Below are 113,315 nucleotides of genomic sequence, written 5' to 3'. Positions count from 1 at the left end.
CGCACGCACAGTGGTCAGGGAAGCGTAATGGGTGAGGGCCGCACGGGTCCCCTCCCGTACCGGTCCCATACCCACAAGGGCCGTCAGCTGCCCGCGAGCCGCTCGATCAGCGCGACGGAGTGCGCGTTGTACGCGGCGATGATCGACCGCGCGGCGTCGGTGTCGCGCCGCACCAGGGCGTCCACCAGTTCGGTGTGTCCGGCCCACAGCCGCCCGCGCAGGTCGGTCAGCCGGCGCAGGTGCTGCACCGCGCACACCCAGGACTGAACCCGCAGCCGGTGCAGGAAGTCGGAGAGGTACGGGTTGCCGAACAGGCCGCTCAGCTCGCGCCAGAAGCGCAGGTCGTAGCCGATGAGCACGGTGAGGTCGCCGGCGGTGGCGGCGCGCTGGGCCTCCTCGCCGCGCCGGCGCACACCGGTGAGCGCGGCGGACGTGCGGGGGTCGCCGGGGTCGCGGAAGCCGCGGTGGCCCTCGCCGAGGGCCTGGAACATGCCGTCGGTGACCAGGCTGCGGGCCTCGACCAGGCCCCTGTAGTCGTCGAGGGAGTACTCGCGGACGTGGAAGCCGCGATGCTGGTCGGCCTCCAGCAGGCCCTGCGCGGACAGGTCGACCAGCGCCTCGCGGACCGGGGTCGCGGAGACGCCGTACTGGTCGGCGATCTCCTTGACGGTGAATTCCTGCCCGGGCTGGAGCCGTCCGGCCAGCACCTCGTCCCGCAGCGCGTCCGCGATCTGCTGCCGCAGGGTGCTTCGGGTCACAGCGCTGTTGCCGCTGATGCCGGGCATGGTGGGGGGACTCCCTTGTCGCGTTCGAGTGGTGTGCACAGATGTGCCTGTGAGCACGTCACCTTACGCGGTCCCCCCACCGGGGGTAACCGACTGCGCCGACGCGTACGCGGTTACGCCGTCACGTGCTCGTCCGCCACGGTGAGCGCCGCGTCCAGCGCCGCCAGGCCCTCCTTCAGCTCGGCCTCGGAGACGTTGCACGGCGGCACCACGTGGGTGCGGTTCATGTTGACGAACGGCCACACGCCGTGCGCCTTCGCGGCGGCGGCGAACGCGGCCATCGGGGCGTTCGCCTCACCGGCCGCGTTGTACGGCACCAGCGGTTCCCGGGTCTCCCGGTTCTTCACCAGGTCCAGTGCCCAGAACATGCCGACACCGCGCACCTCGCCGACGCTCGGGTGCCGCTCCGCCAGCTCGCGCAGCCCCGGCTCCACGACCTCCGCGCCGAGCCGCGCCGCGTGTTCGACGACGCCCTCCTCGGCCATGACGTTGATCGTCGCGACGGCGGCGGCGCAGGCGAGGGGGTGCCCGGAGTAGGTCAGGCCGCCCGGGTAGGGCCGCTTGGCGAAGGTCTCGGCGATCGCGCCGGAGATCGCCACACCGCCCAGCGGCACATAGCCGCTGTTCACGCCCTTGGCGAAGGTCATCAGGTCCGGCGTGACGTCGAACAGGCCGGCCGCGAACCACTCGCCGGTCCGCCCGAAGCCCGCCATCACCTCGTCGAGGATGAAGACGATCCCGTACTTGTCGCAGATCTCCCGCACGCCGGCGAGGTAACCGGCGGGCGGCACCATGATCCCGGCCGTGCCGGGGATGGTCTCCAGGATGATCGCGGCGACGGTCTGCGGCCCCTCGAAGGCGATCGTCGTCTCCAGGTGCTCCAGCGCCCGCGCGCACTCCTGCTCCTCGGTCTCGGCGTAGAAGCGGGAGCGGTAGAGGAAGGGCGCCCAGAAGTGCACGACTCCGGCGGTGCCGCTGTCGTTGGCCCAGCGGCGCGGGTCGCCGGTGACGTTGATCGCCTGCTGGGTGCCGCCGTGGTACGAGCGGTACGCCGAGAGCACCTTGGGGCGGCCCGTGTGCAGCCGGGCCATCCGCAGCGCGTGCTCGACGGCGTCGGCGCCGCCGTTGGTGAAGAAGATCTTGTCCAGGTCGCCCGGGGTGCGCTCGGCGATCAGCCGGGCCGCCTCCGACCGGGCCTCGACGGCGAACGCGGGCGCGAAGGTGGTCATCTTCGCGGCCTGCTCCTGGATCGCGGCGACGACCTTGGGGTGCTGGTAGCCGATGTTGGTGTAGACGAGGCCGCTGGTGAAGTCGAGGTAGCGCTTGCCGTCGTAGTCCCAGAAGTACGATCCCTCGGCGCCGGCGACGGCGAGCGGGTCGATGAGCTCCTGTGCGGACCAGGAGTGGAAGACGTGCGCGCGGTCGGCCGCCTTCACGGCGGCGCCGGCCTGGGGGTCGGGATGAGGGGTCATGCGGGCGAGCGTAAATGTCCGCGATGCGGACGCGGTATCGGCGTCCTGTCTGTGGTCAGGGGCTTTCCGCGACAGGTTGTCGACGGACGGAGGCATCGCATATTGACAGCATGCTGCCCAAATGACAGTCTACTGTCGTAAGAGGAACCGCTGGAGGAGGAACCATGAGCCGCAAGCCCGTCCACCTCGCCGTCTACGACACCCTGGCCGACTGGGAGCCCGGTCACGCCACGGCCCATCTCGCCCGCGCCGGCCACGAGATCCGCACCGTCGGCCCCACCACCGCCCCGGTCCGCACCCTCGGCGGCCTGCGCGTCCAGCCCGACCTCGCCCTGGACGACGTACGGCCCGAGGACAGCTCGCTGCTGATCCTGCCGGGCGCGGACCTCTGGGACGCTTGCGACGACCTGGCCCCCTTCGCCCGCAAGGCACGCGAATTCCTCGCCGCGGGCGTCCCCGTCGCCGCGATCTGCGGCGCCACCGCCGGACTCGCCCGCGAGGGCCTGCTCGACGACCGCGCCCACACCAGCGCCGTCTCCTTCTATCTGGCCGCCACCGGCTACCGGGGCGGCGACAAGTACGTCGACGCCGACGCGGTCACCGACGGCGCGCTGATCACCGCCGGACCCACCGAGCCCGTCGCCTTCGCCCGGGAGATCCTGCGGCTGCTCGGGGTGTACGAGGGCGAGGTGCTGGACGCCTGGTACCGGCTGTTCCACGACTCCGACGCGACGGCCTACGCCGTGCTGGAGAAGGCGGGCGCGCTGTGAGCCGCGCCCGTCAGGACCTGTTCAGCCGGAGCGCGCTCGGGGTGTTCCGGCTGAACGGCCAGTTCCTCGCGGTCGCCGAGGAACTGGCCCGGCCCGCCGGACTGACGGCGGCCTGGTGGCAGGTGCTGGGCGCGGTGCTGCGCGAGCCGCTGCCGGTGGCCGGCATCGCCCGCGCCATGGGCATCACGCGGCAGAGCGTCCAGCGCATCGCCGACCTGCTGGTCGAACGCGGCCTCGCCGAGTACCGGCCCAACCCGGCCCACCGCCGCGCCAAGCTCCTCGCGCCGACCGAGGAGGGCCGCGCCGCGGTCGGCCGCATCGACCCCGGGCACGCGGAATACGCCGACCGGCTCGCGCAGGCGCTCGGGGAAGCAGAACTCGCCGCCGCCGTGGAGGCGCTGGAACGCCTGTCGAAGGTGCTCGACGAACTGGGGCCGCCCGCTCGGCCGGGACCTCCTGTTACGGAACCGTAGACGGGGGCCCGCACGACTCCCCTGGGGGCCGCATTATTCTCGGCCTGTTGCTCACCTGGGGGGAGGCGGTGGGGATGGAGAGACTGGGGCCCGGGGACCCGCAGCAGGTCGGGGCGTACCGACTGCTGGGGAGGCTCGGCGCCGGTGGCATGGGACAGGTCTACCTGGCCCGGTCGGACCGGGGCCGGACCGTCGCCGTGAAACTGGTCCGCGAGGAACTGGCCGCGCGTGAGGAGTTCCGGGCGCGGTTCCGGCACGAGGTGCGGGCTGCGCGGCGGGTAGGCGGCCACTGGACGGCGCCCGTCCTCGACGCCGACACCGAGGCCACCGTGCCCTGGGTCGCCACCGGGTACGTCGCCGGACCCAGCCTCCAGCAGGTCGTCGGCCACGACCACGGGCCGCTGCCCGAACGCACGGTGCGCATCCTCGCCGCCGGGCTCGCGCACGCGCTCAAGGACATCCACGCCGCCGGGATCATCCACCGCGACCTCAAGCCGTCCAACGTCCTGCTGACCATCGACGGGCCGCGCGTCATCGACTTCGGGATCGCGCGCGCCCTGGAGACCGTCACCGACGGAGGGCTGACCAGCACCGGCGCGGTCATCGGCTCACCCGGCTTCATGGCGCCCGAGCAGGTGCGCGGGGACCGCGTCACCACCGCCTGCGACGTCTTCTGCCTGGGTTCCGTCCTCGCCTACGCCGCCACCGGCGCGCTTCCCTTCGGGGGCGCCGACAGCGGGGTGCACGCCCTGATGTTCCGCATCGCCCAGGACGAACCCGACCTGGAGCGGGTCCCGGAGGGCATCGCCGACCTCGTCCGCGCCTGCCTGCGCAAGGACCCCGCCGCCCGCCCCACCCTCGACGACGTCCTGCGGCAGACCGGCGCGGACGACACCGTCGCCGACGGCCGCGCCCTCGACCCCTGGCTGCCGAGCGCCCTGGTGGCCCAACTCGGCCGGCACGCGGTACGCCTGCTGGACACGGAGAACCCGGAGGGACCGACGCCGGCGAACTCTCCGGGCCCGACCGGGCCCCCGGCCCGGACGGCGTCCCCGGAGCACGGGGCGACGGTGGATGAGGCGGGTACGCCGGCGGGTGCGAACGGGGCTGGTGGTTCTGGGGGCTCGGGTGGTCGGAGCGGCCAGGGTGGTACCGCTGGTTCGAATGGCTCGATTGGCTCGGGTGGTCCCACGGGTCCCGGTGGTCCACGTGGTCCCGGTGCTCCGGGTGGCTCTGGTGTTCCTGGTGCTCCTGGTGTTCCTCCCGGTGGTCAGGGTGCTCCCGGCGTCTCGGGTGTTCCCGGTGTTCCTGGTGGGCCGGGCGCTCCCAGCGTCTCGGGTGCTCCGGGTGCTCCGGGTGCTCCGGGTGTTCCTGGTGGTCCCGGCGCTCTTGGTGGGCCGGGCGCTCCTGGCGTCTCGGGTGTTCAGGGTGCTCCCGGTGCTCCGGGTGGGCCAGGTGGCCTGGGTGCTCCGGGTGCTCCGGGTGCTCCGGGCGGTCCGGGCGGTCCCGGCGCCTCGGGTGGTCCGGGCGCCTCGGGTGGTCCGGGCGAACCAGGACGTCGCGGTGTCCCGGGCGGTCAGGCCGGACCGGGTGCGGTCGCGCCGGGCTCCGGCAGCCCGGGCCCGGCTGCGCCGCTGAACAACCTCCCGACGGTCACAGCCGGTCAGCCCGTGCCCCCGGGCACGCCCCCGCCGAGCCACCCGGCATCGCCGGGAACCCCGCCGTCGGCCCACCCGGCAACACCGGCAACCCCACCACCGACCCACCAGCCCACACCGGGAACCCCACCACCCGCCCACCCGGCGACACCGGCCCCGCAGCCGCCCGCTCACCCCGCCGACGGCGCACCGCCGGTCCCCGGCGCGCCCCAGGGGCACCCGCAGCACGGCTACGGCTTCCCCGCGCAGGGGCACGGCCCGGCGGGCGGTTCCGCGCAGCCGGCGTACGGCGGCGGCTACGCGCTGCCGCCCGGTCCGTCGTACGGCTATCCCCAGGTGCCCGGCCAGGCATACCCGCCACCGCCGTACGCCGGGCAGGCCCCGCCTCCCAACCCCTACGGCGACCGAGCCGCGCCGCCCGCCCCGTACGGCGGCGGCCCCGGCTCCACCCCGTCGTACACGCCCACGCCGTACACCCCGCCCCAGGAACCACCCCGCAGGAACGGCCGTGCCACCGCGCTCCTCATAGCCGTGGCGGTGGTCGTCGCGCTGGGGGCGGGGGGTTCGGTGTACGCCCTGATGAACGGGGACGACGACCCCGAGGCGTCCCCGTCGCCCACCCCGAGCCGGTCCTCCTCCGCCGCCCCGACCACCCCGGGCCCGACGAGCTCCGGCCCGGTCACGCCGTCCCCGTCCGCCTCCACCGAGCAGGACGGCGCGATACCGACGGAGTACCTGGGCACCTGGGCGACCACCATCGACAACGCGGACGGCACGCACACCCGCCGCCTCACCATCCAGCAGGGCGAGCCCGGCGACACGGTCCTGTCGCTCACCGCCGAGGGCGCCGACTACCGCTGCGTCTTCGAGGCGGAACTGAGCGAGGAGCCCGGCCCGGACGGGCCGCTGCGGATCGGCCCGTCCACGGTGACGGTCGGCGAGCCGCCCACGTCCTGCACGCCCGGAGGCGCCACGGAGATCACCCTCGTCTCGGCGGACGCCCTCCAGCGCGTGAACACGAGCACGGGGGAGAAGCTGACGTACACCCGGCAGTGAAGCCCCCACGGGCGGGGCGACGGTCAGCGCGGCTCGGGCGGCCGCTGCCGGGGCATGTTCGGCCGGGCGGGACCGGGCGGCATCGGGAACCGCCCGTGCATACCGGCCGGGTCCACGCGCGGCCCGGCCGAGACCGCCGACTGGATGCCCAGCGGCGCGGACCCGGTGCGGAACTCCACCATCCAGTCGGCGGTCTCGGTACGCACCAGCTCGGTCACGTCCTCGCAGAACCGCCGCAGCACCCCCAGGCACCGCTCGGCCGCCTCGCTCGCCGTCCCCTCGGCCGGGCCCAGCACCTCGCGCACGCTCTCCGACGCCCAGTCGAACTGCAACGCCTGCAACCTGCGCTGGACGGCCTGCGCGGTGGCCACGTCCCTTATCCACCCCGAGGTGACCCCGAAGAACCGGTCGACGCCCACGCACGCCACGGCCAGCATCAGCGCCAGGTACCCCCAGGGCGCCACCCCGCCCACCACGCCGGTCAGATCCAGCAGCGGCAGCGCGGCCCCCAGCACCGCCCCGGCCGCCGCGCCACCGCGCAGTGCCCGCGCCCCGCGGCGCTTCCACACCCGGTCGGCGAGATACCAGGCCGCCGTGTCGAGGGCGCCGCGTTCCACCCACCGGAACAGTTCGTCCAGGCGCTGGGCGGGCTCGGCCCAGTCGCCGAGCGGGAACGCCCGCCCGGTCAGATCGCCCGGCCGCAGCCCGGCCGCCCCCTCGCCCCGCCCGTCCTGAGGCGGCCTCTCGGGCTGCATCTCCGGCTGACCCACCCGGCACTCCCTTTGGACGAGATGGACGTTGACGTGCGGGACCCTTCCTACCGCCCAATGGGTGGCGAAGGTGAGCCTTTCATCGCTTTTCCGCCCGGAAGAGGGTCTTGGTCAGGTATAGGCCACCGTGACAACTCACTCGAAAGAGTGCTGGGGCGTTGCCCGCACGGACCACGTAGGCTCGTGCCAGGCGGAAAACACATACGAAAGCAGGAGCTGATCGTGATTCCCGGTGGTGGCCAGCCCAACATGCAGCAGCTGCTCCAGCAGGCCCAGAAGATGCAGCAGGATCTGGCCCGCGCCCAGGAGGAACTGGCGAACACGGAGGTCGACGGGCAGGCGGGCGGCGGTCTGGTCAAGGCCACGGTCACCGGCGCCGGCGTGCTGCGCGGCCTGGTCATCGACCCGAAGGCGGTGGACCCCGAGGACACCGAGACGCTGGCGGACCTGATCGTCGCGGCCGTCGCCGCGGCCAACGAGAACGCGCAGTCCCTCCAGCAGCAGAAGCTCGGCCCGCTCGCCCAGGGGCTGGGCGGCGGCGGCATCCCGGGTCTGCCCTTCTGACCTTTCCGATCCCCGTCCTGCCTTTCGAAGACAGGCACGGGCCCTCTACCGTACGTACTGAAGGCACCCCAGGAAGGACGGCAGTCCGTTGTACGAAGGCGTGGTCCAGGACCTCATCGACGAGCTGGGCAGGCTGCCCGGCGTCGGTCCGAAGAGCGCCCAGCGGATCGCCTTCCACGTCCTCCAGGCGGAGCCGACGGACGTACGCCGTCTCGCCCAGGCCCTGCTGGAGGTGAAGGCGAAGGTCCGCTTCTGCGCGGTGTGCGGGAACGTCGCGCAGGAGGAGCAGTGCGCGATCTGCCGTGACCCGCGACGCGACCCGTCGGTCATCTGCGTCGTGGAGGAGCCGAAGGACGTCGTGGCGATCGAGCGCACCCGCGAGTTCCGCGGCCGCTACCACGTCCTGGGCGGGGCGATCAGCCCGATCGAGGGTGTGGGCCCGGACGACCTGCGTATACGAGAACTTCTCGCGCGGTTGGCCGACGGGACGGTCACGGAGCTGATCCTGGCCACCGACCCGAATCTGGAGGGTGAGGCCACCGCCACGTACCTCGCCCGGATGATCAAGCCCATGGGCCTCAAGGTCACCCGCCTGGCCAGCGGCCTCCCGGTGGGCGGTGACCTGGAATACGCGGACGAGGTGACCCTCGGCCGCGCCTTCGAGGGGAGACGACTCCTAGATGTCTGACGCCACGCTGCACTCCACGACGCAGGACCCGGACGACTTCGCGGTCCAGATCGCGGACCAGATCGCAAGCTTCCTGGTAGCCGTCACGGAGGTCGCGAAGGGCGACGAACCCGACTCGGCGGTCCCGTTCCTCCTCCTGGAGGTCTCCCAGCTGCTGCTCGCCGGCGGCCGCCTCGGCGCGCACGAGGACATCGTCCCCGACGAGCGCTACGAGCCGGACCCCGGCCCGGAGCCGGACGTGGACGAGCTCCGCGAGAACCTGGCCCGCCTCCTGGAGCCGATCGACGTCTACTCCGAGGTCTTCGACCCCTACGAGCCCCGCAAGGCCCCGGTCCCGGCCCGTATCTCGGACGACCTCACCGACGTCATCACCGACCTGCGCCACGGCATGGCCCACTACCGCGCGGGCCGCACCACGGAAGCCCTGTGGTGGTGGCAGTTCTCGTACTTCTCCAACTGGGGCGGCACCGCGTCGGCCACCCTGCGAGCCCTCCAGTCGGTGGTCGCCCACGTCCGCCTGAACCAGCCCCTGGAGGAACTGGACGGCCTGGACACCGACCAGAGCCTCGGCGACGAGACGCTGGAGTTCGAGGCCGGAAAGGTGATGCAGCAGGAGATCGCCGGGCCGCTGGGCCTGCGCGTCCAGTAGCGTCCGGCGGCCGACGCCCGGGCGTGGGGGTCCGTGCGTGGGGGGTGCTAAGCCCCCCACACCCCTTTCGCCATGGCGCTGACCCCGCCGGCGAGCGCCAGCCCCAGCACCAGCCGTCGTGCCCACACCTCCGGTGTGCGCCGCGCCAGCACCCGCCCCAGGCCCGCCCCCACGACCATGGCGGCCACCACCCAGCCCCACCGCTCGCCGCCGAGCCGCGGCGCCCCGTTGGCGGCCACGGACACGACGTTCACGACGACGCCGTAGAACTGCGCGTTGGGCACGAACTCCCGTACGGTCCACCCCGCGTTCAGCGCGTACAACGACACGGGCGGCCCCCCGACTCCCGCCGCCGCGTTCATGAACCCGCCCGCGGCCCCCGTGACGACCGCCCCCGTCCGCCCGCGCAGCGCGGCGGCCCGAGCGCCCCGCATCACCAGCAGCACGGCCACGGTCACCAGCCCGCCCATCACCACGAACAGCACGCGCTCCGGCAACTGCCGCGTCAGCCAGGCGCCGGCGGGCACGGTGCACACGGCGGCCACGCACAGCGGCCCCATCGCCGCGAGCCGCACCCGCCGCCACCCGCTCACCAGCCCGACGAGGCAGATGACCCCGGCGGCACAGTTGGTGAGCACGACCCCTTCCACCGGCCCCAGCACCCACACCAACGCGGGCACGGCGACAAGGGCGAAGCCCATGCCGGTGAGCCACTGCACGCACGAGCCGAGCAGCACGATCCCGAAGAGAAGAAGGTCTGTCACAGACCGAATGATCCACCGCCCCACACCGTGTCGAGGAGACCTCTGGCATCGACGTACGGGCACCCCGCCGTCGGCTCGCTGTACCACTGCAACGGCCAGGTGTTCCCCTCCAGCGCCGGAATGCCGATGTAGGTGACGGTCCGGATCCCCCGCCCGCCGAACTGCTGCACCCCCAACGGCCAGCTGTGCCGCCGCACTTCCCCCGGCGCCAGCAGGAAGTACATCCACCGGAACCCGCTCGCCTCGCACACGATCGGCCCCGCGTCGCCGTCGGTGACCTCGACGAGCCGTTCGGCGACGCGCTCCCCTCTCACGCCTTCGATCCGTACGGCGTCGAAGTGGACGCCGGTCACGCGGAGTTGGTGACCGGAGGCCGGGATCCAGTCGGGGCGGCGGTTGATCGCGTTCGTCATGGTCACACGATGGCGACGGTGGCGATACGCTCGGTAGTGACTCAGGTGATACACGCTGTTGTGTATCGGTCGGAGGTGCGCGCTGTGTTCCAGTCGCCCGTCATGTGGCGTTTCACCGGCAACCAGTTGAAGCGCTGGCGCACGAAGGCGAACATCAGCCGGGAGCAACTGGCTGTCGCCGCGAACTACTCCCCGGACACCATCAAGGCGATGGAGCAGGGGGTGCGGATGCCGACGGCCCGAGTCCTCGACGTGGCGGATGAGCTGTGCGGGGCGGAGGGCATGCTCAGCGCGGTGAAGGACTACTTGCGAAGGGAGAAGTTCCCGCCGAGGGCTCAGGAGTTCATGGAGCGGGAGAGGGAGGCGGTCAGTCACTGGTCGTACGAGTCCACGCTGGTCCCGGGACTGTTGCAGACCCCGGGGTACGCGCGGGCGCTGATCGAGAACCGCTATCCGCCCCTGGACGAGGAGACGGTGGAGTCGCGGATCGCGGCGCGTATGGAGCGGCAGGCCATCCTCACGGAACGGAATCCGCCGGTCGGGCTCAGCTTCGTCCTCTATGAGGCGGTGCTGCGCGGCCCGCAGGTGGACGGTGAGCAACTGCGCCGCCTGCTGGACGCGGCCCGGCTGCGGAACGTCGAGCTTCAGGTGCTCCCCTTCGAGCGGGCCGTGACGTCCGCGCTGATGGGGCCCATGGTGCTGCTGGAGACCCGTGACCACGAGCGATTCGCGTTCACCGAGGGGCCGTTCGCCAGCGAGTTGTCCACCGCCCCGGACGTTGTCAGCCGCGTGGCCGGGCGGCTTAGCATGATCCGCGCGCAAGCCCTCAGCCCCGCTGAGTCGACCCTTTTCATCGAGCGGATGGTGGATTGCCATGACCGACAAGCTGAAGTGGCTTAAGTCGAGTTACAGCGATGACGAGGGCGGCAACTGCGTCGAAGTCGCGTTCGGTCCCCGCGTCCACATCCGCGACTCCAAGAACCCCGCCGGCCCTGACCTCCGCGTGCCCGCCTCCGCCTGGGCGGCCTTCATTTCCGCAGTTCAGCCCGAGGCTTGAGCCCCGAGCTCCGAGCCCCTCCATGGGTTCTGGACTGGGTTGGGAATCTCCCAACCAACCAAGTCTGAACGTGAGTTAAGGCGGCCTACCTCGAAAGAGTGACGTTCCGTGATCGGCTTGCGCCGGAACGTAAAGCCGCTCTAGGTTCGCGGCAAATAGATCGGCCCCGGTCGGTGCTGCAACACCGGCGCCGGGGCCTCGCCCTACGCATCGAAGGAACAGTTCGATGGTGGCTTGCGCCTACCCTAGTCCTGCTCTGCCGTCCCCGTCCCACCCCATGGCCAAAACGGGGTACGGGAAGCGTCCTGCAGGTGACGAAGACCCGCACGCGGACGCGGACTTCGCACACTTGAGCGCCCGGGACCGTGAGATCGCCGTCTTCGTCGACCACCTCGAAGAGGGCCACGCGATGGGCTACAAGGCCATCGCGGCGGAACACCCCCGGTACGGCCAGCAGGCCGTGCGCACCTCGCTGGGCCGCATCGTGCTCGCGGGTCATCTGCGCTGGATCAGGGAGCACATCACCGTCGAGGACGACTCGATGCGCTGGGTGACGCGGACGTACTGGTCGCGTACCCGCAGGTCGGAGGAGTGGTGGGCGGACTTCGTGCGGGAGCGCGACGGCAAGGACGTGACCGAGGACCACATGCCGGGGCTGGCCCGTGTGGAGAACGCCGAGGAGCAGCCGGCCCCGGAACCGGAGGACGCCGCCGAGCAGCCCAGCACCGCCTACCGCACGCTCGCCGAGGTGCGGTCCGCCGATACCCGTATGCCGCTGTCGGACGGTGACTGCCGGTCCCTCGAACCCCTGGTCGCGGAGTGGCTGACGCGCGGCGCGACCCCGGACGACATCACCAAGGCCCTGACGGCCGGGTTGCCGCCCGCCGTCACCAACCCGGGCGGTCTCGCCCGCAAACGACTGGAGAGCAAGATGCCCCCGAAGAAGGCGAAGATCCGGCAGAAGGCGGCCCGGCGGGCCCGGGTCTCCCGAGTGATCATGGTCTGCGGTCTGTGTGACGCGGACGAGCGGACCACGAAGATCTCCGGCGGGCTGTGCGACGAGTGCCGGGCGCTGATCGAGGCGGAGGGACCGGCGTACGGCCACGTCCCGGACACCTTCCTGCCCGCCCAGCGCGACGCCGGCGGTCTGCCCGGCGCGGACGAGGTCATCGACGTGACGGAGAAGGTCAACGCCCTCCGGCGCGCGGCGGGTCTGTTGTGAGCGTGCGGGCCGCGCCGGTCAGGGCACCATGGAGTCGAGGAGGCGACGCCATGACCCCCAGGACCGAGCAGCACCGGCCGGAGATGTCCGTCGAGGAGTTCGAGGAGCTGGAACGCCACGCCCCGGAGACCGTGCGGCTGGAGTTCATCGGGGGAAGGGTCCAGGTCAAGCCGGTGACCGACGGCAACCACGACCACATCATCGCCTGGCTGCAGAGGCTGTGCATGCAGCATCGTCCCGAGCTGTGGCTCTACGCGGACCGTGGCATGAAGGTCGAGAGCTACCGCAAGGGCCGGGCACGCCCGGATGGCGTTCTGGCCCCCTTCGGGTTCCCGAAGGGGCATGGGGACTGGTCCGGGACGGAGGGCGTTCTCATGGCGGTGGAGGTCACGTCGTACGACTCCGACACGCATCGGCGTGACCGGGTCGAGAAGCCTGACGCTTACGCGGCTGCCGGGATTCCCGTCTACCTCCTCATCGACCGCGACGACCACGCGGTCGTCGTCTTCGACCAGCCCGAGGACGGCCGGTACCGGCACGAGGAGAAGATCCCGTTCGGCGCGACGGTGAAGCTTCCCGACCCCGTGAGCCTCACCCTCGACACCGATCCCCTCAAAGACCTCGCCGACTGACTGCCCCGGCGCCATCATGGCCGTATGACGGCTCAGGCGAAGGCGTTGATGGGGACCGGGATCGGGCTCTGCGTGCTGGGCGCGGTGGGGCTGGTCGTCGGGGCCGTGGTGGATGTCGAGGGTGCGGATCCCTGGGCGAGCGTGGCCGGCGGGGTGGCGGGGCTGCTGGGGCTGGCGGTGACGATCTTCGCGTTGACGCGGGGGGAGTCCGCGTCGGACGGGGCCTCGGGTGCCGACGCGCCCCCCAGGGTCGACGTAACGGCCGGCGGCGCGGGGGCCGTTGTCGCCGGGCGGGACATCGGGTTCGTGTCGACGGGCAGCGGCAACATCGCGGCGCCGCCGAACCCGCCCGCGCCCGCGACCCCCGTACCCGGCGAACCGTCGGCGCGGAACGTCACGGCCTCCGGTGACCGGTCCATCGCCGCCGGGCGTGACATCCACCAGGCGCAGACCGGCGACGGTCCCACCGCGTGACCGCTTCGGCGGAGGCGTCCGGGGACCGGTCCATCGCCGCGGGCGGGTCCATCCGGCAGGCGATCAGCGGGGACGGCTCGGTGGGGATGTACGCCGAGACGGCCCTGATGCTGCCCGCGGAAGCGTTCGCGATGCCGGAGGCGGCGCCGGACGGGCTGGTCAACCTGCCGGAGCGGGCCGGGCTGTTCGTCGGGCGGGAGCGGGAACTCGCTCTGCTGGACGAGGCGTTCCAGGCCACCGGCGGGGTCGTCGTGCAAGCCGTGCACGGCCTCGGCGGCATCGGCAAGTCGACGCTCGCGGCCCGATGGGCGGCGGAGCACACGGACGCCTTCAACCCGGTGTGGTGGATCAACGCCGAGACCACCGCCGAACTCGACGCCGGTCTCGCCGACCTCGCGATCGCGTTGCAGCCCGCGCTGCGGGACGTACTCTCGCGGGAGGCGCTGCGGGAGCGGGCGGTGCAGTGGCTGGCGACGCACGAGGGCTGGCTGCTGGTCCTGGACAACGTCTCGTCGCCGACGGACGTGAAGGCTCTGCTGGCCCGGGCGACGGGCGGCCGCTTCCTCATCACGACCCGGCGGGCCACCGGGTGGCACGGCATCGCCGAGCCGCTGTCGCTGGACGTGCTCGAACTCGCCGAGGCGACCGAGCTGTTCGCCCGTGTCCAGGGCGGTGCCGCCACCGACGCCGAGGGGCTGTGCCGCGAGCTGGGGTGCCTTCCGCTCGCCGTGGAGCAGGCCGCCGCGTACTGCGCGGAGGCGGGGATCACGGCGGACGAGTACGCGGAACTGCTGGCGCGCTACCCGGACCGGATGTTCGCGAGCGCGGCGGAGGGCGGGAGCAGCGAACGGACCGTGGCCCGGGTGTGGCGCGTGACCCTGGACCGTCTGGCGGACACGCCGCTCGCGGAGACCGTCTTGCGGACCATCGCCTGGTGGGCGCCGGACCGGATTCCCCGCGCGTACCTGGAGCAGCTGGGCAGCCCGCCCGAGGTGGCCGAGGCGATCCGACGCCTGGCCGCGCACAGCATGATCGGCCTGCACGAGGACGGGACGGTCTCGGTGCACCGGCTGGTGCAGGCGGTGACGCGCTCGGCAGGGGAGGCGCACGCCGACGCTGCGGCCCTTCTGCTGTTCAGGGCCGGGCTGGGGCTGCGCGACGCCAGAGCCGAGGCAGTGTGGCTGACGCACCTGGACGCGCGGACCGCGTACGCGGGGCCGGAGCGTGACGGGGCAGGCGCGGCCGTGCTGTTCTATCTGGGCGGTATCAAGCACCTCCACCTCGACATCGCCCGCACGATCGGGCTGTACGAGAGAGCCCTGGCGGCGGCGCAGCGCGTTCTGGGGGAACGTGACGAGCTGACCCTGTTCATGCGCTCCCACCTGGCTCACGCCTTCGGGATGGCCGGTGACCGACCGCGCGCGATCAGGCTGCTCGAACGGAACGTGACCGACCACGCGCGGGCGTTCGGGCGCCGTGATCCGCGCACCTTCGAGGCGAGGACGACACTGGCCGACGAACTGGTCATGGCGGGACGCGCGCGCGACGCGCTGTCCCTGGCGGCGAAGAACGCCAGGAAGGCGGAACGGGCGCTGGGCGCCGACGCCAAGCAGGCCGTGGAGGCCTGGGCGACCTGGGCTCTCGCCCTGGGGGAGCTGGCCGAGCAGGACGCCGGCCGTTACGCGGTCCGGGCCCGCGACGCGGCCGAACGGCTGCTGGACAGGGCCGTGCGCACCACGGGTGGGGACAGCCTCGTCTCCCGGCACCTGCGGCACACGTTGGTGTGGGCGCGGACACGTGTAGGCGACATCGAGGGGGCCGTGGCCATGTACGAGGAACTGATCGAGAGCCGGATCCGCGCGGACGGGGCGACGGACAGAACGACTCTGGAGTCCCGCGCCCTGTTCGCCGGATTCCTGTGGATGACGGCGAACGACCCGGCCCGCGCCCACGAGGTCATCGTCTCCGTCCTCGCCGACTGGGAACGCCTCCTCGGCGACACCCCCTACGTACGACAGCTCCGTGAGGACTTCGCCCCCCTCCTCGGTGCCACCGACTGACCACCCTCCGCACTGGTGGGCATCGATCCCCCGACTTTGGGCAGGGACTGTCCTGGACGACGCCGACGTCTCACCATGCGGGAGCGCAGAGGTGGATTTCGGACGCTCGTTAGACTGAGCCGACCCGCAGTACACCGTCGTATATGCGGAACGAACACACATCGAGCGAGGAGCGCACGTGGGCCTTGTCGTGCAGAAGTACGGAGGCTCCTCCGTAGCCGATGCCGAGGGCATCAAGCGCGTCGCCAAGCGGATCGTGGAAGCGAAGAAGAACGGGCACCAGGTGGTGGCCGTGGTTTCCGCGATGGGCGACACGACGGACGAGCTGATCGATCTCGCCGAGCAGGTATCCCCGATTCCTGCCGGGCGCGAGCTCGACATGCTGCTGACCGCCGGAGAGCGGATCTCCATGGCCCTGCTGGCCATGGCGATCAAAAACCTGGGCCACAGCGCCCAGTCGTTCACGGGCAGCCAGGCAGGTGTCATCACCGACTCGGTCCACAACAAAGCGCGGATCATCGATGTCACGCCGGGCCGCATCCGGGACTCGCTGAACGAGGGCAACATCGCCATCGTCGCCGGGTTCCAGGGCGTCAGCCAGGACACCAAGGACATCACCACGCTGGGGCGTGGCGGGTCCGACACCACGGCGGTGGCTCTCGCGGCGGCGCTCGACGCCGAGGTCTGCGAGATCTACACGGACGTCGACGGTGTGTTCACCGCCGACCCGCGCGTGGTGAAGAAGGCCCGGAAGATCGACTGGATCTCCTTCGAGGACATGCTGGAGCTGGCCTCGTCCGGGTCGAAGGTGCTGCTCCACCGGTGTGTGGAGTACGCCCGTCGCTACAACATCCCGATCCACGTCCGCTCCAGCTTCAGCGGCCTTCAGGGCACGTGGGTCAGCAGCGAGCCGATCAACCAAGGGGACAAGCAGGTGGAGCAGGCCATCATCTCCGGTGTCGCGCACGACACCTCCGAGGCCAAGATCACGGTCGTCGGTGTGCCCGACAAGCCGGGTGAGGCCGCCGCCATCTTCCGCACGATCGCCGATGCCGAGATCAACATCGACATGGTCGTGCAGAACGTGTCCGCCGCGTCGACCGGCCTGACGGACATCTCGTTCACGCTGCCGAAGACCGAGGGCCGCAAGGCCATCGACGCGCTGGAGAAGAACCGGTCCGGCATCGGCTTCGACTCGCTGCGCTACGACGACCAGATCGGCAAGATCTCGCTGGTCGGCGCCGGTATGAAGACCAACCCCGGCGTCACCGCCGCGTTCTTCGAGGCGCTGAGCGACGCGGGCGTGAACATCGAGCTGATCTCGACGTCCGAGATCCGCATCTCGGTGGTCACCCGCGCCGACGACGTCAGCGAGGCCGTGCGCGCCGTGCACACCGCGTTCGGGCTGGACTCCGACAGCGATGAGGCCGTCGTCTACGGAGGCACCGGCCGATGACCGGCAAACCGACGCTCGCGGTCGTGGGAGCGACCGGGGCCGTCGGTGCGGTCATGCTCCAGATCCTGTCCCAGCACGCGGACATCTGGGGCGAGATCAGACTCGTCGCCTCACCGCGCTCGGCCGGCCGCAAGCTGGCCGTGCGCGGCGAGGAGGTCGAGGTCGTGGCCCTGTCGGAGGAAGCCTTCGACGGGGTCGACGTCGCCATGTTCGACGTACCCGACGACGTGTCCGCGCAGTGGGCTCCCATCGCTGCGGCCAAGGGTGTGGTCGTCGTCGACAACTCGTGCGCCTTCCGGATGGACCCGGACGTGCCGCTGGTCGTCCCCGAGGTCAATCCGCACGCGGTGCGGATCCGGCCGCGCGGGATCGTCGCCAACCCGCACTGCACCACCCTGTCGATGATCGTCGCGCTGGGCGCGCTGCACGCCGAGTTCGGGCTGCGCCGGCTGGTGGTGTCGTCGTACCAGGCGGTCAGCGGGGCCGGCCGGGCCGGCGTGGACACGCTGCGCGAGCAGCTGTCCCTGGTCGCCGGTACGGAGCTGGGCACCAGCCCCGGCGATCTGCGCCGGGCGGTCGGCGAGCGGACCGGGCCGTTCCCGGAGCCGGTGGCGCTGAACGTGGTGCCGTGGGCCGGGGAGCTGCGCGAGGACGGCTGGTCGTCCGAGGAGATGACCTTGCGGGACGAGTCCCGCAAGATCCTCGGGCTGCCGCGGCTGCCGGTCGCGGTGACCTGTGTGCGGGTGCCGGTGGTCACCGCGCACGCGCTGACCGTGCACGCCGGCTTCGAGGACGAGGTCACGGTGGACCGGGCGCGGGAGATCCTGGCCACCGCGCCGGGCGTGGTGCTCTACGACAATCCGGCCGCCGGGGAGTTCCCGACGCCGGCGGACGTGGTGGGCACCGATCCGACCTGGGTGGGCCGGGTGCGGCGGGCGCTGGACGACCCGACGGCGCTCGAGATGTTCGTCTGCGGTGACAACCTGCGCAAGGGCGCCGCGCTCAACACGGCGCAGATCGCGGAGCTGGTGGCCACGGAGTTTTCGTGAGAGCTTCTCGTGAGAGCTTCCCCTCACGGAAAAGATCCTGGCAGTGGCTTGATCCGTTTGTAGGATCTGCGTAAGAGAGATTTCCTCCCCGTCCTCCGCAACCGAGCGGAGGGCGGGGAGCGTCTATGCGGTCACCCTTCCGGGGTGGGGGGAGCCGTGAGCGAGGCGTGGGGACGCTTCGTTCAACAAAGGACATAGGGGAAGAGCGGGACGCATGAGGGCATTTGAGGCACCGTCGGCTGTGCTGCCTGACGCGAGATCGAACGTGACGCTCGGCACGTACAACCATGCCGGGGGTGAACGTGTCCAACTGGCGTGGCAGAGGTTCTCGACTTCCCAGCGCCGACCCGCGGCACGGCTCTCCGGCCGCCCCGCCGGCCGGTTCGCACCCGCATGCCCGGCGCGCCCGGCGGCATGCCGGTGATCGCGCCCATGCCCGCAGCGCGGCCCGCCCGCATACCCAGTCAGCGTGACGGTGCCGAGTACACCGAGGAGACACAGGCCGCCGGTACCACCGTCGACCACCTCACCGAGACGTACCGCGCCCACTACCGCTCCCTGCTGGGTCTCGCAGCCCTCCTCCTCGACGACACCGCCTCCTGCGAGGACGTCGTCCAGGAGGCGTTCATCCGTGTCCACTCCGCGCGCAAGCGCGTCCGCGACCCGGAGAAGACGCTCGCCTACCTCCGGCAGACCGTCGTCAACCTCTCCCGCTCCACCCTGCGCCGCCGCATCCTCGGCCTGAAGCTGCTCTCCAAGCCGATGCCGGACATGGCGAGCGCGGAGGAGGGCGCCTACGACCAGCTGGAGCGCCGCGACCTCATCCAGGCGATGAAGGGCCTCCAGCGCCGCCAGCGCGAGGTCCTGGTCCTGCGGTACTTCGCGGACATGACGGAGGCCCAGGTCGCCGAGACCCTCGGCATATCGCTGGGCTCGGTGAAGGCGTACGGGTCCCGTGGCATCGCCGCCCTCCGGGTCGCCATGGAGGCGCCGGCATGACCGGAGAACCACGCGAGCCGACCGGGGCGCCCGAGCCGACCGAGGCCGGGGCGCCCGAGCCGACCGAGGCGCCCGAGCACAAGCCGAAGCAAACGCACGCTGGGAACGGAACCGTGAACCACAGCCCCGACGAACAGGGCCCCGAAGGGCTCGACTCGGACGAGCTGGCACTGCGCCGGTTGCTGCACGGCGCGGTCGAGGACATCGCGCCGCGCGACGGCACCCTGGAGCACCTGCGGCGGGCGGTCCCCGCCCGGCGGGCGCGCAAGCGGCAGGCCGTGGTCGGCATGGCCGCCGCCGCGCTCTTCGTCGGCACCGCCGTCCCGGCCCTGGTGCACGTCTCCAACGCCACCGGCCCCGACGCCAACCCCTCCATCGCCGGCCACGGCTCCCAGGCCCAGGGCGGCACCGGAGAGGGCAAGAGCACCGCGGGCGGCGGCGAGAGCTCCGGCAGCTCCTCCGGCAAGCAGGAGGAGAAGGGCGAGGACGGCAAGAAGGACCCCGACAAGGGCGAGGGCGGCAGCACCGAGAGCGGGTCCGGCGGCAGCGCCGACCCGTCGGCGCCGAGCGCCGACACCACCGCGGTGTGCACGGCCGACCAGCTCGGCGCCACCGGCGGAGTCGACGCCCCGGACTCCATGGGCACCGTCTACGGCACCTTCCGGATCACCAACATCTCCGGCGGCAGCTGCACCGTCAGCGGCCCCGGAAGCCTGGTCCCGCTGGCCCAGGGCGCGGCCGACCCCGCCAGGATCAGCCTGGTCTCCCACACCGCCGGCGACCCGGCGGCCGGTCTGCCCGACCCGTCCCTGGAAGTGCCGCAGCTGGTGCTGCTGCCCGGGGCGGCGTACGAGGTGAAGTTCGCCTGGGTGCCGTCCGACACCTGCCCCACCGGCGGCGGCGACGGCGGCACCGACGGCGGCGGCACGGGCGGCCCCGACCCGAGCCCCGACCCGACGCCCACCGAGACGAGCGGCACCACGCCCGAGGGCACCTCCACGGGCGGCGACACCGGCACGACCACCCAGCTGATCAGGGCGGACGGCACCCTCGACGGCAGCGTCGCCGTGTCGTACACCGCGGACGCGGGAGCGTCGACCGGCGTGACCGTGCCCAACGCCTGCGCGGGGACCGTCTACCGCACCGGGATGCTGTCCGCCTCGTAGCCCGCGCGGCTCACTCGGCTCGGCTGCCGGACGGGGCGGGCACCCGCTCCTCCTCGTCCGGCGCGATCCCCATCTCCGCGTCCCGGACGAACTCCAGCTCGCGTCGGAACAACCGGAACCACATGAAGACGACGAAGCCCGCGAAGACGAACCACTCGCCGGTGTAGCCGAGGTTCTGGAACGCCTTGAGGTCGAGACCGGTGTCCGGGGTCACCGCCACGGGGACCGTCTTCATGCCGGAGTCGGCCTTGTTGAGGGTGACCCAGCCGTCGTGGAGGTCGTACGGCACCAGGTTGACCAGCGAGGCCGCGCTGATCGCGGCGGTCTGCCCGGACGGCAGTCCGCCCGCCGCGCTGACCCCGTTCTCACCCGGGTTCTCGGACGCCTGCAGCGCGCCGGTGACCGTGACCTCGCCGGCCGGCGGGGCGGGGGCCCGCGCCGGGTCGGCGGTGCCGGGCAGCCAGCCGCGCACGACCGGCAGCGCCTCGCCGCCGTCGGTGCGCAGCAGCGTCAGCACGTAGTAACCGCGCTTGCCGTCCAGCTCCCGGTCGGGAACGAGCAGCTGCTTGCCGTAGGTGCCGGTCGCGGTGGTCTGCTTGCCCGCGGTCGCCTTGGTCACCGGCAGCAGCTCGGCCAGCGGACGGGCCGCCTCCCGCTGGTCCTGCGCGGCCCGCGCGTCCGCGCCGCGATGGCTGTCGACCCGGTCCTCGAACCGGCTCAGCTGCCAGGACCCCATGAACACGCAGAAGGGGATGGCGAGCGCCACGAAGACGTTGATGCCCCACCAGCGGGGCGTCAGCAGAAACCGGTACACGCCTTCAAAGGTACGGGGGCGGTGGCGGGGGCCCGCCGGTGGGGTCGGGGCTCAGCGGCTCCGCACGGGGCCCTGGGAGGACGGGGCGGGCGGGGCCGACGGGGCGGAAGAGGGCTGGTGAGCGGACATGATCCAGAAGTTTTCCACAGGCTGGGGGCCTTGCCCGCGGAATGTCGGCGGGGACAGGCAGTATGGGGTCATGACTGAGAGCAACGCGGTCGCCGCGACCGGGCGGACCGAGGACATGCCGGACTGGGAAAAGCGCTTCAGAGCACCGCGGGTGTCACTGCCCGACTGGGCGCAGGACGCCCCGGACCGCTCCCTGTTCGTGTCGAACGCGACGGGGACGTACGAGCTGTACGCGTGGGACCGCGCGACCGGCGAGCAACGCCAGGTCACCCACCGCCCCAACGGCACCACGGACGGCGTGCTCTCCCCGGACGGCACCTGGATCTGGTGGTTCGACGACAAGGACGGCGACGAGTTCGGCGTCTGGCGCCGCCAGCCCTTCCAGGGCGGCGAGGACGACCTCGCGGTGCCCGGCCTGGACCCGTCCTACCCGGCCGGCCTGGCCCTCGGCCGGGACGGGCGTACGGCGGTGATCGGCCGCTCCACCGACGAGGACGGCACCACGATCCACCTCGCCCGCGAAGGTGAGTCGCCGGTGGAGATCTACCGGCACCGCGAGTCGGCGGGCGTCGGCGACCTCTCGCACGACGGGACGCTGATCGCCATCGAGCACACCGAGCACGGAGACGCCATGCACTCGGCGCTGCGCGTGCTGCGCCCCGACGGCAGCACGGTCGCCGAGCTGGACGACACCAAGGGCGGCAGCGAGGAGCTGGGCCTGGAGGTGCTGGGCTTCGCCCCGGTCGACGGCGACACCCGGCTGCTCATCGGCCACCAGCGGCGCGGCCGCTGGGAACCGCTGGTGTGGGACGTGGCCACCGGCGAGGAGAGCGACCTCGCCCTGGAGCTGCCCGGCGACGTCAGCGCCGAGTGGTACCCGGACGGCTCGGGACTGCTCATCGGGCACAGCTTCGAGGCCCGCAGCGAACTGTTCCGGTACGACTTCGCGAGCCGCCGCCTGGAACGCATCCCGACCCCGGCCGGCACGGTCTCCGGCGCCACACCCCGCCCCGACGGCAGCGTCGAGTACCTGTGGTCGTCGGCCGCCGAGCCGTCCGCGGTGCGCTCCACGCGCGGCGGGGTCGTACTGGACCCGCCGGGGATGAAGTCGCCGGGCTCGGTGCCCGTGGAGGACGTGTGGGTGGAGGGCCCCGGCGGCCGCATCCACGCCCTGGTGCAGAAGCCGGCCGGCGCGACCGGCCCGCTCCCCACCGTCTTCGACATCCACGGCGGCCCGACCTGGCACGACAGCGACTCCTTCGCGGCTGGCCCGGCGGCCTGGGTGGACCACGGGTACGCGGTGGTGCGGGTGAACTACCGCGGCTCCACCGGATACGGCCGCGCCTGGACGGACGCCCTGAAGCACCGCGTCGGCCTGATCGAGCTGGAGGACATCGCGGCGGTACGGGAGTGGGCGATCACCTCCGGCCTGGCCGACCCCGCCCGGCTGATCCTCACCGGCGGCTCCTGGGGCGGCTACCTCACGCTGCTCGGCCTCGGCACCCAGCCGGACTTCTGGACGCTGGGCATCGCCGCCGTCCCCGTCGCGGACTACGTCACCGCGTACCACGACGAGATGGAGGCCCTGAAGGCCATGGACCGCACCCTGCTCGGCGGCACCCCCGAGGAGGTCCCCGAGCGTTTCGAGGCGTCGTCCCCGCTGACCTACGTCGACCAGGTCAAGGCCCCGGTCTACATCTCCGCCGGGGTCAACGACCCCCGCTGCCCCATCCGCCAGATCGAGAACTACGTCAAGCGGCTCGAGGCCCGGGGCGCGGACCACGAGGTGTACCGCTACGACGCGGGACACGGCTCGCTGGTCGTGGACGAACGGATCAAGCAGGTCCGGCTGGAGCTGGAGTTCGCGGAGCGGCACCTGTCGGGCGCCTGAGAAGGCGGCTGAGAAGGCGGCTGAGAAGGACTGAGAAGGACTGAGCAGGGCTGAGAAGGGCTGAGAAGGACGGCGGGGCGGGGCCCCGGCCGGCGTCACGCGCCCGCCCGCTCCCGTCCCCGCCGTCCCAGCAGCTCCGCGAGCCCCCGCCGGGTCGCCGCCAGCACGACCCGGTCGCCGTCCTTGAGGACGTAGCCGTCCGGCAGGTCCCAGACCAGCCCGGACGGCCGCGCGGCGGCGGCGTCGCCGTCCCCGTCGTCCACCGCCGCGCGGTCCTCGGCCACCCCCGTGTCCAGCGCCAGCACCCGCCACGCCCCCGGCCGGAACGCCTCCGCGACGGTCCGCCCCGCCAGCCGGGGATGCCCGCCGACGTCCACCGCGGCGAACAGCAGCACCCGCCGCTCCACCGGGATCGCCCCGAGGATCTGCCGCCCGAACATCGCCCCGGCGAACGCGGGCGCCGCCAGATGGGACACGCTCCGGCTGCGGGTCAGCGCGTGCGGATGCGCGGCCCGGAGGGTCCGGTACACGGCGGTCGCGAAGTCGTCGTCGTACAGCCGCAGCACCACCCGCAGATCCGGCCGCACCGAGCGGGCGTACAGCACCGCCTCCAGGTTGGTGGTGTCCGCGCTGGTCAGCGCGAGCAGCGCGTGCGCCCGATGGATCTTGGCGGCTTCCAGCACGCCCTCCTGGGTGACATCGCCCAGCACCACCGGCACCCGCAGCCGCCGTGCCGTGGCCATCCCCCGCGCCTCCGGATCGGACTCCACGCACACCACCGGGATGTGCAGCTCCCGCAGCCGGGTCAGCACACGCGTCCCGATCTTCCCCAGCCCGAGCAGCACCACGTGCCCGCCCAGCCCGCGCGGGGGCCTGCGCAGCGCCGACACGCTCCGGAAGGTGCCCAGCCCCTCCAGCACCGCGGCCAGCAGCACCGGCAGAAGCAGCAACCCGACCAGCCCCGACAACAGCTGCAGCACCTGCCGGGCGGTGGACTGCTGGAGTGCCGGCTCGTTGATCGCGAACAGGTCGAGCAGCGTCACGTAGGTGGCGTAGAGCAGGTGCTCGCCGGTCACCACCTTCAGCGCCACGGCCAGCGCGATCACACACGCCACCAGCCCGAACAGCGACCACCGAAGCCGCCGCGAGAACAGTGAGGCGAACGGCAGCGCACCGCCGCTCCGCGCGCTCTGGGCGGGCCCGGAGTACGACACCTGCTCCAGCACCACCGCGCCCCGCCCGGTCGCCGCCCGTACCGTCGCCGCGTCCGGCAGCAGCTGCGGCCCGTGCTCCCCGCTGCCCTCGGAGCCGTCGGCGCCGGCCGGGTCGTTGCTGGTCGCGGAGAGCAACGCGAGTGTGGCCAGGCCCGGGTCGGCCACTTCGCCGGGCGCCGGCGGCTGCCGCTCCACCGCCCGCAGCAGCAGCCCGTCCGTCTGGAGGACCTTGCTGGTCCCGGCGAGCGCGGTGGCGGCCAGCGCGGGCGCGGCCGTGTCGGCGTCGGACAGCACGGTCGTCGAGGCGTCGAAGCCGGTGGCACCGTCGCCGAGGGCCAGGGTGGCGGCCTGGTCGAGCAGGTCCTCGATGTGCTGGCCGAGCCGCCGGTTGTAGAGGCGCAGCACCAGCCGGAGCCGGTGGTTGAGACGGCGGGCGGCCAGCGCGGCACGGATGTTGGTCTCGTCGTCGTCGTACACCAGCGCCAGCGCGGCGGCCCGCTCCACGCCGGCCTCGGCGAGCACGGCCTCCGTCAGCTCGGGCGCCTCGACGACCCGTTCGGCCCCGGAGGGTTCGGGAGTGCCGCTGGTGTTGCCGTTGCCGTTGCCCCGGCCCACGGCGGCGTTCACCATCCGGTCGAGCAGCGCGGCCGACGCGGCGCGGGCCCGCCCGACGACCGGCTGGCGCACCCGGCGGCCGGAGGGCGGCACGACCAGCGTGACCTGTTCGCCGTAGACGCTCCGGAGCTCGGCGGCGAGCCGGTGCGCGAGTCCGTCGTCGCCGCACACCACCATGTGCGCGGTCGCATCACCCGGCAGACCCTGATTCGGAACGCTCCCCATGTGAGGAAACACTGCCCCAAAGGGGTTGGTGGTTCCAGTAATTGATCACACGTCAGTGCCGTCGGCACCGGTCGGCGGGGGTCAGTGCACGGACAGCCCGCCGTCCACGAAGAGCGACTGTCCGGTGACGTACGCGGAGGCGCGGCTCGCCAGGAACACCGCCGCGCCCTCGAAGTCCTCGGCGAGCCCGTTGCGGCCGGTCATCGTGCGCGCGGCCAGCTCGGCGACCTTGGCGGGGTCGGAGGACAGCCGTTCGTTGAGCGGGGTCATCACGAAGCCCGGCACGAGCGTGTTGCAGGTGACGCCGTACGGCGACCAGGCCTCCGCCTGCGACCGGGCCAGCGACTCCAGTCCGCCCTTGGACACCCCGTACGCGCCGCTCTGCACGAACGCGCGGTGCGCCTGCTGCGAGCTGATGTGGATGATCCGCCCGAAGCCCCGCTCGGCCATGCCGGTCCCGAACCGCTGCCCGAGCAGGAAGGGCGCCTCCAGGTTGACGGCGAGGGTGGTCTCCCAGACGTCGTCGCCGAGTTCGCCGAGCGGCGGGCGCAGGTTGACGCCCGCCGAGTTCACGAGGATGTCCGGCTCCCCGAAGACGGCCGCGGCCCGGTCGGCGGCCTCCCGCACGGCCCGCCGGTCGCCGAGGTCCGCGCTCACCCAGTCCGCCCGGCAGCCGTCGGCGGTCAGCTCCGCCACGGTCGCCCGCAGCTCCGCCTCCCTGCGCGCCACGACCACCACTCGCGCGCCGGCCCGCGCCAGCGCCCCGGCGATGGCCCGCCCGATCCCGGAGCTGCCGCCGGTGACGAGGGCGACGCGGCCGTCGAGCGAGAACAGGTCGGACAGATAGCTATGCGAGTTCATCCGATCAAGGTACGTGAATGCCGGAGATCGGCTACCTCTGGAAAAGTGATGCTCCGTCAGCCATGGTCGCCGCGCCAAGCCGTCCGTGAAGGGGGCCTCGGCAAGGCGGGCCTCTACGACCTCACGGACGACGACCGGACCGCCGTCCACACCCTTGTGGACCGGCTGGACGAGACCACGGTCCGCCGCCCGGCCCGGTGGCTGACGACGGCCGGTACCGCCGGCTGACCGGGTTCGGGGCGGCGCCCGCCGGGCAGTTCAGCGATGACGACCGGCTTGATCAGCGACCGCCTGGAGGGCACATGAAGGTCCGCGTCGACCCCGAGCTCTGCTACGGCTCCGGTGACTGCGTGTACCGCGCGCCGCACGTCTTCACCGCGGTGGACGGTCTCGGCGCCGTGCTGCCGGGCCGCGAGGAGACCGACGACGACCCGAGGGTGCGCGAGGCGGCCGAGGGCTGCCCGTCCCAGGCGATCACCCTCACCGGGTGACGGGCCACCGCCACCCGCACCCCGCCAGCGCCCGCGCCCGGGCCTCCACCACCGCCATCCGGGCCTGCCGCTCCGCCGTGTGCGTGTGCGCCGGCTGCCCGGTGACCTGGCCCTCCCACTTGCGGTAGAGCAGACCGGCCTCCCCGGTGAACCAGCCGCGGCTCACCGCGTCCAGCGCGAGCAGCAGCCCGGTGTCCTCGGAGGCGGGCAGGGCCATCCAGCCGCCGAGCGCGAGGAGCAGGTCGCGGCGGGCGAACAGGGAGGCGGGGTGGACGGGGGCGCGGTAGCCGTTCGACGCCCAGTGCGCGAGGACGGTGCCGGGCTCCAGCGGGCCCTCCTCCGGATCGTCGGGGAAGCCGACGGTCGAGCCGTCGGGGAGAAGGTCGAGGACGCGGGAGGTGGCCCAGCCAAGGCCGGGATCCGCCTCCAGGGCCGCCAGGTCACGGGCGAGCGCGCCCGGCGTGAGCCGGTCGTCGGCGTCGAGGACCTTCACGTACTCCCCGTCGGCGTGCGCCAGCGCGATCGTGCGGGCGACACCGGGCCCGCCGGGCCGCCCCTGCCGGAAGGTGACACGCTCGTCGTCGGGGACGTGCGGGCGCACGGCGTCCGTCTCGCCGTCCTCCTGGACCAGCCAGCGCCACTCCCAGCCCTCGGGCAGCCGCTGGGCGCGCAGCGACTCGTACGCCTCGGACAGGAAGCCGGCCGAGGGGGCGTGCACGGCGGTGACGACGGTGATGCGCCGGCTCACGGGCGCGCTCACCACCTTTCCAGGTGAGTGGTGAAACGCAGCTCGGTACGGTCGCCGGGCAGCGTCAGGAAGGACACGTCGACGACCCGGTCGTGGATGTCGTACGACGTCTTGCGCAGCCGGAGCACCGGCGCGCCGGGCGGCAGGTCCAGCTCCCGGGCCTCCAGCGGGCGGGCTGGGCGGGCGGTGACGCGCTCCTCGACCCGGTCCACCTCGATGCCGACGGAGTGCAGCTGGCTCTGGGTGCCGCCCGGCCAGGGTTCGTTGGTCTCGTCGAGCAGGTCGGGGTTGCCGTCGATCAGATCGCGGCGCAGGTAGGAGGTGACGATGCTGAACGGGGCGGCCTCGTCGGCGTGCCGGGTGCGGTAGGCGCGCTCCAGCAGGGGAGTGCCCTCCGGGACGCCGAACGCCTCGGCCAGCTCCGCGGTCGCCACGGTCCGCCGGTAGGCGGCGACGAACTCCAGGTCGCCGGTGTGGACTCCGGTGTCGCGCTCGGTGGCGCCGGTGCGGGCGCGGGCGGCCCGCGGCTGCCGGGCGCGGTCCTTCTCCCACTGGTGGCGGTTGTTGTCACGGACAGCCGGGGTGCGCCCGGGCCGCCGCGGGTCCGTGGTCTCTTCGTACGCCTGGGACACGGCCCCAGCCTATGCGGAGGGCGGCGATCCGCCCGGCTGCGCCGGACATGGAAGTGCCCGATCGCTGGTGACGGGGGATACACCAGCGATCGGGCTGACACCCAGCCTAACAAGGCGGCCCGCACGACGGGACCCGACTGCCTCAGACCGCCGAAGGGTTGTGAGCGGTATCACTCGACTAGCCGTCGCACGGCGGGTCGTAGGAGAGGCGCGAAAGGTACTCGGCCCACTTCTCGCGCGTCAGTACGCCCCGCGTGGTCGCGCAGATGTGCTGGATCGCCCGGTCGACGTCGAGGTTCCACAGCCGCACGGTGTCGGTGCCGCTGGACACGCCGAGCATGTTCCCGGCGGGGCTGAAGGAGAGGAAGTTGCCGGTCTTGCCGTTGGGACTCATGGACTGGCCGATCGGCTCGGCGTCCCCAGGGTCGGCGACGTGCCACAGCCGGACCGTGTTGTCGTTGCCGCCGCTCGCCAGGGTCCGGCCGTCGCCGCTGAACGTCAGCGACACGACCGCCTCCGTGTGCCCGGTGAGGGTGGCGGCCGGGCGGGCGCCCTCAAGAGGGTCGTCGAGGGTCCACAGCCGCACCGTGTCGTCGTCGCTGCCGCTGGCCAGGGTGTGCCCGTCGGGGCTGAACGCGAGCACGTTCACCGGGCCGCGGTGGTCGGTGAGCGGTGCGTCGAGCCGGGTGGCCCGCGCGGGGTCGGTCACGTCCCACAGCCGCAGGGTGCCGTCCGCGCTGCCGCTCGCCAGGGTGCGCCCGTCGGGGCTGAACACCAGCGCGTTGACGTACCCCCGGTGGCCGGTGAGCGGCGTGCCGAGCGGCCGGGGCCGGGCCGGGTCGGCGATGTTCCACAGCCGGACGGTCCGGTCGTCGTAGGCGGTCGCCAGGGTGCGCCCGTCCGGGGTGAAGGCCAGCGCGTCGGGCCCCATGAACCGGGTGCGCAGGGTGATCGGCGGGCCCGCCGGAACCGGATGCTCCGGGTCGGCGACGTTCCACAGGTACACCGACCGCTTCGCCGTCAGCACCGCCAGCAGCCTGCCGTCCGGCGAGAACGCCAGCGACCGGTCGCCGCCGTCCCCCGGCACGAACGGCTCGCCCAGCCGCACCGGCCGGTGCGTCCGCCGTACGTCCCACAACCGGACCCTGCCGTCACGCGCGGCGGTCGCGAGCAACCGCCCGTCCGGACTGAACGCACCGCTGCGGCCGATCATGTCGGAGGTCGGCAGCGACCACAGCCGCACCTTGCTGTCACCGCTGCCGGTGGCCAGGGTGCGCCCGTCCGGGCTGAACCCGAGCGCGTACATCTCCCCGCTGCTGCCCGCCAGCGGTTCCCCCACCTGAGCGGGGTACTCCCGGTCGCTGACGTTCCACAGGCTGGCCGTGCTGTCCGCGCTGGCGGCGGCGAGCGTACGGCCGTCCGGGCTGAACGCCACCGACCAGACCGGGCCGGTGTGCCCGGTCAGCGGGGCGCCGAGCCGGGCGGCGTGCCCGGCGTCGGCCACGTCCCACAGCCGGACGGTGTCGTCCGCGCCGCCGCTGGCCAGGGTCCGGCCGTCCGGGCTGAACGCCACCGAGTGCACGGTGTCCGTGTGACCCGTCAGCGTCGGGCCGAGCGGCTTAGGGCGGCGCGGATCTGCGGTGTCCCACAGCCGGATCGTGGTGTCGTCGCCGCCGGCCGCCAGGACCCGCCCGTCCCCGCTGAACGCCACCGACCGTACGGCGGCGTCATGCCCGGACAGCTTCCCGAGCGCCCGCGCCCGCCCCGGCTCCCGAACGTCCCACAGACCGACCGTGTGGTCCTCGCTGGCGGAGGCGAGGGTCCGGCCGTCCGGGCTGAACGCCAGCAGGTACACCGTGCCCTCGTGCCCGGTCAGCGGCTTGCCCAGCGGGCGCGGGTGAGCGGGGTCCCGTACGTCCCACAGCCGGACGGTGCCGTCGTCGCCCGCGCTGGCGAGCGTGCGGCCGTCCGGGCTGAACACCGCGCTGCTCACCCAGCTGGAGTGGCCGGTCAGCGGCTTGCCCAGGGGCTCGGGCCGGGTCGGGTCGGTGACGTTCCACAGCCGTACGGTCCGGTCGTAGCTGGCGGTGGCGAGGGTACGGCCGTCCGGGCTGAACGAGGTGAGGTAGACCGCGCCGGTGTGGCCGAGCAGCGGCGTGGCCAGCGGCGCGTTCACGATCGAGATCAGCCGGTTGTTGGTACCGGCGTCGTTCGGGCGCAGCCGGTGCGCCACCAGGTCGAGCTGCGCGGACAGTGACGGGTCGGTGTGCTGGACCCGGTCGGCCTCGGCGACCACCTGCTCGAACACCGCGTCGTCCCGCTGCTGCCAGGCCACCAGCGCCGACCCGACCGCCACCAGCGCGAGCACCACCAGCGCCGCGATCGCCCCCCGGCTGATCCACGCGGTCCGCCGGCGCAGCCGCACCGAGGCGGCCAGGAACTCCACCGCGCCGCGCGTCAGGAACGTGTCCCCGGCGGACTTCGCCCAGCTGTCCGCCTGCTCCAGCCGCGACCCCCGGTACAGCAGCGCCGAGTCCCGGTGCGACTCCTCCCAGGCCCGGCCGTCCTCCTCCAGCCGCTGGCGCAGCAGATTGCCGCCCCGGTCCTCGTCGATCCAGTCACGCAGCCGGGGCCAGGCGTGCAGCAGCGCCTCGTGGGTGATCTCCACCGTCTCCGCGTCGAGGGTCACCAGCCGGGCACGCACCAGCGCCTCCAGCGACTCCTCCGTCTTGTCCGGGTCCGTCGACTCGTCCGCCAGCTGCCGCCGGGTGCCGCGCCGCCGGGTCGCGGCGGTGTCCTCGCCCACCCGGACCAGCCGGAGCAGCAATAACCGCGCCGCCGTCCGGGCCGCCGGGTCCAGCCCGGACCAGGCCCGCTCGGCGGTCGCCGCCACCGCGCCCTGGATGCCGCCCGCCGCGCGGTACCCGGCCAGCGTCAGCCGGCCCGCCTTGCGGCGCTGCCAGGTGGCCAGCAGGGCGTGCGAGAGCAGCGGCAGCACGCCCGCGTCATGGGCGCGCGCCCCGTCCGCGCCGACCTCCCGCACGATCAGCTCCGCCAGCCCCGGCTCCAGCTCCAGCCCCACCGCCTTCGCCGGCCCGGTGACCGCCTCCCGCAACTCGGTGGTGGTCAGCGGCCCGAGCACCATGTGCCGGTGCTGGAGCGCGTCCGCGAGCTCCGGGTAACGCAGGCACTGGTCGTAGAAGTCGGCCCTTATGCCGAGCACGACGAGCACCGGCGGCGACCCGCCGGGCCCGGGACCCGGAGAGCAGGCGGCGTGCAGCACCCGCACGAAGGCACGCCGGTCACCCTCGTCGGGACAGAGCGTGAACGCCTCCTCGAACTGATCGACGATCACCACCGGCCGAGCCCCGGGCTCCGCCCACTCGGCGAAGGCACGGCGGACGGCATGGGCGAAGTGGGGGGTGGTTGTGTCTGGGGGGAGGGCGGGGGCGGACGGGGGGCCGGGGTTGTGGGGAGTGCCGTTGGTGCTCGGCGTGCTCGGCGTGGTCGGCGTGCCGGTCTCGTGCAGGGTGTTGGCGCCGTCGTCCGGCCCGCCGGCCTCAGCGGGGGGCGCGTCGCTCCCGTCCGGGGCGTCGGCCCCGCCCGCCGCCCCGCTGACCCGTCCCAGCACCCCGGCGAGCCCGGGGACGCGCGAGCACAGCTCGCCGAGCGGGTCCGGGCCCGGTACGAGATGCAGCACCTGCCGGGTCCGCCCGTCGCGCAGCGCCGGCACCAGACCGGCGTTGAGGAGCGAGGACTTCCCCGCACCGGAGGCGCCGACGAGCATCATCAGGCCGCCCGTACCGGCCTTCTCCAGGGCGTCGAGCCGGGCGACGAGCGTCTCGGTGCTGCGCTCCCGCCCGAAGAACCACCGGGCGTCCTCCTGCCGGTAGGCGGCGAGCCCCCGGTACGGGCACACACCGCCGGGCAGGGCCGGCTCCTCCGTCTCCCCGGCCTCCCCGGCCTCCCTGGCCTCCTCGGGCCGCTCGGCGACCGGGTCGGCCACCGCCCGCCCCCACAGCCGCTGCCAGTCGGCCACGTCGTACAGCCCGGGACTCACCGGGACGGCCCGGTTCCGGCGGGCCTGCGGGATCAGCACCTGGAGCACCGCCGCCAGCGCCGCGAACTGCGCGGGCACGTTCTTCGCCCGCCGCCAGTCGCTGATCCGCTGCGCGGACACCCGTACGGGCCGCCCCCGCTCGTCGATCCGCTCCAGTCGTGCGACCGCCTCGGAGACCCGTTTCAGTGGCGGATTGCCGGCCTCTCTGTACAGCAGCGCGAGCCGTTCAGCGAAGGCTGTGCGTGCCGCCCCTGAGTCGGAACCCAAGGCCTTCACCCCCTACTTCCGCCACCTGGGACATCCGGACCGGAAAACTCACTCTATATGTCTGACCTGCGGCTTAGCCGGGATTCCGGCACCGGAACCTCCTCCTCGGAGCCACTGAATGGCAGGATCTCGACCGAACCCGACACAGTAGCCGCTCCACCACTCAGCGCGAGTGTGGAACCCGATCGTCCGGTACCGGTCCCCACGAGGGGAGGGACCGGTGCCGACGATCGCATCCGGGGCACCGATTGAAGTTCGTGTCACGAACCAATATGGTTCGTGACACGAACCTATTGGTGTTCCTGGGGGAGGACTGGCGATGCGCGACCAGCAAACGTTCGAACCGGCATACGAGGAATCCGGCACCGACATCTCCGCGAGACCCGTCGTCTTCGGCTTCGGCGCCCCGACCGGCATCGCGGACACACCCGAAGTGCTGACCCTGGTCCAGCAGGCCGACCGCGACGGCCTCGACCACTTCTCCCTTTCCGACCACCCCTACCTGGGCGACCGGATCGACGCGTACGCGGCCCTCGGCTTCCTCCTCGGCCGCACCCGGCACATCGCCGGCTTCGCCAACGTCACCAACCTGCCGAGCCGCCCGGCACCCCTGCTGGCGAGAACGGTGACCTCCCTCTCGGCGATCTCCGGCGGCCGCGTCGTCCTCGGCATGGGCGCCGGCGGCCTGTGGGACCGCATCGCCGACCTGGGCGTGCCCCGCCTGTCGCCGGGGGCGGCGGTCGAGGCGTTCGAGGAGGCGATGATCCTGGTCAAGCTCCTGTCGGGCGGCGGCGACCCGGTGACGTTCAAGGGCCGGCACTACCAGGTGAACGGCATCGATCCGGCTCCCGTCCCCGCGCCGCCGATCTGGACCGGCTCGGTCGGCCCCAAGTCGCTGGCCGCGACCGGCAGGGTGGCCGACGGCTGGATCCCCGGCCACGCGGCGGACTGGCGCAGCGAGCGGTACCGGACCTCACGCCCGGTCGTCGACGAGGCGGCGAGCGCCGCGGACCGCGACCCGGCCGCCATCCGCACGATCTTCAACCTGCCTGGCCGGATCACCGAACGCCCGCTCGCCGCTCCACGCGACGGTGACGGCCGCTGGCTCGGCGGCTCGGTCGCCCAGTGGACCGACGAACTCACGGACGCGGTCCTGAACCACGGCGCCTCGGGCTTCACCCTCTTCGCCGCGGACCACGGCACCGCCGACCCGACGACTCTGGCCCGCTGGGCCCAGGAGGTCGCACCGGCCGTACGCGAGGCGGTCGGGAAGGGACGGGCCTGACCACAGCCGACGGGCCTGATCACAGCCCCTCGGCGAGGGTGTGGGCGACCAGCGCGTTGGCGTGTCCGTGCCCCAGCCCGTGCTCGGTCTTGAGCATGCCGACGAGCTCCATGTGCCGGGTCAGTCCGGAGGCGCGGATGACCTCCTTCCACTCGGCGATCGGACGGCCGTACTTCTTCTCGATCGACGGGAAGTAGCTGGCGGGACCCTTCACGGCGGCTGCGGTCATGGTGGTGGCATCCCCTCTGCGTGCGGCGCTGTCGTCCGCGTGCGGTGCCGGCGTCCGCGTGCGGTGCCGGCGTTGTTGAAGACCGCGGACCGCGCCGGAACTCATCGCCCGGAAAAGGTGTCCCGCGTCACATGCGGTGCGGCGAGGGGCTCACTGATCCGAGTAGCCGATGTCCCCGATGGTCCAGGCGCTCACATCCTGGATGGCGACGCGGTACATGCCGCCGGTGTCCGGGATGCCGAAGCTGCCCTGGAGGATGCGGGCGAGATGGAAGTGGAGATGGGTGGGGCGCCGATCGGTGGAACCGCCGCCGGACCGGGCGAACACACCCGCGAAAGGCTGCAGATCCTCCGAGTCCCGCAGCACCTCCGCCACGCGTTCCTTCCACATGTCCTCCGGCGCCAGCCGTCCCGTGATGACGGCTCCGGGGACCACCACGGTCAGGGACATCCGACTGCTGTGCTGCGCCTCCACCGCCTCGGCGATGCCAAGGAGCAGGTCGTCAGGGTGAGACATGCCTGAGGAGCCTAGCCGAGCGGCGCCTGCCTGGCCCCACGGACCGCCGACGGCCCGGACATTGCCGCGCTAAGAGCTGATGCTGTCCAGGAAGTTGCCGATGGCTTCCACGATCCGGTTCCTGCGGCGATGTGCCTTGCTGCAGTACCGCCGAGTGCGCCAGCGCCGTGGCTGAGGCACCGGCGTCCCGCACCACGTGCAAGGTGCCGTACGTATTGATCCCCCGCTCATGGACGCACACGGTAGCGACTCGCCCCGGGGTGGGGCGAGCCGCCGAGTGCGGTCCCTACTTGGGGTCCCGGTTGAACAGCGACTTGGACCAGACGTAGCCGAGCGCGGCCAGCCCCACGCACCAGGCCACGGCCAGCCACCCGTTGTTGCCGATCTCGCTGCCGAGCAGCAGCCCGCGCAGGGTTTCGATGGCCGGGGTGAAGGGCTGGTACTCGGCGACCGGCTGGAACCAGCCCGGCATCGCGTCGACCGGCACGAAGGCGCTGGACAGCAGCGGCAGGATCATCAGCGGCATGGCGTTGTTGCTGGCGGCCTCGACGTTCGGGCTGGACAGGCCCATGCCGACCGCGATCCAGGTGAGCGCCAGCGACACGAGCGTCAGCAGCCCGACCGCCAGGATCCACTCGAGGACCGTGGCATCCGTGGTCCGGAACCCGATCGCGACGGCGACGGCGCCGACGACGAGCACGCTCATCACGCACTGCAGCACGCTGCCGACGACGTGCCCGATGAGCACCGACCCGCGGTGGATCGCCATCGTGCGGAACCGGGCGATGATGCCCTCGGTCATGTCCATGGAGACGGACACCGCGCTGCCGATGGTGGTGCCGCCGATGGTCAGCATCAGGACGCCGGGGACCAGATACGCGAGGTACTGGGACCGGTCGCCGTGACCGCCGCCGATGCCCGCGCTCATCGTGTCGCCGAAGATGTAGACGAAGAGCAGCAGCAGCATGACCGGCGTGAGCAGCAGGTTCAGCGTCAGGGACGGATAGCGCCGCATGTGCAGCAGATTCCGCCGCAGCATCGTGGACGAGTCGCGCACGGCCAGGGAGAGGGAGCTCATCGGGCGTCCTCCTTGGACTGGTTCGGCTGGGTGGTGACGCCGGTGACGCCGGTGCCTCCGGTCAGGGCGAAGAAGACGTCGTCGAGGTCGGGGGTGTGGACGGTGAGTTCGTCGGCCTCGATGCCGGCGGAGTCCAGCCAGTCGAGGATGGAGCGCAGTTCGCGCTGGCTGCCGTCGCTGGGCAGTTGCAGGGCGAGGGATTCGTCGTCGCGGGAGGCCTCGCGCAGTGCGGAGACGGCGTGGTGGTAGGCGGTCGGGTCGGTGAAGCGGAGGCGGACGTGTCCGCCGGGGACGATCCGCTTGAGTTCGTCGGCGGTGCCCTCCGCGGCGATCCTGCCGTCGTTGAGGACGGCGATGCGGTCGGCGAGTTCGTCGGCCTCTTCGAGGTACTGGGTGGTGAGGAAGACGGTGGTGCCGCCGGTGACGAGTTCGCGGATGATCTGCCACATGTTGTGGCGGGAGCGGGGGTCGAGGCCGGTGGTGGGCTCGTCGAGGAAGATGATCCGCGGGCTGCCGACCAGGGTCATGGCGATGTCCAGGCGGCGCTTCATGCCGCCGGAGTAGGTGGAGGCGGGCTTCTTCGCGGCCTCGGTGAGGTCGAAGCGTTCCAGCAGTTCGGCGGCCACCCGCCGCCCCTCACGCTTGGACAGGTGATGCAGGTCGGCCATGAGGAGCATGTTCTCCTCGCCGGTGATCAGGCCGTCGACGGCGGAGAACTGCCCCGTCACCCCGATCGCCGCGCGCACGGCCTGCGGGTCGGCGGCGAGATCGTGGCCCGCGACCCGCAGCTCGCCGGCGTCGGCGGTGATGAGCGTGGACAGGATCTTCACGACGGTGGTCTTGCCGGCACCGTTCGGACCGAGCAGCGCGAACACGGACCCGGCCGGGATCCGCAGATCGATGCCGTCGAGGACGGTCTTGTCGCCGTAGGACTTGCGCAGCCCGGCGGCGGAGACGGCGACCGGCGAGGGCTGACCGTCACCTTGTCGGGGGCTGGACATGGGCATGACAGAAGAAGGCATGAGGCCCTCCGTTTGAAGGCTGAAGTGGACTGAAGCGGGTGGAGATGAAGCCGCTTGAGGGCGCGGTGATGCGGTGATGCGGCGCTGGGGGAGTGGCGCTCGGGGCGCGGCGCTCAGACCTTGGCGCGACGGATGTCGATGTTGCCGTACTTGGTGCGGGCGCGGACCTTGACGGTGTCCTCGGTCGCGTCCGGGGTCTCGGACGCGGTGAGCGTGTTGCGCACCTGGCCGGAAGTCGAGCTGACGTCGAGCCAGGCGGCCGTGCCCTCGCGCACGCCGACCTCGATGGCGCCGTAGTTGGTTTCCAACTGGACCGTGCCACGGGCCACGTCGTCGACCCGGAGCGTGCCGTGGGCGGTGGTGGCGGTGACCGAGTCCTCGGCGCGCCGGATCTCGATGTCGCCGTTGGCGCCGCTCACCCGCAGCTCGCCGGTCGCGGCGCCGACCGTCGTGGTGCCGTGCGAGTTCTTCAGGACGGCGGGGCCGTCGAGGAGGCCGACGCGCATGCTGCCGGAGCTGGTGGTGATCTCGGCCGAACCCTCGACCCGGTCCACGGTGATCGAGCCGTGCGACGCGGTCAGCCTGAGCGGGCCGGTCGTGTCGAAGCGGACGTCACCGGACGAGGTCTTCACGCGGACCTCGCCGAGCCGGCCCTCGCCGAGCACCTGGGCCCAGGCGCCGGTCATGTCGATGCGCGAGTCCGTGGGAAGTTCCACCGTCACGTCGACGGTCCCGGTGCGGCCGAACAGGTTGGGCTTGGGCGTCCTGACGGTCAGTACGCCGCTGACGTAGGTGACCTGGGTCTGGTCGGCTGCCCGCACGTCCAGATCCTTCTTCGGGTCGCGGGGCCGCACCTCGACGACGGTGTCGACGCGGTCGCCCGCGGTGAACTGGATGGAACCGGCGTCCACATGCGCGGTGACGGAGATCGGCGCGGCGGTGTCGAAAGAAGGCATGGCTGTCCCGTCCTCTTGGGTCTTCAGGGCGTCCCCGCTGGTGGGACGTGGTCTGGGTGAAGTGCTGCGATTGCAGTGCGAGTTCAGGTGCAGTGCGGTGGAGTGCGCCGCAGTGCGGTGCGGTGCGGTGCGGGCGGGGGTGCGGCTAGCGCACCCAGCCCGTGAAGCTCTGTCCGACGTTCTGGGTCTTCTCCGGCGTACGCGGCCGCGCACCACCGTCGACCGCGGCCGACACGGCCCGCACCAGCCAGGCGTTGACCGACAGCCCCTCCCGGCTCGCGGCCTCCTCGGCACGCGCCTTGAGGTGGGCCGGCAGCCGCAGATTGACGCGAGCGGTACCGCCTTCGTCGCCTTCGGCCGGCACCGGGGCCGGGGCCCTGAACGGTTCGGCGGGCGCGTTCGGCTCCACGGCGGTGCCGCTGTCGGTGGGCGGCCGGGTCACCACGAAATCGGGGTCGAGCCCGCGCAGCCGTACGTCGACGGAGCCGGGGGCGAGTTCGCGGGTGATCTCGTCCATCGCGGCGGAGAGCACGTTGAGCATGGTCAGCCGAGTCGCCGATTCCAGAGGAGCGGTGAGCCTCTCGGCCAGCTCGCGAGCTTCGTCACCGCCGGCTTCGGCGGCCACCGCGAGTTCGCGGCGGAGGGAGTCGACGTACGGGGTGAGGTCCATGACGCCATGATGGCACCATGATGGCGCCATGCGCAACCCTGGACGGCGCCATGAGTCGCACGGACCTGCTGCCGGCCCCCAACCTGCAGAAGCGCGCAGCTGACACCGCATGGCGCCACGCGGCACCAAACGGCACCACGTGGCATCACGTGGCACCGTGTGGCGCCCCCCGATCGTCCGCGCCGCCGGGCCGGTGAACGTAACCGCTCCAACTCCCTTGCCATATGTACCCCCCGGGGGTATACATGTCTCACCGAGATACCCCCTAGGGGTATGTGAATGAGCGATCGAGGAGGATCTCATGTCGGGCTGCTGCACCCCGAACGGAAGCTGCCACACCGGCGCCGCCACGCAGGTCGTCTACAAGGTCCAGGGAATCGGCAGTGCGCACTGCCAGGGCGTCGTCACCGACGCCGTGAGCGCGCTGGGTGACGTGACCTCCGTGAAGGTCGAGATCGGGACCGGACTGGTCACCGTGACGACCGCCGCCGAGGCGGACCAGGCGTTCGACGAGCTGATCGCCAAGACCGTCGACGAAGCCGGCTACGACTTCGCGGGCCGCGTACCCGCCTGAACGCCTGCACGATCTGCACGAGCTGAGCGATCCGAACGATCTGAACGATCACCTGACCGGGCCGGGGACCACTGCGCCCCGGCCCGGTCACCCCCTCCAACTCTCCTCCTCCACAAGAGAGGCCGGCCATGTCAGCCGTCAATCCACGCCGTTGGTGGGCCCTAGGGGTCCTGGCCGCGGCACAGTTCATGGTCATCATGGACACCTCGATCATCGGGGTGGCCCTCCCCGAGATGCAGCGGGACCTCGGCTTCACACCGGGCGACCTGCAATGGGTGTTCAACGCCTACGTCATCGCCTTCGGCGGCCTGCTGCTGCTCGGCGGCCGGCTGTCCGACCTGCTCGGCGCCCGCCGGGTCTTCACGGCGGGCTGGGTGGTGCTGATCGCTGGCTCGGTCGTCGCGGCCGCGGCCCAGACCGCATGGGTGGAGGTGCTCGGCCGAGCCGTCCAGGGCGTCGGCGGAGCGCTCATCGCCCCGTCGGCCATGACCCTGCTGATGATCCTGTTCGCCCACGACCCACGTGAGCTGGGCAAGGCCATGGCGCTGTACGGCGCGGCCGCACCCGCGGGCGGCACGGCCGGCGTCTTCCTCGGCGGAGTGTTCACCGAGTGGCTCAGCTGGCCATGGGTGTTCATCGTCTACATCCCCATAGGCGTCGCCACCCTCGCGGCCACCGGCCTGCTCCCGGCCGTGCCGCCCCGCCGCGGCTCCGTCGACGTGCTCGGTGCCGTCACCGTCACCGCCGGCCTGGCGTTGGCCGTCTTCGCGGTCGTACGAGCCCCGGAGGCCGGCTGGGCATCCACGCAGACCCTGCTCGAACTGGGCGGAGCCGCAGCACTGCTGGCACTGTTCCTCGTCGTGCAACGGACCGTGCGCGAACCGCTGATGCCGCTCGGCATCTGGCGGGTGCCGCGCCTCGGCTCGGCCAACCTGGCGATGACGCTGCTCGGGGCCGCGTGGATCCCCATGTGGTACTTCCTCAACCTCTACCTGCAGCAGGTCCTCGGATACGGGGCCTTCGCCTCCGGCGCCGCACTGCTCCCGATGACCGGCCTGCTGATGGTCTTCATGACGGCGATCACCGCACGGCTGCTGGGCCGCTTCGGCGCCAGGCCGCTGATCGGCGGCGGTCTCCTGGTCCTCGCGCTCGGACTGCTGTGGCTGTCGGCCGCGGAGCCGACCGGCACCTTCGCCGTCGACGTCCTGCCCGCATCACTCGTCGCCGCGCTCGGCATGTCGCTGGCGTACATCCCGGCGATGATGGCCGCCATGTCAGGCGCCCCTCAGGAACAGGCGGGCCTGGCCTCCGGCATCGTCAACACCACCTACCAGGTGGGCTCGGCCCTGGGCCTCGCCGCCCTCACCGCCCTGGCCACCTCCCAGGGAGCCGACCGACTCGGCGACCCCACCACCCTCACCGACGCCTACGGCACAGCCTTCCTGACCGCCGCCGCGATCGCCGCCATCGCCGGGCTGACCACCCTGCTGATGATGCGCCCGGAGAACTCCGCCCAGCCGAGCCCGACGACGGAGGAGAAGGTGCCTGTCTGACCGGACCACGGCCACCTTCCGGCAGCCCCTCACGGCGAGGAAACGGCTACCGCGTGGCCCCCGAGCGCCACGGCGGCGATCAGGCAGGCGACGGTGACGCCGACGGCGGTGCGCCGCCCCAGAGGAAACCGGCGCGGCAGGCACAGCACCAGCACCGCACTGGTCCACGCGGCCGACACCAGTCGGGGGAGCCATGCCTCCGCCCGGTCGTTGACCAGGTAACAGTGTTCGGCCCGCGGTCCGTCGACGCCGAAGTAGAAGAGGCAGTCGTTCCCGAAGTTCTCGGACAGCAGCGCGGTGAGCCCCCACCACACGGTGGTGAGGACTGCCGCGGCCACCGCGACACCGAAGACCGAGCAGCCACCGGAACCACGCGGCGCGGCTGTGTCCATGTGCTGATCTTCCCTGGTGAAACTCAGCAAAGCCAGAGGGCCCGCACCGAATCGGTAAGGGCCCTCTGGCTACTGCTTGGCTGTCGGGGGTGGCGGGATTTGAACCCACGACCTCTTCCTCCCGAACTGGCCGGCCAGTTCGGGGACGCCCGTCACTCGTAGGCCGCGGGCGCGCCTTCGTCGGTCTGGCCTCCTCCTCAGCCTACGAAGTCCGTCCCTGTCTGCCTGCCGATGGTGGGCTCTCGGGTCATGGGGCGCCGACGTTATATCGGGGACATTCCGGGCACTGCTGAACGCCAGGGCAGCCGACGGGAAGGGGCCGTCATGGGTGAGTCGTCGCAGGGCGTTACCGTCGTCGCTCTCCTGGCGGATCCGGACGCGCCGACAGACGTCGCGCAGCACATGGCCGGCGTACTCCCTGCTCGGCTCGCGGACAAGTCGGGCCGGGGGCGACGGTTCGACGTCGAGGTGGTCAGTGAGCCCTTCACCGCAGGGACCGAGGACCTGTCCACGTTGACGCGCCGGATCATGGACCGCGGGCGTGCGGAGCATTGGGACATAGTCGTGGCCATCACCGACCTTCCGCTGCACTCACACGGACGCAAGCTCGTCGTCGACCTGAGTCACGAACACGGCTTGGCGCTGCTGTCCCTTCCGTCGCTGGGGGGCCTGCGTTTCCAGAGACGGGCCCGCCGGGCGGTTGAGGAAGCCGTGCTCAGCTTGGCGAGTCCGCGAGCCACTGACGCCGAGGAGCCTGCCCAGCGTCAGTCGCTGGGACGTTTCGCCAGTCGTCTCGCGCCTGTTCATCCGGGCCCGATCGGCGAGGACGAGACCGCTGATCTCCGGTACGTCGTCAGCGGACCGCGCGGTTACCTGAGGGTGCTCGGCGGTATGGTTCGCGCCAACCGGCCGTGGAGGTTGATCCCGGGCCTCTCGAAGGCCTTGGCGGCCGCACTCGCCGCAGGAGCGATCGCCACCGTGAACTCGACACTCTGGAGTCTGGCCGTGGCCCTGGACACGCGCCGGCTCGTGATCGCCACGGTCGGGTCCGTCGTACTCATGATCGGCTGGCTGATCGTGGATGCGCACCTGTGGCATCGATCATCGGAGGCCTCGCCGGAGGAGAGGAAGAGGACGGCTCTGTACAACGCGTCCACGGTCATGACCGTGGGTATCGGGGTGATCGTCTGCTACGCGGGTTTGCTGGTCATCAATTTGGTGTGGGCGCTTTTCATCCTCAACGACCGAGTCTTCGCCTCCGTGACACGAACCCCGCTGCACGCCACGGATTACTGGACGCTGGCGTGGTTCGTCGCTTCGGTCGCCACGGTGGGCGGCGCGCTGGGATCGGGCTTGGAGAGTGACGAGGCGATCCGGGCAGCCGCCTTTTCCAAGCGTGAACAGGAACGTCGCCGCATGCTCAAGAACGACCAGGACTAGCTGGTGACCTGAGCCGGCGGGCTGGATGCGAAGAATCCGCGATCGATCGGTGCACGACTGTTTCGCGCCGGAGGCCGACGGGGACTCGCACGACGTGCTGCCGGAGGGGCGGCGCTCCTCCTGGCGGGTCCGCGGTGGACACCGTTCCACCTGATCCGGGAGAACGGCCCGCAGCGGCGTGCCGGAGCCACGGACCCGTAGCAACTTCCGAGAGTCGGGCGAGTCGGCCTCTTTGAGCCGTCTCATCATCGCCGTGCCGCGGTCATGCCGCGACACCAAGGGAAGTCATCATGAAAGCAGCGGTATATGAAGGACCGCGAACGGTCACGGTGAAGGACGTACCGGACGCGAAGGTGGTCCTGCACCCCAACGGACACGGCAACGGCCACAGACAGTAAGGACCCCGGGCCGTCCGCCACCCCCGGACCGGGCCGGCCGACGAGCGGCGTCCACCCAACCCCGGCTCCGGCCGGGGCGTTGAAGGGGCCGTCGTCGCCTGGCTGCCGTCACACCTGGGCAGCGGCGATGGGCCGCAGTCGGCTCGGGAGGGTGAACGGAGGGCCCCGCCACCCAACCGGACCACGCGGAAACTCCGGCGTTGTCTGCCATACGCCCTTCACCTTCCTTCTGAAGTGGCTCGTCTTCCGTTCACCTCACCGCACGTGGGGAGCACTCATGACAACGGACACCCGTTCCACCTCCCGCCTACGGCACGATTCGCTCGTGCGTGGCCTCGGCTGGGCCAGTGCGCTTGTGGGCGTGCCCCAGGTCGTCGCCCCGGCGGGCTTCGCCCGGGCCGTGGGCGTGGAAGACACCTCCCGGCACCGCTCGGTCACGACCGCCGTCGGTGTGCGCGAGCTGGCGGCGGCGACCGGGCTGCTGGGACGGCCGCATCCCGTCTGGCTCTGGGGCCGCGTCGGTGGCGACCTCATGGATCTGACGATGCTGACCCGGGCCCTGAGGAACCACAACGGTCGCGGCCTGGGCCGCACCGTTGCCGCGACCGCCGCGGTCACCGCCATCACGGCCACGGACGTCTATGCGGCCGTGACCCGCACCCGCAGGAGCACCCCCATGGAACTGACCGCGGCCACCACCGTCACCCGATCCCCGGGCGAGGTCTACGCCCTCTGGAAGGACCTGAAGCGACTGCCGGACTTCATGGCGCACCTGGACGAGGTGCGCGTCACCGGTCCGCGCACCAGTCACTGGCGGGCCGGCGCGCCGTTCGGCAAGGCGGTCGAATGGGACGCCGAGATTACGCAGGACGAACCCGGCCGGCTGATCGCCTGGCGGTCGGTGGACGGCGCCGACGTCGACAACTCCGGCGAGGTCCGCTTCGGGGCCGCTCCCGGTGGCCGGGGCACGGAGATCCGGGTGACCTTGCGCTACGCCCTGCCCGGCGGGGAGCTGGGCAAGGCCGCGGCGCGCTACTTCGGCGAGGAACCGCATCAGCAGCTGGACGACGACCTGCGCCGCTTCAAGCAGATCGTGGAGATCGGCGAGGTCGTCCGCTCCGAGGGCGCGCCCGGCGGCAAGCGGGCCCGCGGAGAGTTCCCGCAGCACCCGGCCCGACCGCTGACCGAGGACGAACTGAAGGAGGCCCTGGCATGAAGGCGAACTGCTGGACGGGACGCAACGCGGTCGAGGTGCAGGACGTCCCGGAACCATCGATCCTGAACAGCCGCGACGCCATCGTGAAGATCACCTCGACGGCGATCTGCGGCTCCGACCTCCATCTGCTCGACGGCTACGTCCCCACCATGGAAAAGGGCGACATCCTGGGCCACGAGTTCATGGGAGAGATCGTCGAGGTCGGCCCCGGCGTCAGCGACAAACTCCGCGTCGGCGACCGGGTCGTCGTACCCTTCCCCATCGCGTGCGGCGCCTGCGCGTCCTGCCACGCGGAGCTGTACTCGTGCTGCGAGAACACCAACCCCAACGCCGGCATCTCGGAGAAGCTCTTCGGCCACCCCACCGCCGGCATCTACGGCTACTCCCACCTCACCGGCGGCTTCGCCGGCGGCCAGGCCGAGTACGCCCGCGTGGTGCTCGCCGACGCCAACGTCCTGAAGATCGGGTCGGAGCTCACCGACGAGCAGGTGCTGTTCCTGTCCGACATCCTGCCGACCGGGTACATGGGCGCCGAGATGTGCGACATCCAAGAAGGTGACGTCATCGCCGTCTGGGGTGCCGGTCCGGTCGGCCAGTTCGCCATGGACAGCGCCCGGGTCCTGGGCGCGGAGAAGGTCATCGCGATCGACAAGGAGACCTACCGGCTCGACATGGCCGCCGCCCAGGGCTACACCACCATCGACTTCGAGGACACCGACGTACGGTCGGCACTGCTCGAGCTCACCGGCGGCCGGGGTCCCGACAAGTGCATCGACGCGGTCGGCATGGAGGCCACACACGGTGCCTCCCACGTCCACCTCTACGACCGCGCCAAGCAGGCCGTCCGCTCCGAGACCGACCGGCCACACGCCCTGCGCCAGGCCATCCTGTCCTGCCGCAGCGGCGGCGTGGTGTCGGTCATCGGCGTCTACGGCGGACTGATCGACAAGTTCCCGGCGGGCGCGTGGATGAACAGGTCCCTGACCCTGCGCACCGGGCAGTGCCACGTGCACAAGTACATGAAACCGCTGCTGGGCCTGATCGAGCAGGGCAAGATCGACCCCACCCGGGTCATCACCCACCGGCTGCCCCTGACCGAGGCGCCGACCGGCTACGACCTGTTCAAGAACAAGAAGGACCGCTGCGAGAAGGTCGTCCTCACACCGTGAGGGCCGTGCCGGCCCTGGGGATTCGAAACGGCCGCACCAGCCCGGCCGAGCCGAGGAACTTCACCCGTGAGTTCGACCGCCGCTGTGAGCGCGCCGGCGTCCGCCATATCCGCGTGCACGACACCCGCCACACCTGCGCCTCGCTCCTGGACGGCCGGCAAGAGTCATGGCGGTTGCTGTATTTCGCTGCTGCACGCACGACAGAGGCCACATACGAAAGTTCGTATGTGGCCTCTGACCAGCGTCGGGGTGGCGGGATTTGAACCCACGACCTCTTCGTCCCGAAGCAACTCATGTGATGGCAGGACCAGGGGCGATTGAGTCGTTGACCTGCTGCGATGGTTCACGGTCGTTCGTGCTTGTTCGGCGTTGTTCGCCGCCGTTGTCACTCACTTAGACACTCACCTACCCCCATCACCTCACACCTCCCTGCCCACTTCTCCGCCCCGCCAGCCTGAGCGCTGACGGCGGCGTGAGGTCGGCGGAGCGACTTTGGCCTGGAGCTGCTTTGGCGCGAGTGATCAGGGCCCATTACGCTAGCCCGCGGATCGGGCAGGCTTGTGGACCTGCCCGTTAGTGCCCGATTTTGGGCCCTGATCTTCGAGGCTCGCGCCAAAGTGGCTGGCTAAAGTCGTGGAGCCGACCGCCCCCCATCGGGGTATGTCGGGGGCTCCCGCATGGCCACCGGCCCTATCCACACGTGGGCGCGCGTCGGCGCAGCCCGCGCGGAGCGGGCCGGAGGCAGGAGCGGCGCGCGGAGCGGAGCCGGGAAGCGCGCCCGGCGGAGCGGAGCGCAGCCGGGGCTTGATGAGGTAGAGAAATCCGTAACTCCGGTCTGTCTGGGGGCGGTTCGAGCGTCCACTGTCACTTTTACTGACAGCGCCACGAATCGGCGTGGGTACCGTCGTAGTGTCGAAGGGAACCCATGATGAGGGAACTGACAACGGGGCAGCGTGTCGCAAGGGCCCGGCGCCGCCTCGGCTGGGATCAAGCGCAACTGGCTGTCGCTGTCGATCGCTCCGTGAGCTGGGTATCCAAGATCGAAACCGGGCGCTTGCCGCTGGATCGCATGAGCGTTCTCGGTCAGCTCGCCGAGGTTCTCGGCGTGGAGGTCATAGAGCTAACTGGACAGCCGTACCGGCACGAGACTTCGGAACTCGACTCGGGACACTCCTCCATCCCCGGCCTCCGCCTTGCACTCCAACAGGCGACGATGCCCGGCGGGGCGGCCCTCATTACGGCGGCTCATCCCCCCACCCTCCTCGACCTCACGGCCCGGGTAGAGGCTGCCGAAAGGCTGAGGCAGGATGCCAAGTTCACGGCACTGGGGGATGTTCTCCCGCAGATTCTTCGTGACCTGGTCGTCCTCTGCGACGTGGCCGGAGGTGAGGATGTACCGCGTGCCGAAGCGCTCATGCTCCGGGCAAGTCATATGGCGCGCGTCTCCTCCAATCTGCTCGGGCATCACGACCTAGGGTGGAGCGCCGTTCAGCGCGAACTGGTGGCTGCTGAGCGGGCGGATTCTCCGGTCCTCCGCGCTGCGGCACGTTGGGATCTGTGCGGCGTCTGGCTGCATGAGGGCGAGCTGGGAGCGGCGCGGGACATGGCTCGCAAGGCCCTCGATGATCTCGAACCGCATATGTCCACTGCTGATCAGGCTGTGCGCTCGCTGTGGGGTGCGATGCATCTTCGTGCGGCGGTTGCTTGGTCTCGGCTCTGGGATCGCTCGGAGGCGGAGTCGCACCTAGCTGAGGCCCGCCAAGCAGCCGCCGGCGTAGCGGAGGACGGGAACGTCTTCCAGACGCAGTTCAACGCCGTTAACGCGGAGATCCATTCTGTGGAGGTGAGTTTGGAGCTGGGGCATCCCCGCGACGTGCTCTCGCGGGCCGAGCTGGTCGGCATCGAGCGCATCGCGTCGGGCGAGCGACAGTCGCACTTCTGGGTCTGCACCGCTGTCGGGCAGATGATGAACGGCAAACCTGCTCTCGCTGCGGACGCGATTTTGAAGGCCGATGGGATCGCCCCTCAGCACGTGCGTAACAGGCCGATCGCCCGCAACCTCGTTGATGACCTCAGGTCGTCGGATCGGCACGCGCACTCGGCGGAGATTCGGCGCCTCGCCACGAGCATGAAGCTGGGCTGATCACAACTGAGAGGGGGAGACGGCCGTGAGGGTCGCGGACAGGGCACGGTTATTAGTTGAGCTGCACGACATCAGGAGGAAGCTCGCCGAAGCCACCCAGCGCGTTGAACGGCTGTCTTCCTCGATCAGTGACGCTCGCGAACCCGGTGTTCGAGCCGATCAAGCCGCGAGTTGATCAGGTCTAGGGCGGCCTTAATCTCGCTCAGCTCGTCGGCCATGGCGCTGTCCGGCACGGCTGAGTCCGTGGTTACCGGGTCGCTGGCTACGAAGGTTCCGCGTCCTTGCTGGCTGACGATCAGTCGTTCGCCGCGAAGGATGTCGAGCGCATGGCGGATGGTCATTGCGGCAACGCCGTAGTGCTCCGCCATCTTGGCGTTCCCGTCGAGCCTCTGCCCAGGCTTTAGCGCTCCCGATGCGATCTTCCGGCGAAGGTCGTCGGCTACCTGCTCGTAGGCGCTGCGCGGGTCGTCCTGGCTCACGGTCACGCCTCCAGGTTACCTAAGTGACCTAAAGAAATCTGCCCCCAGGTCTTGCGTAGAGCCTTGAGGCAACTAATCTAGGTAACACAAGAGAAGTTAGACAGGTTGCTTTGCCTGTCTCAGCCGGGGGCGGCGCTCCTACCGCCAAGCAGATTCGCCGCCCCCTCGTCCCCTGAGGGAGCTTCCATCATGCCTGCCTCTCCCCTGACTGTGCAGATCTCGCTTCAGCGTGCTTGCCCGGCCTGCCTGGGCGTTCGGTGCGCCGACCCCGCCGAGTGCCTGTACTTCCTGACCTCGCGCCCGTGGGGTGACTGCATCAAGTGCGACGGCACCGGATGGGCCGGTGAAGACTCCCTGCTGGAGATCTTCTGCGGCTACTGCGACGGCTCCGGTCTCAACGAGTACACCCCCGGCACGATCACCCCGGACGAGATCAGCGATCGGGCCAAGGAGCGGCTCGCCGCCTACATCGCTCGCCTGAACGAGATCGTGTCCCAGTCCCCGGCTCCACTGGCGGTGGCTGCGTGACCGCGACGTTCCCTGTCGCCCCTGAGGCCGTGGCTGGTGCTGCGGCCTCTTTGGGTACCGACCCGCTTACCCTCGCTGATCTGCTGCGGGTGGCGAACTCGCCCGGATTCGACCGCTGGCAGGAACAGGTACGCCGCACAGGTGGCTGCGCTCACCCGATCCGGCTGCGGGGCGAGACCGTCACCCGCGACCGCGCGACCGGTGAAGTCCTCTACTCGTACAGCACCGCGAACGAGCCGGGCGGCATGCTCCGGGTCGCCTGCGGCAACCGGCGGGCCTCCCGCTGTCCGGCCTGCGCCTGGACCTACGCCGGGGACACCTACCACCTCATCCGGGCCGGGATCACCGGCGACGAACACAAGGACGTGCCCGCCACCGTGCGGGATCACCCCCGCGTCTTCGCCACCCTCACCGCCCCCTCGTTCGGACCGGTCCACAACCGGCCCGCCTCCGGCCGGTGCCGCTGCGGCACCAGCCACGCCGAGGACGACCCCGTCCTGGGCACGGCACTCAACCCGGAGACGTACGACTACGCCGGGGCGGTGCTCTGGAACAACTTCGCCGGGGACCTGTGGCGGCGCTTCACTATCTACCTCCGCCGGGAGATCGCCGCCCGCGCTGGCCTGACCCAGACGGCCATGAAGGCGGTGTGCCGGGTCTCCTTCGGCAAGGTCGCCGAGTTCCAGAAACGCGGCTCCGTCCACTTCCACGCCGTGGTGCGCCTGGACGGTCCGGACGGCCCCGACACCGCGCCCCCGGCCTGGGCCACGGTTGCCCTCCTGGACGGCGCGATCCGTGCTGCCTCCGCTCGGGTCGCCGTACCGGTGCCCTCCGCCGGCGCTTTCGCGCATCGCGTGCTGCGCTGGGGCTCGCAGGTCGACGTCCAGGCCATCGGCGCCCTCGGGCAGGAGGAACTGACCGAGCAGGCCGTCGCCTCCTACGTGGCCAAGTACGCCACCAAAGCGGCCGAGACCACCGGCACCGTGGACCACCGCATCGGGGAGCTGTCCGAACTCGACCAGCTGCCGCTGCCCGACCACACCCGGCGTCTGATCGAAGCCTGCTGGGACCTGGACGACGCCTACCCGGAACGGCTGCTCGCCCGCTGGGCTCACATGCTCGGCTTCCGCGGCCACTTCTCCACCAAGTCCCGCCGCTACTCCACCACCCTCGGCGCCCTCCGCCAGGTCCGCGCCGACTACCGCGCCCGCCAGGAACGCCGCGAACGCGGACTCTCCGAAGACCTCGACGACACGGAGGGCTCCACGCTCGTGCTCGCCCACTGGACCTACGCCGGACAAGGCCACACCCCCGGCGAATCCTGGCTCGCCGCCACGATCGCAAAGGAGATCCGACTGAACCGAGAGACAGCACGCGAAGCCCTGACGGACCTTCAAGGTATGGGGGGCTGGGATGACTGACGAACTCCTGACGGTCCGTGAGGTCACGGCCGCACTGAAGATCGGTCGGACCAAGGTCTACGACCTCATCCGGACCAAGGAACTGCCGTCGTTAACCATCGGTCGTAGTCGCCGGATACCGGCTGAGGCGGTGCGTACATACCTCGCTTCTCGTATGGACCTGGGGAAGGCAGCCTGATGACGAAGCGACGGAGCCGGGGTGACGGCGGTCTCCACTGGGATGAGAAGCGGCAGCGTTGGATCGCCACGGCGAGTCTCGGCTACGACGCCAGCGGCAAGCGGATCGTGAAGCGGGCCAGCGGCAAGACCAAGACGGAAGCCAAGGCCAAGCTCAAGGAGGTCTTGCGCGACTACGAAGACGGCCTTGCCATCGCGCCGACCGGCTACACCGTCAAGGACGCGGTGACGGACTGGCTGACGTACGGTCTGGCGGGCCTCGACCCCAGCACTGTCGAGACCGTGACCCTGCTGAGTCAGAAGCACGTCATCCCGTCGCTCGGCGCCCGCAAGCTTCGTGACCTGAGCGCGGAGGACGTAGATCGCTGGCTGGCCACCAAGGCGAAGACGCTCAGCACACGCACGCTCCAAGGGATCCACTCCTGCCTGAACCGCTCGGTCAAGCGGGCCATGGCGCGGGACAAGGTGAAGCGGAACGTCGTTGAGCTGTGCTCGGTACCTCAGGGGCAGGCGGGGCGCCCCTCCAAGGCGCTCACCTTCGCTCAGGCTGAGGCAGTGCTGAAGGGGGCCGAAGGGACCTCGATGTACGCCTACATCGTCGTTGCGCTGCTGACGGGGGCCCGGACCGAGGAACTGCGGGCGCTCACCTGGGACCACGTCTTCCTGAAGGGGCGGCCGGACCTCGACCCACCACAGCCTCCGCATATCGCTGTCTGGCGGTCGGTGCGGCGGAGCGGCGACACCAAGACGCGGAAGTCTCGGCGCACGCTCGCTCTGCCGGCGCGATGCGTGGAGGCCCTTTGGCAGCAATTCGAGGATCAGGGGTGGGACCGGCTCGCCGCTGATGAGGAGTGGGAGGAACACGGCCTCGTCTTCTCCTCGGCCGTGGGCAAGCCGCTCGACGCTGCCAATGTCCGCCGTGCCTTCCGCCAGGCGCTCAAGGGCATCGAAGGGATCAACGCGGACGAGTGGACGCCGAGGGAGCTGCGGCACAGCTTCGTGTCGCTGCTGTCCGATCGGGGCGTTCCGCTGGAGGAGATCTCCCGGCTCGTCGGGCACTCCGGGACGGCCGTGACTGAGGAGGTCTACCGGAAGCAGATCCGGCCCGTGATTCAGACGGGGGCCGTCGTAATGGACGGGATCTTCGGCGCCGACGCGGGAGGCTCGTAGACACTCAGAAATCCATAGTCACGCACATAGACACGCAGCAAAGCCAGAGGGCCCTCACCGAATCGGTAAGGGCCCTCTGACCTGCTACTTGGCTGTCGGGGTGGCGGGATTTGAACCCACGACCTCTTCGTCCCGAACGAAGCGCGCTGCCAAGCTGCGCTACACCCCGGTGTCGCTGCTTGTCGCGGCGACGTCGTTTACTTTAGCCCACCGGGGGCTGGAGACGAAATCCGGTTTTCGCGCGGTGGCGGATCGGGTTGGGGCGGGCATGGTCGAGGGCCACGAGGAGGACGGCGAAGGCGTACATGGAGAGGCCCAGGAGGAGGGCGTTGCCGAGGACGCCCTTGTAGCCGTGGGCCTCGACGTCGAGGAAGGGGTAGAGGTAGCGGGCCTGGGTGCCGGGGATGAGGAGTTCTCCGCGGATGAAGGAGAACGCCAGGTAGGCCAGGGGGTAGAGCATCCAGCCGGGGGCCTGGCGCAGGTGCAGGCGGCCCGGGGCGGTCAGGAGGAGCCAGTCCAGTACGGCCGCGGCGGGGACCACGGTGTGCAGGAGGTGGTTGGCCGCCGTGTGCCACAGGGTGGGGGAGGCGGTCGCCTGGTCCGTCATGGTGAAGGGGGTCGCCGTGTCCGCCAGCAGCAGGTGGTACACCAGGCCGGCGATCACCGCGTACACCAGCACCGCGCCTGTCAGGGCGCCCGGCAGCGGGTTGCGGGCGGTCCATGCGCGGCGGGCCGAGAGCAGCAGGACCAGTGCGAGCAGGATGCTGCTCTGGATGGTGAAGTAGCCGAGGACCCTCAGCGGGCTGCCCAGCATGAGGTGGATCGTCACGCCGGTCAGGGCCGTGAGGGCGGTGAGCAGGCGGAACACGGCGGCCAGGGGGCGGCGTGCGGGCGCCACCACTGCCGCGGCCGGGACGGGAGCGGGCAGCAGGCCGGGTATGCCCGGGATCGCTGGGAGGTCCGGGATGTCCCTGGGTATCGGGGCGGTCATGCCCTCAAGGTAGGTAGATCAGGCGAAAGGGGCGATTTGGGTGGGCCGAGTGGGTTATCCCGGTCATCCGCCTTCTTCGCCCCTGTCCTGGCTCCTAGCTCAAGCTCATTTGCGTTCCACCAGCGTCAGCAGCGTCGCCTCCGGCGGGCACGCGAAGCGGACCGGGGTGTAGCGGTTCGTTCCGCAGCCCGCCGAGACGTGCAGGTAGGACGTACGGCCGTCCACGGTGTGGGTCGACAGGCCCTTCACGCGGTCGGTGTCCAGGTCGCAGTTGGTGACCAGGGCGCCGTAGAAGGGGATGCAGAGCTGGCCGCCGTGGGTGTGGCCGGCGAGGATCAGGGGGTAGTCGTCGGCCGTGAAGGAGTCGAGGACGCGCAGGTAGGGGGCGTGCACGACGCCCATCGAGAAGTCCGCCGTGCCCGACGGGCCGCCGGCCACCTGCGTGTACCGGTCCCGCTTGATGTGCGGGTCGTCCAGGCCGGTCAGCTCGACCGACACCCCGTCGATCTTCAGCGTGCCGCGCGTGTTGGTCAGGTTCAGCCAGCCGGCGGCGTCGAAGCCGTCACGGAGGTCTTCCCACGGGTTGTGGACCGCGCCCACGGCGGGCGGGTTGCCGTTCAGGCCGTGGCGGCCCTGGACCTTCTCGACCAGGTAGCGGGCGGGGTTGCGGAGCTTGGGGCCGTAGTAGTCGTTCGAGCCGAAGACGTAGGCGCCCGGGAAGTCCATCAGGGGGCCGAGCGCGTCCAGGACCTCCGGGACGCCCTCCGGGTCGGACAGGTTGTCGCCCGTGTTGATCACGAAGTCCGGGCGCAGGCCGGCCAGCGAGCGCAGCCAGCGCTGCTTCTTGCGCTGCCCGCCGACCATGTGGATGTCGGAGACCTGGAGCACCCGCAGCGGGCCCATGCCCGGGGGCAGGACCGGGACGGTCACCCGTCGCAGTCGGAAGGAGCGGGCTTCGAAGCCCGCCGAATAAAGCAGTCCGGCGGCGCCAACCGCCGCGATTCCCAGGGGAACTCCGTATCGCGCGCGCATACGCCCATCGTGTCAGACCCGGCGGTCCGGCCACGCGACGGGCGTCGGCCGCATAAATGAGCGGGCGTCGGGCGTCGTACACCTGCGACAATCAAGCCCATGACCACGCTCAAGTCGAAGCTGCAGGAAGACCTCAACGCCGCGATCAAGGAGCGCGACGAGCTCCGCTCCTCGACGCTCCGGCTGACGCTCGCCGCGATCACCAAGGAGGAGGTCGCGGGCAAGGAGAAGCGCGAGCTCTCCGACGACGAGGTGCAAAAGGTGATCACCCGCGAGGCGAAGAAGCGTCGGGAGGCGGCCGACGCGTTCGCGCAGGGTGGCCGCGCCGAGCAGGCCGAGCGGGAGAAGGCCGAGGGTGAGGTGCTGGCCGACTACCTGCCCAAGCAGCTCAGCGACGAGGAGCTGAACCAGATCGTCGCCCAGGCCGTCGAGGAGGCCAAGGCCGCCGGTGCGGAGGGGCCGCGGGCCATGGGCGCGGTCATGAAGATCGTGAACCCGAAGGTCGCGGGGCAGGCCGAGGGCGGGCGGGTCGCCGCCGCGGTGAAGAAGCTCCTCGCGGGCTGACCAGGCCGGTTCCCAGGCTTGGCCGGGCCGAGCGGCAAGGCCTTCGCCCACGTACGACAGGGCCTTCGCTCACGTATACAGCCACGACGACGGGGGCGCCCCTCTTGCGCAGGGGCGCCCCCGTCGTCGTGAGCCACACGCTTCGCGGTCGGCTACGGCCAGTTCCCGCCGTTCCCGTTCCCGTTGTTCCCGCCGTTGTCGCTGCCCTCGAACCAGCCCTCGGGGATGGAGAAGGACGGTGACGGTTCGGTGCCACCGGTGGTACCACCGGTGGTGAGGCCGCCGAACAGGCCGCCGATGGCGCCGTCACCGTTGCCGTTGTCGTTGTCCCCCCGGCCACGGCCCCGGTCGTCCCGGTCGTCCTCGTCGTCCCGGTCACGGTCCTCGGCGTCGGGGATGTCGACGAGGCTGAAGGACGGGGCCTCCTTGTTGGCGAGGGCGCCCGACATGGCGTCCCGCCAGATCGGGCCGGGGACCTCACCGCCGTAGACCTTGCTGTGCCAGCGGCCGCCGATGTTGATGTTGACCATCTTGACCTGCTGGGTCGCGCTGCCGACCCAGACCGCGCCGGAGAGGTTGGGCGTGTAGCCGACGAACCAGGCGTTCCTGCGCTCGTCCGTCGTACCGGTCTTGCCGGCGCTCTCGCGGCTGGTGAGGCCCGCCTGCTGACCCGTACCGGAGTCGACCACACCGCGCAGCAGCGTGTTGACCGTGTCGGCGGTCTTCTCGGACATGGCGCGCGAGCAGGTGGACTTGGGCACCTCCAGCGACTTCCGCTGGTCGCCGATCTTCTGCGTGATCGCCTCGATCGCGATCGGCGTGCAGTACATGCCCCGGGCGGCGAACGAGGCGTACGCGGTCGCCATGGTCAGCGGCGTGATGCCCCTGGAGCCGAGGGAGATCGCCGGCACCTCGGGCAGCTTCTCGCCGTTGCCCTGCACCACGTCCAGCGCGTCGGTCATCTTCATCACCGGGCACAGGCCGATGTCGGAGATCATCTGGACGAAGTAGGTGTTGACCGACTTCGCCATGGCCTCCTTCAGCCGGTACGGGCCGACCTCGGACTCGTCCTCGTTCTCGACACGCTCGGACGTGGTGTTGACCCACGGCTTGCCGCTGCACGTCTGGACGGGGTCCGGGTACGGCATCTCGTACGGCGAGGAGTACTCCTGCGTCGGCGGGCGCCCTTCCTCCAGGGCGGCCGCGGCGACGAACGGCTTGAAGGTCGAACCGGTCGGGAAGCCGTAGTTCGAGCCGCCCATGGTGCTGCCGACCGAGTAGTTGATCTCGGTCTCGTTGTCGCCGTAGCCGAAGGGCTTGGACTGGCCCATGCCGAGGATCTTGCCGGTGCCGGGCTCGACCAGGGTGGCCGCCGCGGCGACCGAGTCGGACTTGTTGACGTGGTTCTTGAGCGAGTCCTGGACCGACTCCTGGGCCTGAGGGTCGAGGGTGGTGCGGATGGTCAGGCCGCCCTGGTTCCAGACCTTCGCCCGCTCCTCCTTGGTCTTGCCGAAGACCGGGTCGTTGAGGAAGACCTTCTCGACGTACTTGCAGAAGAAGCTGGCGCCCTTGACCGCGGTGATGCAGCCGTTCTTCGGCCGGCTCACCTTCAGCTCCAGCGGCGTCTCCTTGGCGCGGTCGGCGTCGGCCTGGGAGATGTCGCCGACCTCGGCCATCCGCTGGAGGACGACGTTGCGGCGCTTGGTGGCCTCCTCCTCGTCGTTCACCGGGTCGTACCGGCTCGGCGACTGGACGATGCCGGCGAGGAGGGCGGCCTCCTGGAGGTTCAGCTTCTTGGCGGACTTGGAGAAGTACCGCTGGGAGGCGGCCTCGACGCCGTAGGCCTGCTGACCGAAGAACGTGATGTTCAGGTAGTTCTCGAGGATCTTCTTCTTGCCCAGCTCCTGCTCGACCTGGATCGCGTACTTCAGTTCCTTGATCTTGCGGCCGAGGGTCTGCTGGGTGGCCTGCGCGACCTTCGTCGGGTCGTCGCCGGCCTCCTCCACGAAGACGTTCTTCACGTACTGCTGGGTGAGCGTGGAGGCGCCCTCGGCGACCTCGCCGGACTGCGCGTTCTTGTTGAGGGCGCGCAGGACGCCCTTCAGGTCGACCGCGCCGTGCTGGTAGAAGCGGGCGTCCTCGATCGCGACGATCGCCTTCTGCATGTACGGCGAGATGTCCTTGAGGTCGACCACCGTGCGGTCGCGCGAGTAGACCGTGGCGATGGTGCCGCCCGCGGAGTCCAGGATCGTGGTCCGCTGGCTGAGCGGTGGCGTCTTCAGGTTGGCCGGGATCTCGTCGAATCCCTCGACCGACCCCTTCGCCGCGAGCCCCAGCGCGCCCACGGCGGGCAGCGCGATGCCGGCCATGACCGCTCCCGCGAGCACACTGACACCGAGGAACTTGGCGGCCTGCTGCGTTGGCGACAGACCCCCGCCCGAGCGCTTGTTTGCCATGAGGGCAGCCTACGTTCTCATTCGCCGGACACGCGTATATGCCTTGGCCTAAGCTGCTCTCAACTGTCACAGCAGTGGGGCCACGTATCAATACGTCCGGCGACCGCGAATCGTTCCGGATCTGTGGGGCGAGTTCTCGGAGGTATGTCCGAGGGCGTGTTGAGTTCGTGTCCGAATCCGCCTTGTGTGTCACCTGGCGTCCGTTGTGACGCAACTGAACCATCCCGGAATGCCGGGATTGCCGTGCATGTCGCAGGCTCACTCCCCCGGGTGATCTGCCGCTTACGCATAGTCCGTTCGGGCCATTCAAGATTGGGCCCGAAGGGGGTGTTGCGCTGTGCCCACCTTCCGTAACGTCCTCAACTGGCGGCGGTGAATATGCCGCTGCCGCCGTGGGGGAGCCTCGATTCGGGAGAGGACGGCGCCGGTATGGGCTGGGTAACCGACTGGAGTGCGCAGGCGGCCTGCCGCACTACCGATCCGGATGAACTGTTCGTTCAAGGAGCAGCGCAGAACAGGGCCAAGGCGGTGTGCACCGGATGCCCGGTGCGGACCGAGTGCCTGGCCGACGCGCTCGACAACCGCGTCGAGTTCGGCGTGTGGGGAGGCATGACGGAGCGGGAGCGCCGCGCACTGCTGCGCAGGCGGCCCACCGTGACCTCCTGGCGCCGGCTGCTGGAGACGGCTCGTACGGAGTACGAGCGGGGCGCCGGGCTGGTGCCTCTCGACGACGACCAGGTGTACGAGAACTACGCGGCGGTGAGCTGAGCCCCGCAGGGCTCAGGCCGACGGGGGCCGGGAAGCCACCGTCGGCCGTTGGAGGCTCGGGCCGCGTTGCGACTCGGCCGCGTTGCGGACTCGGACCCTGAGGGTTCGGGTTCTGTGGCTCGGAGCACGGATTCGGCGCGTCGCAGTTCAGGGCAGTAACCGCGCACGCGCCGTCAGGGCGAACACTCTCACCCGCCTCCCGGCTCGCCTTCCGTCGGCTCCGGCCGGTACGCGGCCAGCCGGTCTCCGATGTCCCGCAGTCCCGCGAGGTCGTGCACGTCGCCGGGCAGCGCGGCCACTTCGGTCACCGCCACCTCGGGATGGAGCGCGGTGAAGCGGTCACGTGTGCGCCGCTCACGGGCGATCAGCTGCATGCGCTCGGCGTGCAGCCTCAGCAGACTCGCGGTGATGCGGTCGACGGACCGCTCCTCGTCGGCGCGCTCGTCAGCCGTGCGCTCCGCTGCGGAGTGTTCCTCGTCGGTCTGTTCCAGGTCCGGTGCGGCGGGGGAGCCGTCGGCGTCCGGTACGGCGGCCTCGGCCGGGTCGGCGGGGGAGCCTTCGTCGGAAACCGAACTGCCGCGTGTGTCGGGGGAGTTACGAAGTCCAGCTTTCCCGCCCCCCTGATCCACAATGCGGGTCTCCTCAAGATTTTCCGCGGCGGCGAGCGCCCGCTCGGCCGACAGCCCGTCGGCGCCGCTGCCGTGGACCCGGTTGAGCACCAGCCCGGCGAGCGGCATGTCCTCCGCGGCCAGCCGCCGCACGAAGTACGCGGCCTCGCGCAGCGCGTCCCGCTCCGGGGCCGCGACCACCAGGAACGCCGTACCGGGCGCCTGGAGCAGCTTGTAGGTGGCGTCCGCGCGGGTGCGGAACCCGCCGAAGGTCGTGTCCATCGCGGCCACGAACGTCTGGACGTCCTTCAGCAGCTGACCGCCGAGCAGCTTGCCGAGGGTGCCGGTCATCATCGACATCCCGACGTTCAGGAACTTCATCCCCGCGCGGCCGCCCAGCTTGGCCGGCGCGGTCAGGAGCCGGATCAGCCGCCCGTCCAGGAAGGAGCCGAGCCGCTTCGGCGCGTCGAGGAAGTCCAGCGCGGAGCGCGAGGGCGGCGTGTCGACGACGATGAGGTCCCACTCGTCCTTCGACCGCAGCTGCCCCAGCTTCTCCATCGCCATGTACTCCTGCGTGCCGGCGAAGCCGGCGGAGAGCGACTGGTAGAAGGGGTTGCCCAGGATCGCGGCCGCCCGGTCGGGGTCCGCGTGCGCCTCGACGATCTCGTCGAAGGTGCGCTTCATGTCGAGCATCATCGCGTGCAGCTCGCCGTCGCCCTCGACGCCCTTCACCCGGCGCGGGGTGTTGTCGAGGGAGTCGATGCCCATCGACTGGGCGAGGCGGCGCGCCGGGTCGATGGTGAGCACGACGACCTTGCGGCCGCGTTCGGCCGCGCGCAGGCCCAGCGCCGCCGCCGTGGTGGTCTTGCCGACGCCGCCCGAGCCGCAGCACACCACGATCCGGGTCTGCGGGTCGTCGAGCAGCGGGTCGATGTCGAGCACGCGCGCGGGGGCGAGGTGATGGTGGGTCGGGGTGGAGTCCGGACTCATGTCATCCCCTGCTTCCGCAGCTCGGTGGCGAGTTCGTACAGGCCCGCCAGGTCCATGCCCTCGGCGAGCAGCGGCAGCTCGTGCAGCGGCAGGTCCAGTTCGCCGAGGACGGCGCGCTGCTCGTGCTCCAGCTGGTACCGCGCGGCGTACTCGTCGGCCTGCCCCAGCAGCGGGTCCACCAGCCGCTCGGCGTGCTGGCCGCGGCGCGCGCCGCCCAGCCCGGCCGCCGACAGGGAACGGGCGAGTTCGGCGTGCGGGAGGGTCCGTACGAGGTCCAGGTCGGCCGCGTCGAGCAGCTCGGGGCGGACCATGTTGACGATGACCCGGCCGACCGGCAGCCGGGCGGCGCGCAGTTCGGCGATGCCGTCGGCGGTCTCCTGGACCGGCATCTCCTCCAGCAGCGTCACCAGGTGCACCGCCGTCTCCGGGGACTTCAGGACCCGCATCACGGCCTGCGCCTGATTGTGTATCGGGCCGATCTTGGCGAGCCCGGCCACCTCGTCGTTGACGTTGAGGAAGCGGGTGATGCGCCCGGTGGGCGGCGCGTCCATGACGACGTAGTCGTAGACGAACCGTCCGGTCCTGTCCTTGCGCCGGACCGCCTCGCAGGCCTTGCCGGTGAGGAGGACGTCCCTCAGGCCGGGCGCGATGGTGGTGGCGAAGTCGATGGCGCCGAGTTTCTTCAGGGCCCGTCCGGCGCTCCCCAGCTTGTAGAACATCTGGAGGTAGTCCAGAAGGGCCAGTTCGGGATCGATGGCGAGGGCGAACACCTCCCCGCCCCCGGGAGCGACGGCGATCTTCCGCTCCTCGTAGGGCAGCGCCTCCGTCTCGAATAGCTGTGCGATGCCTTGCCGGCCTTCGACCTCGACGAGGAGCGTCCGCTTCCCCTCCGTGGCGAGGGCCAGCGCGAGGGCGGCGGCGACCGTCGTCTTTCCGGTCCCGCCCTTGCCGCTGACGACCTGGAGCCTGCTCACGCCTTCGAGCGTAACCAGTCCGCGCCCGACGCAATCCGGAGGCTGTGGACAACTGTCGTCCGTGGCTGCTCGCGGCCGTCCGCGGGAGCCCGTCACCGCTGTCGCCGGGCCGTCCGCCGGAGCCCGCCGCGACAGCGGCTACAGTCGCCCCATGACCAAGTGGGAATACGCAACCGTGCCGCTGCTCGTCCATGCCACGAAGCAGATTCTGGACACCTGGGGCGAGGACGGCTGGGAGCTCGTCCAGGTCGTGCCCGGCCCGAACAACCCCGAGCAGCTGGTGGCCTACCTGAAGCGGGAGAAGCAGGCGTGAGCGCGGTCGAGGCGAAGCTCGCCGAGCTGGGCCTGACGCTGCCGGCGGTCGTCCCGCCGCTGGCCGCCTACCAGCCGGCCGTGCGGTCCGGCGTGTACGTCTACACCGCCGGCCAGCTGCCGATGGTGGACGGCAAGCTGCCCGTCACCGGCAAGGTCGGCGCGGAGGTCACGGCCGAGGAGGCCAAGGCCCTCGCCCGGACCTGCGCGCTGAACGCGCTCGCCGCCGTCAAGTCCGTCGTCGGTGACCTGGACCGCGTCGCGCGGGTCGTCAAGGTCGTCGGCTTCGTGGCGTCGGCCGCGGACTTCACCGGCCAGCCGGGCGTCCTCAACGGCGCCAGCGAACTGCTGGGCGAGGTCCTGGGCGACAAGGGCGTCCACGCGCGGAGCGCGGTCGGCGTCGCGGTGCTGCCGCTGGACGCGCCGGTGGAGGTCGAGATCCAGGTGGAGCTGACGGAGGCGTAGGCTCATCGCCTCGCCCTTCCGTCGCGGCGGTGATCGTTTGCCTCTCGAACATGCGCGCGTTCCGGGATAGCCTCCGGCCATGGCGAACGGTCAGTGGTACCCCCCTGAGTGGCCGGAGCTCATCCGCGCGCTGGCGGACGGCACCCTCACCCCGGTGCTCCCCAAGCGCGCGGCCACGGTGATGCTCCTGAAGGACACCGACAGCGGCACCGCCGTCCACATGCTGCGCAGACGCGCCTCCATGGCCTTCGCCGGAGGCGCGTACGCCTATCCGGGCGGCGGCGTCGACCCACGGGACGACGACCGGCACGTCCGCTGGGCGGGCCCCACGCGCGCGTGGTGGGCGGACCGGCTCGGCGTCGACGAGACCGCCGCCCAGGCGATCGTCTGCGCCGCCGTCCGGGAGACCTATGAGGAGGCGGGCGTCCTCCTGGCCGGCCCCGCACCCGACACCGTCGTCGGCGACACCACCGGCGACGACTGGGAGGCGGACCGCGCGGCGCTCGTCGCCCGCGAGCTGTCGTTCGCCGAGTTCCTGGACCGCCGCGGCCTGGTGCTGCGCTCCGACCTGCTGGGCGCCTGGACCCGCTGGATCACCCCCGAGTTCGAGCCCCGCCGCTACGACACGTGGTTCTTCGTCGCCGCGCTCCCCGAGGGCCAGCGCACCCGCAACGCCTCCTCCGAGGCGGACCGCACGGTGTGGATCCGGCCGGCGGACGCCGCGGCCGCGTACGACAAGGGCGAACTGCTGATGATGCCGCCCACCATCGCCACCCTGCGGCAGCTGACGCCCTACGGCACGGCCGCCGAGACGCTGGCCGCCGCACCGGACCGGGACCTCGCTCCCGTCCTCGCACAGGCCCGCCTGGAGGGCGGGGAGATCGTGCTCTCCTGGCCGGGCCACGACGAGTTCACCAAGCACATCCCGACCGGGGGAGCCCCCGCATGACCGACGCAAGCGCCCTTCCCGGCCAGCCGCGCGGCGGGGTCCTCTCCGGACCCGCCACCGCGCGGGCCGTCAACGTCCTCGCCCCCAACCCGTCCGCGATGACCCTGGACGGCACCAACACCTGGATCCTGTCGGAACCCGGCTCCGACCTGGCCGTCGTGGTCGACCCCGGACCGCTGGACGAGGGCCACCTGAAGCACGTCGTCGAAACCGCCGAGCAGGACGGCAAACGCGTCGCCCTGACCCTGCTGACGCACGGCCACCCCGACCACGCGGAGGGCGCCGCCCGCTTCGCCGAACTCACCGGCACGCGCGTACGGGCCCTCGACCCGGCGCTGCGCCTCGGCGACGAGGGCCTGGCGGCCGGCGACGTGATCCGCGTGGGCGGCCTGGAGCTGCGCGTCGTCCCGACCCCCGGCCACACCGCGGACTCCCTCTGCTTCCACGTCCCGGCCGACCAGGCGGTCCTGACGGGCGACACGATCCTCGGCCGCGGTACGACGGTCGTGGCGCACCCCGACGGCCGCCTCGGCGACTATCTGGACTCCCTGCGCCGCCTGAGGTCCCTCACGGTCGACGACGGCGTCCACACCGTCCTGCCGGGCCACGGGCCGGTCCTGGACGACGCCCAGGGCGCCGTGGAGTTCTACCTCGCCCACCGCGCCCACCGCCTCGCCCAGGTAGAGACGGCCGTGGAGGACGGCTACCGTACGGCCGCCCAGGTCGTCGGCCACGTCTACGCCGACGTGGACCGCTCCCTGTGGCCGGCGGCGGAACTGTCGGTCCGGGCGCAGCTGGAGTACCTGGAGGAACACGGGCTCATCTAGGGCCTCGGCGCTTTGACGCCGTGCACGCGCGCGTACTCCTCGGCGAGCCAGGGCCCGAGGTCGCCGGTGTACGAGTCGAGGACGGCCCGATCGCCCGACGGCTCGTACCCGAGGGCGGCCGCCGCGCGGAGCTGGTCCGCGCGGGCGGGGTAGTACGCGGCGAACACCTCCGCCATCTCCCTCAGGTCGCTGGTCCAGCCGCCCCAGCGCGGCATGACCAGCGTGAACCCGGTGCGGACGAGATGCCGGGACATGAACCGCACCAGCGGCCGCCGGGCCTCCTCGGTGTCGTCGGCGGCGGCGATCCGCGCGCGCCAGCGGGGCAGGAGCAGGGGCAGGTCGCCGTTGGTCTCCCGGGCCAGGAGGCCGTCGGGGCGGTAGCGCGGCAGGTGCGCGGCCAGGTCCTCGCCGGTCAGCGGGGTGCACAGGCAGGCCACGAACCAGCCGAGATCGTGGGTCTCCACGTCGCTCAGGAGCCTGGCCCGGCTGTGGAGCAGGATGCCGACGCCGTCGATCTCGGCGAACTCGTCGTCGAGCTCCGCGCCGAGCCGGTCGGCGGCGGCGCGGTCGGCCTCCCCGGCCTCCCAGTCCTCCGCGCGGAGGGCGACCAGCAGATCGAGGTCGCTGCGCCCCACGCGCGCGGTGCCCCGGGGAATCGAGCCGTAGAGGTACGCGCTGTGCAGCCGCTCCCCGAAGGCGTGCGGCAGTCTGTCGCGGGCGGCGGCCACGACCGCGCGGAAGGCGGGCTGGACGCGCTCCAGGGAGCCTTCACGCGTCAGCCGGCCCTGGGAGTCGACGCCCTTCGGCGGAACGGTTTCGCACACCCGCCCACCATGCGCCGACGGGGTCCCGCCCTCCAAGAGGCGGGACCCCGTCGACGGTGGTCCGGTGCCCGGCGTCAGCGCGAGCGCTTCGCCAGGCGCTCGACGTCCAGGAGGATCACCGCGCGGGCCTCCAGACGGAGCCAGCCGCGCTGGGCGAAGTCGGCGAGCGCCTTGTTGACCGTCTCACGGGAGGCGCCGACGAGCTGGGCCAGCTCCTCCTGGGTGAGGTCGTGGACGACGTGGATGCCTTCCTCGGACTGCACGCCGAAGCGGCGCGAGAGGTCCAGCAGGGCACGCGCGACACGGCCCGGGACGTCCGAGAAGACCAGGTCCGACATGGCGTCGTTGGTCTTGCGCAGCCGGCGGGCGACGGCGCGCAGCAGCGCGGCGGCCACCTCGGGGCGGGCGTTCAGCCAGGGCTGGAGGTCGCCGTGGCCGAGGCCGAGCAGCTTGACCTCGGTGAGCGCGGTGGCGGTCGCCGTGCGCGGGCCCGGGTCGAAGAGCGACAGCTCGCCGATCAGCTCGCCGGGGCCGACCACGGCGAGCATGTTCTCGCGGCCGTCCGGCGACGTGCGGTGGAGCTTGACCTTGCCTTCGGTGACCACGTAGAGCCGGTCGCCCGGGTCGCCCTCGTGGAACAGGGAGTCACCACGCGCGAGGGTCACCTCACTCATGGAGGCACGCAGCTCCGCGGCCTGCTCGTCGTCGAGCGCCGCGAAGAGCGGATTCCGCCGCAGAACGTCGTCCACGAGTTCTCTCCTTGTCGACCTGCTCAGGGGATCTTGCTCCCCCTTGTACCAGGGGACCGTGGTGCCCATTTTGCCGGACGGTCCAAACAGTGTGATCTGTCACAAGGATGCCGCACTGGTGTCCCGTGGTAAGCGGCAGGGGTCCAATTGGGCGCCGATCTTCGAGGTCCGGGGCGGATGTCAGTGCGGGGCCGTAGGCTGGCCGAGTGTCCAAAACGCCGGTGAGAGCACAGGCCTAGGGGGCTGCACGGGTGGTTGTACGTCGCGATTCCGCTGTGGGCGAACAGAGTGCCGGTGGTGAGGGAAAAACGGCAAAGGCGACAAAGGCGGCAAAGAAGGCTGCTGTGAAGAAGTCGGCCCCCGCGAGGAAGGCCACCGCAGCCAAGGCCAGGAAGTCCGTGCCCGCGAAGAAGAGCACGGCCGCCGCCAAGAAGAGCACGGCCAAGAAGGCCACGGGCAAGAAGACCGCCGCTGAGAAGGCGACCGCCACCGTCGTCCGCAAAGCCACCGTCAAGAAGGCCGAGATCGCCCCCAAGAAGGCCACCGCCGCCGTCGAGAAGGTCGCCCCCGCGAAGACGATCACGCCGAAGCCGCCCCGCGCGGAGTCCCGTGTCGCCCTGGTCCGCCGGGCCCGCCGGATCAACCGCGAACTCGCCGAGGTCTTCCCGTACGCCCACCCCGAGCTGGACTTCGACAACCCCTTCCAGCTCCTGGTCGCCACGGTGCTCTCCGCCCAGACCACCGACCTGCGCGTCAACCAGACCACCCCCGCGCTGTTCGCCCGGTACCCGACCCCCGAGGAACTGGCCGCCGCCAACCCGGAGGACGTCGAGGAGATCCTGCGTCCCTGCGGGTTCTTCCGGGCCAAGACCCGGTCGGTGATGGGGCTGTCCAAGGCGCTCACGGAGGAGTTCGGCGGCGAGGTCCCCGGCCGTCTCGAAGACCTCGTCAAACTGCCCGGCGTCGGCCGCAAGACGGCCTTCGTGGTCCTCGGCAACGCCTTCGGCCGTCCCGGCATCACCGTCGACACGCACTTCCAGCGGCTCGTACGGCGCTGGCAGTGGACCGAGGAGACCGAACCGGACAAGATCGAGGCCGCCGTCGGCGCGCTGTTCCCGAAGAGCGACTGGACGGACCTCTCGCACCACGTCATCTGGCACGGCCGCCGCATCTGCCACGCCCGCAAGCCCGCCTGCGGCGCCTGCCCCATCGCTCCGCTCTGCCCGGCGTACGGCGAGGGCGAGACGGACCCCGAGAAGGCGAGGAAGCTGCTGAAGTACGAGAAGGGCGGTCTGCCCGGCCAGCGCCTGAACCCACCGCAGGCCTACCTGGACGCGGGCGGCAAGCCGGCCCCGCCGCTGGGGGCCGGATGAGGGGCGCGGCGGTGCACGAGCCCCGCGCCGGGGCGCGCGGCCCCCACGCGTCCGCGCCGACACCACCGGGCCCAACCGTGCGCGCGGAACGATCTCAGGTGTCTCGGGCGTTGGAAACGGCAAGGCGACGGGGGTGGCGATGAGGCGGGCGAGCGAGACGCAGGGCGGGCCGGTCGTGGTCAGCAGGGAAGGGCTGCCCGGCTGGCTGGATCCGGTGGTGCGGGCCGTGGAGACCGTCAAGCCGCTCCAGCTGAGCCGCTTCCTGCCGCCGGAGGACGGGGCGGGCCGCCAGTCCGCCGTCCTGGTGCTGTTCGGTGAGGGCGAGCGCGGACCGGAGCTGTTGCTGATGGAGCGCGCCGGCACCCTGCGGTCGCACGCGGGGCAGCCGTCCTTCCCGGGCGGCGCCCTGGACCCCGAGGACGGCGACGCGCACGGCGACGGCCCGCTGCGGGCCGCGCTGCGTGAGGCCGAGGAGGAGACCGGGCTCGACCCCTCGGGCGTCCAGGTCTTCGGCGTGCTGCCCAAGCTGTACATCCCGGTCAGCGGCTTCGTGGTGACCCCGGTGCTGGGCTGGTGGCGCGAGCCGAGCCCGGTCGGTGTCGTCGACCCCAACGAGACCGCGCGCGTGTTCACCGTGCCCGTGGCGGATCTCACGAACCCCGACCACCGCGCGACGACCGTCCACCCCAGTGGCCACCGAGGTCCGGCATTTCTGGTCGAATCGGCTCTGGTCTGGGGTTTCACCGCCGGGATCATCGACCGGCTGCTGCACTACGCCGGCTGGGAGCGCCCCTGGGACCGCGAGAAGCTGGTCCCGCTCGACTGGCGTGCATGACAGGGTGGCCCCCGTGCTGTGTTTCCCCGGGGGACGCCCCCGGGACCCCCGGCCGAGTCGGCGGGACCGGAGAATGACGAGGCGAGGCCTGAATCGGTGAACGTGCTGGACATCCTGTTGCTGGTCGCGGCCGTGTGGTTCGCGATCGTCGGCTATCGCCAGGGCTTCGTCGTCGGCATCCTGTCGGTGATCGGCTTCCTGGGCGGCGGCCTCGTCGCCGTCTACGCGCTGCCCTTCATCTGGGATCTGCTCACCGACAACGCGGAGGTGAGCACGACCGCCGCCGTCGTCGCGGTCGTCGTCGTGATCGTCTGCGCCTCCGTCGGCCAGGCGCTGACCACCCATCTCGGCAACAAGCTGCGCCGGTACATCACCTGGACCCCGGCCCGTGCCCTGGACGCCACCGGCGGCGCCCTCGTCAACGTGGTCGCGATGCTGCTGGTCGCCTGGCTGATCGGTTCCGCCCTCGCGGGCACCACGCTGCCGACGCTCGGCAAGGAGGTCCGTGACTCCAAGGTGCTGCTCGGGGTGTCGCGGGCGCTGCCCGCGCAGGCCGACATCTGGTTCGCGGACTTCTCCTCGGTGCTCGCGCAGAACGGCTTCCCGCAGGTCTTCAGCCCGTTCGCGAACGAGCCGATCACCGACGTCCAGCCGCCCGACCCGGCGCTCGCGGGCAGCCCGGTCGCCGCCCGCGCCCAGCGTTCCATCGTCAAGGTGGTGGGCACCGCGCAGAGCTGCGGCAAGGTACTGGAGGGCACGGGCTTCGTCTTCGGCGACCGCCGCGTCATGACCAACGCCCACGTCGTGGGCGGCGTCGACGACCCCACCGTGCAGATAGGCGGGGAGGGCAAGAAGTACGACGCCACGGTCGTGCTCTACGACTGGGAGCGCGACATCGCCGTACTGGACGTGCCCGATCTGCGGGCGCCCGTACTGAAGTTCACCGAGGACGACGCCGCGAGCGGCGACGGCGCGATCGTCGCCGGCTTCCCGGAGAACGGCGCGTACGACGTGCGCTCGGCGCGGGTGCGCGGGCGCATCACCGCCAACGGGCCGGACATCTACCACCGCGGCACCGTCCGGCGCGACGTGTACTCGCTGTACGCGACCGTCCGTCAGGGCAACTCCGGCGGCCCGCTGCTCACCCCGGAGGGCGAGGTCTACGGCGTGGTGTTCGCCAAGTCCCTGGACGACGCCGAGACGGGGTACGCGCTGACCGTGGACGAGATCCGGGAGGACATCACCGCGGGGCGTACGGCCAACCAGCAGGTGGGCACCGACAGCTGCGCGCTGTGACGCGCGCGGCGTCAGCCCCGCGGGTGACGCAGGCGTACCGAGACCCAGCGGGCCCGGCGGCGCAGGATGCGCGGAATGCCCACCCTCGGGTCGCCGGCCGCCAGTTGCGGCGTACCCCGCTGGTGAGAGCTCAGGGTGTTGCCCGAGCGGCGGTCGCGTGCGGCGTCACTGTAGTCGTGCGTCCAGCCCATACCCCGACGTGTGCCCCCACCCCATGGTCGATAACCGCCTCGCGGGCCCTCAATTGGCCTATGCGCCGGGCATGTGGCCGTTCGTAGGACAGATGTTCACGTCCGGATACCGGGCGCATCGGTGCGGTCACCCGTTGGGGTCATCCGCCGGGCTCACCGGTCGGGTTCGGGGTCCTTCAGCCAGCCGATCAGCTCGTTGGAGAACGCCACCGGGTCCTCCTCGTGCGGGAAGTGGCCCAGCCCGTCGAAGAGCCGCCAGCGGTACGGGGCTTCGACGTACTCGCCGGAACCGGCCGCGCTGCGGGTGCGCATCACCGGGTCCAGGGAACCGTGCAGATGCAGCGTCGGCACCCGAACGGGCCGTTTCATCCGGCGGTTGAACTGGAAGCCGTCGGGACGGGCCAGGGAGCGGACCATCCAGCGGTACGGCTCGATGGAGCAGTGCGCGGTCGACGGGATGCACATCGCGCGCCGGTACGTCTCCACCGCCTCGTCGTCCGGGGTGCGCGGCCCGGACCAGTCCCGGATCAGCCGCCCGACGAGCGCCCCGTCGTCCGCGACGAGCTGCCGCTCCGGGATCCAGGGCCGCTGGAAGCCCCAGATGTAGGAGCCGGCGGTCGTCTGTCTGGGGTCGGAGAGCATCGCCGAGCGCCAGCGCCGCGGATGCGGCATCGAGGCGACCGCCAGCCGCCGCACCAGCTTGGGGCGCATCACGGCCGCCGTCCACGCCAGGTAGCCGCCCAGGTCGTGCCCGACGAGCGCGGCGTCCGGCTCGCCGAGCGAGCGGACGACGCCGGTGATGTCGAGGGCGAGGTTGGCCGGGTCGTACCCGCGCGGCGTGCGGTCGCTGCCGCCGACACCCCTGAGGTCCATGGCGACGGCCCGGAACCCGGCGTCGGCGAGCGCCACCAGCTGGTGCCGCCAGGCCCACCAGAACTGCGGGAAGCCGTGCAGCAGCATCACCAGCGGCCCGTCGCCCAGCTCCGCGATGTGGAAGCGGGCGCCGTTGGCGGCCACGTCCCGGTGGATCACCTCGTGCCCGCCGGGCAGGCCGAGGCGTACGGCCGAGGCCGGCTGGGCCGGTGGAGTGTCGGGTTCCGTCATGACGACGAGCGTGCCACAGGTTCGATGGCCGCGGGCACGCGGTCGGCGGGCAGCTCCGGACGCGGGTGCGGCTTGGCGTTCTGCAGGACGCCCGCCGTCTCCTTCATCGACGCGGCGACCTTCTGGGGGCCGCGGCCCTTCTTCGCCTTCTTCGCGAAGACCACGCCGATCAGCGCGAGGACGCCCGCGACGAGCACGTTGGCCGCGAAGGACAGCAGGAAGCAGATCGCGAGGTTCCAGTGGGTCCAGGTCCGAATGCCGTACGCCAACGCGAAGTTGAGCATCGGCAGCGAGAACAGCAGGAGCACGCCGGCCGCCATGAAGGCGCCGCCACTGGTCGCGCCCCGCTTGACGTCCTGTCGGAGCTGGGCCTTGGCCAGTGCGATCTCGTCGTGCACCAGCGCGGACATTTCGGTCGTCGCCGTGGCGAACAGCTGGCCGATACTGCGTTCGGCGCCGACCGGGCTGCCGTCGGGTGCGCTCATCGCGGTCTCCCTCTTCTGCCTGACTGGTGACGGTCCCGTCATTTGTACCGTCTCGTCAGATCATGCCGGACCGTGGTTCTCCTCGCCTGCCCCGCCCGCCACTTCGGCAGTCGTATCGCGCCCGGCGGCCTTCTCCTCGGCCATCCGGCGGTGCTCCGCGGCCTTGCGCTCGTGGATGGCCGCCATCCGCAGGTGGTACTCGGGCTGGTCCTCCTCGTAGACGTCCGGGATGCCGTCGAGGTCGTCGTCGCGCTCCTCGGCCTCCCACATCCGGCGGTACTTGGCGTTCCGGATCTTCAGCAGCACGGTCGCCGCGGCCGCCGCGAGCAGGGAGCCGGTCAGGACGGAGGCCTTGACCTCGTCGGTGAGCGTCGCGTCGCCCTCGAAGGCCAGTTCGCCGATGAGCAGCGAGACGGTGAACCCGATGCCGGCCAGGGTCGCCACCGCGAACACGTCCGGCCAGGCGAGGTCGTCGCTGAGCGAGGCCCGGGTGAAACGCGCCGTCAGCCAGGTGCCGCCGAAGATGCCGAGTGTCTTGCCGACCACCAGACCCAGCACCACCCCCAGGGTCTCCGGCCGGGTGAACACCTCGCCGAGCGCCCCGCCGGACACCGACACGCCCGCGCTGAACAGGGCGAACAGCGGCACGGCGAGGCCCGCCGAGAGCGGCCGTACGAGGTGCTCGATGTGCCCGCCGGGGGAGTGCTCCTCGTCCTCACGGGTGGTGCAGCGCAGCATCAGACCCATCGCGACACCGGCGATGGTGGCGTGGACGCCGCTGTTGTACATCAGCGCCCAGATCACCAGCGCCAGCGGGACGTACACGTACCACCCGCGTACACCCTTCCGCAGCAGCAGCCAGAAGACGGCGAGGCCGGCCACCGCGCCGCCGAGGGCGGCGAAGTTCAGGGTGTCGGTGAAGAACACCGCGATGATCAGGATGGCGAACAGGTCGTCGACGACGGCGAGGGTCAGCAGGAATGCGCGCAGGGCGCTCGGCAGGGACGTGCCGATCACCGCGAGCACGGCGAGCGCGAAGGCGATGTCGGTGGCCGTCGGCACCGCCCAGCCGGCCAGGGAGCCGCCGCCGACGACGTTGGTGAGGGTGTAGACCAGCGCGGGTGCGGCCATGCCGCACAGCGCGGCGACGACCGGCAGGGCGGCGGCTCTGGGGTCGCGCAGGTCACCGGCGACGAGTTCGCGCTTGAGTTCGATGCCGGCGACGAAGAAGAAGATCGCGAGCAGACCGTCGGCGGCCCAGTGCGCGACGGAGAGGTTCAGGCCGAGTGCCTCGGGGCCGAAGTGGAAGTGACTGACCGATGCGTAGCTGTCGTGCACCGCGGGAACGTTCGCCCAGATCAGGGCGGTGATCGCGGCGACGAGCAGCAGGACGCCGCCGACCGTCTCGGTGCGCAGCGCGTCCGCGACGTAGGTCCGCTCGGGCAGGGAGAGCCTGCCGAAGACCTTGCGGGGGGTGCGGGGGGCGGACACGGGGACCTCCGGTGGGTGGGCAGCGCGAATCGCTTGCCGACCAGACTTCCCGGCGCACCTTTTATTTACTTTACCTAAGGGGCTTCGCCTGAGGAACGGTGGGCGGGTCCACCACCGTCCCACCCTAGGCGCGCGAAGGGTGCCCGGCACGTTCGGTGCCGGACACCCCTCGACACGGTGAGATCAGTCCTCGCTCGGCGCCGCCGGGAGCTGCGACTGGATGAGCTGCATGACCGTGCTGTCGGTCAGCGTCGTGACGTCCCCGAGCTCACGGTTCTCGGCGACATCACGCAGCAGCCGGCGCATGATCTTGCCGGAGCGGGTCTTCGGCAGCTCGGCCACCGGCAGGATCCGCTTGGGCTTGGCGATCGGGCCGAGCGTGGCACCGACGTGGTTGCGCAGCTCGGCGACCAGCTCCCCGGTCTGCGCCGCCGTACCGCGCAGGATCACGAAGGCGACGATCGCCTGGCCGGTGGTCTCGTCCGCCGCGCCGACCACGGCCGCCTCGGCGACGGCGGGGTGCGAGACGAGCGCGGACTCGACCTCGGTGGTGGAGATGTTGTGCCCGGAGACGAGCATGACGTCGTCGACGCGTCCGAGCAGCCAGATGTCGCCGTCGTCGTCCTTCTTCGCGCCGTCACCCGCGAAGTACTTGCCCTCGAAGCGCGACCAGTAGGTGTCGATGAAGCGCTGGTCGTCGCCCCAGATGGTGCGCAGCATGGACGGCCACGGCTCGGTGAGGACCAGGTAGCCGCCTCCGCCGTTCGGCACCTCGTTCGCCTCGTCGTCGACGACCGTCGCGGAGATGCCGGGCAGCGGGCGCTGCGCGGAGCCCGGCTTGGTCTCCGTGACGCCCGGCAGCGGCGAGATCATCATCGCGCCGGTCTCGGTCTGCCACCAGGTGTCCACGACGGGCGTCCGGTCCGCGCCGATGTGCTTCCGGTACCAGACCCACGCCTCGGGGTTGATCGGCTCGCCCACGGAACCCAGCACGCGCAGGCTGCCGAGGTCGAACTTCGCGGGGATGTCGTCGCCCCACTTCATGAACGTGCGAATGGCCGTCGGCGCCGTGTAGAGGATCGTGACCCCGTACTTCTGCACGATCTCCCAGAACCGGCCCTGGTGCGGGGTGTCCGGCGTGCCCTCGTACATCACCTGGGTCGCGCCGTTCGCCAGCGGCCCGTAGACGATGTAGGAGTGCCCGGTGACCCAGCCGACGTCGGCGGTGCACCAGTAGACGTCCGTCTCCGGCTTGAGGTCGAAGACCGCGTGGTGGGTGTACGCCGTCTGTGTGAGGTAGCCGCCGGAGGTGTGCAGGATGCCCTTCGGCTTACCCGTCGTACCGGACGTGTAGAGGATGAAGAGCGGGTGCTCGGCGTCGAACGCCTCCGGCGTGTGCTCCGCGCTCTGGCGGCCGACGAGGTCGTGCCACCACACGTCCCGCTCGTCGTTCCAGGCGATGTCCTGGCCGGTACGGCGGACCACGAGCACGTGCTCCACGTTGTCGACGCGGGTGATCGCGTCGTCGACGGCCGGCTTCAGCGCGGACGGCTTGCCGCGCCGGTAACCGCCGTCGGAGGTGATGACCACCTTGGCGTCCGCGTCCTGGATGCGGGTCGCGAGCGCGTCCGCCGAGAAGCCGCCGAAGACCACCGAGTGCGCGGCGCCGATCCGGGCGCAGGCCAGCATGGCGATCGCCGTCTCCGGGATCATCGGCATGTAGACGGCGACCCGGTCGCCCTTGCGGACCCCCAGCTCCAGCAGGGCGTTCGCGGCCCGGGACACCTCGTCCTTCAGCTCGGCGTAGGTGATGGCGCGGCTGTCGCCCGGCTCGCCCTCGAAGTGGATGGCCACCCGGTCGCCGTGCCCGGCCTCGACATGGCGGTCGACGCAGTTGTACGCGACGTTCAGCTCGCCGTCCTTGAACCACTTGGCGAACGGCGGGTTCGACCAGTCCAGCGTCTCGGTCGGTGCCTTGGCCCAGGTCAGCCGTCGGGCCTGCTCGGCCCAGAAGCCGAGCCTGTCAGCCTTGGCCTGCTCATACGCCTCCGCGGTGACGTTGGCGTTCGCGGCCAGGTCGGCGGGGGGCGCGAACCTGCGCTCTTCCTTCAGCAGGTTGGCCAGGCTTTCGTTGCTCACGACATCTCCCTTTCCCAGGGTGTCCGTTGTGTCCCAGGCCACAGCTCATCAGACCCGGGGGGCCGATGACAAGGGTCGTTGGGAAATTGGTTTAGACCTATTCGCTGATCGACTGCGGGTCGGGGTCATCCGTACCCACGGACGCGGGGGCAGCGGAGTTCAGGTGTTGTAACGCCTCTCACACTTCCGCCCAAGTACAGGTGAAGACAGACGAGATCCGGTGAGAGGGGACAGCCAGTGGACGGCATACGGGGCGGGCCCGCGGCGGCGGTACGGGACCCTCGGCTCTTCGAGGAGTTCTACCGCCGCCATGTCGACGCCGTGACCTCTTTCGTGGCCCGGCGTGTCGCCGACGCCCACACCGTCGCCGACCTCACGGCCGAGGTCTTCCTCGCGGTCCTCGACTCCGCCCACACCTACCGCGCCGGGCGCGGTGGCGAACGCGCCTGGCTCTACGGCATCGCGCGCAACGTCGTCTCCTCGGAGTACCGGCGCCTGGACCGCGAGAGACGGCGCGACCGGCTGATCTCCGGGCGGCGGCTGCTGGACGCCGACGACATCGCCCGCCTGGAGGACAAGCTCGACGCCGAGTCCCCCGGACGCCGCGCCCTCGCCGCGCTGGAACGGCTGCCGGAGGGTGAGCGCGCGGTCCTGGAACTGATCGTGGTCGACCAGCTCACGGTCACCGAGGCGGCGACCGCGCTCGGCATCCGCCAGGTCACGGCACGGGTCCGGCTGCACCGGGCGCGGAAGGCGCTGCGGGCGGAGGCGGGGCACGAGGAGGCGGGGCGTGAGGAGCCCGTCCCGCCGGGTGGTGGAGCGCACGGCACATCTCTGTCATACGTCACCGGAGGAAACGGGGGAGAGGCATGACCAGCGGCACGACCAGGACGACCTTCGAGGACCGGCTGCTCGCGGAACTGCGCCGCGAGATCGAAGCGCGCGCGAGTGAGTCCGCGGCCGTTCCGACGTCCGCAGCCGTCTCGGCATCCGCAGCCGTTCCGACGTCCGCAGCGGTCCCGACGCCTGCAGCGGTCCCGGCACCTGCTCCGGGACGCCGTCGCAGGGCCGTCACGGCGCCGAGGCTCGGCCTCGTCGCTCTGGCCTGCGTCGCCGCCGGGGCCGCATGGGTACTGGCACCGGGCTCCCCGGCCGACACCCCGGCCTACGCACTGGAATCGCACCCCGACGGGAGCGTGACCCTCACCCTGAACGACATCGCGCTCGGCGGTCGCTTGCAGGACGGGCTCGCCGAGCGGCTGAAGCGGCAGGGCATCCACGTGTCCGTGGACGAGCTGCCCGTCGGATACCAGTGCACCCACCCGCGCGGCGAGACCCTTCCGGGCCCCTTCGCCCGGGGTGAGGACGGCGCGGTCGGCTGGGAGATCACCCTGCGCCGCGGGGACTCCCTGGCTTTCGAGAGCACCTCTCAGCCGCAGCCGGACGGCAGCCGGCAGCGGGTCGTCAGCTTCTACGGGGTCCGCGGCGAGATCGCCCCGTGCGATCCCGTCCGCGCCCCGGAGCCCCGCCCGGCGGAGACGTCCGGCCTCCGCTGAGCGGGGCTCCCGCTACGCCGGGCTGCGCAGATCCTCGGCGTCGGGCACATGGTCGAAGACCTCCGCCCCGGCCGCCTCGGTGAGCAGGTAGGCCTGTGCCTCACCCACGTGGAAGTACATCCCGTGCAGCTCCAGCGCTCCCTCGCGCAGGGCCCGGGCCACCGACTCGTGGGCGCGCAGATGCTCCAGCTGCTGGACGACGTTGGTCAGGCACAGCTGCTCGACCGCGTCGGCCGGCCGCCGTCCGGCGAGCCGCGCCCAGGGCCGTTCGGTGTCGGCCATCCGCTCCAGGCTGGGCATCCCGTGCCGCAGCCATCGCTTGAGCGGGGTCTGCGCGCCGCCGGGTTCGGAGTTGATCAGTGCCTGCATCGCTCCGCACCCGGAGTGCCCGCACACCGTGATGGACCGCACCTCCAGCACGTCCACCGCGTACTCGATCGCCGCGGCGACGGAGTCGTCACCGCTCTCCTCGCCCGGCAGCGGCACCAGGTTGCCCACGTTGCGGACCACGAACAGGTCACCCGGACCGCTGGAGGTGATCATCGAGGTGACGAGCCGTGAGTCGGCGCAGGTCAGGAACAGCTGCACCGGCCGCTGCCCCTCCCTGGCCAGCCGCGCCAGCTCACCTCGCACCAGCGGGGCGGTCTTGCGCTGGAACGCGCTGATGCCGCGGGCGAGGTGGTGACCGCCTGGGCTGTCGGCGGACACGGAGCCGGTGGACGGGGCCGAGCTGGTGGAGCCGGTGGGCGGGGCGGACGGGGTGGGGGTGGTGGGGTTTTGCCGGGCTCTCGGGCTGTCCGAGTCTTCGGCGCGTCCTGGGCTTTCGAGTCGTCCCGTGCCTCCGGGGCGTCCTGAGCCGTCGGGGCTGCCCGGGCCTTCCGGGTCCGCCGAGCCCGTCACGCCGGCCGACTGGCCGGAGCTGCCGGAGCTGCCGGACCTACCGGGGCCACCGGTGTCACCGGAGTCCTCGGTGCCGCCGGTGATGTCGGCGTCCTCGGATCCGTCCGGACCGTCGCCCCGAACCCTGCCCGCTCCGGCATCCGCCGCAGGCTCCGGCATCGGCCGCTCCCACTCGCACTGGTGGTTGCGCCAGGCCGTCCACGGCCGGCATCTGCAGTCGCCGGCGCCTTCCGGGTCGTCGGCGTCGGTACCGGTGTGCGGCTCGGAGGGGGCGCCCGGCTCGGCGATGCGGATTCCGGCGCGGCGGCCGGTCAGCTCGACGGTGCCGCCCTGCGCGGTGTGTGTGTTCTGCCAGTCCTGAAGGGTCTCGTACGCCGCGTGGTCCATGAACGAGCCGTCCAACTCCACGACGACGTCGGTGCCTTGAGGTACGTGGTGCAGCATCCGGCTCAGACGGGGCACGGCGAGGAACGTCAACTGGCCGCGTACATGGACGTGATGGACTCCCTTCTCCTCCGTGTGCGTGATACGGGTGCGGGTCAGGCGGTGCAGGGCGACGGCGACGGCCACGGCGATCCCCAGGGCAACGCCCTCCAGGACGCCGAAGAGCACCACGCCGAGGGTGGTGACGGCGTACACCAGCACTTCTCGGTGGCGGGTCACCGTGCGGATGTGGTGCAGGGACACCATCTGGATGCCGACGGCCATCACCAGGGCGGCGAGCGAGGCGAGCGGGATGAGCTCCAGGAGCGGAACCATCAGCAGCGCGGCGACTACTACGAGAACGCCGTGCAGCATCGTGGAGTTCCGGCTCACCGCGCCCGAGTTCACATTCGCCGTGCTGCGCACCGCCACGCCCGCCACCGGCAGTCCGCCGAGGGCGCCGGAGACCATGTTCGCCGCGCCCTGGCCGAGCAGCTCTCGGTCGAGGTCGGAGCGCGGCACCCGCCCGGTGAGCCCGGGCCGGGCGGCGGCCAGTTTGTCCACCGCGACCGCGCCGAGCAGCGACTGCACACTGCACACCAGCGTGATGGTGAGCACCGCGGCGATCAGGCCGAGCACCGGCCCCTCCGGCCGCCCGGCCAGCGCGTGGTTGCTCCAGGAGGGCAGATCCACCTTGGGCAGGGTGAGCCCGGCGAGCGAGGCGGTCGAGGTGGCCCCGGCGACGGCGATGAGCGGCGCCGGTGCCTTGCGCAGCAGACGTCCGGCCCGGCCGGGCAGCCGGGGCCAGACGAACAGCAGGGTCAGGGTGAGCGCGCTCATCGACAGCGCGGCGGGGTGCAGGTGCGCGAGCTGGGCGGGCAACGCCCGCAGATTGTCCAGCACGGCGCTCTGCGGGGTGCCGCCGAGCACGATGTGCAGCTGGGCGACGGCGATGGTGACACCGATGCCGGCCAGCATGCCGTGCACGATCGCGGGGCTGACCGCGAGGGCGGTGCGGGCCACGCGCAGGCAGCCCAGGCCCAGTTGGGACAGGCCGGCGAGGACGGTAATGGCGCAGGTCGTCCGCCATCCGTAGAGGTGGATGAGGTCGGCGGTGACGACCGTGAGTCCGGCGGCGGGGCCGCTCACCTGGAGCGGGGAGCCGCCGAGCCGCCCGACGACGATGCCGCCCACGGCGGCGGCGACGAGGCCGGCCTGGAGCGGGGCGCCGGTGGCGAGGGCGATTCCGAGGGACAGGGGCAGCGCGATCAGGAAGACCGCGATGGAAGCCGACACATCCGCCCCGGCGATCCGGGAGCGGAGGGGCCCGCGCGATGGCGGGCTGTGCGGCTGGTGACTGCGGTTGGACTGGTGGGGGTCGGTGGGGCGAGTGGGGACGCAGGCTGACATGTTTCCCGTCTCCTCCGGGGCAGCGCGGTCGCGGAACAGGTCGGTCCCGCCGGGCAGCGGGTCGGTCGCGGCCGTGGGTCACGGCATGCAGTGGCGGGATGCATCAACTCTCAGTAAACGGATCGTAATCAAGAGTAAAGGTCAAGCATGTATTTTCCCGGCAAATGGGTCAAAGAATCACTCCGAAGAGTGAAGTGAGCAGTTGATCGGCTTGTCGTACTAATTCCTTCTCGGCCCCATGCGACCTTGGCGGCGCTGTCGGCTTTTCCGGCGTATCAGGCACCTGCCTGCACACCGCCGCATATCGCTGTGTATCGCCCGAAACGCCCCAACGGCGTTGGCCCGAGAGAAGGAAGAAGGTGGGCGGAAGATGGCCGCCACCCAGAGAATCGCCGCGGGCGCCGTGGCCGCCGCGGCCTGTGCCGCGTCGCTCGCCGGTTGCTCGTTCGGCTCCGACACCGACACGGAGGGCGCGCCCGGACCGCAGAAGGCGGAGGCGGCCCTGGCCCCCAACGGCCCCTATCGGCTGATCGGCGACGGTTCCACGGCGTTCACCGGAGCACAGCCGCGTCTGCCCGAGCCCGAGCGGCTGAAGCCGGGGGAGAAGCCGCCGCAGTTCGTGGTGTTCTCCTGGGACGGGGCCGGCGAGGACAGCCAGAAGCTGTTCTCCCACTTCCGCGAGGTCGCCAGGGCCAACAACGCCACCATGACGTACTTCCTCAGCGGGGTGTACCTGCTGCCGGAGGAGAAGGCCGAGCTCTACAAGCCGCCGCAGCACTCACCGGGCCGCTCCGACATCGGCTTCAACGACCGGCAGGGCATCGCCGACACCGTCGAGCAACTGCGGCTGGCCTGGCTGGAGGGCAACGAGATCGGCACCCACTTCAACGGCCACTTCTGTGGCGAGGGCGGCGGTGTCGGCGAGTGGTCGGTGCAGGAGTGGAAGGACGAGATCGCCCAGGCGAAACGATTCGTCAGGTCCTGGAAGACCAACGCCGGGATGACCGGTGCCGAGCCGCTGCCCTTCGACTACGACAAGGAGCTGATCGGCGCCCGCACACCCTGCCTGGAGGGGCAGGAGAACTTCATGGAGGCGGCTCGGGACCTGGGCTTCCGGTACGACACCAGCGGCGTCAACAACCAGGTCTGGCCGGAGCAGAAGGACGGCCTGTGGGATCTGTCGATGCAGCTGGTGCCGTTCCCCGGACACACCTATGAGCAGCTGACCATGGACTACAACTTCATGGTCAACCAGTCCGGCACCACCACCCAGGGTGACCCGGACAAGTACCAGCGCTGGGGCGACCAGATGCGCGACGGTCTGCTCGCGGGCTTCCGGCGGGCCTACGACGGCAACCGCGCGCCGCTGATCATCGGCAACCACTTCGAGTCCTGGAACGGCGGCACCTACATGCGTGCCGTCGAGGAGGTCATCGAGCAGGTGTGCACCAAGCCCGAGGTGCGCTGTGTGTCGTTCCGCCAGCTGGCCGACTGGCTGGACGCCCAGGACCCGCAGACCCTCGCGAAGCTGCGCACGCTGAAGGTCGGCGAGGCCCCGAAGCAGGGCTGGGCGTCCTTCCTGTCGGGACGCCCGGCCCCCGCCCCGAAGGGCGTGCCCGGGGCGCCGGCGAACAAGGGATAGGGCGGACCCGCCCTGCGGCCCGTGTGGCGGACGGCTGTGTCAGGCGCTCGCCGCCACGCTCTCGCCGAGCACGAAGGCGGGGTCGACCTGCGCCGCGAGGTCGGCCCCGGTGCGCTCGTTGCCCCAGGACCGGGCGTTCTTGAGGTGGAAGTGGACCATCTGGCGGGTGTAGCGCTCCCAGTCGCGCCCGTCGTATGTCGCGTCGGCGGCCGACTGCAAGGTGAGCAGGGCGCGGCGGTTGGCGTCCTCCAGGAGCTCGAACCGGGGCGGGCGGCCCTTCTCCATGGCGCGCACCCAGTCCGAGTGCCCGACCACGACGAGCAGGTCGTCCCCGACCTCCTCGCGCAGGTAGTCGAGGTCGTCCTGGCCCTGCACCTTGTTGCCGACGACTTTCAGACGGACGCCGAAGTCACGGGCGTACTCCTTGTACTGGCGATAGACGGAGACCCCCTTCCGGGTCGGTTCGGCGACGAGGAACGTGATGTCGAAGCGGGTGAACATGCCGGAGGCGAAGGAGTCGGAGCCGGCGGTCATGTCGACCACGACGTACTCGTCGCGGCCGTCGACCAGGTGGTTCAGGCACAGCTCCACCGCTCCGGTCTTGGAGTGGTAGCAGGCGACCCCCAGATCGGCCTCGGTGAAGGGGCCGGTGACCATCAAACGGACGGCGCCGCCGTCGAGTTCCACCGGCCGGGCGCAGGTGTCGTAGACCGGGTTGTCCTCGCGTACCCGCAGCAACCGGGAGCCCTCGCCGGGCGGCGTGGTCTTGATCATCGTCGCGGCGGAGGAGATGCGCGGGTTGGTGCCGCGCAGATAGTCCTTGATCAGCGGAAGGTGGTCTCCCATCGCGGGCAGCGCGGCGGATTCCGTCTCGTCGAGGCCGAGTGCGGCGCCCAAGTGCTGGTTGATGTCGGCGTCGACCGCGATGACCGGTGCGCCGGTGGCTGCCAGGTGGCGGATGAACAGGGAGGACAGGGTGGTCTTGCCGCTCCCGCCCTTCCCGACGAAAGCAATTTTCATGTTCAGTAAGCGTAGTGGCGCGAGGACGGCCCGGGCGGGCCCGACGTGAAGAAGACCACTCCTTCGTGGGGTCCGGGCCCTGGGTGCGTAATGTCGTACCCATGAGTACGACAGGCGCGACCGCCGACCCCCTCGCGGCCTTGGGCGCACTGCCCGGCGTGGCCGAGTCCGTGGAGTCCGTGCGCAAGGCAGTGGACCGCGTGTACGGACACCGGATCATGCGGCGCCGCAGCAACGCGATCACCTCTGAGGCGGCGCTGCGCGGCGCCCGCGGTTCGGCGGCGCTGTCCGGTGCGGACTGGGCGCTGGAGGAGGTCCGCCGGCGCACCGACTTCAGCGGTGACGACGAGGCCCGCACCGTGGGCGCGGCGCTGCGGCTGACCGCCGAGGCGGGGCAGCTGCTGTCCATCTGGCGGCAGTCGCCGCTGCGGGTGCTGGCCCGGCTGCACCTGGTGGCGGCGGCCGCCAACGCCGATCAGGTGGGGCGGCCGCGGCAGCAGGGCGAGCCGGTCGACGAACCGTTGGTCGAGCAGCCGTTGCCGAGCGCCGCCGAGGTGGCGGGGCGTCTGGACGGACTGTCCGAGCTGATCATCGCGGGGGGTTCGGCGCCCGCGCTGGTCACGGCCGCCGTCGTGCACGGCGAACTGCTCGCGCTGCGCCCCTTCGTCTCCCACAACGGCCTGATCGCGCGTACGGCGGAGCGGATCGTCCTGGTCGGCAGCGGCCTGGACCCGAAGTCGATCTGCCCGGCCGAGGTCGGCCACGCCGAGCTGGGGCGGTCCGCCTACCTGGCGGCGTTCGACGGCTATCTGTCCGGCACCGCGGAGGGCATGGCGGCCTGGATCGCGCACTGCGGCAAGGCGATCGAGCTGGGTGTGCGCGAGTCGACGGCGGTGTGTGAAGCGCTCCAGCGCGGGGCCGCGTGAAATAGGGCCCCCCGGGGGGCCTGAAAGGGTTGCGGCGGTACGAGGATTCGTACCGCCGCTGGCATGCGCACCCAGTTACCAAGCGTCCTCGATATGTCGCCCATCAGGTCGGGGTCTTTGCCCGTCACCTGGTGCGGCTGGCCCGTAATCGACGGGTCGACGTCGCGTGGGTGCCAGGTGTTCATGCATCGGTCCGTGGGGCCAATGTGCGTATTTAAGGTGATCCTTTCGGATGTCCTTGGTCTCGCGGGCCGTTGAGTCCTTTGTACTCCTGCGCAAAGGTAAGCGGAAGTGCTGGCTCTAGTTTTTACTTTTAAGTTCAAACAGGCCGGGAAAAGCGCGCTCAGGCGGTCTCCGCGCGGCGTCGGCTGGCGTACAGGACGAGGCCCGCGGTGGCCGCCGCCGCTCCTATCGCCGCCGCCGCGACCAGTGCGGGCCGCGGCGGTACGGAGAACGAGGGGATGCGCTGCTTGAGTCGGACCGGGCGGTGGAAGTCGAGAATCGGCCAGCCACGCGCGACGGCCTCCCGGCGCAGCGCGCGGTCCGGGTTCACGGCGTGCGGCCGGCCCACGGACTCCAGCATCGGCAGATCGGTCGCCGAGTCGCTGTACGCGTAGCAACGCGCCAGGTCATAGCCTTCGGACTCGGCCAGCTCCTTGATCGCCTCGGCCTTGGTGGGGCCGTAGGCGTAGTACTCGACCTCGCCCGTGAAGCAGCCGTCCTCGCCTACGACCATCCGGGTGGCGACCACCCGGTCCGCGCCCAGCAGCTCGCCGATCGGCTCGACCACCTCCGCGCCCGAGGTGGACACGATCACCACGTCACGGCCGGCGGTGTGGTGCTCCTCGATGAGCGAGGCGGCCTCGTCGTAGATGAGCGGGTCGATGATGTCGTGCAGGGTCTCGGCGACGATCTCCTTGACCTGTTGGACATTCCATCCGCGGACGAGCCGGGACAGATACTCGCGGGTCCGCTCCATCTGGTCGTGGTCCATACCGCCCACGAGGAAGACGAACTGGGCATACGCCGTACGCAAGGCGGCCCGGCGGTTGATCAGGCCGCCTTGGTAGAAGGACTTGCTGAAGGTGAGCGTGCTCGACTTCGCAATGACCGTCTTGTCCAGGTCAAAGAAGGCCGCTGTGCGGGGCAAGGAGTGGTTTTCCACAAGGCAGAGCATAGGCGCAGCCCATTCGGCGTAAGGTGGGGCGCGTGGGTTTGCCTGAGAGGGCTCTCGGGTACACCATGGAAGTCACGGATCGTTCGCGACCGTGCTAACCCGGTCCGACTCCTCCCCCCCCGAGTCGGCCGTGGGGACGACCCCCGCTCTCCCCCCCGGCGGGGGTCGTCGCATGTCCGGATGCGTTTTCCCCTTCACGACGCGGCGTCGGAGCCGTCTCGAGGCGGCCGCGGCCGCCCTTCTCGTCTGCTCATGATCCGTCACTCTGAGTAGCTACCGGACTGCTCTGCGGAAGTCGCGCAGGAGATGGCGTGGAGCCGTCCCGCGCTCACCGGTATGAGTGACGGCGATATTCACAGGTGCCCGGTTGTCCACAGTTATCCACCAAGATCCACATCATTTCCGCGTTCGCTGCACTGTGATTCCCACGCGCCCCGCTCCGACGAGTTCATGGCCGGTTCCGTTTGCCGGGCGCGTATGGCCGGTTTCCGGCGGCCGCTCATATGGGCGGCCCCGTCACCGGTTCTTCATCCGTCGCGGAACGCGCGCCGTCCGAGGCCCGCGAGCGACGAAGTCAGCAGCGAAGGGGGACATCCGCCATGGCCGGAACCATCACGCAGGACCAGTCGTCCGCCGCCGGAGGACGGCAGGGCAGGCCGCTGATCGTCACCGAGGACGCCGATCTCCTCGACGACCTGCTGCGCCTGTGTGCGGCGGCCGGAGCGACACCCGAGGTACACCACGGCCCGCCCGAGCGCGGCGGCTGGGAGTCCGCCCCGCTCGTCCTGGTCGGCGACGACGCGGCGCGGCGGCTGCGCGGCGCCCCGCGCCGAGGCGGGGTGGTACTGGTCGGGCGCGACCAGGACGACTCCGGCGTGTGGCGGCGCGCCGTGGAGATCGGCGCCGACCATGTGCTGATGCTGCCCGACGGCGAGCAGTGGCTGGTCGACCGCATCGCCGATGTCGCCGAAGGCGTCGGGCGGCCCGCACTCACCGTCGGCGTCATCGGCGGCCGGGGCGGCGCCGGAGCCTCCACACTCGCCTGCGCCCTCGCCGTCACCTCCGCGCGGGAGGGCCTGCGCACCCTGCTCGTCGACGCCGATCCGCTCGGCGGAGGCCTCGACGTCCTCCTCGGCGGCGAGACCGCGGAGGGCCTGCGCTGGCCCGCCTTCGCCGCCTCGCGCGGCCGGGTCGGCAGCGGCGCCCTGGAGGAGTCGCTGCCCGAGCTGCACGCGCTGCGGGTGCTCAGCTGGGACCGCGGCGACTGCCTCGCCATCGCCCCGCAGGCCGTACGGGCGGTGCTCGCCGCCGCGCGGCGCCGCGGTGGCACGGTCGTCGTCGACCTGCCGCGCCGGATCGACGACGGGGTCGCCGAAGCGCTCGCCCAGCTGGACATCGGACTCCTCGTGGTCCCCGCCGAACTGCGCGCCGTCGCCGCGGCGGGCCGGATCGCCTCCGCCGTCGGCATGGTCCTGAGCGATCTGCGGATCGCCGTCCGCGGGCCGTACGCCCCCGGCCTCGACGACCGCGAGGTGTCCCGGCTGCTCGGGCTGCCCCTGGCCGGAGAACTGCCCGTGGAGGCAGCGCTGTCGCGCCCCGGCGAGGGCAAGGCACCACCCGGCGCGGGCGGGCGCGGGCCGCTGGCGCGGTTCTGCAAGGAGTTCTGGGAGCGGGCACTGGTCGAGGCGGGAGCGGCATGAACGGCGGGAATCCAGCAGCCGCGCCGAGCCTTCCCGTGCCGCTGCTGGACGGCGTACGGCAGTGGCTGGCCGAGAGCGGGGCCGAGCCCACGCCCGCGCGGGTGGCACAGGCGCTGCGGGAGCAGGGGCGGGTGCTCGGCGACGCCGAAGTCCTCGGCGCGGCGGAGCGGTTGCGTTCCGAGCTGGTCGGCAGCGGGCCGCTGGAGCCGCTGCTCGCCGACCCGTCGGTGACCGACGTGCTGGTCTCGGCCCCCGACCGGGTGTGGGTGGACCGCGGCGGCGGACTGGAGCTGACACACGTCACCTTCGCCGACGCGGGCGCCGTACGACGGCTCGCGCAGCGGCTGGCCGCGGTGGCCGGCCGGCGCCTCGACGACGCGCGCCCCTGGGTCGACGCCCGGCTGCCCGACGGCACCAGGCTCCACGCGGTGCTGCCGCCGGTGGCGGTCGGCTGCGCCTGCCTGGCGCTGCGGGTGGTACGGCCGCGCGCCTTCACGCTGGACGAGCTGGTCGCGGCGGGCACCGTGCCGCCCGGCGGGGACCGGGTGCTGCGCGCGCTGCTGCGGGCCCGGCTGTCGTTCCTGATCAGCGGGGGCACCGGCAGCGGCAAGACGACCCTGCTGAGCGCGCTGCTGGGACTGGTCGGGCCGGGGGAGCGGATCGTGCTCGCCGAGGACTCCGCGGAGCTGCGGCCGGACCATCCGCACGTCGTCCGGCTGGAGACCCGACCCGCCAACCAGGAGGGCGCGGGCCTGGTGACGCTGGAGGACCTGGTCCGCCAGGCGCTGCGGATGCGGCCGGACCGGCTGGTCGTCGGTGAGGTGCGCGGGCCCGAAGTGGTCCATCTGCTGGCCGCGTTGAACACCGGCCATGAGGGCGGCTGCGGCACCGTGCACGCCAACGCGGCCGCCGACGTGCCGGCCCGGCTGGAGGCGCTGGGCACCGCCGCCGGACTCGACCGGGCCGCACTGCACAGCCAGCTGGCGGCCGCCCTGTCGGTCGTCCTGCACCTGGTGCGCGACCGGACGGGGCGGCGCCGGATCGCCGAGGTGCATGTGCTGGAGCGGGACTCCGGCGGGCTGGTGCGGACGGTGCCCGCACTGCGCTGGGACGCGCGGGCGTTCGCCCGTGAGCGGGGCTGGGAGCGGCTGCGGGAGCTGCTGCGCGACGAGTGGAGCGACGAGGGAAGCGACGAGCGGACCGGGGGAGCCGGACATGGGTGAGACGGCGGTGGTGGATACGGCGATGAGCGCGGCGGTGCTGTGCGCCGGGGCGGCGGCCTGGGTGATCGGCGGCCCGCACTCCGGGGCCCGCCGGGCGCGGCTGCTGTTCGCGGGCGGCGGAGCGGTGGGCACCGGACCGCCCGTGCCGTGGCGGTGGGCCGAAGCCCTGCGGCGGCTGTGCGGGCGGACGCGGGCCGAGTGGTGGGCGCCGGTCGCCGGGCTGGTTCTGGCGGTGCTGGGCTCGTCCGTGCTGCCGGTCCTCGCGGGAGCGGCCGGGGTGCCGCTGCTGCGGCGGGCGCGGCTGGCCCGGGAGGCGCGGCGCGCTCGGGAACGCCGGGGCGACGCGGTGATCGCGCTGTGCGGGGCGCTCGCCGGAGAGGTGCGGGCCGGACGGCAACCGGGCGAGGCGCTGCTGCGGGCCGCGCGGGACACCGGAGGGCTCGCAGACGCGCAGGCGGCGGTGCTGGCGGCCGCCCGGTTCGGCGGGGAGGTGCCGGGCGCGCTCTCGGCCGCGGCCCGGCAACCGGGGGCCGGCGGGCTGCTGGGGCTCGCCGCCTGCTGGCGGGTCGCCGTCGACCACGGCGCGGGCCTCGCGGCCGGGCTCGACCGGCTCGAAGCGGCCCTGCGCGCGGAACGCGATCAACGGGCCGAGGTGCGCGCCCAGTTGGCGGGCGCCCGCGCCACGGCCGCCATGCTCGCCGCCCTCCCGGCCCTGGGCATCCTCCTGGGCGCCGCCCTCGGCGCCGACCCGCTGCACGTCCTGCTGCACACCGGAGCGGGGCTGGGCTGTCTGCTGGTCGGCGCGGTGCTGGAGGCCGTGGGGCTGTGGTGGGTGCTGCGGATCGTGCGTGGGGCGGAGGGGGCCGCATGAGCGCCGAAGTTGTCCACAGGCTGGGGGTTCTCCCGGGGACGGCGCTGCTCCTCGGGTGGCTGCTGCGGCGGGCGGCGGCGGTGCGGCGCGAACGCCGGCTGCGACGGCGGTTGGCCGCACTGTCGGCCCGGGAGGTCCGGGACGCGAAGCGGCACGTCGATGTGCCGGACGCCGTGCGACGGCTGCTGCCCGAGCTGGCAGTGGCGGGCGCCGGGTGGGTGCTGGTCGGCGGGCTCGCGGGGCTCGTCGCGGGGCTGCTGGGCGCCGTGGCGTTCCGGCGGTGGCGGCAGTGGCAGCGGCTGCGGCGGACGGCCGCCGGTGAGGTGGTCGACGCCCGCGTGGCCGCCGGGCAACTGCCGCTCGCCGCCGACCTGGTGGCCGCCTGCGTGGCGGCCGGCGCCGGGCCCGTCGTGGCCGCGCAGGCCGTCGGCGAGGCGCTGGGCGGACCCGTGGGGGAGGCGCTGGCCCGGGGCGCGGCCGAGGTGCGGCTGGGCGGCGAACCGGGTGAGGCCTGGCGGGCTTTGGCGGCGGTGCCGGGAGCGGGAGGGCTGGCGCGGCTGCTGGAACGGGCCGACGTCTCGGGCCTGCCGGCCGCCGGACCGGCCGCCCGGCTCGCCGCCGACGCCCGCGCCGCGTGGGCGCGCGCGGCGACGGTGCGGGCTCGGCGGGCGGCGGTCCTGGTCACCGGGCCGGTGGGGCTGTGCTTCCTGCCCGCGTTCATCGCGGTCGGCGTCCTGCCCGTGGTGATCGGGATGGCGGGTGAGGTGATGGGACGGGGTGGTGGATGAGGCGGGACCGGACCGGGGCGACACGTGGACACATCAAGGGCAATGCGATCGAAGGAGTCGGAAATGAACAGGGTGGTACGGGTGCTGGTCGGCCGGACGCGTGGCGGGCGTGAGGACGCCGGGATGGTCACCTCCGAGTACTCGGTGGGGATCATCGCCGCGGCGGCGTTCGCGGTCGTGCTCTACAAGGTGGTGACCAGCGGACAGGTCAGTGCGGAGCTGCACAGCATCGTGAAGCAGGCCCTCGATGCGGGGATGTGAGCGGCGGTGGGCACGCCGGGATCAAGGGTTCGTGACGGCGGAGTCGGCCGTGGTGCTGCCGGTGCTGGTGACGGTCGCGATGGCGCTGGTCTGGGGGCTGCTGGTGGTGGCCGCCCAGATCCGGTGCGTGGACGCGGCCCGGACCGGCGCCCGCGCGGCCGCCCGCCAGGACCCGGCCGACGCGGTCGTCGCGGCGGCCCGCGATGCGGCACCGCGCGGTGCGAAGGTCGCGGTCGCCCGGGAGGGGGACCGGGTGCGGGTGGTGGTGACCGTCCGGCCGCCTGTCCTGAACGGCCTGCCGTTCGAGGTGCGCGAGGAGGCCGTGGCGTCGGTGGAGGGGGCGCGATGAGAGGGCCGGTGCCCGTGACGCGCGGGCCGCGCCGGTCGCGGCGCGCCGACCAGGGGTCCGCCACCGTGTGGAGTGTCGGGGTGATCGCCGTGCTGTGCGTGGTGTTCGGGGTCGGGCTCGCCCTGGGGCAGGCGGTGGTGGCTCGGCACCGCGCGGCCGGCGGCGCGGACCTCGCCGCGCTCGCCGCGGCGGACCACTGGGCGCGCGGCAGTACCGAGGCCTGTGCCCGGGCGGAGGAGGTGGCGCGGGCGCAGGACACACGGCTGGTGCGGTGCGTGCTCGTGGGCGAGATCTCCGACGTGTCGGTGGCGGCGGGGACGGAGCCGTTCGCGGCGGAGGTCAGGGCACGGGCGGGCCCGGCGGGCACGGCACCCGGTCCGCCGGCTCCGTCACCCGCTCGGGCGCATCCCGGTTCCGCGACACGTCCTGGCTCCGCGGGGCCTCCTGGGCTCACGGGGCCTCCCGGCTCCGTGGAACCTCCCGGCGCTACGGCGCCTGCGCTCCCGAGGGCGGGCCCTGCGCCGCATCCGCAGCCTCCGCCGCCCCCTTCTCCTCCACAGCCTCTTTCTCCTGCGGCGCCCCCCGCAGCAGCACCGTGAGGAGCCGGACCGCGCCCCTCTTGTGCAGTGGGTCGTTGCCGTTGCCGCACTTGGGGGACTGGATGCAGGACGGGCAGCCGGCGTCGCACTCGCAGGACGCGATGGCCTGGCGGGTCGCGGTGAGCCAGGCGCGGGCGGTGTGGAAGGCGCGCTCGGCGAAGCCCGCGCCGCCGGGGTGACCGTCGTAGACGAAGACCGTCGGCAGGAGGGTGTCGGGGTGCAGCGGGACCGACACGCCGCCGATGTCCCAGCGGTCGCAGGTCGCGAACAGCGGGAGCATGCCGATCGACGCGTGCTCTGCGGCGTGCAGGGCGCCGCCGAGGATCTCTGGGTTGATGCGCGCCTCGTCGAGCTGGTCCTCGGTGACGGTCCACCACACCGCGCGGGTGCGCAGTGTGCGAGGAGGGAGGTCGAGCTTCGTCTCGCCCAGGACCTCGCCGGTGATCAGGCGCCGGCGGAGGAAGGAGACGACCTGGTTGGTGACCTCGACGGAGCCGTAGCAGAGGCGGCCGTCGCCCCACGGGATCTCGACGTCCGTCTCCAGGACGGAGATCGACGTGGTGTCGCGGGCGACCGTGGAGTACGGCGGGTTCGCCTCCTCGACCAGTGCGACCGAGTCGTCCAGGTCGAGGGAGCGGACGAGGTAGGTGCGGCCCTGGTGGAGGTGGACGGCGCCCTCGTGGACGGACGCGTGCGCGGCGCTCTCGTCGACCGTGCCGAGCAGCCGGCCGGTGCCGGACTCGACGATCTGGACCGGGCGGCCGCCCTCGCCGCGGATGTCGGTGAGGTCGGCGGCCCGCTCACGGCGGGTCCAGTGCCAGGCCCGGGTGCGGCGGCGCAGCAGCTTCGCGGCCTCCAGCTGCGGCAGCAGCCCCGCCGTCTCCGGTCCGAACAGCTCCAGGTCGTCCTCGGTCAGCGGCAGCTCCGCGGCGGCCGCGCACAGGTGCGGGGCGAGGACGTAGGGGTTGTCGGGGTCGAGGACCGTGGATTCCACCGGACGGTCGAACAGGGCCTCCGGGTGGTGGACGAGGAAGGTGTCCAGCGGGTCGTCGCGGGCCACCAGGACGGCCAGGGCGCCCTGCCCGGAGCGGCCCGCGCGGCCGGCCTGCTGCCACAGGGACGCGCGCGTGCCCGGGTAGCCGGCGATCACGACCGCGTCCAGCCCGGAGACGTCGACGCCGAGCTCCAGGGCGGTGGTGGCGGCCAGGCCGAGGAGTTCGCCGGAGTGCAGGGCGCGCTCCAGGGCGCGGCGCTCCTCCGGGAGATAGCCGCCCCGGTACGCCGCGACCCGTCGGGCCAGCGAGCGGTCGATCTCGGAGAGCCGTTCCTGGGCGATGACGGAGATCAGCTCGGCGCCGCGCCGGGAGCGGACGAAGGCGACGGAGCGCACGCCCTGGAGGGTGAGGTCGGTGAGCAGGTCGGCGGTCTCGGCGGTGGCCGTACGGCGGACCGGGGCGCCCTTCTCGCCCTGCATCTCGGTGAGCGGGGGCTCCCAGAGGGCGAACACCACCTCCCCGCGCGGGGAGGCGTCGTCGGCGACCTCCACCACCGGCAGGCCGGTCAGGCGGCCGGCGGCGACCGCGGGCTCGGCGGCGGTCGCGGAGGCCAGCAGGAAGACCGGGTCGGCGCCGTAGCGGGCGCACAGCCGACGCAGCCGGCGCAGCACCTGGGCGACGTGGGAGCCGAACACGCCGCGGTAGGTGTGGCACTCGTCGATCACGACGTACTTGAGCGCCTTGAGGAAGGAGGACCAGCGCGGGTGGGACGGCAATATGCCGCGGTGCAGCATGTCGGGGTTGGTGAGGACGTAGGTGGCGTACTGCCGGATCCACTCGCGTTCCTCGTACGGAGTGTCACCGTCGTACACGGCCGGCCGAACGGCCTGTCCCAAAGGTTGTGAAAGTTCCTTCACCGATCGGCATTGATCCGCCGCGAGTGCCTTGGTGGGCGCGAGGTACAGGGCGGTGGCGCCTCGGCCGTTCGGAGCCTCGGAGCCGTCCAGAAGAGTGGAGAACACCGGGACCAGATAGGCCAGCGACTTGCCGGAGGCGGTGCCGGTGGCGACCACCACCGAGTCGCCGTCCAGGGCGTGCTCCGCCGCGCGGGCCTGATGGGCCCACGGGTGCTCGATACCGGCTGCCTGAACGGCGGCGATCACCTCCGGACGGATCCGGTCCGGCCAGACGGCATGGCGACCCGCGCGCGGGGGCAAGTGCTCCGTATGAGTGATGCGCGAAGCCCGGCTCGGTCCCGAGGCGAGCCGGTCCAGGAGCGTGCCCGGCGCGAGGCGGGACACGGCTTCCGACGAGTGTCGATCGGATCGGTGATTCTTGGCCATCGGCACCGAGTGTGTCACTGGCGTGACGGACAATGGGACCAAGGCGTCGTGCACGCCTGCCGGTAAGTGATTGAATGCCATCGCGGCTGGCGAACCGTCCTGGGGGCTGAAAGCCGAGATGCCCCGAGGGCGACCGCTCGATAGCAAGGTGCTGGAGGATCCGTGGACCTGTCCCTGTCGACCGAGACCATGGGCGATCGCACGATCGTCAGGGTCGGTGGCGAAATCGACGTATATACCGCGCCCAAGCTGCGCGAGCAGCTGGTCGAGCTGGTGAACGACGGCAGTTTCCACCTCGTCGTCGACATGGAGGGCGTGGACTTCCTCGACTCCACCGGGCTCGGCGTGCTGGTCGGCGGCCTGAAGCGCGTGCGTGCCCATGAGGGCTCCCTGCGCCTGGTCTGCAACCAGGAGCGCATTCTGAAGATCTTCCGCATCACCGGCCTCACCAAGGTGTTCCCGATTCACACCTCGGTCGAGGAAGCGGTGGCGGCCACCGACTGACCCGTCGGTCCGGGCGTGTGCCCGGACGGCACAGAGTGAACCGAGGGGGGCTGGGCTTTCGGCGGCCCGGCCCTCCGACAGTACGCCCGTAGCTCCGAGGGGGATGTGCATGGCCACCGTTGAGCTCCGTTTCAGTGCGGTCCCCGGACATGTCAGGACCGCCCGACTGGTGGCCGCTTCCGTCGCCCGCAAGGCCGGAGTGGACGAGGCCGTCCTCGACGAGGTCCGGCTCGCCGTCGGTGAGGCCTGCTCCCGCGCGGTCGGACTGCATCAGAACAGCGGGATCACCGCGCCGGTGCGGGTGCTGCTGATCGAGGACGAGAAGCAGTTCTCCATCGAGGTCGGCGACGAGGCACCGCACCCGGTGTCCGGCGGTGCGCCCGGCGCGTCCGACGACGCCGACGCGGAGGCCGAGGAGGACGAGATGGGCCTCGCGGTCATCAGCGGCCTCGTCGACGACGTGGAGGTCAACACCGGCGCCGACGGCGGGCAGATCCGGATGACCTGGCCGACCACGCCCCCGCCGACCGTGGTACTTCCCTGACGCGCGCATCCGCTCGCACGAACTCCGAGGGCCCTGCTCAGCAGGGCCCTCGCTGTTTTGCCCACGGGGGCACGGGAGCGGCGACGTGTCCGGAGAATTCGTGAAGCATTTCACGATCAATTTCCGATCACCCAATCACCCGAATGGCCCAGCGGCCCCAGAATGCTTTCGAGGCATTACCCGGCGGCCCACCGGGGTGTACTGATTCCGTTTCCCGCGTACTGTTTTGATCCGGAACAGATCTCTAGAATCCGTCCACATCTTGAGCTCAGCCCAAGCGTCAAGGAGGACGAATGGCGGGGCTTTCTTCTCCAGATCAGCTCGATCAGCTGGATCACTCCACCGCGCTCGCGGCCGCGGTGCTCACCGACGGCAACCGGGCCATGGTGGTCGTCATCGCGGTCGTGGCACTGGCCGCGCTCCTGGTCGCCGGAGTCCTGCTGCGGCAGGTACTCGCGGCCGGCGAGGGCACCGACAGCATGAAGAAGATCGCGGCAGCGGTGCAGGAGGGCGCGAGCGCCTATCTGGCACGGCAGTTGCGCACCCTCGGCGTATTCGCGGTCGTGGTGTTCTTCCTGCTCATGCTGCTGCCCGCGGACGACTGGAATCAGCGTGCCGGACGATCGGTGTTCTTCTTGATCGGCGCCGCGTTCTCGGCGGCCACCGGTTATATCGGCATGTGGCTCGCCGTGCGCAGCAATGTTCGGGTCGCCGCGGCGGCCCGGGAAGCGACGCCCGCGCCGGGTGAGCCGGAAAAGGATCTCACCGCAGTCGCGCACAAAGCGATGAAGATCGCTTTCCGTACCGGCGGCGTCGTCGGCATGTTCACGGTGGGGCTCGGTCTGCTGGGCGCCTCCTGCGTGGTGCTGGTGTACGCGGCCGACGCGCCGAAGGTGCTGGAGGGCTTCGGTCTCGGCGCGGCGCTCATCGCGATGTTCATGCGGGTCGGCGGCGGCATCTTCACCAAGGCCGCCGACGTCGGCGCCGACCTGGTCGGCAAGGTCGAGCAGGGCATTCCGGAGGACGATCCGCGCAATGCCGCGACCATCGCCGACAACGTGGGCGACAACGTCGGCGACTGCGCGGGCATGGCGGCCGACCTCTTCGAGTCGTACGCCGTGACCCTGGTGGCCGCGCTGATCCTGGGCACCGCGGCGTTCGGCGACGCCGGTCTGGGATTCCCGCTGCTCGTCCCGGCGATCGGCGTGCTCACCGCGATGATCGGCATCTTCGCGGTCGCCCCGCGGCGCGCCGACCGCAGCGGGATGAGCGCGATCAACCGCGGTTTCTTCATCTCCGCGGTGATCTCTCTGGTGCTGGTGGCGGTCGCGGTGTTCGTCTATCTGCCGGGGAGGTACTCGGAGCTGGACGGGGTCACCGACGAGGCGATCCTGGCGAAGGACGGCGACCCGCGGATCCTCGCGCTGGTCGCGGTGGCGATCGGCATCCTGCTCGCCGCCGTCATCCAGCAGCTCACCGGCTACTTCACCGAGACCACCCGCCGCCCGGTGCGGGACATCGGCAAGACCTCGCTCACGGGTCCCGCCACCGTCGTACTCGCCGGTATCTCGGTGGGTCTCGAATCGGCCGTCTACACCGCCCTGTTGATCGGTCTCGGCGTCTACGGGGCCTTCCTGCTCGGCGGTACGTCGATCATGCTCGCGCTGTTCGCGGTGGCGCTGGCCGGCACCGGCCTGCTCACCACGGTCGGCGTGATCGTCGCGATGGACACCTTCGGGCCGGTCTCCGACAACGCCCAGGGCATCGCCGAGATGTCCGGCGACGTCGAGGGGGCGGGCGCGCAGGTGCTCACCAACCTGGACGCCGTCGGCAACACCACCAAGGCCATCACCAAGGGCATCGCCATCGCCACGGCCGTGCTCGCGGCGGCGGCGCTCTTCGGGTCGTACCGTGACGCCATCACCACCGGCGCACGCGACGTCGGCGAGAAGCTCAGCGGCGAGGGCGCGCCCCTCACGCTGGCCATGGACATCTCGCAGCCCAACAACCTCGTCGGTCTCATCGCGGGCGCGGCGGTCGTCTTCCTCTTCTCCGGACTGGCCATCAACGCCGTGTCGCGGTCGGCGGGTTCGGTGGTGTTCGAGGTGCGGCGGCAGTTCCGTGAGAAGCCGGGGATCATGGACTACAGCGAGACCCCGGAGTACGGGAAGGTCGTCGACATCTGTACGAAGGACGCGCTGCGGGAGCTGGCCACGCCCGGTCTGCTCGCCGTGATGGCGCCGATCTTCATCGGGTTCACGCTGGGCGTCGGCGCGCTCGGCGCCTATCTCGCGGGCGCGATCGGCGCGGGCACGCTGATGGCCGTGTTCCTCGCCAACTCCGGTGGCGCCTGGGACAACGCCAAGAAGCTGGTCGAGGACGGTCACCACGGCGGCAAGGGCAGTGAAGCCCATGCCGCGACGGTGATCGGCGACACGGTCGGCGACCCGTTCAAGGACACCGCGGGCCCGGCGATCAACCCGCTGCTGAAGGTGATGAACCTGGTGTCACTGCTGATCGCGCCGGCGGTCATCAAGTTCTCCTACGGCGACGACGCGAACGTCGGAGTGCGGGTGCTGGTGGCCGTGATCGCCTTCCTGGTGATCCTGGGCGCGGTGTACGTCTCCAAGCGGCGCGGGATCGCCATGGGCGACGAGGGCGGTGCCGGGTCGGGCTCCAAGTCACCCGACGCGGCAGCGGTTTCATAGGCGGCCGGCAGCGGCTCGTCCCAAGGGGCGGGCGGGTGGCGCGCGTTGACGCGCTACCCGCCCGCCCCGCTTGTGTGCCCGCTTTCGCCGTGAGCCTTCTCTCGCTTGATGCAAATGGTTATAAACGGTTCATATAGGATGCTCATCGTGCGATTGTCGTGCGCTTGGCGTGTATGTTCCGGGGCCGAGAGCCATGGAAGGGACCAATCCGGTGAACAAGAAGCTCGCGGCCGCACTGTCCGGCGGTGCGGTACTGGTACTGGCGCTGTCCGGATGCAGCAGCGACGACGAAGGCAACGAGAAGCTGGACGCCTGGGCCAAGCAGGTGTGCGACTCGGTGCAGGTTCAGGCGCAGAAGATCAAGGCCGCCAACGCCTCGATCCAGAAGGAGACCTCGGACAACAGCACGCCGGAAGAGGTCCAGAAGGCGGACTCCAAGGCCTTCCAGGACATGTCCGACGCCTACAAGGCGATCGGTACGGCCATCACCAAGGCCGGCGCGCCGAACGTCGAGAACGGTGAGAAGAAGCAGCAGGACGCGGTCAAGGAGCTCAACGCCATCTCCGCCTCCTACGCCTCCCTGAAGAAGCAGGTCGACGGGCTCGACACCAAGGACCAGGCCGAGTTCGCCGACGGCCTCAAGGACGTCGCCACCGAGCTGGACAAGCTCAGCAAGAGCGGCAACGACGCGCTCAAGACGCTGGAGGAGGGCGAGGTCGGCCAGGCGATGGGCAAGCAGGAGAGCTGCAAGTCGGCGTCCGCGACGGGGTCGCCGGCGGCCGCGTAGGGCGCAGGGCCGAAAAGGGAGGACCGCGCGGGGCTGAAAGCGGTGCCCGCGCGGGGCTCAAGACGCGGCCGGGACGCGGCCGGAAGGCACGCGCGCGTGCGGTGTCGGTGGGAGCCGACACAATGGGGTGGTGAGCAACGCCAGCCTCTCCTCGCCGTCCCCCCTGCCCGCCACCGACCGCCCCGAGGTCGCCGCCCGGCTGCGGGAGGCCCTGCTCGGGGCCTCCTTCACCGCCGACGGACTGCTCGAACTGCTCGGCGCCCCCGCGTACGCGGCGCTGGCCCGCAGCGAGACCGTGCCCGCGCTCCGGGCCACCCGCGGGGACACGCCGCTGGAGATGCTCGTACGCCTGTTCCTGTTGCAGCAGCCCGTGCCGCACGCGCGCGTGACGGACGTGCTGCCGGTCGAGGCATGCCTGGAGAGCGGCTGGCTGGTCCCGGCCGGTCAGGACGAACTGGCGGCCACCGTGGACGTGCGGCCGTACGGCGGACCCGGCGGCGAGGACTGGTTCATCGTGTCCGACCTGGGCTGTGCGGTCGGCGGCGCCGGAGGCATCGGGCGCCGGGACGAGGGCGTGGTGCTCGGTGTCGGCGGCGCCTCGACGACGCTGGCCGGGATCACCGTGCGGACGCCCGTCACCTCGGCCCTCGACCTCGGCACCGGCTCCGGCATCCAGGCGCTGCACGCCGCCCAGCACGCCACGCGCGTGACCGCGACGGACGTCAACCCGCGCGCCCTGCACATCGCCGCGCTCACCCTCGCGCTGTCCGGCGCCCCGGCCGCCGAGCTGCGGGAGGGCTCGCTGTTCGAGCCGGTCGAGGAGGGCGAGACGTACGACCTGATCGTCTCGAACCCGCCCTTCGTGATCTCACCGGGCGCCCGGCTGACCTACCGTGACGGCGGCATGGGCGGCGACGATCTGTGCCGCACGCTCGTCCGGCAGGCGGGGGAGCGGCTGAACGAGGGCGGGTTCGCGCAGTTCCTCGCCAACTGGCAGCACGTGGAGGGGGAGGACTGGCAGGACCGGCTGCGGTCGTGGGTGCCGCGCGGGTGCGACGCGTGGATCGTGCAGCGCGAGGTGCAGGACGTCACGCAGTACGCCGAGCTGTGGCTGCGCGACGCCGGCGACCACCGCGGCGACACCGCCGAGTACCAGACGCGGTACGACGCCTGGCTGGACGAGTTCCAGGCGCGGAAGGTGAGGGGTGTGGGCTTCGGCTGGATCACCCTGCGCAGGACGGCCTCCGCCGAGCCGTCCGTCACCGTCGAGGAATGGCCGCACCCGGTCGAACAGCCGCTCGGCGAAACGGTACGGGCGCACTTCGCCCGCCTGGACTACCTCCGCGCGCGGGACGACGCCGCCCTGCTCGCCGAGCGCTTCCGGCTCGCCGACGAAGTAGTCCAGGAACAGGTAGGACTGCCCGGCGCCGAAGACCCCGAGCACGTCGTCCTGCGCCAGAACCGCGGCATGCGGCGCGCCACGAAGGTCGACACGGTGGGCGCCGGCTTCGCCGGGGTCTGCGACGGGTCGCTGAGCGCCGGGCGGATCCTCGACGCGATCGCCCAACTCGTGGGCGAGGACCCGGTCCTGCTGCGCGACCGCACGCCCGCGCAGATCCGGCTGCTCGTGGAGCAGGGTTTCCTCGAACCGGCGTGATCCCGCCGTCACCTCCGAGGCCTGCGGGGCCCATGGGGCGCAAGCGTCCGATCTGACTGGATTGCTCCGGAAAAGGGCTCCTGTCAGTGGTGGGTGCGAAGCTACCTTCAAAGGGACAGAGTCCACGCGTCCTCGGGGGAGGCGCGCTGTCCTCGGGGGGAGGCGGGATGGCGGGGGAGACGCCGGATCAGGGCGACGGCAGGATCATCAACGGGCGCTACCGGCTGCTGCGCGCGCTCGGCGCGGGCGGCATGGGCCGGGTGTGGCTCGCCCACGACGACGAACTGGCCTGCGATGTCGCGATGAAGGAGATCGCGCTCTCGGACGCGCCGGCGGACGGGGGCGAGATCGCCCAGCGCATCGCGCGGGCACGCAGCGAGGCCCGGCACGCGGCGCGGCTGCGCGGGCACGCGCATGTGGCGACGGTGCACGACGTGGTGGTGCACGAAGGGCTGCCGTGGATCGTCATGGAGTACGTGCCGGACGCGGTCGACCTCCAGGCGGTCGTACGGCGGTCCGGGCCGCTGCCGCCCGCGCACGTGGCCCGCATCGGACTGGCCGTGCTGGACGCGCTCACCGCCGGCCATCGCATCGGCATCCTGCACCGGGACGTGAAGCCGGCCAACATCCTGCTCGCCCCGGACGCTTCGGGCGACCCCTACGCGCGCGTGCTGCTCACCGACTACGGCATCGCCCTCCGGCCCGAGTCCCGCGAACCCCGGCTCACCGCCACCGCCGGCATCCTCGGCACGCCCGGCTACCTCGCCCCGGAGCGGGCACGAGGCGAGCCGCCCACCCCGGCCGCCGACCTCTTCTCCCTCGGCGCCACGCTGTACTGGGCGGTCGAGGGCCGCGGCCCCTTCGACCGCAACGGCGAGTACGCCACGCTGACCGCCCTGCTGGGCGAGGAGCCGACACCGCCGGCGCGGGCCGGGGAACTGGCTCCGGTGCTTCAGGGACTGCTTGTCAAGGACCCGGTGCGCAGGTCGGCACCGGAGACGGTGGCGCGTGGGCTGGAGTGGGTGGCGGGGCGGGGCACCGGGGGAGGGGACGCCGGTGGGTTCGGTGCCGCGCCGCAGCGATTCGGGCCGCCGCCCGCGGGGTTCGGGGCGTCGGCGCGAACACCGGGTACGCCCGAGACGCCCGGTGCCGCTGTGACGCCGGGGACTTCTGGAGCTACGGGAACGCCGGGAACGCCGGGGTTGGCCGCTGTGACACCGGGGACTCCGGCACCCGCAGGAACTCTAGGAGCCCAGGGAACACCGGGAACACCAGCAACTCCAGGCACCTATGGCGCCACAGTCCCACCCGGCCCCCCGGAGCCCCCGAGCACGCCGCAGACCCCGCACACCCCGGCGGGAGCGGTCGCCGGTTTCGGCGCGGGCGGCCCCGCGGTGCCGGGCAACCCGTACGCGCAGACGCAGGCCGCGCCGTACGCGGCGGCGTACGCGAGCGGCGGTGCGGGCCGGCCGCCGTACGGATCCGGCGCGAACCTCCCACCCCCGTCCGGCGCCGGCCGCCGCAAGCCCGCCCTCCTCGTCGCCCTCGCACTGGCCGTCGTCCTCGTGGTCGGGCTCGGCGGCTGGGCGGCCGTGTCGCTGACCGATGACGACGGACCCGGAAAGAAGGACACGGCGTCCGGGACGTCGCCCTCGGCCGGCCCCGCCGACGACTCCGCCTCGCCGGCCGGGCCCGTGCTGCCGTACGGGGAGGTGGTCGGGCTGAGCGAGCCGCTGGCGGCCGGGGACTGCGTGAAGGCGGTGTGGACGGGGACGCCGTTCGAGTCGGCGCCGAACCTCGGCGTCGTTGACTGCGCCGACGACTGGCCGGACGGTCAGGTCGTGGCCGTCGACACGGCGGCCGACCACGCCGACGCCCGCGCCAACGGGGCGCGGCGGTGCGCGGACCAGACCCGCTCGGTCGTCGACGCGCTGCCCGACGCGGGCGGCTACGCCGTCCTGCCGACCAGGGAGGGCTTCGCCGAGGCCGACGGCGGCACGGCCTGTCTGGTTCTCGGCCGGCACGCCGCGATCGGCGGCGAGGTGGGCCGCTTCCGCGACACCGGCACCGACCTGTGGGTCGGGCAGATGAGCGTCGGCGACTGCTGGGACTACGAGGAACTGGACGACGGCTACCGGGCCCCGCTCGTCGACTGCGCGGAACCGCACACCGACCAGGTCGTCGGCACCGCGCAGGCCCCCGACGGGATGAGCTACGACAAGGGCGGCGACAACGCGACCAAGCTGTGCGGCAACAAGTTCGAGTCGAGTTGGGCGCCCGGTTCCGAGCGGACCGTGTACGGCTGGATCGCCGACGAGGAGGACTGGGAGCAGGGCTTCACCAAGGTGGTCTGCACGGTGAGCCGCGCCGACAACGAAAAGACGACCGGAAAGATATCGGCGCCCGGCGCCGTCTGACCCCCCTGCCCGCCCCGCCCGGACCGATCGGCGGTCTCGCGTTCACCCGGGGTTCGCCTGATCGCAGCCCGCGCGTGTCAACCTCCCGAGGGCGGGGCACGCGTGGACGTAGAAAAGGGGCACGGGGAGCCATGGAGAGCGGGCCGGCGATCTTCGCGGGATTGGTGTTCGCCCTGTTCGGGGGCGGACTGCTGGTGTGGATCGGGGTGCGGACGCGGCAGCGGCAGCCCGTCGCCCACGGTGTGAGTCCGGTCGCATCGGCGGCTCTCGCGAGCGTCGCCGCGGTGCTCGCGCTGGTGGTCGGGGCATGGTGCTTCACACGGGTCTGAGCACTCCGGAAGCGTTCCCTCCGCAGTAATCGAGAGATCACGCTCCGGATCGGCCGGAAAACGGCTCCGGGCACTCCGTGCGGCAGGAATGGCGGAAGTCGGGTTACCGTTCGAGTGGCCGTTGCGGGCTTTTCCCGTTTGACACGGGGGCGGGATGTACCGTCACACTCCGCAGCGTCACCATGACCCGACCCCGGGAACGAAGGCCTGGGGAGGCCCCAGCGTCGACCGGAGAGAAGAGCGAAGTTGTCCCCGACCAGCGAGACCGCACAGGGCGGCCGCCGACTCGTCATCGTCGAGTCGCCTGCCAAGGCGAAGACGATCAAGGGCTACCTGGGCCCCGGCTACGTAGTCGAAGCGAGCGTCGGGCACATCCGCGACCTTCCCAACGGCGCCGCGGAGGTGCCGGAGAAGTACACCGGGGAAGTGCGCCGCCTCGGTGTGGACGTCGACCATGACTTCCAGCCGATCTATGTGGTCAACGCCGACAAGAAGGCCCAGGTCAAGAAGCTCAAGGACCTGCTGAAGGAGTCCGACGAGCTCTACCTCGCCACCGATGAGGACCGCGAGGGCGAGGCCATCGCCTGGCACCTCCAGGAGGTGCTCAAGCCCAAGGTCCCGGTCAAGCGGATGGTCTTCCACGAGATCACCAAGGCCGCGATCCAGGCCGCCGTGGCCAACCCGCGCCAGCTCAACCAGAAGCTGGTCGACGCCCAGGAGACCCGCCGCATCCTCGACCGCCTCTACGGCTACGAGGTCTCGCCGGTGCTGTGGAAGAAGGTCATGCCGCGCCTGTCGGCGGGCCGTGTGCAGTCCGTCGCCACCCGGCTCGTCGTCGAGCGGGAGCGCGAGCGCATGGCTTTCCGCTCCGCCGAGTACTGGGATCTGACCGGCACCTTCGCCACCGGCCGCGCGGGCGACCCGTCCGACCCGTCGTCGCTGGTCGCCCGGCTGCAGACGGTCGACGGCCGGCGTATCGCGCAGGGCCGCGACTTCGACTCCCTGGGGCAGCTGAAGAGCGCGAACATCCTCCACCTCGACGAGGCGAACGCCCGCGCGCTCGCCGCCGCGCTGGAGAACACCCGGTTCGCCGTCCGCTCCGTCGAGTCCAAGCCGTACCGCCGCTCGCCGTACGCCCCGTTCCGTACGACGACCCTCCAGCAGGAGGCCAGCCGCAAGCTCGGCTTCGGCGCGAAGGCCACGATGCAGATCGCGCAGAAGCTGTACGAGAACGGCTACATCACGTACATGCGTACGGACTCCACGACGCTGAGCGAGACGGCGATCGCCGCCGCCCGCGCCCAGGTCACGCAGCTGTACGGCGCCGACTACCTGCCGCCGCAGCCGCGGACGTACGCCGCGAAGGTCAAGAACGCGCAGGAGGCGCACGAGGCGATCCGCCCCTCGGGTGATCGTTTCCGCACGCCTGCGGAGACCGGTCTGACCGGCGACCAGTTCAAGCTGTACGAGCTGATCTGGAAGCGGACCGTTGCCTCACAGATGAAGGACGCCACGGGTAACTCCGTCACCGTCAAGATCGGCGGCACCGCCGCCGACGGGCGGGACGTCGAGTTCAGCGCGTCCGGCAAGACCATCACCTTCCACGGCTTCCTCAAGGCCTACGTCGAGGGCGCGGACGACCCGAACGCCGAGCTCGACGACCGCGAGCGCCGGCTGCCGCAGGTGAACGAGGGCGACCCGCTGACCGCCGAGGAGATCACCGCCGACGGCCACGCGACCAAGCCCCCGGCCCGCTACACCGAGGCCTCGCTGGTCAAGGAGCTGGAAGAGCGGGAGATCGGCCGTCCGTCGACGTACGCGTCGATCATCGGCACGATCCTCGACCGCGGCTACGTGTTCAAGAAGGGCACGGCGCTCGTGCCGTCCTTCCTGTCGTTCGCCGTGGTCAACCTGCTGGAGAAGCACTTCGGGCGGCTCGTCGACTACGACTTCACCGCCAAGATGGAGGACGACCTCGACCGCATCGCGCGCGGCGAGGCGCAGGCCGTGCCGTGGCTGAAGCGCTTCTACTTCGGCGAGGGCACCGTCGAGGGCGTGGCCGCCGACGCCGGCAACGGCGACGGGGACCACCTCGGCGGCCTCAAGGAGCTGGTGACCGACCTGGGCGCGATCGACGCGCGCGAGGTGTCGTCGTTCCCGGTCGGCAACGACATCGTGCTGCGGGTCGGCCGCTACGGGCCGTACATCGAGCGTGGTGAGAAGGACGCCGAGGGCCACCAGCGGGCCGACATCCCCGCCGACCTGGCGCCCGACGAGCTGTCCGTCGAACTGGCCGAGGAACTGCTCGCCAAGCCGAGCGGCGACTTCGAGCTGGGCACCGACCCGGCCACCGGCCACCAGATCGTCGCCAAGGACGGCCGCTACGGCCCGTACGTCACGGAGATCCTCCCCGAGGGCACCCCGAAGACCGGCAAGAACGCGGTCAAGCCGCGCACGGCCTCCCTGTTCAAGTCGATGTCGCTGGACACGGTGACCCTCGACGACGCGCTGAAGCTGATGTCGCTGCCGCGGACCGTCGGCACCGACGCCGACGGCCAGGAGATCACCGCGCAGAACGGCCGCTACGGCCCGTACCTGAAGAAGGGCACGGACTCGCGGTCGCTCACGTCCGAGGAGCAGCTCTTCACGATCACGCTGGAGGAGGCGCAGGCGATCTACGCCCAGCCCAAGCAGCGTGGCCGCGCGGCCGCCAAGCCGCCGCTGAAGGAGCTGGGCACCGACCCGGTCAGCGAGAAGCCGGTCGTGGTGAAGGACGGCCGCTTCGGCCCGTACGTCACCGACGGCGAGACCAACGCGACCCTGCGCTCCGGCGACAGCGTCGAGACGATCACGCCCGAGCGGGGCTTCGAACTGCTCGCCGAGAAGCGGGCGAAGGGCCCCGCCAAGAAGACGGCGAAGAAGGCGGCCACGAAGAAGACCACGGCCGCCAAGACCACGGCCGCGAAGAAGACCGCCGCCAAGAAGACCACGGCGGCGAAGAAGACGACGGCCGCGAAGAAGACCGCTGCCAAGAAGACGACCGCCACGAAGAAGACAGCCGCGAAGAAGACCACGGCGTCCAGGGCGGCGTCCGAGGACTGAGCCCCGGGACGAACGCCGGGCGGGTGCCCCCGTCCGGCGTTCGCGAAACCAACGCCTCGCCACCGTTCGGGTGCCGGGGCGTGCGGGCGTTCGGGCACTGCTCCGGAGTGTCGGCGGGGCCCGATAGGCTGAAAGCATGACGCGAGCCGAGCAGCCAACGGCCCCTCACCCGGACCCCGACGACGCGCTGGTCGCGGACTCCCGCGAGCGCGCTGTCCGTTCCCTGTTGCGACAGCCGCAGTTGCGGCGCCTGTGGAGTGCGCACCTGGTGAGCGGGGTCGGTGACGTCCTCGCTCTTCTCGTGCTGGTCCTCCTCGTCCTCCAGACGGCCATCGCCGAGGGCTCCTTCGGCGGCGGCTACCGGGGCGTGGCGTTCGCAGTGGCGACCGTTTTCGGGGTGCGGATCCTCGCCACCCTGCTCTTCGGCGCCGTGCTCCTCGGCCCGCTCACCTCACTGACCTCCCAGGACGGCCCGCTCGACCGCCGCTGGACCATGGTCGGCGCGGACGGCCTGCGGGCCGCGCTGCTGATCGTGGCCCCGCTGTGGATCGACTGGACGCCGGACGACGCGCTCGCCGTCCTCCTGGTCACCGTCTTCGTCACCGGCGTCGCCGAGCGCTTCTGGACGGTGTGCCGGGAGAGCGCCGCGCCCGCGCTGCTGCCCGCCCCGCCCCTGGAGGGCGCGACGGTACGGCCGCTGCCGGACCACATGGACGCCCTGCGCCGCCTGGCGCTGCGCACCGCCTTCCTGGCGGTACCCGGCGCGGCCGCCGTACTCGTCGCCGCTTCCCTGCTGAACAACCTCCTCGGCGCCGGCATCGCCTGGTTCGCCGAGCACCAGGCGGCCCTCGGCTCGTACGTCGCGGCCGGGCTGTTCGCCGCCTCGCTGTCCGTGCTGACCTTCCTGGAGCTGCCCGGCACCCGCACCCCGCGCGCGCGGTCGCCGCTCGAGGGCCTGCGCCGCCCGAAGACCGGCACCGGCGCCGACAAGGGCCGTACCGGCGCGATCCCGCTGCTCGTGCTCGCCTGCGCCGCCGTCGCGGGCGCGGTCGCCGCCGCCGTCGCCGTGTCCGTGCTGCACGCCAAGGACCTGGGCGGCGGCCCGGTCACCTTCGGTCTGCTGGTGCTCGCGCTGACCGGCGGGGTCGGCATCGGCATCCGTACGGCGCCGAAGGTGCTGGTGTCGCTGTCGCGGCGCCGGATGCTGGCGCTGTCGGTCGCCGTCACCGGCGTGGCGCTGCTGGCCGCCGGGCTCGTCCCGGACGTCACCACAGTGCTGCTGATCACCGCGCTGGCCGGCGTCGCCGCGGGCATGGCCGCCAACACCGGGCACGCGCTGCTCGACCAGGAGACCGAGGACTTCCGCCGCCCCCGCACCACCGAACACCTGCACGCCGTCGTCCGGGTCTTCGTCGCGCTCGGCGCGCTGATCGCGCCCCTGGTGGCGGCGCTGATCGGGCCGCACCGGCTGGAGAGCGGCAAGTTCGTCTTCGCGCACGGCGGGGCGGCGTTCACGCTGATGCTCGTCGGCGCGCTGCTGCTGCCGGTGGCCGCGCTGGTCCTCGCCAAGCTCGACGACCGCTCCGGCGTGCCGCTGCGGCACGACCTGCGCGACGCGGTGCTCGGCGGCGACGACCCGGTGCAGGCGCCCGCCGCGACCGGCTTCTTCATCGCCCTGGAGGGCGGCGACGGCGCCGGGAAGTCCACGCAGGCCGAGGCGCTCGCCGAGTGGATCCGGGCCAAGGGGCACGAGGTCGTGGTGACCCGCGAGCCCGGCGCGACGCCGGTCGGCAAGCGGCTGCGGTCCATCCTGCTCGACGTGTCCAGCGCCGGACTGTCGCACCGCGCGGAGGCGCTGCTGTACGCCGCCGACCGCGCGGAGCACGTGGACACCGTGGTGCGGCCCGCGCTGGAGCGGGGCGCGGTCGTCATCTCCGACCGCTACATCGACTCGTCCGTCGCCTATCAGGGCGCCGGCCGCGACCTGTCCCCGACGGAGGTCGCCCGGATCAACCGCTGGGCCACCGACGGGCTCGTCCCGCACCTGACCGTGCTGCTGGACGTCGCGCCGGAGACCGCGCGTGAGCGGTTCACCGAGGCGCCGGACCGGCTGGAGTCCGAGCCCGCCGAGTTCCACGCGCGCGTGCGGTCCGGGTTCCTGACGCTGGCCGCGTCCGACCCCGGCCGGTACCTCGTCGTGGACGCCGGGCAGGAGCCCGAGGCCGTCACCACCGTCATCCGGGCCCGGCTCGACCAGGTGCTGCCGCTGTCCCAGGCCGAGATCGAGGCCCGCGAGGAGGCCCGCCGCAAGGCCGAGGAGGAAGCCCGCCGCAAGGCCGAGGAGGAGGCCGCCCGCAAGGCCGAGGAGGAGCGCCTGGAGCGCGAGCGCCAGGAGCAGCTGGCCCGGCTGCGCGCCGAGGAGGAGGAGCGCAAGCGGCGCGAGCTGGAGGAGGCCCAGCGGCGCGAGGCCGAACGGCAGGCGGAGGAGGCCCGGCAGCGGGCCGAGGAAGCCCGCCGCCGGGCCGAGGAGGAGCGGCAGCGGCTGCTCGCCGAGGAGAAGGCCCGCGCCGAGGAGGAGGCCCGCCGCAAGGCCGAGGAGGAGCGGCGCCGCCGCCAGGAAGAGGAGGAGGCCCGGCTGCGGGCCGAGGCCGAGGCACGTCGCGTGGAGAAGCAGCGCAAGGCGGAGGAGGCCCTGCTGCGGGCCGAGGAGGCCCGCCGGGCGGCCGAGCAGGCGGCGGCCGTGGCCCAGGCCGGGCCGAAGCCGGCCGCGCCCGGCGCCGCCGGGACCGTGGCTCCGTCGGAGGCGCTGACCGTGCCGACGCCGGTCGTGCGGCCGGACGGGGCGCCGGACGGGAAGTCCGACGGCGAGCCGGCCGGCCGGCCGGGAGCCGCGGACGACGCCACGACGGTGCTGCGGCCGGTGCGGGAGGACCGCGCCAAGGGCCCCGACCCCGACTCCGAGGTGACGGCCGAGCTGCCGCAGCCGCCGGCCGCGCCGAACACGCCGGGTGCCGTGGACGAGACGGCGGTGCTGCCGGCGGTGCCCGGGGCGGCGGACGAGACGGCGGTGCTGCCGCCCGTCACCGACGCGGCGGACGAGACCGCGGTGCTGCCCCCGGTGCGGGGCGAGGCCCCCGCGGACCGGGTGCCGCAGGGCTTCTTCCGCAAGGAGCCGGACGGGACCGACGACCGTACCCGCGAGCTGCCCCAGGTCGACGCCGAGACCGCCGAGGGCGACGCCCCGCGCCGGCCGCGGCCCGACTGGGCCGAGGAGACCCCGCTGGACGACCTGCCGACGCTGGCGGACGAACTGCTGGGCCCGCGGGAGGACGAGTACGGCGACGAGGGACGCCGCGGGCGGAATCGGGGCCGCTGAGCCCCGGCCCGGCCAACGGGCGGCGGGCGGAGCCGGTGGGCGCCGCTCGCTGTCAGTGGGCGCCCCCACAATGGAGGGCGTAACGCGGAATGTGACGGAAGGGCACGGTGGCCCATGGCGGTCTGGGACGACCTGGTCGGGCAGGAGCGGGTGAGCGCGCAGCTGGAGGCCGCGGCTCGGGACGCCGACGCCCTGGTCACCGCGGTCGCGGCCGACGAGCCGCTGCCGGAGGCGTCGAAGATGACGCACGCGTGGCTGTTCACCGGCCCGCCGGGCGCCGGCCGGACCCAGGCGGCGCGGGCGTTCGCGGCGGCGCTGCAGTGCGTGAGCCCCGACCGCGCGCTGGGCGGAGCACCCGGCTGCGGCTTCTGCGACGGCTGCCACACGGCCCTGGTCGGCACGCACGCCGACGTCACCACGGTGGCCGCCGTCGGCACGCAGATCCTCGCCGAGGACATGCGGGACACCGTCCGCAAGTCGTTCACCTCGCCGGCGAACGGCCGCTGGCAGATCATCCTCGTCGAGGACGCCGAGCGCCTGAACGAGAAATCGGCGAACGCCGTCCTCAAGGCCGTCGAGGAGCCCGCCCCCCGCACGGTCTGGCTGCTGTGCGCGCCCTCCGTCGAGGACGTGCTGCCGACGATCCGCTCCCGCTGCCGGCACCTGAACCTGAGCACGCCGTCCGTGGACGCCGTCGCCGACATGCTGATCCGCCGGGAGGGCGTCGAACCGGAGGTCGCCGCCGCGGCCGCGCGGGCCACCCAGGGCCATGTCGACCGCGCCCGGCGCCTGGCCACCGACCCGGCCGCGCGGGAACGCCGCGCCTCCGTGCTGAAGCTGCCGCTGCGCATCGGCGACGTCGGAGGCGCGCTCAAGGCCGCACAGGAGCTGGTGGACGCGGCCGCGGAGGACGCCAAGCAGCTCGCCGAGGAGGTCGACGCCAAGGAGACCGAGGAGCTGAAGGCTGCCCTCGGCGCGGCCCAGGGCGGCCGGATGCCGCGCGGCACGGCAGGCGTGATGAAGGACCTGGAGGACAAGCAGAAGCGCCGCCGCACCCGCACCCAGCGCGACAGCCTCGACCTCGCCCTGACCGACCTCACCGCCTTCTACCGCGACGTCCTCGCCCTCCAGCTCGGCTCCCGCATCGCCCTCGCCAACACCGACGCCGAGGACGCCCTGGAGCGGATCGCCCGCGGCAGCTCCCCGGAGACCACCCTGCGCCGGATCGAGGCGATCGCCGCGTGCCGGGACGCCCTGGACCGCAACGTGGCGCCGCTGCTGGCGGTGGAGGCGATGACGATGGCACTGAGAGCGGGCTGACAGCGGTATCGACGAGGCGCGTCGTCCGGCGAGGTCCGTGGTCCGACGAGGTACGTCGTGCGTCGAGGTTCGTCGTTCGACGGCGTACCCCTTCCGTCGGACAACCACCACCCATCCGTGGCACGCCCGCCACACACAGCGTACGAACGGTCGCGCAGGGTTACGCTCGCTGAATGAACTCAAGGCGCCCCCACCGCAGGTCCAGGTCCCGAACCGGAGCCGTCCTCCTCGCCGCCGCCGCGCTGGTCGTCTCCGCCTGCAGCACCGGAAGTTCCACGAGCTCCGCCACCTCGGCGGCGCGGGCGGCACAGACGGGCCAGGCCACGCTGACCGCCCTGCCGCGCGCCACCCCGGCCGCGCTCGCGCCGTACTACGCGCAGAAGCTCAGCTGGCGCGCTTGCGGTGCCCCCGGCTTCGAATGCGCCACCCTGCGCGCCCCGCGTGACTACGCCGCTCCCGGCGAGGGTGACGTCCGGCTCGCGGTGGCCCGCAAGAAGGCCACCGGGCCGGGCGAGCGGCTGGGCTCGCTGCTGGTGAACCCGGGCGGGCCGGGCGGCTCGGCGATCGGCTACCTCCAGAACTACGCGGCGCTCGGCTACCCGGAGGAGGTCCGCGCCCGCTACGACATGGTGGCCGTCGACCCCCGCGGGGTCGCCCGCAGCGAGCCCGTCGAATGCCTGGACGGGCCGGCCATGGACACGTACACGCAGACGGACACCACGCCCGACGACGAGCGGGAGCGCGCCGGGCTGGTCGACGCGTACAAGAAGTTCGCCGAGGGGTGCGGCGCGGACGCGCCGGAGCTGCTGCGGCACGTCTCCACCGTCGAGGCGGCGCGGGACATGGACATCCTGCGGGAGGTGCTGGGCGACGAGCAGCTGACGTACGTGGGGGCGTCGTACGGCACTCTCCTCGGCGCGACGTACGCCGGGCTCTTCCCCGACCGGGTGGGCCGGCTGGTGCTGGACGGCGCGATGGATCCGTCGCTGTCCGCGCGCCGGCTGAACACCGACCAGACGGCGGGCTTCGAGACCGCGTTCCAGGCGTTCGCGAAGGACTGCGTACGGCAGCCGGACTGCCCCCTCGGCGAGCCCGGCACCCCGCCCGAGCAGGTCGGCAAGAACCTGAAGGCGTTCTTCGACCGGCTGGACGCGAAGCCCGTCCCCACCAGTGACCCGGACGGGCGCGAACTCGGCGAGTCGCTGGCCACCACCGGTGTGATCGCGGCGATGTACGACGAGACGGCCTGGCCGCAGCTGCGCGAGGCGCTGACCTCGGCGATGAACGAGAACGACGGCACGGGCCTGCTGGCCCTGTCCGACAGCTACTACGAGCGCGACGCGGACGGCGCCTACTCGAACCTGATGTTCGCCAACGCCGCCGTGAACTGCCTCGACCTGCCGCCCGCCTTCAGCGGCCCCGACGACGTCCGCAAGTCGCTGCCCGAGTTCGAGAAGGCGTCGCCGGTCTTCGGCGAGGGCCTGGCGTGGGCCGCGCTGAACTGCACGTACTGGCCGGTGGCCCCCGCCGGCGAGGCCCACCGCATCGAGGCGCAGGGCGCCAAGCCGATCGTCGTCGTCGGCACCACCCGCGACCCGGCGACCCCCTACCCCTGGGCCCAGTCCCTCGCCGGCCAGCTCTCCTCCGGCCGCCTCCTCACCTACGACGGCGACGGCCACACCGCCTACGGCCGCGGCAGCGACTGCATCGACAGCACGATCAACGCCTACCTCCTGCGCGGCACCCCGCCCACGGACGGGAAGCGCTGCTCATAGCCACCGCGCCGCCCACCCCACCGGCCCCGGAGCGCCCGCCCCGGGGCTGGTGCGAAGCACCCCCGGAAACTGTGTAGACTTACCGACGTCGCCGATCGCACCATAGTGCGGGCGACGCGCCGCTTTAGCTCAGATGGCCAGAGCAACGCACTCGTAATGCGTAGGTCTCGGGTTCGAATCCCGAAAGCGGCTCCACACGAACCCCAGGTCGGAAGCCTCTGACCTGGGGTTTTACCGTTCAGTGGGTGCGGCGACGGCGGCGGTACGAAGAACTCGCCCATACGCCGCATGGCGTCCTTGGGCAGTGTGTGCGCCTCGGGATCTCCATGCTGGTGATCGAGAACAAGACAGCCGCCGAGAGGGCGCGTGTCCGGCGGGATCCCGCAGTCGTTCAGCAGCCTTCCCTGTGCTGCGCAAATACCGCTCCAGAGCAGTTGCCAAGTGGACGGCGAGCGGTCAACACGCTGGACACCGGTCCCTCACAAAGGTGCGTCCCGCAGTCTGAATATGACTGTCCGTATTGGATCTAATGCAGTGAGTGACAGCCGCTTCATGGTCAAAGCGATGTCAACACCGTGTCCCCGGAGGATTCGTGGCACGCTTCCGCACTCGCCTGGCCCCGCTCTGTTCGGCCGCAGCTCTCGCCGCCGGCGCTCTTGCCCCCGCGCAGCTCGCCGGGGCACAACCCGCCGCCGCGGCCGAGGACCAGCAGTGGGTCGCCCTGGTGACTCCTACACCGCCGGGGTCATCCTGGCCCCGGGCAACACCTTCGAAGTCCCGCACGACGGCTGCGAGCGCACCGACCGGTCCTACCCCCAGGTCATCGACCGCGACCTCTACGGTCTCTTCGAGCTGACCAACGTCAGCTGCGGCGCCGCCACTTGCCGCCGCAGTCCGAGGGGGTGGGCCCCGACACCGACGTCATCACCGTCGGCGTGGGCGGAAACACCCTCCCCGTGCAAGGACGCCCCGGCCGCCGGCATCCCGGACCGGCTGAAGAAGGTGCGCCGGGAGTACGAGCGGATGCTCGCCGTGCTCCACGAGCGCGCCCCGCACACGAAGATCCTGGCCGTCGGCTACCCCACGGTCATCCCCCAGGACCCCGTCCCGCAACCACTGCGTCAGCGACGACTCCAAGTGGGTCGAAGGCTTCGTCACCCTCCCCGACCAGCTGTCCTTCGTACACAACGCCCTCGGCCACCGCAACGCCGCCGACCACGTCGAAGAAGCGATGCTCAACGCCATCAGCTGAACCTGCTCCCCGCCACGCGGCATCCCCGCCCCCCCATAACGAACTGGCCCTCGGCACCAGCCGGAGGCCAGTTCCGCGACACGGCCGTTCAGAGGACGCGTACCTCCGGCACGTACGTGATCCACTTGCCGCCCGCCGCGCGGAACGCGGTCTCCTTCGCCATGATCTCCTCCGCGTGGTTCCAGGCGAAGAGAAGCGCGTAGTCCGGGTACGGAGCGGTGAAGTCGGAGGCCGGGTGGACGGGGAGGCGGGCGCCCGGGGTGAGACGGCCCTGTTTGGCGGGGGTGGTGTCGTGGACCCGGGAGATCAGGGCCGGGGTCAGGTCGCAGTAGTTGGTGACCGTCGCGCTCTTCGCGGTGGCGCCGTACGCCACGACCGAGGCGCCCTGCGCGCGGAGGCGGGTCAGGAGGGCGTGGAGGTCGGCGCGGACGCCGTCGACGCGGGTCGCGAAGGATTCGAGGGTCCTCAGGTCGTGGAGGGCGGTCCTCTCCTCCTCCGCCAGCAGGGCCGCCACCGCCGGGGCGGGGGTGCGGGTGCCCGTGCGGGACAGGGTGTAGCGGACCTCGCCGCCGTGCACGGGAAGGCGTTCGACGTCGACCAGGTCGAAGCCGTGGCGGTGGGCCAGGGCGCGGACCGAGCGGGCGGTGAAGAAGTAGAAGTGCTCGTCGTAGATCTGGTCGAAGGAGGTGCGGTCGACGATGTCGCCCAGGTAGGGGTCCTCGAAGACGAACACGCCCGTCGGCTTCAGGACCGCGTCCAGGCCGCGGAAAACCGAGTCCAGATAGGGGATGTGGCAGAGGGTGTTCGCGGCGTAGACGACGTCCGCGCGGCCCTCCGTCGCCGCGATGTCCCTCGCCGTGTCCTCCTCGAAGAACGCCGTGCGGACGCGTACGCCCTTGCCGCGCGCCAGTTCCGCCACCCCGCCGGACGGCTCCACGCCCAGGTGCCGCACGCCCGCCTCGCTGACGGTGCGCAGCATCACGCCGTCGTTGCAGCCCAGTTCGACGGCGAAGGCGTCGTCGCCCCGCAGTTCCGTGGCGAGGAGCCGGCGGGCCGTTTCCGTGAAGTGGGCGCGCATGACCGAGGAGCCGGACGAGCGGTACGGGTAGTCCTCGCGGAACATGCGGTCGCGCGGGACCTCCTCCAGCAGCTGCACCATGGCGCAGTCGCCGCACACGCCGACCCGGAGGTGGAAGAAGAACTCCTCCGCCGGGTCGTCGGGGAGGCGGAAGGCGTCGGAGAGCGGCTGCCGGCCCAGGTCGAGGAACGGGGTCAGCGGGCCCGAGCAGACGCGGCAGGCGTGGGGCACGGTCGTGGTGGTGGTCATCGCAGTTCAGCGTCCTGAGTGATCGAGGGAGTCCTGGAAGCAGGGCAGTACGCCCGCCTCCTCCGCCTCCGCCAGCGTCATCGCCCGGCGGTCGCGGTCCGAGAGGATCGGGTTCGGGGGGAGGGGGAGCGCCAGCGCCGGATCGTGGACCGAGACGGCCAGTTCGCGTTCCGCGTCGTAGCTCTGGGAGAGCAGGTACGACATCACGCTGCCGTCGCGCAGCGAGACGAAGGCGTGGCCGACGCCCTCGGGGATGTACAGCGCGCGGGAGGTCCGCTGGTCGAGCCGGACGGAGTCCCAGGCGCCGAAGGTCGGCGAGCCGACGCGCAGGTCGACGACGATGTCCAGCACCTCGCCGTGCGGGCAGCAGACGTACTTGGCTGTGCCCGGCGTGCCGGTCGTGAAGTGGACGCCGCGGACGACGTCACGGCGGGAGACGCTGTGGCTGGCCTGGGCCACGGGGAACAAGCCGTTCCCCATCACCGACTCGAAGTGCGGCAGCTGGAACTGCGAGACGAACGTGCCGCGCTCGTCCGGGAACACCCGCGGCGTGAACTCCACCACTCCGCGCACCGCCAGCTCGCGCGTCCTCACAGCTTCCCCAGCTTGTCCAGCTCGTCCAGGACGTCGAGGAGCTCGCCGATCACCCGGTCCTGGTCCGCGTCCGTGAGGGACGGGTACATGGGCAGCGAGAAGATCTCGTCGGCCAGCCGCTCCGTGACCGGCAGGGAACCGCGCGGGACGCCGAGGTGGGCGAAGCCGGTCATGGTGTGCACCGGCCAGCGGTAGCTGATGTTCAGGGAGATGCCGCGTTCCGCCATGAGCCGCAGGACGTCGTCGCGGTGGGGGTGGCGTACGACGTAGACGTAGTAGACGTGCTCGTTGCCGGGAGTGGTGCGGGGCAGGGTCAGGCCCGGGGCGTCGGCCAGCGCCTCCTCGTAGCGGCGGGCCACGCGGCGGCGGGCCTCGACGTATCCGTCCAGGCGGGTCAGCTTGCGGCGCAGGATCTCCGCCTGCACCTCGTCGAGACGGCTGTTGTGGCCGGGGGTCTCGACGACGTGGTACTGCTCCGCCATGCCGTAGTAGCGCGACCGGCGCAGGGCCCCGTCGATGTCGGCGTCGGACGTCAGGACCGCGCCGGCGTCGCCGTACGCGCCCAGCACCTTCGTCGGGTAGAAGGAGAAGGCCGCCGCCCGCCCGAACGTGCCCGCGAGGCGGCCGTGCCGGCGGGCCCCGTGGGCCTGCGCGCAGTCCTCGAGGACGGGCAGGCCGTGCGCCTCGGCCACCGCCATCAGGGGGTCCATGTCCACGCACTGGCCGTAGAGGTGGACGGGGAGCAGACAACGAGTGCGGTCGGTGATCGCGTCGGCGACCCGGGTGGTGTCCATGAGGTGGTCGTCCTCGCGGACGTCGACGAAGACGGGGGTCGCGCCCACCGCGTCGATGGCCACCACGGTCGGCGCGGCGGTGTTGGACACCGTGATCACTTCGTCGCCCGGGCCCACGCCGAGGGCCTGGAGGGCGAGCTTCACCGCGTTGGTGCCGTTGTCGACGCCGACGCAGTGCGCGGTGCCGTGGTACGCCGCGAACTCCTCCTCGAAGCCGCGCACGCTCGGACCGAGCACCAGGCGCCCGGAGCGGAACACCGTGTCCACGGCGTCCAGCAGGTCCGTGCGTTCGGCCTCGTACTCGCGGAGGTAGTCCCAGACGTACATCGTCATGACGGTTCCTTCTCGGTCTTCTTCGAATGCTCGATGGTGTGGTCCAGGGCGGTGCGCAGGTCCGTCGCCGGGTGCCAGCCGGTCCGCGCGGAGAACGGGGCGATGTCCGCGCGGACGTGGCGGAAGTCGGCGGCCGTCGCGTAGGCGGGCGGGTCGACCCGGACGACCGGGACCGGGGGGCGGCCGGTGTGGTGGGAGACCCGTTCGGCGACGGCGCGCAGCACGTCCTTGAGGGGGACGCCGGTGCCGCCGCCCACCGTCCAGGGGCGGCCGGCGAGGGCGTCGGCGTGGTCGAGCGCGGCGGTGAAGGCGGCGGCCGCGTCCGTGACGTACAGCAGGTCGCGTTCGACTGTGCCGTCGTGCCACATGGTCAGGGGCTCGCCGGCGAGTGCCCGGCGGATCATCGTCGAGACGACGCCCCGGTCGCGGCCCACGCCGAAGACCGTGGTGAGGCGAAGGGGTACGGCTCTGAGCACGCCGTCCTCGGTGGCCGCGCACAGGGTCCGCTCGGCGGCCAGCTTCTGACGGGCGTAGGCGCTGTCGGCGGAGTGGGCCGTACCGGCGAAGAGGACCACGGGAGGCCGGTCGCGCCTCTCCGCCCGTACGACGTCGACGAGTTCCCGGGCCAGGCCCTCGTTGAGGTGCCGGGCGCGCGGGTCCGCCTCCGGGTTCCGCCAGTTGCCGGTGCCCGCGGTGTGGGCGACCAGGTGGACGATCACGTCCGAGCCGGTGACGGCGGCAGCGAGGGCGCCGGGGACGCTCAGGTCCGCCTGCCGGCGTCCCACCGGCCGCACCCGCGCTCCCCGCCCGGCGAGGGCGGCGACCACGGAGGAGCCGATGAAGCCGGTCGCGCCGAGCACGGTGATCAGCGGTCTCATACGGCGGCTCCCCCGGACACGGCCCCGGTCCGGGCTGCGGTCGCGGCCCCGGACACGGCCCCGGCTGTGGTCGCGGTCGCGGCCCCGGCCCCGGTCGCGGCCCCGACCCCGGCGAGCCCCCCGCGCCCCGCCTCCACCGCGCGCAGGCACGCCAGCAGGCTGCGGGTGTGCATGTTCACGTAGAAGCTGTGGCGGAGCAGTTCGGTGAGCTGGCCGAGGCTCAGCCAGCGGAAGCCGGGGGGTTCGGGGCGGGCGTCCGGGGTCTCGACGATCAGGTGGCGGTTGCTGGAGTGATGGAAGCGGCCGCCCTCGTCGGAGAGCATCGCGTCGAACAGCACGGTGTCCGGGGCGGCGCCCAGCACCTCGTCCAGGAGCGGTGACGGCTCGATCGGGTCGCCGATCGCGTGCTGCACGGTCGGCGCGAGTTCGGCGACGTCCGCGCAGCCGGGTTCGGCGGCCGGCCGGACCAGGG

The 113,315-nt window shown here is 71.8% G+C and carries 100 protein-coding genes, 2 tRNA genes and 1 pseudogene (1 of these 103 running past the window's edge); 62 read left to right on the top strand and 41 right to left on the bottom strand.

Features of this window, described 5'->3' with window-relative positions:
• Positions 1–83 precede the first annotated feature (83 nt).
• The gene (locus tag ACSU6L_RS17325) at positions 84–785 is read right to left on the bottom strand and encodes a GntR family transcriptional regulator (protein ID WP_437057828.1); all 702 of its coding nucleotides are present in this window, start codon (positions 783–785) and stop codon (positions 84–86) included.
• A 113-nt stretch (positions 786–898) separates the two neighbouring features.
• Positions 899–2,257, bottom strand: coding sequence for an aspartate aminotransferase family protein (locus tag ACSU6L_RS17320; RefSeq protein WP_437057826.1), 1,359 nt, complete (start codon positions 2,255–2,257; stop codon positions 899–901).
• 164 nt (positions 2,258–2,421) lie between these two features.
• On the opposite strand from ACSU6L_RS17320, the gene ACSU6L_RS17315 reads away from it, so the two are divergent.
• The 3 genes from ACSU6L_RS17315 (at position 2,422) to ACSU6L_RS17305 (ending at position 6,214) form a co-directional block, all read left to right on the top strand.
• Positions 2,422–3,027 (top strand): type 1 glutamine amidotransferase family protein, encoded by a 606-nt coding sequence (locus tag ACSU6L_RS17315; RefSeq protein WP_437057824.1) that lies wholly within the window; start codon positions 2,422–2,424, stop codon positions 3,025–3,027.
• Positions 3,024–3,500: a MarR family winged helix-turn-helix transcriptional regulator gene (locus ACSU6L_RS17310; protein WP_437057822.1), complete on the top strand. Its 477-nt coding sequence runs from the start codon at positions 3,024–3,026 to the stop codon at positions 3,498–3,500. The genes ACSU6L_RS17315 and ACSU6L_RS17310 overlap by 4 nt, the downstream gene beginning before the upstream one ends.
• Before the next feature lie 74 nt (positions 3,501–3,574).
• Positions 3,575–6,214, top strand: a complete 2,640-nt coding sequence (locus ACSU6L_RS17305) for a protein kinase domain-containing protein (protein ID WP_437057820.1) — start codon at positions 3,575–3,577, stop codon at positions 6,212–6,214.
• A 23-nt stretch (positions 6,215–6,237) separates the two neighbouring features.
• Here ACSU6L_RS17305 and ACSU6L_RS17300 read toward each other — a convergent pair whose 3' ends face one another.
• Positions 6,238–6,984 carry an SLATT domain-containing protein gene (locus ACSU6L_RS17300; protein ID WP_437057818.1) on the bottom strand — a complete coding sequence of 249 codons (747 nt, stop codon included), beginning with the start codon at positions 6,982–6,984 and terminating at the stop codon, positions 6,238–6,240.
• Positions 6,985–7,206: 222 nt separating this feature from the next.
• On the opposite strand from ACSU6L_RS17300, the gene ACSU6L_RS17295 reads away from it, so the two are divergent.
• The 3 genes from ACSU6L_RS17295 (at position 7,207) to ACSU6L_RS17285 (ending at position 8,885) form a co-directional block, all read left to right on the top strand.
• A complete protein-coding gene (locus ACSU6L_RS17295) occupies positions 7,207–7,548 on the top strand; it encodes a YbaB/EbfC family nucleoid-associated protein (protein WP_073943169.1) in 342 nt (113 codons plus the stop codon).
• Positions 7,549–7,636: 88 nt separating this feature from the next.
• On the top strand, positions 7,637–8,236 hold the full coding sequence (gene recR, locus ACSU6L_RS17290; protein ID WP_043502778.1) for a recombination mediator RecR: 600 nt from the start codon (positions 7,637–7,639) through the stop codon (positions 8,234–8,236).
• Positions 8,229–8,885 carry a DUF5063 domain-containing protein gene (locus ACSU6L_RS17285; protein WP_073943170.1) on the top strand — a complete coding sequence of 219 codons (657 nt, stop codon included), beginning with the start codon at positions 8,229–8,231 and terminating at the stop codon, positions 8,883–8,885. Before recR ends, ACSU6L_RS17285 begins: the two co-directional genes overlap by 8 nt.
• 47 nt (positions 8,886–8,932) lie before the next feature.
• Here the strand turns inward: ACSU6L_RS17285 and ACSU6L_RS17280 are convergent, their stop codons facing one another.
• Both ACSU6L_RS17280 and ACSU6L_RS17275 read right to left on the bottom strand, forming a co-directional pair.
• Positions 8,933–9,649 (bottom strand): sulfite exporter TauE/SafE family protein, encoded by a 717-nt coding sequence (locus ACSU6L_RS17280; protein ID WP_437057815.1) that lies wholly within the window; start codon positions 9,647–9,649, stop codon positions 8,933–8,935.
• A complete protein-coding gene (locus ACSU6L_RS17275; RefSeq protein ID WP_437057813.1) occupies positions 9,646–10,068 on the bottom strand; it encodes a hypothetical protein in 423 nt (140 codons plus the stop codon). The genes ACSU6L_RS17280 and ACSU6L_RS17275 overlap by 4 nt, the downstream gene beginning before the upstream one ends.
• Positions 10,069–10,164: 96 nt before the next feature.
• On the opposite strand from ACSU6L_RS17275, the gene ACSU6L_RS17270 reads away from it, so the two are divergent.
• The 10 genes from ACSU6L_RS17270 to ACSU6L_RS17225 all read left to right on the top strand — a co-directional run bounded on the left by ACSU6L_RS17270 (position 10,165) and on the right by ACSU6L_RS17225 (position 20,177).
• Complete coding sequence (locus ACSU6L_RS17270) at positions 10,165–10,962, top strand: helix-turn-helix domain-containing protein (RefSeq protein ID WP_437064932.1); 798 nt, start codon at positions 10,165–10,167, stop codon at positions 10,960–10,962.
• Positions 10,937–11,119, top strand: coding sequence for a DUF397 domain-containing protein (locus ACSU6L_RS17265; protein WP_437057811.1), 183 nt, complete (start codon positions 10,937–10,939; stop codon positions 11,117–11,119). The genes ACSU6L_RS17270 and ACSU6L_RS17265 overlap by 26 nt, the downstream gene beginning before the upstream one ends.
• A gap of 349 nt (positions 11,120–11,468) precedes the next feature.
• Positions 11,469–12,341 carry a hypothetical protein gene (locus ACSU6L_RS17260; protein WP_437057810.1) on the top strand — a complete coding sequence of 291 codons (873 nt, stop codon included), beginning with the start codon at positions 11,469–11,471 and terminating at the stop codon, positions 12,339–12,341.
• 50 nt (positions 12,342–12,391) lie between these two features.
• Complete coding sequence (locus ACSU6L_RS17255; RefSeq protein ID WP_437057808.1) at positions 12,392–12,973, top strand: Uma2 family endonuclease; 582 nt, start codon at positions 12,392–12,394, stop codon at positions 12,971–12,973.
• A gap of 24 nt (positions 12,974–12,997) precedes the next feature.
• Positions 12,998–13,447, top strand: coding sequence for a hypothetical protein (locus tag ACSU6L_RS17250; protein WP_437057806.1), 450 nt, complete (start codon positions 12,998–13,000; stop codon positions 13,445–13,447).
• Positions 13,444–15,507, top strand: a complete 2,064-nt coding sequence (locus tag ACSU6L_RS17245) for an NB-ARC domain-containing protein (RefSeq protein ID WP_437057804.1) — start codon at positions 13,444–13,446, stop codon at positions 15,505–15,507. The genes ACSU6L_RS17250 and ACSU6L_RS17245 overlap by 4 nt, the downstream gene beginning before the upstream one ends.
• Before the next feature lie 178 nt (positions 15,508–15,685).
• Entirely contained in the window at positions 15,686–16,963 is a 1,278-nt protein-coding gene (locus ACSU6L_RS17240; RefSeq protein ID WP_073943177.1) for an aspartate kinase, read from the top strand.
• Entirely contained in the window at positions 16,960–18,012 is a 1,053-nt protein-coding gene (locus ACSU6L_RS17235; protein ID WP_437057802.1) for an aspartate-semialdehyde dehydrogenase, read from the top strand. Before ACSU6L_RS17240 ends, ACSU6L_RS17235 begins: the two co-directional genes overlap by 4 nt.
• Positions 18,013–18,405: 393 nt before the next feature.
• Positions 18,406–19,011, top strand: a complete 606-nt coding sequence (locus ACSU6L_RS17230; protein ID WP_073943179.1) for a SigE family RNA polymerase sigma factor — start codon at positions 18,406–18,408, stop codon at positions 19,009–19,011.
• On the top strand, positions 19,008–20,177 hold the full coding sequence (locus ACSU6L_RS17225) for a hypothetical protein (RefSeq protein ID WP_437057800.1): 1,170 nt from the start codon (positions 19,008–19,010) through the stop codon (positions 20,175–20,177). The genes ACSU6L_RS17230 and ACSU6L_RS17225 overlap by 4 nt, the downstream gene beginning before the upstream one ends.
• Positions 20,178–20,187: 10 nt before the next feature.
• On the opposite strand, the gene ACSU6L_RS17220 is transcribed toward ACSU6L_RS17225, so the two are convergent.
• Complete coding sequence (locus tag ACSU6L_RS17220) at positions 20,188–20,991, bottom strand: SURF1 family protein (protein WP_437057798.1); 804 nt, start codon at positions 20,989–20,991, stop codon at positions 20,188–20,190.
• A 199-nt stretch (positions 20,992–21,190) separates the two neighbouring features.
• Here ACSU6L_RS17220 and ACSU6L_RS17215 point away from each other — a divergent pair, with 199 nt between their 5' ends.
• Positions 21,191–23,011 (top strand): prolyl oligopeptidase family serine peptidase, encoded by a 1,821-nt coding sequence (locus tag ACSU6L_RS17215; RefSeq protein WP_437057796.1) that lies wholly within the window; start codon positions 21,191–21,193, stop codon positions 23,009–23,011.
• 95 nt (positions 23,012–23,106) lie between these two features.
• Here ACSU6L_RS17215 and ACSU6L_RS17210 read toward each other — a convergent pair whose 3' ends face one another.
• Positions 23,107–25,017 (bottom strand): NAD-binding protein, encoded by a 1,911-nt coding sequence (locus tag ACSU6L_RS17210; RefSeq protein WP_437064930.1) that lies wholly within the window; start codon positions 25,015–25,017, stop codon positions 23,107–23,109.
• Positions 25,018–25,146: 129 nt separating this feature from the next.
• On the bottom strand, positions 25,147–25,926 hold the full coding sequence (locus ACSU6L_RS17205; RefSeq protein WP_437057794.1) for an SDR family NAD(P)-dependent oxidoreductase: 780 nt from the start codon (positions 25,924–25,926) through the stop codon (positions 25,147–25,149).
• Positions 25,927–25,974: 48 nt separating this feature from the next.
• Between ACSU6L_RS17205 and ACSU6L_RS17200 the strand changes: the two genes are divergently transcribed.
• Positions 25,975–26,154, top strand: coding sequence for a hypothetical protein (locus ACSU6L_RS17200; RefSeq protein WP_437057793.1), 180 nt, complete (start codon positions 25,975–25,977; stop codon positions 26,152–26,154).
• A gap of 74 nt (positions 26,155–26,228) precedes the next feature.
• Positions 26,229–26,417, top strand: coding sequence for a ferredoxin (locus tag ACSU6L_RS17195; protein ID WP_365516883.1), 189 nt, complete (start codon positions 26,229–26,231; stop codon positions 26,415–26,417).
• Here the strand turns inward: ACSU6L_RS17195 and ACSU6L_RS17190 are convergent.
• From ACSU6L_RS17190 to ACSU6L_RS17180, 3 genes are all read right to left on the bottom strand, one after another.
• Positions 26,407–27,165 carry a glycosyltransferase family 2 protein gene (locus ACSU6L_RS17190; protein WP_437057790.1) on the bottom strand — a complete coding sequence of 253 codons (759 nt, stop codon included), beginning with the start codon at positions 27,163–27,165 and terminating at the stop codon, positions 26,407–26,409. The genes ACSU6L_RS17195 and ACSU6L_RS17190 overlap by 11 nt on opposite strands.
• 8 nt (positions 27,166–27,173) lie before the next feature.
• Positions 27,174–27,797, bottom strand: coding sequence for a UTRA domain-containing protein (locus ACSU6L_RS17185; protein ID WP_437057788.1), 624 nt, complete (start codon positions 27,795–27,797; stop codon positions 27,174–27,176).
• A gap of 178 nt (positions 27,798–27,975) precedes the next feature.
• Entirely contained in the window at positions 27,976–32,133 is a 4,158-nt protein-coding gene (locus tag ACSU6L_RS17180) for an nSTAND1 domain-containing NTPase (protein ID WP_437057786.1), read from the bottom strand.
• A gap of 310 nt (positions 32,134–32,443) precedes the next feature.
• On the opposite strand from ACSU6L_RS17180, the gene ACSU6L_RS17175 reads away from it, so the two are divergent.
• Complete coding sequence (locus ACSU6L_RS17175; RefSeq protein ID WP_437057784.1) at positions 32,444–33,409, top strand: LLM class flavin-dependent oxidoreductase; 966 nt, start codon at positions 32,444–32,446, stop codon at positions 33,407–33,409.
• 19 nt (positions 33,410–33,428) lie between these two features.
• On the opposite strand, the gene ACSU6L_RS17170 is transcribed toward ACSU6L_RS17175, so the two are convergent.
• The 6 genes from ACSU6L_RS17170 to ACSU6L_RS17145 form a co-directional block, all read right to left on the bottom strand.
• Complete coding sequence (locus tag ACSU6L_RS17170; RefSeq protein ID WP_073943188.1) at positions 33,429–33,638, bottom strand: DUF4287 domain-containing protein; 210 nt, start codon at positions 33,636–33,638, stop codon at positions 33,429–33,431.
• A gap of 150 nt (positions 33,639–33,788) precedes the next feature.
• Positions 33,789–34,154, bottom strand: a complete 366-nt coding sequence (locus ACSU6L_RS17165) for a hypothetical protein (RefSeq protein ID WP_437057782.1) — start codon at positions 34,152–34,154, stop codon at positions 33,789–33,791.
• A 286-nt stretch (positions 34,155–34,440) separates the two neighbouring features.
• Positions 34,441–35,232, bottom strand: coding sequence for an ABC transporter permease (locus ACSU6L_RS17160; RefSeq protein ID WP_437057780.1), 792 nt, complete (start codon positions 35,230–35,232; stop codon positions 34,441–34,443).
• The gene (locus ACSU6L_RS17155) at positions 35,229–36,254 is read right to left on the bottom strand and encodes an ATP-binding cassette domain-containing protein (RefSeq protein WP_437057778.1); all 1,026 of its coding nucleotides are present in this window, start codon (positions 36,252–36,254) and stop codon (positions 35,229–35,231) included. Before ACSU6L_RS17155 ends, ACSU6L_RS17160 begins: the two co-directional genes overlap by 4 nt.
• Positions 36,255–36,367: 113 nt before the next feature.
• Positions 36,368–37,210 carry a DUF4097 family beta strand repeat-containing protein gene (locus tag ACSU6L_RS17150; RefSeq protein ID WP_437057776.1) on the bottom strand — a complete coding sequence of 281 codons (843 nt, stop codon included), beginning with the start codon at positions 37,208–37,210 and terminating at the stop codon, positions 36,368–36,370.
• Between the two features lie 145 nt (positions 37,211–37,355).
• Positions 37,356–37,880, bottom strand: a complete 525-nt coding sequence (locus ACSU6L_RS17145; protein WP_437057774.1) for a toxin-antitoxin system HicB family antitoxin — start codon at positions 37,878–37,880, stop codon at positions 37,356–37,358.
• Between the two features lie 301 nt (positions 37,881–38,181).
• Here ACSU6L_RS17145 and ACSU6L_RS17140 point away from each other — a divergent pair, with 301 nt between their 5' ends.
• Positions 38,182–38,454: a heavy-metal-associated domain-containing protein gene (locus ACSU6L_RS17140; protein ID WP_365513527.1), complete on the top strand. Its 273-nt coding sequence runs from the start codon at positions 38,182–38,184 to the stop codon at positions 38,452–38,454.
• Positions 38,455–38,582: 128 nt separating this feature from the next.
• Positions 38,583–40,007 (top strand): MFS transporter, encoded by a 1,425-nt coding sequence (locus tag ACSU6L_RS17135; protein WP_437057772.1) that lies wholly within the window; start codon positions 38,583–38,585, stop codon positions 40,005–40,007.
• 29 nt (positions 40,008–40,036) lie between these two features.
• Here ACSU6L_RS17135 and ACSU6L_RS17130 read toward each other — a convergent pair whose 3' ends face one another.
• Complete coding sequence (locus tag ACSU6L_RS17130) at positions 40,037–40,399, bottom strand: hypothetical protein (protein WP_437057770.1); 363 nt, start codon at positions 40,397–40,399, stop codon at positions 40,037–40,039.
• Positions 40,400–40,723: 324 nt separating this feature from the next.
• Here ACSU6L_RS17130 and ACSU6L_RS17125 point away from each other — a divergent pair, with 324 nt between their 5' ends.
• From ACSU6L_RS17125 to ACSU6L_RS17110, 4 genes are all read left to right on the top strand, one after another.
• The gene (locus ACSU6L_RS17125; RefSeq protein WP_437057768.1) at positions 40,724–41,839 is read left to right on the top strand and encodes a hypothetical protein; all 1,116 of its coding nucleotides are present in this window, start codon (positions 40,724–40,726) and stop codon (positions 41,837–41,839) included.
• Between the two features lie 759 nt (positions 41,840–42,598).
• On the top strand, positions 42,599–43,453 hold the full coding sequence (locus tag ACSU6L_RS17120) for an SRPBCC family protein (protein ID WP_437057766.1): 855 nt from the start codon (positions 42,599–42,601) through the stop codon (positions 43,451–43,453).
• Positions 43,450–44,622: a zinc-dependent alcohol dehydrogenase gene (locus ACSU6L_RS17115; protein ID WP_437057764.1), complete on the top strand. Its 1,173-nt coding sequence runs from the start codon at positions 43,450–43,452 to the stop codon at positions 44,620–44,622. The genes ACSU6L_RS17120 and ACSU6L_RS17115 overlap by 4 nt, the downstream gene beginning before the upstream one ends.
• Before the next feature lie 925 nt (positions 44,623–45,547).
• Positions 45,548–46,765, top strand: coding sequence for a helix-turn-helix domain-containing protein (locus ACSU6L_RS17110; protein ID WP_437057762.1), 1,218 nt, complete (start codon positions 45,548–45,550; stop codon positions 46,763–46,765).
• Positions 46,766–46,890: 125 nt separating this feature from the next.
• On the opposite strand, the gene ACSU6L_RS17105 is transcribed toward ACSU6L_RS17110, so the two are convergent.
• Positions 46,891–47,250 (bottom strand): winged helix-turn-helix domain-containing protein, encoded by a 360-nt coding sequence (locus ACSU6L_RS17105; RefSeq protein WP_437057760.1) that lies wholly within the window; start codon positions 47,248–47,250, stop codon positions 46,891–46,893.
• 183 nt (positions 47,251–47,433) lie between these two features.
• On the opposite strand from ACSU6L_RS17105, the gene ACSU6L_RS17100 reads away from it, so the two are divergent.
• The 4 genes from ACSU6L_RS17100 to ACSU6L_RS17085 are packed head-to-tail and all read left to right on the top strand — an operon-like array spanning position 47,434 to position 50,540.
• The gene (locus ACSU6L_RS17100; protein WP_437057758.1) at positions 47,434–47,772 is read left to right on the top strand and encodes a hypothetical protein; all 339 of its coding nucleotides are present in this window, start codon (positions 47,434–47,436) and stop codon (positions 47,770–47,772) included.
• 29 nt (positions 47,773–47,801) lie between these two features.
• Positions 47,802–49,193, top strand: a complete 1,392-nt coding sequence (repSA, locus tag ACSU6L_RS17095) for a replication initiator protein RepSA (RefSeq protein WP_437057756.1) — start codon at positions 47,802–47,804, stop codon at positions 49,191–49,193.
• Entirely contained in the window at positions 49,186–49,371 is a 186-nt protein-coding gene (locus ACSU6L_RS17090; RefSeq protein WP_437057754.1) for a helix-turn-helix domain-containing protein, read from the top strand. Before repSA ends, ACSU6L_RS17090 begins: the two co-directional genes overlap by 8 nt.
• Positions 49,371–50,540, top strand: coding sequence for a site-specific integrase (locus ACSU6L_RS17085; protein ID WP_437057752.1), 1,170 nt, complete (start codon positions 49,371–49,373; stop codon positions 50,538–50,540). Before ACSU6L_RS17090 ends, ACSU6L_RS17085 begins: the two co-directional genes overlap by 1 nt.
• Positions 50,541–50,635: 95 nt before the next feature.
• On the opposite strand, the gene ACSU6L_RS17080 is transcribed toward ACSU6L_RS17085, so the two are convergent.
• The 3 genes from ACSU6L_RS17080 to ACSU6L_RS17070 all read right to left on the bottom strand — a co-directional run bounded on the left by ACSU6L_RS17080 (position 50,636) and on the right by ACSU6L_RS17070 (position 52,563).
• Positions 50,636–50,709, bottom strand: a tRNA-Pro gene (locus ACSU6L_RS17080).
• 33 nt (positions 50,710–50,742) lie between these two features.
• Positions 50,743–51,531: a Pr6Pr family membrane protein gene (locus ACSU6L_RS17075; protein ID WP_437057750.1), complete on the bottom strand. Its 789-nt coding sequence runs from the start codon at positions 51,529–51,531 to the stop codon at positions 50,743–50,745.
• Between the two features lie 105 nt (positions 51,532–51,636).
• The gene (locus tag ACSU6L_RS17070) at positions 51,637–52,563 is read right to left on the bottom strand and encodes a metallophosphoesterase (protein WP_437057748.1); all 927 of its coding nucleotides are present in this window, start codon (positions 52,561–52,563) and stop codon (positions 51,637–51,639) included.
• Between the two features lie 99 nt (positions 52,564–52,662).
• On the opposite strand from ACSU6L_RS17070, the gene ACSU6L_RS17065 reads away from it, so the two are divergent.
• Complete coding sequence (locus tag ACSU6L_RS17065; RefSeq protein ID WP_073943214.1) at positions 52,663–53,127, top strand: GatB/YqeY domain-containing protein; 465 nt, start codon at positions 52,663–52,665, stop codon at positions 53,125–53,127.
• Positions 53,128–53,279: 152 nt separating this feature from the next.
• On the opposite strand, the gene ACSU6L_RS17060 is transcribed toward ACSU6L_RS17065, so the two are convergent.
• Positions 53,280–55,583, bottom strand: coding sequence for a transglycosylase domain-containing protein (locus ACSU6L_RS17060; protein ID WP_437057746.1), 2,304 nt, complete (start codon positions 55,581–55,583; stop codon positions 53,280–53,282).
• Positions 55,584–56,012: 429 nt separating this feature from the next.
• On the opposite strand from ACSU6L_RS17060, the gene wblA reads away from it, so the two are divergent.
• Positions 56,013–56,351 (top strand): transcriptional regulator WblA, encoded by a 339-nt coding sequence (wblA, locus tag ACSU6L_RS17055; protein ID WP_063608098.1) that lies wholly within the window; start codon positions 56,013–56,015, stop codon positions 56,349–56,351.
• A 188-nt stretch (positions 56,352–56,539) separates the two neighbouring features.
• Here the strand turns inward: wblA and ACSU6L_RS17050 are convergent, their stop codons facing one another.
• Complete coding sequence (locus tag ACSU6L_RS17050; protein WP_437057743.1) at positions 56,540–57,949, bottom strand: ArsA family ATPase; 1,410 nt, start codon at positions 57,947–57,949, stop codon at positions 56,540–56,542.
• Positions 57,946–58,923 (bottom strand): ArsA family ATPase, encoded by a 978-nt coding sequence (locus ACSU6L_RS17045; protein ID WP_437057741.1) that lies wholly within the window; start codon positions 58,921–58,923, stop codon positions 57,946–57,948. Before ACSU6L_RS17045 ends, ACSU6L_RS17050 begins: the two co-directional genes overlap by 4 nt.
• 151 nt (positions 58,924–59,074) lie before the next feature.
• Between ACSU6L_RS17045 and ACSU6L_RS17040 the strand changes: the two genes are divergently transcribed.
• The 4 genes from ACSU6L_RS17040 to ACSU6L_RS17025 all read left to right on the top strand — a co-directional run bounded on the left by ACSU6L_RS17040 (position 59,075) and on the right by ACSU6L_RS17025 (position 61,476).
• On the top strand, positions 59,075–59,236 hold the full coding sequence (locus ACSU6L_RS17040) for a DUF4177 domain-containing protein (RefSeq protein ID WP_003975360.1): 162 nt from the start codon (positions 59,075–59,077) through the stop codon (positions 59,234–59,236).
• Complete coding sequence (locus ACSU6L_RS17035) at positions 59,233–59,700, top strand: RidA family protein (protein ID WP_073943218.1); 468 nt, start codon at positions 59,233–59,235, stop codon at positions 59,698–59,700. Before ACSU6L_RS17040 ends, ACSU6L_RS17035 begins: the two co-directional genes overlap by 4 nt.
• A 79-nt stretch (positions 59,701–59,779) precedes the next feature.
• Positions 59,780–60,649 (top strand): NUDIX hydrolase, encoded by an 870-nt coding sequence (locus tag ACSU6L_RS17030; protein WP_365513547.1) that lies wholly within the window; start codon positions 59,780–59,782, stop codon positions 60,647–60,649.
• The gene (locus ACSU6L_RS17025) at positions 60,646–61,476 is read left to right on the top strand and encodes an MBL fold metallo-hydrolase (protein ID WP_437057738.1); all 831 of its coding nucleotides are present in this window, start codon (positions 60,646–60,648) and stop codon (positions 61,474–61,476) included. The genes ACSU6L_RS17030 and ACSU6L_RS17025 overlap by 4 nt, the downstream gene beginning before the upstream one ends.
• Here ACSU6L_RS17025 and ACSU6L_RS17020 read toward each other — a convergent pair.
• Both ACSU6L_RS17020 and ACSU6L_RS17015 read right to left on the bottom strand, forming a co-directional pair.
• Entirely contained in the window at positions 61,473–62,300 is an 828-nt protein-coding gene (locus ACSU6L_RS17020) for a nucleotidyltransferase domain-containing protein (protein WP_437057736.1), read from the bottom strand. The two genes, ACSU6L_RS17025 and ACSU6L_RS17020, sit on opposite strands and share 4 nt — an antisense overlap.
• A 74-nt stretch (positions 62,301–62,374) precedes the next feature.
• Positions 62,375–63,049 carry a Crp/Fnr family transcriptional regulator gene (locus ACSU6L_RS17015; RefSeq protein WP_029382547.1) on the bottom strand — a complete coding sequence of 225 codons (675 nt, stop codon included), beginning with the start codon at positions 63,047–63,049 and terminating at the stop codon, positions 62,375–62,377.
• 398 nt (positions 63,050–63,447) lie between these two features.
• Here ACSU6L_RS17015 and nth point away from each other — a divergent pair, with 398 nt between their 5' ends.
• The 3 genes from nth (at position 63,448) to ACSU6L_RS17000 (ending at position 66,553) form a co-directional block, all read left to right on the top strand.
• Positions 63,448–64,422, top strand: a complete 975-nt coding sequence (gene nth, locus ACSU6L_RS17010; RefSeq protein WP_437064928.1) for an endonuclease III — start codon at positions 63,448–63,450, stop codon at positions 64,420–64,422.
• Between the two features lie 139 nt (positions 64,423–64,561).
• Positions 64,562–65,257 carry an NUDIX hydrolase gene (locus ACSU6L_RS17005; protein ID WP_437057734.1) on the top strand — a complete coding sequence of 232 codons (696 nt, stop codon included), beginning with the start codon at positions 64,562–64,564 and terminating at the stop codon, positions 65,255–65,257.
• Positions 65,258–65,353: 96 nt separating this feature from the next.
• Positions 65,354–66,553 carry a MarP family serine protease gene (locus ACSU6L_RS17000; protein WP_437057732.1) on the top strand — a complete coding sequence of 400 codons (1,200 nt, stop codon included), beginning with the start codon at positions 65,354–65,356 and terminating at the stop codon, positions 66,551–66,553.
• Positions 66,554–66,564: 11 nt separating this feature from the next.
• Here the strand turns inward: ACSU6L_RS17000 and ACSU6L_RS16995 are convergent, their stop codons facing one another.
• From ACSU6L_RS16995 to acs, 5 genes are all read right to left on the bottom strand, one after another.
• Entirely contained in the window at positions 66,565–66,744 is a 180-nt protein-coding gene (locus tag ACSU6L_RS16995) for a hypothetical protein (RefSeq protein WP_437057730.1), read from the bottom strand.
• 153 nt (positions 66,745–66,897) lie between these two features.
• Positions 66,898–67,848, bottom strand: coding sequence for an alpha/beta fold hydrolase (locus ACSU6L_RS16990; protein WP_437057728.1), 951 nt, complete (start codon positions 67,846–67,848; stop codon positions 66,898–66,900).
• Entirely contained in the window at positions 67,845–68,333 is a 489-nt protein-coding gene (locus ACSU6L_RS16985) for a phage holin family protein (protein WP_073943226.1), read from the bottom strand. The genes ACSU6L_RS16990 and ACSU6L_RS16985 overlap by 4 nt, the downstream gene beginning before the upstream one ends.
• A gap of 60 nt (positions 68,334–68,393) precedes the next feature.
• On the bottom strand, positions 68,394–69,824 hold the full coding sequence (gene nhaA / locus ACSU6L_RS16980) for a Na+/H+ antiporter NhaA (protein ID WP_437057726.1): 1,431 nt from the start codon (positions 69,822–69,824) through the stop codon (positions 68,394–68,396).
• Positions 69,825–70,007: 183 nt separating this feature from the next.
• On the bottom strand, positions 70,008–72,005 hold the full coding sequence (gene acs / locus ACSU6L_RS16975) for an acetate--CoA ligase (RefSeq protein WP_437057724.1): 1,998 nt from the start codon (positions 72,003–72,005) through the stop codon (positions 70,008–70,010).
• A gap of 195 nt (positions 72,006–72,200) precedes the next feature.
• On the opposite strand from acs, the gene ACSU6L_RS16970 reads away from it, so the two are divergent.
• A complete protein-coding gene (locus tag ACSU6L_RS16970; protein WP_437057722.1) occupies positions 72,201–72,836 on the top strand; it encodes an RNA polymerase sigma factor in 636 nt (211 codons plus the stop codon).
• On the top strand, positions 72,833–73,519 hold the full coding sequence (locus ACSU6L_RS16965) for a hypothetical protein (protein WP_437057720.1): 687 nt from the start codon (positions 72,833–72,835) through the stop codon (positions 73,517–73,519). Before ACSU6L_RS16970 ends, ACSU6L_RS16965 begins: the two co-directional genes overlap by 4 nt.
• Before the next feature lie 12 nt (positions 73,520–73,531).
• On the opposite strand, the gene ACSU6L_RS16960 is transcribed toward ACSU6L_RS16965, so the two are convergent.
• Positions 73,532–76,252 carry a bifunctional SulP family inorganic anion transporter/carbonic anhydrase gene (locus tag ACSU6L_RS16960; protein WP_437057718.1) on the bottom strand — a complete coding sequence of 907 codons (2,721 nt, stop codon included), beginning with the start codon at positions 76,250–76,252 and terminating at the stop codon, positions 73,532–73,534.
• Between the two features lie 370 nt (positions 76,253–76,622).
• Between ACSU6L_RS16960 and ACSU6L_RS16955 the strand changes: the two genes are divergently transcribed.
• Complete coding sequence (locus ACSU6L_RS16955) at positions 76,623–77,894, top strand: polysaccharide deacetylase family protein (protein ID WP_437057716.1); 1,272 nt, start codon at positions 76,623–76,625, stop codon at positions 77,892–77,894.
• Positions 77,895–77,933: 39 nt separating this feature from the next.
• On the opposite strand, the gene ACSU6L_RS16950 is transcribed toward ACSU6L_RS16955, so the two are convergent.
• A complete protein-coding gene (locus tag ACSU6L_RS16950) occupies positions 77,934–78,914 on the bottom strand; it encodes an ATP-binding protein (protein WP_437057714.1) in 981 nt (326 codons plus the stop codon).
• A gap of 101 nt (positions 78,915–79,015) precedes the next feature.
• On the opposite strand from ACSU6L_RS16950, the gene ACSU6L_RS16945 reads away from it, so the two are divergent.
• Entirely contained in the window at positions 79,016–79,840 is an 825-nt protein-coding gene (locus tag ACSU6L_RS16945) for an oxidoreductase (RefSeq protein ID WP_437057712.1), read from the top strand.
• A gap of 343 nt (positions 79,841–80,183) precedes the next feature.
• Here the strand turns inward: ACSU6L_RS16945 and ACSU6L_RS16940 are convergent, their stop codons facing one another.
• A complete protein-coding gene (locus ACSU6L_RS16940) occupies positions 80,184–81,017 on the bottom strand; it encodes an HAD family hydrolase (RefSeq protein ID WP_437057710.1) in 834 nt (277 codons plus the stop codon).
• 599 nt (positions 81,018–81,616) lie between these two features.
• Between ACSU6L_RS16940 and ssd the strand changes: the two genes are divergently transcribed.
• From ssd to ACSU6L_RS16905, 7 genes and pseudogenes are all read left to right on the top strand, one after another.
• Positions 81,617–82,717 carry a septum site-determining protein Ssd gene (gene ssd / locus ACSU6L_RS16935; protein WP_437057708.1) on the top strand — a complete coding sequence of 367 codons (1,101 nt, stop codon included), beginning with the start codon at positions 81,617–81,619 and terminating at the stop codon, positions 82,715–82,717.
• Entirely contained in the window at positions 82,714–83,940 is a 1,227-nt protein-coding gene (locus tag ACSU6L_RS16930; protein WP_437057706.1) for a TadA family conjugal transfer-associated ATPase, read from the top strand. The genes ssd and ACSU6L_RS16930 overlap by 4 nt, the downstream gene beginning before the upstream one ends.
• A complete protein-coding gene (locus tag ACSU6L_RS16925) occupies positions 83,933–84,811 on the top strand; it encodes a type II secretion system F family protein (RefSeq protein WP_437057704.1) in 879 nt (292 codons plus the stop codon). The genes ACSU6L_RS16930 and ACSU6L_RS16925 overlap by 8 nt, the downstream gene beginning before the upstream one ends.
• Positions 84,808–85,599: a type II secretion system F family protein gene (locus ACSU6L_RS16920; RefSeq protein WP_437057702.1), complete on the top strand. Its 792-nt coding sequence runs from the start codon at positions 84,808–84,810 to the stop codon at positions 85,597–85,599. Before ACSU6L_RS16925 ends, ACSU6L_RS16920 begins: the two co-directional genes overlap by 4 nt.
• A 63-nt stretch (positions 85,600–85,662) precedes the next feature.
• Complete coding sequence (locus ACSU6L_RS16915) at positions 85,663–85,860, top strand: DUF4244 domain-containing protein (RefSeq protein ID WP_437057700.1); 198 nt, start codon at positions 85,663–85,665, stop codon at positions 85,858–85,860.
• A complete protein-coding gene (locus ACSU6L_RS16910) occupies positions 85,847–86,209 on the top strand; it encodes a TadE family type IV pilus minor pilin (RefSeq protein ID WP_437057698.1) in 363 nt (120 codons plus the stop codon). Before ACSU6L_RS16915 ends, ACSU6L_RS16910 begins: the two co-directional genes overlap by 14 nt.
• Positions 86,206–86,604, top strand: a pseudogene (locus tag ACSU6L_RS16905) (Rv3654c family TadE-like protein); the annotation flags it as partial. The gene ACSU6L_RS16910 and the pseudogene ACSU6L_RS16905, both read left to right, overlap by 4 nt.
• A gap of 91 nt (positions 86,605–86,695) precedes the next feature.
• Here ACSU6L_RS16905 and ACSU6L_RS16900 read toward each other — a convergent pair.
• On the bottom strand, positions 86,696–89,227 hold the full coding sequence (locus ACSU6L_RS16900) for a DEAD/DEAH box helicase (protein WP_437057696.1): 2,532 nt from the start codon (positions 89,225–89,227) through the stop codon (positions 86,696–86,698).
• An 81-nt stretch (positions 89,228–89,308) separates the two neighbouring features.
• On the opposite strand from ACSU6L_RS16900, the gene bldG reads away from it, so the two are divergent.
• The 12 genes from bldG to ACSU6L_RS16840 all read left to right on the top strand — a co-directional run bounded on the left by bldG (position 89,309) and on the right by ACSU6L_RS16840 (position 107,860).
• Positions 89,309–89,650 carry an anti-sigma factor antagonist BldG gene (gene bldG / locus ACSU6L_RS16895; protein WP_003991900.1) on the top strand — a complete coding sequence of 114 codons (342 nt, stop codon included), beginning with the start codon at positions 89,309–89,311 and terminating at the stop codon, positions 89,648–89,650.
• Positions 89,651–89,759: 109 nt separating this feature from the next.
• Positions 89,760–90,194, top strand: a complete 435-nt coding sequence (locus ACSU6L_RS16890; RefSeq protein ID WP_073943243.1) for an ATP-binding protein — start codon at positions 89,760–89,762, stop codon at positions 90,192–90,194.
• Between the two features lie 293 nt (positions 90,195–90,487).
• Positions 90,488–92,902, top strand: a complete 2,415-nt coding sequence (locus ACSU6L_RS16885; protein ID WP_437057694.1) for a sodium-translocating pyrophosphatase — start codon at positions 90,488–90,490, stop codon at positions 92,900–92,902.
• Between the two features lie 193 nt (positions 92,903–93,095).
• Positions 93,096–93,689, top strand: coding sequence for a small secreted protein (locus tag ACSU6L_RS16880; protein WP_073943245.1), 594 nt, complete (start codon positions 93,096–93,098; stop codon positions 93,687–93,689).
• Between the two features lie 130 nt (positions 93,690–93,819).
• The gene (locus tag ACSU6L_RS16875) at positions 93,820–95,346 is read left to right on the top strand and encodes a DUF7059 domain-containing protein (RefSeq protein WP_437057692.1); all 1,527 of its coding nucleotides are present in this window, start codon (positions 93,820–93,822) and stop codon (positions 95,344–95,346) included.
• Positions 95,347–95,513: 167 nt separating this feature from the next.
• Positions 95,514–97,763 carry a protein kinase domain-containing protein gene (locus tag ACSU6L_RS16870; protein WP_437057690.1) on the top strand — a complete coding sequence of 750 codons (2,250 nt, stop codon included), beginning with the start codon at positions 95,514–95,516 and terminating at the stop codon, positions 97,761–97,763.
• Positions 97,764–97,894: 131 nt separating this feature from the next.
• Complete coding sequence (locus ACSU6L_RS16865) at positions 97,895–98,092, top strand: hypothetical protein (protein WP_073943247.1); 198 nt, start codon at positions 97,895–97,897, stop codon at positions 98,090–98,092.
• A 246-nt stretch (positions 98,093–98,338) separates the two neighbouring features.
• A complete protein-coding gene (gene topA, locus ACSU6L_RS16860) occupies positions 98,339–101,194 on the top strand; it encodes a type I DNA topoisomerase (protein ID WP_437057687.1) in 2,856 nt (951 codons plus the stop codon).
• A gap of 136 nt (positions 101,195–101,330) precedes the next feature.
• On the top strand, positions 101,331–104,570 hold the full coding sequence (tmk, locus tag ACSU6L_RS16855) for a dTMP kinase (protein WP_437057686.1): 3,240 nt from the start codon (positions 101,331–101,333) through the stop codon (positions 104,568–104,570).
• A 114-nt stretch (positions 104,571–104,684) separates the two neighbouring features.
• Complete coding sequence (locus ACSU6L_RS16850) at positions 104,685–105,890, top strand: DNA polymerase III subunit delta' (RefSeq protein ID WP_437057684.1); 1,206 nt, start codon at positions 104,685–104,687, stop codon at positions 105,888–105,890.
• A 173-nt stretch (positions 105,891–106,063) separates the two neighbouring features.
• On the top strand, positions 106,064–107,665 hold the full coding sequence (locus tag ACSU6L_RS16845; protein ID WP_437057682.1) for an alpha/beta hydrolase: 1,602 nt from the start codon (positions 106,064–106,066) through the stop codon (positions 107,663–107,665).
• A gap of 118 nt (positions 107,666–107,783) precedes the next feature.
• Positions 107,784–107,860, top strand: a tRNA-Thr gene (locus ACSU6L_RS16840).
• Between the two features lie 1,145 nt (positions 107,861–109,005).
• On the opposite strand, the gene ACSU6L_RS16835 is transcribed toward ACSU6L_RS16840, so the two are convergent.
• The 5 genes in view from ACSU6L_RS16835 to ACSU6L_RS16815 are tightly spaced (at most 6 nt apart) and all read right to left on the bottom strand, a layout consistent with a single transcriptional unit that may run on beyond the window.
• On the bottom strand, positions 109,006–110,244 hold the full coding sequence (locus ACSU6L_RS16835; RefSeq protein ID WP_437057680.1) for a methyltransferase domain-containing protein: 1,239 nt from the start codon (positions 110,242–110,244) through the stop codon (positions 109,006–109,008).
• 6 nt (positions 110,245–110,250) lie between these two features.
• Complete coding sequence (locus ACSU6L_RS16830) at positions 110,251–110,838, bottom strand: dTDP-4-dehydrorhamnose 3,5-epimerase family protein (protein ID WP_437057678.1); 588 nt, start codon at positions 110,836–110,838, stop codon at positions 110,251–110,253.
• A complete protein-coding gene (locus ACSU6L_RS16825; RefSeq protein ID WP_437057676.1) occupies positions 110,835–111,965 on the bottom strand; it encodes a DegT/DnrJ/EryC1/StrS family aminotransferase in 1,131 nt (376 codons plus the stop codon). Before ACSU6L_RS16825 ends, ACSU6L_RS16830 begins: the two co-directional genes overlap by 4 nt.
• Positions 111,962–112,843, bottom strand: coding sequence for an NAD-dependent epimerase/dehydratase family protein (locus ACSU6L_RS16820; RefSeq protein WP_437057674.1), 882 nt, complete (start codon positions 112,841–112,843; stop codon positions 111,962–111,964). Before ACSU6L_RS16820 ends, ACSU6L_RS16825 begins: the two co-directional genes overlap by 4 nt.
• Positions 112,840–113,315: the end of an NDP-hexose 2,3-dehydratase family protein gene (locus ACSU6L_RS16815; protein ID WP_437057672.1), read on the bottom strand. Its footprint extends 910 nt past the window's final position; 476 of the gene's 1,386 nt are visible here — the last part of the coding sequence; its start codon lies beyond the right edge, outside the window; its stop codon occupies positions 112,840–112,842. Before ACSU6L_RS16815 ends, ACSU6L_RS16820 begins: the two co-directional genes overlap by 4 nt.

The sequence above is a fragment of the Streptomyces sp. enrichment culture genome, assembly GCF_964272855.1.
Classification (GTDB): Bacteria; Actinomycetota; Actinomycetes; order Streptomycetales; family Streptomycetaceae; genus Streptomyces.
This window is presented reverse-complemented; position numbering and strand designations above follow the sequence as displayed.

Bases quoted from the DNA above. Each gene is read 5' to 3' on its own strand.
- ACSU6L_RS17215 (WP_437057796.1), top strand. From the start codon at position 21,191: ATGACTGAGAGCAACGCGGTCGCCGCGACCGGGCGGACCGAGGACATG.
- ACSU6L_RS17090 (WP_437057754.1), top strand. From the start codon at position 49,186: ATGACTGACGAACTCCTGACGGTCCGTGAGGTCACGGCCGCACTGAAG.
- ACSU6L_RS17210 (WP_437064930.1), bottom strand. From the start codon at position 25,017: ATGGTGGTGTGCGGCGACGACGGACTCGCGCACCGGCTCGCCGCCGAG.
- ACSU6L_RS16850 (WP_437057684.1), top strand. From the start codon at position 104,685: ATGGCGGTCTGGGACGACCTGGTCGGGCAGGAGCGGGTGAGCGCGCAG.
- ACSU6L_RS17250 (WP_437057806.1), top strand. From the start codon at position 12,998: ATGACGGCTCAGGCGAAGGCGTTGATGGGGACCGGGATCGGGCTCTGC.
- ACSU6L_RS16870 (WP_437057690.1), top strand. From the start codon at position 95,514: ATGGCGGGGGAGACGCCGGATCAGGGCGACGGCAGGATCATCAACGGG.
- ACSU6L_RS17130 (WP_437057770.1), bottom strand. From the start codon at position 40,399: ATGGACACAGCCGCGCCGCGTGGTTCCGGTGGCTGCTCGGTCTTCGGT.
- ACSU6L_RS16950 (WP_437057714.1), bottom strand. From the start codon at position 78,914: ATGAAAATTGCTTTCGTCGGGAAGGGCGGGAGCGGCAAGACCACCCTG.
- ACSU6L_RS17060 (WP_437057746.1), bottom strand. From the start codon at position 55,583: ATGGCAAACAAGCGCTCGGGCGGGGGTCTGTCGCCAACGCAGCAGGCC.
- ACSU6L_RS17305 (WP_437057820.1), top strand. From the start codon at position 3,575: ATGGAGAGACTGGGGCCCGGGGACCCGCAGCAGGTCGGGGCGTACCGA.
- ACSU6L_RS17110 (WP_437057762.1), top strand. From the start codon at position 45,548: ATGATGAGGGAACTGACAACGGGGCAGCGTGTCGCAAGGGCCCGGCGC.
- ACSU6L_RS16985 (WP_073943226.1), bottom strand. From the start codon at position 68,333: ATGAGCGCACCCGACGGCAGCCCGGTCGGCGCCGAACGCAGTATCGGC.
- ACSU6L_RS17030 (WP_365513547.1), top strand. From the start codon at position 59,780: ATGGCGAACGGTCAGTGGTACCCCCCTGAGTGGCCGGAGCTCATCCGC.
- ACSU6L_RS17150 (WP_437057776.1), bottom strand. From the start codon at position 37,210: ATGCCTTCTTTCGACACCGCCGCGCCGATCTCCGTCACCGCGCATGTG.
- ACSU6L_RS17125 (WP_437057768.1), top strand. From the start codon at position 40,724: ATGGGTGAGTCGTCGCAGGGCGTTACCGTCGTCGCTCTCCTGGCGGAT.
- ACSU6L_RS17255 (WP_437057808.1), top strand. From the start codon at position 12,392: ATGACCCCCAGGACCGAGCAGCACCGGCCGGAGATGTCCGTCGAGGAG.
- ACSU6L_RS17325 (WP_437057828.1), bottom strand. From the start codon at position 785: ATGCCCGGCATCAGCGGCAACAGCGCTGTGACCCGAAGCACCCTGCGG.
- ACSU6L_RS17165 (WP_437057782.1), bottom strand. From the start codon at position 34,154: ATGTCTCACCCTGACGACCTGCTCCTTGGCATCGCCGAGGCGGTGGAG.
- ACSU6L_RS17135 (WP_437057772.1), top strand. From the start codon at position 38,583: ATGTCAGCCGTCAATCCACGCCGTTGGTGGGCCCTAGGGGTCCTGGCC.
- ACSU6L_RS17205 (WP_437057794.1), bottom strand. From the start codon at position 25,926: ATGAACTCGCATAGCTATCTGTCCGACCTGTTCTCGCTCGACGGCCGC.
- ACSU6L_RS17070 (WP_437057748.1), bottom strand. From the start codon at position 52,563: ATGCGCGCGCGATACGGAGTTCCCCTGGGAATCGCGGCGGTTGGCGCC.
- ACSU6L_RS16890 (WP_073943243.1), top strand. From the start codon at position 89,760: ATGGCCACCGTTGAGCTCCGTTTCAGTGCGGTCCCCGGACATGTCAGG.
- ACSU6L_RS16820 (WP_437057674.1), bottom strand. From the start codon at position 112,843: ATGAGACCGCTGATCACCGTGCTCGGCGCGACCGGCTTCATCGGCTCC.
- ACSU6L_RS17235 (WP_437057802.1), top strand. From the start codon at position 16,960: ATGACCGGCAAACCGACGCTCGCGGTCGTGGGAGCGACCGGGGCCGTC.
- ACSU6L_RS16920 (WP_437057702.1), top strand. From the start codon at position 84,808: ATGAGCGCCGAAGTTGTCCACAGGCTGGGGGTTCTCCCGGGGACGGCG.
- ACSU6L_RS16960 (WP_437057718.1), bottom strand. From the start codon at position 76,252: ATGTCAGCCTGCGTCCCCACTCGCCCCACCGACCCCCACCAGTCCAAC.
- ACSU6L_RS17145 (WP_437057774.1), bottom strand. From the start codon at position 37,880: ATGGACCTCACCCCGTACGTCGACTCCCTCCGCCGCGAACTCGCGGTG.
- ACSU6L_RS17200 (WP_437057793.1), top strand. From the start codon at position 25,975: ATGCTCCGTCAGCCATGGTCGCCGCGCCAAGCCGTCCGTGAAGGGGGC.
- ACSU6L_RS16865 (WP_073943247.1), top strand. From the start codon at position 97,895: ATGGAGAGCGGGCCGGCGATCTTCGCGGGATTGGTGTTCGCCCTGTTC.
- ACSU6L_RS16945 (WP_437057712.1), top strand. From the start codon at position 79,016: ATGAGTACGACAGGCGCGACCGCCGACCCCCTCGCGGCCTTGGGCGCA.
- ssd (WP_437057708.1), top strand. From the start codon at position 81,617: ATGGCCGGAACCATCACGCAGGACCAGTCGTCCGCCGCCGGAGGACGG.
- ACSU6L_RS16995 (WP_437057730.1), bottom strand. From the start codon at position 66,744: ATGGGCTGGACGCACGACTACAGTGACGCCGCACGCGACCGCCGCTCG.
- ACSU6L_RS16880 (WP_073943245.1), top strand. From the start codon at position 93,096: ATGGAAGGGACCAATCCGGTGAACAAGAAGCTCGCGGCCGCACTGTCC.
- ACSU6L_RS17160 (WP_437057780.1), bottom strand. From the start codon at position 35,232: ATGAGCTCCCTCTCCCTGGCCGTGCGCGACTCGTCCACGATGCTGCGG.
- tmk (WP_437057686.1), top strand. From the start codon at position 101,331: ATGACGCGAGCCGAGCAGCCAACGGCCCCTCACCCGGACCCCGACGAC.
- ACSU6L_RS17085 (WP_437057752.1), top strand. From the start codon at position 49,371: ATGACGAAGCGACGGAGCCGGGGTGACGGCGGTCTCCACTGGGATGAG.
- ACSU6L_RS17195 (WP_365516883.1), top strand. From the start codon at position 26,229: ATGAAGGTCCGCGTCGACCCCGAGCTCTGCTACGGCTCCGGTGACTGC.
- ACSU6L_RS16845 (WP_437057682.1), top strand. From the start codon at position 106,064: ATGAACTCAAGGCGCCCCCACCGCAGGTCCAGGTCCCGAACCGGAGCC.
- ACSU6L_RS17065 (WP_073943214.1), top strand. From the start codon at position 52,663: ATGACCACGCTCAAGTCGAAGCTGCAGGAAGACCTCAACGCCGCGATC.
- ACSU6L_RS16990 (WP_437057728.1), bottom strand. From the start codon at position 67,848: ATGACGGAACCCGACACTCCACCGGCCCAGCCGGCCTCGGCCGTACGC.
- ACSU6L_RS17320 (WP_437057826.1), bottom strand. From the start codon at position 2,257: ATGACCCCTCATCCCGACCCCCAGGCCGGCGCCGCCGTGAAGGCGGCC.
- ACSU6L_RS16900 (WP_437057696.1), bottom strand. From the start codon at position 89,227: ATGGCATTCAATCACTTACCGGCAGGCGTGCACGACGCCTTGGTCCCA.
- ACSU6L_RS17285 (WP_073943170.1), top strand. From the start codon at position 8,229: ATGTCTGACGCCACGCTGCACTCCACGACGCAGGACCCGGACGACTTC.
- ACSU6L_RS17170 (WP_073943188.1), bottom strand. From the start codon at position 33,638: ATGACCGCAGCCGCCGTGAAGGGTCCCGCCAGCTACTTCCCGTCGATC.
- ACSU6L_RS17315 (WP_437057824.1), top strand. From the start codon at position 2,422: ATGAGCCGCAAGCCCGTCCACCTCGCCGTCTACGACACCCTGGCCGAC.
- ACSU6L_RS16955 (WP_437057716.1), top strand. From the start codon at position 76,623: ATGGCCGCCACCCAGAGAATCGCCGCGGGCGCCGTGGCCGCCGCGGCC.
- ACSU6L_RS16885 (WP_437057694.1), top strand. From the start codon at position 90,488: ATGGCGGGGCTTTCTTCTCCAGATCAGCTCGATCAGCTGGATCACTCC.
- ACSU6L_RS16925 (WP_437057704.1), top strand. From the start codon at position 83,933: ATGGGTGAGACGGCGGTGGTGGATACGGCGATGAGCGCGGCGGTGCTG.
- ACSU6L_RS16940 (WP_437057710.1), bottom strand. From the start codon at position 81,017: ATGCTCTGCCTTGTGGAAAACCACTCCTTGCCCCGCACAGCGGCCTTC.
- ACSU6L_RS17025 (WP_437057738.1), top strand. From the start codon at position 60,646: ATGACCGACGCAAGCGCCCTTCCCGGCCAGCCGCGCGGCGGGGTCCTC.
- ACSU6L_RS17225 (WP_437057800.1), top strand. From the start codon at position 19,008: ATGACCGGAGAACCACGCGAGCCGACCGGGGCGCCCGAGCCGACCGAG.
- ACSU6L_RS16825 (WP_437057676.1), bottom strand. From the start codon at position 111,965: ATGACGATGTACGTCTGGGACTACCTCCGCGAGTACGAGGCCGAACGC.
- ACSU6L_RS17140 (WP_365513527.1), top strand. From the start codon at position 38,182: ATGTCGGGCTGCTGCACCCCGAACGGAAGCTGCCACACCGGCGCCGCC.
- ACSU6L_RS16965 (WP_437057720.1), top strand. From the start codon at position 72,833: ATGACCAGCGGCACGACCAGGACGACCTTCGAGGACCGGCTGCTCGCG.
- ACSU6L_RS17100 (WP_437057758.1), top strand. From the start codon at position 47,434: ATGCCTGCCTCTCCCCTGACTGTGCAGATCTCGCTTCAGCGTGCTTGC.
- wblA (WP_063608098.1), top strand. From the start codon at position 56,013: ATGGGCTGGGTAACCGACTGGAGTGCGCAGGCGGCCTGCCGCACTACC.
- ACSU6L_RS17040 (WP_003975360.1), top strand. From the start codon at position 59,075: ATGACCAAGTGGGAATACGCAACCGTGCCGCTGCTCGTCCATGCCACG.
- ACSU6L_RS16915 (WP_437057700.1), top strand. From the start codon at position 85,663: ATGAACAGGGTGGTACGGGTGCTGGTCGGCCGGACGCGTGGCGGGCGT.
- ACSU6L_RS17265 (WP_437057811.1), top strand. From the start codon at position 10,937: ATGACCGACAAGCTGAAGTGGCTTAAGTCGAGTTACAGCGATGACGAG.
- ACSU6L_RS17270 (WP_437064932.1), top strand. From the start codon at position 10,165: ATGTGGCGTTTCACCGGCAACCAGTTGAAGCGCTGGCGCACGAAGGCG.
- ACSU6L_RS17155 (WP_437057778.1), bottom strand. From the start codon at position 36,254: ATGCCTTCTTCTGTCATGCCCATGTCCAGCCCCCGACAAGGTGACGGT.
- ACSU6L_RS17175 (WP_437057784.1), top strand. From the start codon at position 32,444: ATGCGCGACCAGCAAACGTTCGAACCGGCATACGAGGAATCCGGCACC.
- ACSU6L_RS17115 (WP_437057764.1), top strand. From the start codon at position 43,450: ATGAAGGCGAACTGCTGGACGGGACGCAACGCGGTCGAGGTGCAGGAC.
- ACSU6L_RS17230 (WP_073943179.1), top strand. From the start codon at position 18,406: ATGCCCGGCGCGCCCGGCGGCATGCCGGTGATCGCGCCCATGCCCGCA.
- ACSU6L_RS16910 (WP_437057698.1), top strand. From the start codon at position 85,847: ATGCGGGGATGTGAGCGGCGGTGGGCACGCCGGGATCAAGGGTTCGTG.
- ACSU6L_RS16835 (WP_437057680.1), bottom strand. From the start codon at position 110,244: ATGACCACCACCACGACCGTGCCCCACGCCTGCCGCGTCTGCTCGGGC.
- ACSU6L_RS17050 (WP_437057743.1), bottom strand. From the start codon at position 57,949: ATGAGTCCGGACTCCACCCCGACCCACCATCACCTCGCCCCCGCGCGC.
- ACSU6L_RS17005 (WP_437057734.1), top strand. From the start codon at position 64,562: ATGAGGCGGGCGAGCGAGACGCAGGGCGGGCCGGTCGTGGTCAGCAGG.
- ACSU6L_RS16930 (WP_437057706.1), top strand. From the start codon at position 82,714: ATGAACGGCGGGAATCCAGCAGCCGCGCCGAGCCTTCCCGTGCCGCTG.
- ACSU6L_RS17075 (WP_437057750.1), bottom strand. From the start codon at position 51,531: ATGACCGCCCCGATACCCAGGGACATCCCGGACCTCCCAGCGATCCCG.